At 71.8% G+C, this 113211-nt stretch carries 105 protein-coding genes and 1 tRNA gene (2 of these 106 running past the window's edge); 59 read left to right on the top strand and 47 right to left on the bottom strand.

The genetic code is table 11. From position 1 onward, the window contains the following. A protein-coding gene (locus tag ACODT5_RS25750) for a DUF3533 domain-containing protein (RefSeq protein WP_422521612.1) crosses the window boundary here: on the bottom strand, positions 1 to 130 show its start. The gene continues 974 nt to the left of window position 1, outside the view; 130 of the gene's 1104 nt are visible here — the first part of the coding sequence; it begins with the start codon at positions 128 to 130; its stop codon lies off the left edge, out of view. 232 nt (positions 131 to 362) lie between these two features. On the opposite strand from ACODT5_RS25750, the gene ACODT5_RS25745 reads away from it, so the two are divergent. Beyond that, positions 363 to 1223 carry an esterase/lipase family protein gene (locus ACODT5_RS25745; RefSeq protein ID WP_422521611.1) on the top strand — a complete coding sequence of 287 codons (861 nt, stop codon included), beginning with the start codon at positions 363 to 365 and terminating at the stop codon, positions 1221 to 1223. 110 nt (positions 1224 to 1333) lie between these two features. Here the strand turns inward: ACODT5_RS25745 and ACODT5_RS25740 are convergent, their stop codons facing one another. The 4 genes from ACODT5_RS25740 to ACODT5_RS25725 all read right to left on the bottom strand — a co-directional run bounded on the left by ACODT5_RS25740 (position 1334) and on the right by ACODT5_RS25725 (position 4728). Beyond that, positions 1334 to 2377: a lytic polysaccharide monooxygenase gene (locus ACODT5_RS25740; protein WP_422521610.1), complete on the bottom strand. Its 1044-nt coding sequence runs from the start codon at positions 2375 to 2377 to the stop codon at positions 1334 to 1336. A gap of 248 nt (positions 2378 to 2625) precedes the next feature. Continuing rightward, positions 2626 to 3129: a hypothetical protein gene (locus ACODT5_RS25735; RefSeq protein ID WP_422521609.1), complete on the bottom strand. Its 504-nt coding sequence runs from the start codon at positions 3127 to 3129 to the stop codon at positions 2626 to 2628. Positions 3130 to 3268: 139 nt separating this feature from the next. After that, positions 3269 to 3751: a ribonuclease FAU-1 family protein gene (locus ACODT5_RS25730; RefSeq protein ID WP_422521608.1), complete on the bottom strand. Its 483-nt coding sequence runs from the start codon at positions 3749 to 3751 to the stop codon at positions 3269 to 3271. Positions 3752 to 3780: 29 nt separating this feature from the next. Then, on the bottom strand, positions 3781 to 4728 hold the full coding sequence (locus ACODT5_RS25725) for a GNAT family N-acetyltransferase (RefSeq protein WP_422521607.1): 948 nt from the start codon (positions 4726 to 4728) through the stop codon (positions 3781 to 3783). Positions 4729 to 4799: 71 nt separating this feature from the next. Between ACODT5_RS25725 and ACODT5_RS25720 the strand changes: the two genes are divergently transcribed. After that, complete coding sequence (locus tag ACODT5_RS25720; protein WP_422521606.1) at positions 4800 to 5192, top strand: GntR family transcriptional regulator; 393 nt, start codon at positions 4800 to 4802, stop codon at positions 5190 to 5192. Positions 5193 to 5271: 79 nt separating this feature from the next. Here the strand turns inward: ACODT5_RS25720 and ACODT5_RS25715 are convergent, their stop codons facing one another. Continuing rightward, positions 5272 to 5814 (bottom strand): heme-binding beta-barrel domain-containing protein, encoded by a 543-nt coding sequence (locus ACODT5_RS25715; RefSeq protein ID WP_422521605.1) that lies wholly within the window; start codon positions 5812 to 5814, stop codon positions 5272 to 5274. A gap of 198 nt (positions 5815 to 6012) precedes the next feature. After that, positions 6013 to 7113, bottom strand: coding sequence for a DUF5925 domain-containing protein (locus ACODT5_RS25710; RefSeq protein WP_422521604.1), 1101 nt, complete (start codon positions 7111 to 7113; stop codon positions 6013 to 6015). Between the two features lie 220 nt (positions 7114 to 7333). On the opposite strand from ACODT5_RS25710, the gene ACODT5_RS25705 reads away from it, so the two are divergent. Next, entirely contained in the window at positions 7334 to 8134 is an 801-nt protein-coding gene (locus ACODT5_RS25705) for an SGNH/GDSL hydrolase family protein (protein WP_422525031.1), read from the top strand. A gap of 3 nt (positions 8135 to 8137) precedes the next feature. Here ACODT5_RS25705 and ACODT5_RS25700 read toward each other — a convergent pair whose 3' ends face one another. Beyond that, positions 8138 to 9832, bottom strand: a complete 1695-nt coding sequence (locus tag ACODT5_RS25700; RefSeq protein WP_422521603.1) for a serine/threonine-protein kinase — start codon at positions 9830 to 9832, stop codon at positions 8138 to 8140. A 309-nt stretch (positions 9833 to 10141) separates the two neighbouring features. Here ACODT5_RS25700 and ACODT5_RS25695 point away from each other — a divergent pair, with 309 nt between their 5' ends. Next, on the top strand, positions 10142 to 10411 hold the full coding sequence (locus ACODT5_RS25695; RefSeq protein WP_030720225.1) for a hypothetical protein: 270 nt from the start codon (positions 10142 to 10144) through the stop codon (positions 10409 to 10411). Between the two features lie 68 nt (positions 10412 to 10479). On the opposite strand, the gene ACODT5_RS25690 is transcribed toward ACODT5_RS25695, so the two are convergent. Beyond that, positions 10480 to 11709, bottom strand: a complete 1230-nt coding sequence (locus ACODT5_RS25690; RefSeq protein ID WP_422521602.1) for a CaiB/BaiF CoA transferase family protein — start codon at positions 11707 to 11709, stop codon at positions 10480 to 10482. Positions 11710 to 12362: 653 nt separating this feature from the next. After that, positions 12363 to 13535 (bottom strand): type ISP restriction/modification enzyme, encoded by a 1173-nt coding sequence (locus ACODT5_RS25685; RefSeq protein WP_422525030.1) that lies wholly within the window; start codon positions 13533 to 13535, stop codon positions 12363 to 12365. Positions 13536 to 13707: 172 nt separating this feature from the next. Here ACODT5_RS25685 and ACODT5_RS25680 point away from each other — a divergent pair, with 172 nt between their 5' ends. After that, positions 13708 to 13869: a hypothetical protein gene (locus tag ACODT5_RS25680; protein ID WP_422521601.1), complete on the top strand. Its 162-nt coding sequence runs from the start codon at positions 13708 to 13710 to the stop codon at positions 13867 to 13869. A gap of 65 nt (positions 13870 to 13934) precedes the next feature. Here the strand turns inward: ACODT5_RS25680 and ACODT5_RS25675 are convergent, their stop codons facing one another. Continuing rightward, entirely contained in the window at positions 13935 to 14735 is an 801-nt protein-coding gene (locus ACODT5_RS25675; RefSeq protein ID WP_422521600.1) for a GntR family transcriptional regulator, read from the bottom strand. A 10-nt stretch (positions 14736 to 14745) separates the two neighbouring features. Further along, a complete protein-coding gene (hmgA, locus tag ACODT5_RS25670; RefSeq protein WP_422521599.1) occupies positions 14746 to 16068 on the bottom strand; it encodes a homogentisate 1,2-dioxygenase in 1323 nt (440 codons plus the stop codon). Between the two features lie 172 nt (positions 16069 to 16240). Here hmgA and ACODT5_RS25665 point away from each other — a divergent pair, with 172 nt between their 5' ends. The 4 genes from ACODT5_RS25665 (at position 16241) to ACODT5_RS25650 (ending at position 21914) form a co-directional block, all read left to right on the top strand. Further along, positions 16241 to 18421 carry a right-handed parallel beta-helix repeat-containing protein gene (locus ACODT5_RS25665; protein WP_422521598.1) on the top strand — a complete coding sequence of 727 codons (2181 nt, stop codon included), beginning with the start codon at positions 16241 to 16243 and terminating at the stop codon, positions 18419 to 18421. A gap of 113 nt (positions 18422 to 18534) precedes the next feature. Continuing rightward, complete coding sequence (locus tag ACODT5_RS25660) at positions 18535 to 19347, top strand: cupredoxin domain-containing protein (protein ID WP_422525029.1); 813 nt, start codon at positions 18535 to 18537, stop codon at positions 19345 to 19347. A 436-nt stretch (positions 19348 to 19783) separates the two neighbouring features. Then, the gene (locus tag ACODT5_RS25655) at positions 19784 to 21244 is read left to right on the top strand and encodes a hypothetical protein (protein WP_422525028.1); all 1461 of its coding nucleotides are present in this window, start codon (positions 19784 to 19786) and stop codon (positions 21242 to 21244) included. Positions 21245 to 21293: 49 nt separating this feature from the next. Next, positions 21294 to 21914, top strand: a complete 621-nt coding sequence (locus tag ACODT5_RS25650; RefSeq protein WP_385373649.1) for a TetR/AcrR family transcriptional regulator — start codon at positions 21294 to 21296, stop codon at positions 21912 to 21914. Positions 21915 to 22043: 129 nt separating this feature from the next. Here the strand turns inward: ACODT5_RS25650 and ACODT5_RS25645 are convergent, their stop codons facing one another. Continuing rightward, on the bottom strand, positions 22044 to 23405 hold the full coding sequence (locus ACODT5_RS25645) for a (2,3-dihydroxybenzoyl)adenylate synthase (RefSeq protein WP_422521597.1): 1362 nt from the start codon (positions 23403 to 23405) through the stop codon (positions 22044 to 22046). A gap of 535 nt (positions 23406 to 23940) precedes the next feature. On the opposite strand from ACODT5_RS25645, the gene ACODT5_RS25640 reads away from it, so the two are divergent. The 4 genes from ACODT5_RS25640 to ACODT5_RS25625 all read left to right on the top strand — a co-directional run bounded on the left by ACODT5_RS25640 (position 23941) and on the right by ACODT5_RS25625 (position 30547). Further along, on the top strand, positions 23941 to 26271 hold the full coding sequence (locus ACODT5_RS25640) for a molybdopterin oxidoreductase family protein (protein ID WP_422521596.1): 2331 nt from the start codon (positions 23941 to 23943) through the stop codon (positions 26269 to 26271). 83 nt (positions 26272 to 26354) lie between these two features. Beyond that, positions 26355 to 27893 carry a citrate:proton symporter gene (locus ACODT5_RS25635; protein ID WP_422521595.1) on the top strand — a complete coding sequence of 513 codons (1539 nt, stop codon included), beginning with the start codon at positions 26355 to 26357 and terminating at the stop codon, positions 27891 to 27893. A 136-nt stretch (positions 27894 to 28029) separates the two neighbouring features. Then, complete coding sequence (locus ACODT5_RS25630; RefSeq protein WP_422521594.1) at positions 28030 to 29442, top strand: aldehyde dehydrogenase family protein; 1413 nt, start codon at positions 28030 to 28032, stop codon at positions 29440 to 29442. A gap of 25 nt (positions 29443 to 29467) precedes the next feature. Continuing rightward, on the top strand, positions 29468 to 30547 hold the full coding sequence (locus tag ACODT5_RS25625) for a Zn-dependent alcohol dehydrogenase (protein ID WP_422521593.1): 1080 nt from the start codon (positions 29468 to 29470) through the stop codon (positions 30545 to 30547). 161 nt (positions 30548 to 30708) lie between these two features. Here ACODT5_RS25625 and ACODT5_RS25620 read toward each other — a convergent pair whose 3' ends face one another. Further along, positions 30709 to 31365, bottom strand: coding sequence for a TetR/AcrR family transcriptional regulator (locus ACODT5_RS25620; protein WP_422525027.1), 657 nt, complete (start codon positions 31363 to 31365; stop codon positions 30709 to 30711). A gap of 52 nt (positions 31366 to 31417) precedes the next feature. Between ACODT5_RS25620 and ACODT5_RS25615 the strand changes: the two genes are divergently transcribed. The 3 genes from ACODT5_RS25615 (at position 31418) to ACODT5_RS25605 (ending at position 33674) form a co-directional block, all read left to right on the top strand. Next, a complete protein-coding gene (locus ACODT5_RS25615) occupies positions 31418 to 32569 on the top strand; it encodes an acyl-CoA dehydrogenase family protein (RefSeq protein ID WP_385373600.1) in 1152 nt (383 codons plus the stop codon). An 82-nt stretch (positions 32570 to 32651) separates the two neighbouring features. Beyond that, complete coding sequence (locus ACODT5_RS25610; RefSeq protein ID WP_422521592.1) at positions 32652 to 32963, top strand: YiaA/YiaB family inner membrane protein; 312 nt, start codon at positions 32652 to 32654, stop codon at positions 32961 to 32963. A 60-nt stretch (positions 32964 to 33023) separates the two neighbouring features. Then, on the top strand, positions 33024 to 33674 hold the full coding sequence (locus tag ACODT5_RS25605) for a TetR/AcrR family transcriptional regulator (RefSeq protein ID WP_422521591.1): 651 nt from the start codon (positions 33024 to 33026) through the stop codon (positions 33672 to 33674). A 55-nt stretch (positions 33675 to 33729) separates the two neighbouring features. On the opposite strand, the gene ACODT5_RS25600 is transcribed toward ACODT5_RS25605, so the two are convergent. Continuing rightward, positions 33730 to 34191, bottom strand: a complete 462-nt coding sequence (locus ACODT5_RS25600) for a MaoC family dehydratase (RefSeq protein ID WP_422521590.1) — start codon at positions 34189 to 34191, stop codon at positions 33730 to 33732. A gap of 123 nt (positions 34192 to 34314) precedes the next feature. On the opposite strand from ACODT5_RS25600, the gene soxR reads away from it, so the two are divergent. Further along, entirely contained in the window at positions 34315 to 34761 is a 447-nt protein-coding gene (gene soxR / locus ACODT5_RS25595; protein WP_385373592.1) for a redox-sensitive transcriptional activator SoxR, read from the top strand. Here soxR and ACODT5_RS25590 read toward each other — a convergent pair. The 5 genes from ACODT5_RS25590 to ACODT5_RS25570 all read right to left on the bottom strand — a co-directional run bounded on the left by ACODT5_RS25590 (position 34739) and on the right by ACODT5_RS25570 (position 39541). Beyond that, complete coding sequence (locus tag ACODT5_RS25590) at positions 34739 to 35761, bottom strand: 3-keto-5-aminohexanoate cleavage protein (RefSeq protein ID WP_422521589.1); 1023 nt, start codon at positions 35759 to 35761, stop codon at positions 34739 to 34741. The two genes, soxR and ACODT5_RS25590, sit on opposite strands and share 23 nt — an antisense overlap. Then, positions 35758 to 35988, bottom strand: coding sequence for a hypothetical protein (locus tag ACODT5_RS25585; RefSeq protein ID WP_422521588.1), 231 nt, complete (start codon positions 35986 to 35988; stop codon positions 35758 to 35760). Before ACODT5_RS25585 ends, ACODT5_RS25590 begins: the two co-directional genes overlap by 4 nt. After that, a complete protein-coding gene (locus tag ACODT5_RS25580; protein WP_422521587.1) occupies positions 35985 to 36641 on the bottom strand; it encodes a hypothetical protein in 657 nt (218 codons plus the stop codon). The genes ACODT5_RS25585 and ACODT5_RS25580 overlap by 4 nt, the downstream gene beginning before the upstream one ends. A 152-nt stretch (positions 36642 to 36793) precedes the next feature. Beyond that, positions 36794 to 38203, bottom strand: coding sequence for a serine-threonine protein kinase (locus ACODT5_RS25575; protein ID WP_422521586.1), 1410 nt, complete (start codon positions 38201 to 38203; stop codon positions 36794 to 36796). Positions 38204 to 38269: 66 nt separating this feature from the next. Further along, complete coding sequence (locus tag ACODT5_RS25570) at positions 38270 to 39541, bottom strand: exo-beta-N-acetylmuramidase NamZ family protein (protein WP_422521585.1); 1272 nt, start codon at positions 39539 to 39541, stop codon at positions 38270 to 38272. Between the two features lie 136 nt (positions 39542 to 39677). On the opposite strand from ACODT5_RS25570, the gene ACODT5_RS25565 reads away from it, so the two are divergent. The 3 genes from ACODT5_RS25565 (at position 39678) to ACODT5_RS25555 (ending at position 42857) form a co-directional block, all read left to right on the top strand. After that, a complete protein-coding gene (locus tag ACODT5_RS25565) occupies positions 39678 to 40442 on the top strand; it encodes an SDR family oxidoreductase (protein ID WP_422521584.1) in 765 nt (254 codons plus the stop codon). 119 nt (positions 40443 to 40561) lie between these two features. Continuing rightward, complete coding sequence (locus tag ACODT5_RS25560) at positions 40562 to 42184, top strand: class I adenylate-forming enzyme family protein (protein WP_422525026.1); 1623 nt, start codon at positions 40562 to 40564, stop codon at positions 42182 to 42184. Positions 42185 to 42248: 64 nt separating this feature from the next. Continuing rightward, positions 42249 to 42857: a TetR/AcrR family transcriptional regulator gene (locus ACODT5_RS25555; RefSeq protein WP_422521583.1), complete on the top strand. Its 609-nt coding sequence runs from the start codon at positions 42249 to 42251 to the stop codon at positions 42855 to 42857. Positions 42858 to 42939: 82 nt separating this feature from the next. On the opposite strand, the gene ACODT5_RS25550 is transcribed toward ACODT5_RS25555, so the two are convergent. The 8 genes from ACODT5_RS25550 to ACODT5_RS25515 form a co-directional block, all read right to left on the bottom strand. After that, on the bottom strand, positions 42940 to 43563 hold the full coding sequence (locus tag ACODT5_RS25550; RefSeq protein ID WP_422521582.1) for an acetate uptake transporter: 624 nt from the start codon (positions 43561 to 43563) through the stop codon (positions 42940 to 42942). A gap of 143 nt (positions 43564 to 43706) precedes the next feature. Next, positions 43707 to 44927, bottom strand: coding sequence for an acyl-CoA dehydrogenase family protein (locus tag ACODT5_RS25545; RefSeq protein WP_422521581.1), 1221 nt, complete (start codon positions 44925 to 44927; stop codon positions 43707 to 43709). A gap of 7 nt (positions 44928 to 44934) precedes the next feature. Next, positions 44935 to 46038, bottom strand: a complete 1104-nt coding sequence (locus ACODT5_RS25540) for a phosphotransferase family protein (RefSeq protein WP_422521580.1) — start codon at positions 46036 to 46038, stop codon at positions 44935 to 44937. A gap of 161 nt (positions 46039 to 46199) precedes the next feature. Further along, positions 46200 to 47111, bottom strand: a complete 912-nt coding sequence (locus tag ACODT5_RS25535) for an MBL fold metallo-hydrolase (protein WP_422521579.1) — start codon at positions 47109 to 47111, stop codon at positions 46200 to 46202. Between the two features lie 84 nt (positions 47112 to 47195). Then, positions 47196 to 47492, bottom strand: a complete 297-nt coding sequence (locus ACODT5_RS25530) for a hypothetical protein (RefSeq protein ID WP_422521578.1) — start codon at positions 47490 to 47492, stop codon at positions 47196 to 47198. 195 nt (positions 47493 to 47687) lie between these two features. Then, a complete protein-coding gene (locus tag ACODT5_RS25525; RefSeq protein WP_422521577.1) occupies positions 47688 to 48032 on the bottom strand; it encodes a DUF202 domain-containing protein in 345 nt (114 codons plus the stop codon). A 7-nt stretch (positions 48033 to 48039) separates the two neighbouring features. Then, on the bottom strand, positions 48040 to 48438 hold the full coding sequence (locus ACODT5_RS25520) for a YidH family protein (RefSeq protein ID WP_422521576.1): 399 nt from the start codon (positions 48436 to 48438) through the stop codon (positions 48040 to 48042). Positions 48439 to 48447: 9 nt separating this feature from the next. Beyond that, positions 48448 to 49011: an NUDIX domain-containing protein gene (locus ACODT5_RS25515; RefSeq protein WP_422521575.1), complete on the bottom strand. Its 564-nt coding sequence runs from the start codon at positions 49009 to 49011 to the stop codon at positions 48448 to 48450. An 82-nt stretch (positions 49012 to 49093) separates the two neighbouring features. Here ACODT5_RS25515 and ACODT5_RS25510 point away from each other — a divergent pair, with 82 nt between their 5' ends. After that, positions 49094 to 50749, top strand: a complete 1656-nt coding sequence (locus ACODT5_RS25510; RefSeq protein WP_422521574.1) for an FAD-binding dehydrogenase — start codon at positions 49094 to 49096, stop codon at positions 50747 to 50749. A 57-nt stretch (positions 50750 to 50806) separates the two neighbouring features. Here ACODT5_RS25510 and ACODT5_RS25505 read toward each other — a convergent pair whose 3' ends face one another. Continuing rightward, positions 50807 to 51238, bottom strand: a complete 432-nt coding sequence (locus ACODT5_RS25505) for an ASCH domain-containing protein (protein ID WP_422521573.1) — start codon at positions 51236 to 51238, stop codon at positions 50807 to 50809. A 228-nt stretch (positions 51239 to 51466) separates the two neighbouring features. Here ACODT5_RS25505 and ACODT5_RS25500 point away from each other — a divergent pair, with 228 nt between their 5' ends. Next, positions 51467 to 52414 (top strand): hypothetical protein, encoded by a 948-nt coding sequence (locus ACODT5_RS25500; RefSeq protein WP_422521572.1) that lies wholly within the window; start codon positions 51467 to 51469, stop codon positions 52412 to 52414. A 91-nt stretch (positions 52415 to 52505) separates the two neighbouring features. Continuing rightward, on the top strand, positions 52506 to 54089 hold the full coding sequence (locus ACODT5_RS25495) for an APC family permease (RefSeq protein WP_422521571.1): 1584 nt from the start codon (positions 52506 to 52508) through the stop codon (positions 54087 to 54089). Between the two features lie 66 nt (positions 54090 to 54155). On the opposite strand, the gene ACODT5_RS25490 is transcribed toward ACODT5_RS25495, so the two are convergent. Beyond that, complete coding sequence (locus ACODT5_RS25490) at positions 54156 to 54515, bottom strand: zinc ribbon domain-containing protein YjdM (RefSeq protein ID WP_422521570.1); 360 nt, start codon at positions 54513 to 54515, stop codon at positions 54156 to 54158. A 92-nt stretch (positions 54516 to 54607) separates the two neighbouring features. After that, positions 54608 to 54695: transfer RNA gene (locus tag ACODT5_RS25485), tRNA-Leu, on the bottom strand. Positions 54696 to 54864: 169 nt separating this feature from the next. Between ACODT5_RS25485 and ACODT5_RS25480 the strand changes: the two genes are divergently transcribed. The 3 genes from ACODT5_RS25480 (at position 54865) to ACODT5_RS25470 (ending at position 57705) form a co-directional block, all read left to right on the top strand. Continuing rightward, complete coding sequence (locus ACODT5_RS25480) at positions 54865 to 56190, top strand: M20/M25/M40 family metallo-hydrolase (protein WP_422521569.1); 1326 nt, start codon at positions 54865 to 54867, stop codon at positions 56188 to 56190. Positions 56191 to 56380: 190 nt separating this feature from the next. Continuing rightward, the gene (gene chpH / locus ACODT5_RS25475) at positions 56381 to 56614 is read left to right on the top strand and encodes a chaplin ChpH (RefSeq protein WP_250740333.1); all 234 of its coding nucleotides are present in this window, start codon (positions 56381 to 56383) and stop codon (positions 56612 to 56614) included. 176 nt (positions 56615 to 56790) lie between these two features. Continuing rightward, positions 56791 to 57705: a chaplin gene (locus ACODT5_RS25470; protein WP_422521568.1), complete on the top strand. Its 915-nt coding sequence runs from the start codon at positions 56791 to 56793 to the stop codon at positions 57703 to 57705. 39 nt (positions 57706 to 57744) lie between these two features. Here the strand turns inward: ACODT5_RS25470 and ACODT5_RS25465 are convergent, their stop codons facing one another. Beyond that, entirely contained in the window at positions 57745 to 57933 is a 189-nt protein-coding gene (locus ACODT5_RS25465) for a DUF5703 family protein (RefSeq protein WP_422521567.1), read from the bottom strand. Between the two features lie 47 nt (positions 57934 to 57980). On the opposite strand from ACODT5_RS25465, the gene ACODT5_RS25460 reads away from it, so the two are divergent. Next, positions 57981 to 58664, top strand: coding sequence for a hypothetical protein (locus tag ACODT5_RS25460; RefSeq protein ID WP_422521566.1), 684 nt, complete (start codon positions 57981 to 57983; stop codon positions 58662 to 58664). Positions 58665 to 58752: 88 nt separating this feature from the next. Here the strand turns inward: ACODT5_RS25460 and ACODT5_RS25455 are convergent, their stop codons facing one another. After that, positions 58753 to 61101 (bottom strand): ATP-dependent DNA helicase, encoded by a 2349-nt coding sequence (locus tag ACODT5_RS25455; RefSeq protein ID WP_422525025.1) that lies wholly within the window; start codon positions 61099 to 61101, stop codon positions 58753 to 58755. A 296-nt stretch (positions 61102 to 61397) separates the two neighbouring features. After that, on the bottom strand, positions 61398 to 62390 hold the full coding sequence (locus tag ACODT5_RS25450) for an aldo/keto reductase (RefSeq protein WP_388504026.1): 993 nt from the start codon (positions 62388 to 62390) through the stop codon (positions 61398 to 61400). 100 nt (positions 62391 to 62490) lie between these two features. Between ACODT5_RS25450 and ACODT5_RS25445 the strand changes: the two genes are divergently transcribed. After that, a complete protein-coding gene (locus ACODT5_RS25445; protein WP_422521565.1) occupies positions 62491 to 63540 on the top strand; it encodes an LLM class F420-dependent oxidoreductase in 1050 nt (349 codons plus the stop codon). Between the two features lie 248 nt (positions 63541 to 63788). Further along, positions 63789 to 64571, top strand: coding sequence for a ferritin-like domain-containing protein (locus ACODT5_RS25440; protein WP_422521564.1), 783 nt, complete (start codon positions 63789 to 63791; stop codon positions 64569 to 64571). A gap of 61 nt (positions 64572 to 64632) precedes the next feature. On the opposite strand, the gene corA is transcribed toward ACODT5_RS25440, so the two are convergent. Beyond that, positions 64633 to 65616 (bottom strand): magnesium/cobalt transporter CorA, encoded by a 984-nt coding sequence (gene corA / locus ACODT5_RS25435; protein WP_422521563.1) that lies wholly within the window; start codon positions 65614 to 65616, stop codon positions 64633 to 64635. A 62-nt stretch (positions 65617 to 65678) separates the two neighbouring features. Between corA and ACODT5_RS25430 the strand changes: the two genes are divergently transcribed. The 4 genes from ACODT5_RS25430 (at position 65679) to mshC (ending at position 69238) form a co-directional block, all read left to right on the top strand. Beyond that, positions 65679 to 66401 carry a histidine phosphatase family protein gene (locus tag ACODT5_RS25430; RefSeq protein ID WP_422521562.1) on the top strand — a complete coding sequence of 241 codons (723 nt, stop codon included), beginning with the start codon at positions 65679 to 65681 and terminating at the stop codon, positions 66399 to 66401. Positions 66402 to 66478: 77 nt separating this feature from the next. Beyond that, the gene (locus ACODT5_RS25425) at positions 66479 to 67069 is read left to right on the top strand and encodes a DUF3090 domain-containing protein (RefSeq protein WP_385373538.1); all 591 of its coding nucleotides are present in this window, start codon (positions 66479 to 66481) and stop codon (positions 67067 to 67069) included. Continuing rightward, positions 67033 to 67878, top strand: a complete 846-nt coding sequence (locus ACODT5_RS25420; protein ID WP_422525024.1) for an SCO1664 family protein — start codon at positions 67033 to 67035, stop codon at positions 67876 to 67878. Before ACODT5_RS25425 ends, ACODT5_RS25420 begins: the two co-directional genes overlap by 37 nt. Positions 67879 to 68008: 130 nt before the next feature. Continuing rightward, complete coding sequence (mshC, locus tag ACODT5_RS25415) at positions 68009 to 69238, top strand: cysteine--1-D-myo-inosityl 2-amino-2-deoxy-alpha-D-glucopyranoside ligase (protein WP_422521561.1); 1230 nt, start codon at positions 68009 to 68011, stop codon at positions 69236 to 69238. Positions 69239 to 69485: 247 nt separating this feature from the next. Here mshC and ACODT5_RS25410 read toward each other — a convergent pair whose 3' ends face one another. From ACODT5_RS25410 to ACODT5_RS25390, 5 genes are all read right to left on the bottom strand, one after another. After that, on the bottom strand, positions 69486 to 70502 hold the full coding sequence (locus tag ACODT5_RS25410) for a PAC2 family protein (RefSeq protein ID WP_422521560.1): 1017 nt from the start codon (positions 70500 to 70502) through the stop codon (positions 69486 to 69488). A gap of 127 nt (positions 70503 to 70629) precedes the next feature. Continuing rightward, a complete protein-coding gene (locus tag ACODT5_RS25405) occupies positions 70630 to 72237 on the bottom strand; it encodes a glycerol-3-phosphate dehydrogenase/oxidase (protein WP_422521559.1) in 1608 nt (535 codons plus the stop codon). 45 nt (positions 72238 to 72282) lie between these two features. Then, a complete protein-coding gene (gene glpK / locus ACODT5_RS25400) occupies positions 72283 to 73809 on the bottom strand; it encodes a glycerol kinase GlpK (RefSeq protein WP_422521558.1) in 1527 nt (508 codons plus the stop codon). A 78-nt stretch (positions 73810 to 73887) separates the two neighbouring features. Next, a complete protein-coding gene (locus ACODT5_RS25395) occupies positions 73888 to 74670 on the bottom strand; it encodes an MIP/aquaporin family protein (RefSeq protein ID WP_327251918.1) in 783 nt (260 codons plus the stop codon). 329 nt (positions 74671 to 74999) lie between these two features. Continuing rightward, positions 75000 to 75767 (bottom strand): IclR family transcriptional regulator, encoded by a 768-nt coding sequence (locus ACODT5_RS25390; RefSeq protein ID WP_422521557.1) that lies wholly within the window; start codon positions 75765 to 75767, stop codon positions 75000 to 75002. Positions 75768 to 76030: 263 nt separating this feature from the next. On the opposite strand from ACODT5_RS25390, the gene metH reads away from it, so the two are divergent. From metH to ACODT5_RS25370, 4 genes are all read left to right on the top strand, one after another. Beyond that, the gene (metH, locus tag ACODT5_RS25385; protein ID WP_422521556.1) at positions 76031 to 79540 is read left to right on the top strand and encodes a methionine synthase; all 3510 of its coding nucleotides are present in this window, start codon (positions 76031 to 76033) and stop codon (positions 79538 to 79540) included. A gap of 186 nt (positions 79541 to 79726) precedes the next feature. Continuing rightward, complete coding sequence (locus ACODT5_RS25380; RefSeq protein ID WP_422521555.1) at positions 79727 to 80428, top strand: HAD family hydrolase; 702 nt, start codon at positions 79727 to 79729, stop codon at positions 80426 to 80428. Positions 80429 to 80907: 479 nt separating this feature from the next. Next, complete coding sequence (locus ACODT5_RS25375) at positions 80908 to 82512, top strand: ABC transporter substrate-binding protein (RefSeq protein ID WP_422521554.1); 1605 nt, start codon at positions 80908 to 80910, stop codon at positions 82510 to 82512. Positions 82513 to 82629: 117 nt separating this feature from the next. Then, a complete protein-coding gene (locus tag ACODT5_RS25370) occupies positions 82630 to 84210 on the top strand; it encodes an ABC transporter substrate-binding protein (protein WP_422521553.1) in 1581 nt (526 codons plus the stop codon). A gap of 126 nt (positions 84211 to 84336) precedes the next feature. Here ACODT5_RS25370 and ACODT5_RS25365 read toward each other — a convergent pair whose 3' ends face one another. Beyond that, positions 84337 to 85011 carry a response regulator gene (locus ACODT5_RS25365; protein WP_422521552.1) on the bottom strand — a complete coding sequence of 225 codons (675 nt, stop codon included), beginning with the start codon at positions 85009 to 85011 and terminating at the stop codon, positions 84337 to 84339. A gap of 75 nt (positions 85012 to 85086) precedes the next feature. Beyond that, a complete protein-coding gene (locus tag ACODT5_RS25360; protein ID WP_422525023.1) occupies positions 85087 to 85992 on the bottom strand; it encodes a RecB family exonuclease in 906 nt (301 codons plus the stop codon). Between the two features lie 243 nt (positions 85993 to 86235). Between ACODT5_RS25360 and ACODT5_RS25355 the strand changes: the two genes are divergently transcribed. The 3 genes from ACODT5_RS25355 to ACODT5_RS25345 all read left to right on the top strand — a co-directional run bounded on the left by ACODT5_RS25355 (position 86236) and on the right by ACODT5_RS25345 (position 89191). Then, positions 86236 to 87369 carry a site-2 protease family protein gene (locus tag ACODT5_RS25355; protein ID WP_422525022.1) on the top strand — a complete coding sequence of 378 codons (1134 nt, stop codon included), beginning with the start codon at positions 86236 to 86238 and terminating at the stop codon, positions 87367 to 87369. A gap of 18 nt (positions 87370 to 87387) precedes the next feature. Continuing rightward, on the top strand, positions 87388 to 88335 hold the full coding sequence (locus ACODT5_RS25350) for a tRNA (adenine-N1)-methyltransferase (RefSeq protein ID WP_422521551.1): 948 nt from the start codon (positions 87388 to 87390) through the stop codon (positions 88333 to 88335). Positions 88336 to 88573: 238 nt separating this feature from the next. Then, positions 88574 to 89191, top strand: coding sequence for a hypothetical protein (locus ACODT5_RS25345; RefSeq protein WP_422521550.1), 618 nt, complete (start codon positions 88574 to 88576; stop codon positions 89189 to 89191). Positions 89192 to 89195: 4 nt separating this feature from the next. Here the strand turns inward: ACODT5_RS25345 and ACODT5_RS25340 are convergent, their stop codons facing one another. Then, positions 89196 to 89516 carry a ferredoxin gene (locus ACODT5_RS25340; RefSeq protein ID WP_266910134.1) on the bottom strand — a complete coding sequence of 107 codons (321 nt, stop codon included), beginning with the start codon at positions 89514 to 89516 and terminating at the stop codon, positions 89196 to 89198. Positions 89517 to 89781: 265 nt separating this feature from the next. On the opposite strand from ACODT5_RS25340, the gene arc reads away from it, so the two are divergent. From arc to prcA, 6 genes are all read left to right on the top strand, one after another. Further along, positions 89782 to 91548, top strand: a complete 1767-nt coding sequence (gene arc / locus ACODT5_RS25335) for a proteasome ATPase (protein WP_385373510.1) — start codon at positions 89782 to 89784, stop codon at positions 91546 to 91548. 251 nt (positions 91549 to 91799) lie between these two features. Continuing rightward, complete coding sequence (gene dop, locus ACODT5_RS25330; RefSeq protein ID WP_403713296.1) at positions 91800 to 93311, top strand: depupylase/deamidase Dop; 1512 nt, start codon at positions 91800 to 91802, stop codon at positions 93309 to 93311. Between the two features lie 194 nt (positions 93312 to 93505). Beyond that, positions 93506 to 93718, top strand: a complete 213-nt coding sequence (locus ACODT5_RS25325) for a ubiquitin-like protein Pup (protein ID WP_030294332.1) — start codon at positions 93506 to 93508, stop codon at positions 93716 to 93718. 37 nt (positions 93719 to 93755) lie between these two features. Beyond that, positions 93756 to 94355 (top strand): endonuclease VII domain-containing protein, encoded by a 600-nt coding sequence (locus tag ACODT5_RS25320; RefSeq protein WP_422521549.1) that lies wholly within the window; start codon positions 93756 to 93758, stop codon positions 94353 to 94355. Beyond that, entirely contained in the window at positions 94307 to 95146 is an 840-nt protein-coding gene (prcB, locus tag ACODT5_RS25315) for a proteasome subunit beta (RefSeq protein ID WP_371615094.1), read from the top strand. The genes ACODT5_RS25320 and prcB overlap by 49 nt, the downstream gene beginning before the upstream one ends. A gap of 43 nt (positions 95147 to 95189) precedes the next feature. Continuing rightward, the gene (gene prcA, locus ACODT5_RS25310; protein ID WP_422521548.1) at positions 95190 to 95954 is read left to right on the top strand and encodes a proteasome subunit alpha; all 765 of its coding nucleotides are present in this window, start codon (positions 95190 to 95192) and stop codon (positions 95952 to 95954) included. A gap of 62 nt (positions 95955 to 96016) precedes the next feature. Here the strand turns inward: prcA and ACODT5_RS25305 are convergent, their stop codons facing one another. Then, positions 96017 to 97018, bottom strand: coding sequence for a LacI family DNA-binding transcriptional regulator (locus ACODT5_RS25305; protein ID WP_422521547.1), 1002 nt, complete (start codon positions 97016 to 97018; stop codon positions 96017 to 96019). A 146-nt stretch (positions 97019 to 97164) separates the two neighbouring features. Between ACODT5_RS25305 and ACODT5_RS25300 the strand changes: the two genes are divergently transcribed. The 13 genes from ACODT5_RS25300 (at position 97165) to ACODT5_RS25240 (ending at position 110304) form a co-directional block, all read left to right on the top strand. Continuing rightward, positions 97165 to 98478 (top strand): MFS transporter, encoded by a 1314-nt coding sequence (locus ACODT5_RS25300; RefSeq protein WP_422521546.1) that lies wholly within the window; start codon positions 97165 to 97167, stop codon positions 98476 to 98478. A gap of 102 nt (positions 98479 to 98580) precedes the next feature. Beyond that, positions 98581 to 99942, top strand: a complete 1362-nt coding sequence (gene pafA, locus ACODT5_RS25295; protein WP_053678744.1) for a Pup--protein ligase — start codon at positions 98581 to 98583, stop codon at positions 99940 to 99942. Between the two features lie 137 nt (positions 99943 to 100079). Further along, positions 100080 to 101018: an FKBP-type peptidyl-prolyl cis-trans isomerase gene (locus ACODT5_RS25290; protein ID WP_422521545.1), complete on the top strand. Its 939-nt coding sequence runs from the start codon at positions 100080 to 100082 to the stop codon at positions 101016 to 101018. A gap of 49 nt (positions 101019 to 101067) precedes the next feature. Then, the gene (locus ACODT5_RS25285) at positions 101068 to 101445 is read left to right on the top strand and encodes an FKBP-type peptidyl-prolyl cis-trans isomerase (protein WP_399380600.1); all 378 of its coding nucleotides are present in this window, start codon (positions 101068 to 101070) and stop codon (positions 101443 to 101445) included. Positions 101446 to 101604: 159 nt separating this feature from the next. Next, complete coding sequence (locus ACODT5_RS25280) at positions 101605 to 102567, top strand: helix-turn-helix transcriptional regulator (RefSeq protein ID WP_385373498.1); 963 nt, start codon at positions 101605 to 101607, stop codon at positions 102565 to 102567. Between the two features lie 122 nt (positions 102568 to 102689). Beyond that, positions 102690 to 103718: a helix-turn-helix transcriptional regulator gene (locus ACODT5_RS25275; protein ID WP_422521544.1), complete on the top strand. Its 1029-nt coding sequence runs from the start codon at positions 102690 to 102692 to the stop codon at positions 103716 to 103718. Positions 103719 to 103741: 23 nt separating this feature from the next. After that, on the top strand, positions 103742 to 103954 hold the full coding sequence (locus ACODT5_RS25270; RefSeq protein ID WP_356507732.1) for a CpXC domain-containing protein: 213 nt from the start codon (positions 103742 to 103744) through the stop codon (positions 103952 to 103954). 26 nt (positions 103955 to 103980) lie between these two features. Then, entirely contained in the window at positions 103981 to 104181 is a 201-nt protein-coding gene (locus ACODT5_RS25265; RefSeq protein WP_266910160.1) for a hypothetical protein, read from the top strand. 170 nt (positions 104182 to 104351) lie between these two features. Further along, positions 104352 to 104651 (top strand): Sec-independent protein translocase subunit TatA, encoded by a 300-nt coding sequence (gene tatA / locus ACODT5_RS25260; RefSeq protein WP_422525021.1) that lies wholly within the window; start codon positions 104352 to 104354, stop codon positions 104649 to 104651. A 61-nt stretch (positions 104652 to 104712) separates the two neighbouring features. Beyond that, positions 104713 to 105678 carry a twin-arginine translocase subunit TatC gene (tatC, locus tag ACODT5_RS25255; RefSeq protein WP_422521543.1) on the top strand — a complete coding sequence of 322 codons (966 nt, stop codon included), beginning with the start codon at positions 104713 to 104715 and terminating at the stop codon, positions 105676 to 105678. A 61-nt stretch (positions 105679 to 105739) separates the two neighbouring features. After that, complete coding sequence (locus ACODT5_RS25250; RefSeq protein ID WP_422521542.1) at positions 105740 to 106297, top strand: diacylglycerol kinase family protein; 558 nt, start codon at positions 105740 to 105742, stop codon at positions 106295 to 106297. Positions 106298 to 106710: 413 nt separating this feature from the next. Beyond that, entirely contained in the window at positions 106711 to 109563 is a 2853-nt protein-coding gene (locus ACODT5_RS25245) for a DEAD/DEAH box helicase (RefSeq protein WP_422521541.1), read from the top strand. A gap of 90 nt (positions 109564 to 109653) precedes the next feature. Next, positions 109654 to 110304 carry a TetR/AcrR family transcriptional regulator gene (locus tag ACODT5_RS25240; RefSeq protein ID WP_422521540.1) on the top strand — a complete coding sequence of 217 codons (651 nt, stop codon included), beginning with the start codon at positions 109654 to 109656 and terminating at the stop codon, positions 110302 to 110304. Between the two features lie 24 nt (positions 110305 to 110328). On the opposite strand, the gene ACODT5_RS25235 is transcribed toward ACODT5_RS25240, so the two are convergent. From ACODT5_RS25235 to ACODT5_RS25225, 3 genes are all read right to left on the bottom strand, one after another. Beyond that, complete coding sequence (locus ACODT5_RS25235; RefSeq protein WP_422520030.1) at positions 110329 to 111930, bottom strand: IS1634 family transposase; 1602 nt, start codon at positions 111928 to 111930, stop codon at positions 110329 to 110331. 177 nt (positions 111931 to 112107) lie between these two features. Beyond that, positions 112108 to 113079 (bottom strand): RluA family pseudouridine synthase, encoded by a 972-nt coding sequence (locus tag ACODT5_RS25230; protein ID WP_422521539.1) that lies wholly within the window; start codon positions 113077 to 113079, stop codon positions 112108 to 112110. Positions 113080 to 113109: 30 nt separating this feature from the next. After that, positions 113110 to 113211: the 3' end of a serine hydrolase gene (locus ACODT5_RS25225; RefSeq protein ID WP_422521538.1), read on the bottom strand. It continues 1461 nt past the right edge of the window; 102 of the gene's 1563 nt are visible here — the last part of the coding sequence; the start codon falls outside the window, past its right edge — the gene reads right to left on this strand; its stop codon occupies positions 113110 to 113112.

Here is a 113211-nt window from a genome sequence, read left to right as displayed (position 1 = left end):
AGGTGATGAAGGCGAGCTGGAGCGCCAGTACGCCCAGGACCAGGAGAGCGGCCCGGGTGGTGACGGCGTCCTTGATCTCGGCGAGGAACCCGCCGGACTGCCCTGGGTCTGCGTGGGTGGGCTGGGTCATGTCTCACACGCTCGGCCTACCGGGCCCCGGACGCAGCAGGGGAGGGCCGAACGGATGACGGCCATCGGAGCGGGCCGCGCAGTTTTTACCGCCGCGTAACTTCCCAGTTTTGCTACTCGCCCGTAATTTAGCGGCTGCAGCACCCCCTTGTGATCCGGATCACGGGATGCACCCCCACGTACTTCCCGCGCCATCCCTCGTTACTCCCCTTGAGCCGCAAGGAGATCACACGATGCTGCCCTGGAGACGCCTGCTCCGCCCGCTGGCCGTCCTCACCCTGACCGCCGCCGCACTCGTCGCCCCCACCGGAGCGGCCCAGGCCGCCTCGGCGCCGAGCAGCGGCTGGAACAACTGGTCCTGCAAACCGTCCGCCGCCCATCCCCGGCCCGTCGTCCTGGTCCACGGAACCTTCGGGAACTCCGTCGACAACTGGCTCGGCTTCGCGCCGTACCTCGTCCACCGGGGCTACTGCGTCTACTCCCTCGACTACGGGCAGCTGCCCGGCGTCCCCTTCTTCAACGGGCTCGGGCCCATCGAGGCGTCCGCCGGGCAGCTCGACGTCTTCGTCGACAAGGTGCTCGCGTCCACCGGAGCGGCCGAGACGGACATCGTCGGCCACTCCCAGGGCGGCATGATGCCGCGCTACTACCTGAAGTTCCTCGGCGGCGCCGCCAAGGTCAACGCCCTGGTCGGACTCGCCCCCGACAACCACGGGACGACCCTGCTCGGCCTCACCAAGCTCCTCCCGTACTTCCCCGGAGCCGGGGACCTGATCAGCACGGCCACCCCGGGCCTCGCCGACCAGATCGCCGGATCGCCCTTCCAGAACAAGCTGAACGAGGGCGGGGACACCGTCCCCGGAGTCGCGTACACGGTGATCGCCACCCGCTACGACGAGGTGGTCACCCCGTACCGGAGCCAGTTCCTCACCGGGCCGAACGTCCGCAACGTGCTGCTCCAGGACCTGTGCGTGGTGGACCTCTCGGAGCACGTGGCCATCGGGCTCACCGACCGGATCGCCTGGCACGAGGCGGTCAACGCCCTCGACCCGGCGCACGCCGAGCGGACCACCTGCGCGTCGGTCTTCTCCTGACGGCGGCGGGCGGCCCGTCCTGCGGGCCGCCCGCCCTCGGTGTCACCGCCTTCGGTGTCACCGCCCTTCGGTGTCACCGCTCCGTAGTGCAACCGCTCCGTAGTGGCCGGTCAGCGGCCGTGGCGGCCCGGGGTCGCACGGCGGCGGGCCAGCCCGAACAGCACGGCCGCGCCGACGGCCAGGACGCCGGCTCCACCGATCGCGATCACCGGGGTGGCGCCGGTGCCGCCCGTCTCGGCGAGGTTGGTCCCGCCGTTCGAGGGGATCGGGGACGGGGCGCCGCCGTTCGTCTTGGGGTCGTTGTCCCCGTGCCCGCCGTGCTCCACCGTGGACCTGTCGGCGCCTTCGGAGATCTGCTGGTCGGTGGGGGCCGAAGGCCGCTGCGAGGGCTGCTCCGCGGGCGGCTCGGAGGGCGTGGAACTCGGCTTCGTACTCGGCTTGGAGCTGGGCTTGGCGGTCGGCTTCGCGCTGGGCTGGCCGCCGTTGCCGCCGTTTCCGCCCGTACCGCTCCCGCTGTTGTCCTTCCCGAAGACCACGTCCGAGCAGGTGTAGAAGGCCTCCGGGCTGTCCGAGCGCTGCCAGACGCTGTAGATCAGGTGCCGGCCGGTCTTGTTCGGGACGGTGCCGGAGAAGACGTAGTCGCCGTTCTGCATGCCCGGGTCGGTGACCTTCGCGAAGGGCGCCGCCTCCAGGTCGGACCACTTCAGCGGCTTCGACGGGTCGTAGCCGTCCTTCGTCACGTACAGCTCGAAGGAGCCCTTGTGCGGGGCGGTCCCCTTGTAGCGGAAGGTGTGGGCGCCCGCGGCCATCGGGCTCGCCGGCCAGTCGGCGCGCGCCAGGTCCAGCCCCCTGTACTTGTCGTTGCCCGCGGAGCACAGCTGCCCGTCCGGGATCAGGGCCTTGCTCTGACCTGCGGCGTTGGCGATGTTCACCGCGTTCCAGTCGTAGAAGGCCTGCGCCCCGCTCGCCGCGACCGCCGCCTTGCAGGCCGTCGACTTCGGGGACTCCGGGCCCTCCGCGTAGCACGCCGCCACCCGGCTGACCGGGTCCGTCATCGAGCCGTGGGCGGCCGCGGGAACGGCGGCGTACGCGGCCACCGCGAGCGGGGCGAGGCCGGCGGCGGCGATACGGGCGGCGGTACGGCGTGCGGGCATGGTGGATCTCCTCTGGGCACGGCACAGGGCTGCGCGAGTCGTGGGTGCGCCGGAAGACCGGGGCTGTGCGGCGCCGCCCCTCACGGGTTCGCGGCGCCGCCTCCGGCCCTCCCTGGCCCTGCCAAACTAACCGCCCGCGGCCGTCGTTCCACCGGCTAGGGGGCCCAGGAGTCGATCCTTAGGTTCTGCTTAAGGCGGGGGTAAGAGGGGCCTCAGGAAGCGGCGCCGCGGACCCCTGGTCCCGCGCCTCACGCGTCCGCCCACTCCCGCAGGAGGGCTTCGCGTTCGGGTGGTGCCGGTGAGGCGCCGAGGTGGTCCCGGCTCCACGCCGTGAGGGTCCGGGGGTCGGACGCGCCCTCCCGGTAGCGCGCCAGCAGGCGCTGGGACAGGGCGATCTCCCGGGAGGTGTAACCCGAGGTCGCCGCTGGCACCCACAGGTCCTCCGTGCCGTCCTCCGTCGCGAGGGCCAGGAGCATCTGTGGTGGGTCCTCGTGTGCGCAGGTCGGTTCCATGGTCAGCACCGCTTCCAGCACCGCGGCCAGGAGGCGGCCCGCGCGCTTCGCCGTGTTCCGTACGGGCACGGCCTCCAGGACCGCCGATCGCAGGCTCGGCCACGGCCACGACCGGACCCCGTCCGGGTCGTGCGCACGCACGCCTTCGGAGGTGAGGCGGACGCAGTGGCCCTCCGCGTTCGGCGGAGAACCCACGTACACCGCGTCCTCGGTGATCCAGAACAGCCCTACCATCGCCATGGCCGACTCCTGTCGTACGTGCCCGCACCTACCGGGCCGCTTCCCTCGGTCCCGGGCGCCCACGGCACCCGGTTCCAGTAGGCCGCGCCCGTGCCGGGCGGCGCACGCCCCTGCATTTCGGGGCTTGGCAGTCCGCGGATCAGGCCAGCAGCGCGGCCAGTCCGGCCGCCGAGCGGGCCTGGGCGTCCAGGGCGTCGAGGGCCCGTACCGCCTGGGCGGCCGCTTCGGGATCGGTGTCGGTGAGCCCGCTCTCGGCGAACTCGTCCTCGTCGAGCCGCAGGACCGAGCTCCCGTCGGCCGACACCCACAGGTCGAGGTCCAGGTCCTCGATCAGGATCACCCCGTCCGCCACCGAGGCCGGGCGGGTGACGTCGCAGTACCAGCCCTTGAGGACGCCCTCGCCCGTCCGCACCTCCTTGACCGCGTACCAGCGGTCGCGCCAGAAGTGCTCGGTGAACACGTCGCCCGGCTCGAAGCGGACGAAGCCGAAGTCCCTTACCCCGGGGGCCGCCCAGGGGGCCCGTACGGTGATCCGGGTGCCCGTGTCGGCCACCAGATCGGCCGGGTAACGGATCTTCGTACGGCCCGCCTTGGTGAGGGCTACGGTCAGCTGCGCGGTCATCGGAGCGTCTCCAGTTCTCTCGGTATCGTTCAATTGTCCGATGTGGAAAGGTGCTTGGCGAAGCGGGTCTCGGTCGCGCAGACCTCGTACCCGAAGCGGGTGTTGATCGCGAGCATCGGGGCGTTGGCGGTGTCGTTGCCGGTGAACGCCTCCGTGTAGCCCGCCGCTCGGGCCCGCAGCAGCGAGTCGGTCTTGGCGGTCCCGGCCAGTCCCAGCCCGCGGAACGGGCGCAGGGTGCCCGTCATCGCGGAGGAGTAGCGGGTGCCCCCGTCGGTGTGGGCGGCGGTGAAGGCGGCCACCCGGCCGTCGACGAGGACCACGGTGGTGAGGTCCAGATCGAGGTAGGGGTGGTTCCAGGTGTGCCGCAGCCAGTCCTCGTAGTCGTCGAAGTCCTGCGGTACGTCGCCCGGTTCGTCGGAGCTCGCCGCCGCGTCGGCCTCGAAGAGCGGCCGCGGATCGGCGGCGAAATCCGAGCCGGCGCGCAGTTCGGCCCCCGCCGGCAGCTTCCCTGGGAGGGCCGGCAGCGCGGCCGCGGTGAGGTCGAGGCGCAGGAAGTGCGCGGAGCGGGAGGCGCGGTAGCCGTGCCGCTCGGCGAAGGCGCGGTGCGGCGGCTCGTCGAGGACCCAGGCGTACGCGTCCTTCGCGCGCTCGGCTCCCAAGTGCTCCTCGGCCGCGCCCAGCAGGGCGGTTCCGGCGCCGAGACCGCGGTGGGCGGGGTCGACGTAGGCGTTGACGAACCCCTGGCCCGGTTCGGGACTGTCGTAGACGATGCCGACCTGGGCGGTGCCGACGACGAGGCCGTCCGCGTTCTCGGCGACGAGGAGGCGGTAGCGCTTGTCGGGGTGGGCGGAGGCCAGTTCGAAGGCCACCCCGCGGGCGGTGCTGATCATGAAGGGGAGGGCGGCGCGGCGCACCCGCACGACGGACTCGGCGTCGGTCGGGTCGCCGGGGCGCAGATCCCGGATGGTTGTGATCACGTGGCGACGGTAGGGGCGGACGGGGGTCGGGCGCCTGCGAATTTCCCGGCGGATGGGGGACAATCGGCGGTGTGACCTCGACTTCTCCGCACCTGAAGATCCGCATCGACGGCGCGGCGGGCGCCGCCGCCCCGTACGAGCAGCTGCGCGCCCAGATCGCCGCCGGGGCGCGGGCGGGCCGGCTGCCCGCCGGGTTCAAACTGCCGACGGTCCGAGGGCTGGCGGAGGAGCTGGGGCTGGCGGCGAACACGGTCGCGAAGGCGTACCGGGCGCTGGAGTCGGACGGCGTGATCGAGACGCGCGGCCGCAACGGCACGTTCGTCGCGGCGGCGGGCGACGGGCCCGCCCGGGAGGCGGCCACCGCCGCGCAGGCCTACGCGGAGCGGGCGCGGCGGCTGGGCCTGACCTTCGACGAGGCGACCGCGGCGGCGCTGGACGCACTGCGCGCGCGGTACGCGGACTGACTCGGGGCGGCCGGCGGACGGGCCGGTGCCCTGGCGGACGAGTCGGGTACTCCGGCGGACGGGCCGGGTACCCCGGCGGTCAGTCCTTGCGCGGGCTCAGCCGGGCCTGGAGGTGGTGCTGCATGGGCTGGCCCACCGCGGCCATCTCCTGCACGATCGTCAGCTCGCCGTCCTGGAGCGCGTACCGGCGCTTCATGCCGGTGACCTCCTTGGCCCGCGGGGTCAGCCCGACCGTGTCGGTGGCCATCTCGATCTCCGTACCGGAGACCTGGCCCACGTACGTCTCGACGATGCCCGTCGGGTGGGCGAGCGTGACCTCGACCGAGGCGTCCGGGAGGATGCGCCACCAGCCGGTCTCGCGTCCCGCGGGGCGCACGGCCGTGCCGGAGTCGTCGATCAGCCAGGCGCGGGACTCGTAGCAGAGGAAGGGCCGGCCGTCGTGGCTGAAGGTGATCTCCTGCTCGTACCGGAAGCCGTGCTCCAGCGTCGGGTACTCGCCGCTGCCCCGGCCGTGCCAGCGTCCGATGAGGCCGAGCACCGGCTGGAGCTGCGGGTGCGGTTCGGGGCCCTCGCCGAGGACGTGGCTGTCGGGGAAGGGGTTGTCCTGCGCCGGTTCGAGCACGGTGCGTTCTCCTGTTTCGTGGTTCCCCCGAGGGTGTGCGCGGCCGGTGGGGGCCTTCGGCCGCACCCCTCATTGTCCCCGCCGTGCGCGCCGGACCCGTGCGCGCCCCGCGTGGTGGACCCGTAGCGGTCCCCGCACGTGAACCCGTCGCACCTGAACCCGTCGCACGCGGACCCGCCACGCGCGGACCCGCCCGACCTACAGGTACATCCCCGCATCCGTGTCGTGGCCCTGCGGCGGCAGCAGTGCGGCGGGGCCCGAGGCGCCGCGGCGCAGGGCGTAGAGCTCCGCCAGGGTCGCGCCCTCGCGGGAGATGCCCTCGTCGGTGCCGAGCCAGTCCACCGCCTCGCGGTGCGTCAGGCGGCCGATCTCGATGCGGGCGAGGCAGCGCCCCGGCCGGACCACCGCCGGGTGGAGGCGCTCCAGGTCCTCGTTGGTGGTGACGCCCACCAGGACGTTGCGGCCCTGGCCGAGGAGGCCGTCGGTGAGGTTCAGCAGCCGTGACAGCGCCTGCCCGGCGGTGTGCCGGGCCTCGCCGCGGATCAACTCGTCGCAGTCCTCGAGCAGCAGCAGCCGCCAGCGGCTCTTCGCGGTGCCCTCGTCCTCGCCGATCGCGATGTCCATCAGGTAGCCGATGTCGTTGAACAGCCGCTCCGGGTCCAGTACGCAGTCCACCTGGCACCAGTCCCGCCAGGACCGGGCGAGCGTGCGCAGGGCGGAGGTCTTCCCGGTGCCCGGAGGGCCGTGCAGCAGGAGCAGCCGGCCGGCGATGTCGTCCGGGGTGACCTTCATCAGCCGGTCCATCGCCCCGGCCACCGGAGCCGTGTAGTTGGGCCGCACCTCTTCCCAGGTGCCGGCCGCGATCTGCCGGGTCGTGCGGTAGGGGCCGCGGCGCGGGGAGACGTACCAGAACCCCATCGCGACGTTTTCCGGCTGCGGTTCGGGCTCGTCCTGCACGCCTTCGGTGGCCTCGCCGAGCACACCGGCGGCGAGTTCCTCGCTGACCGCCGTCACCGTGACGTCCGCCCCCCGGCTCCAGCGGGAGACGAGCATGGTCCACCCCTCGCCCTCGGCGAGCGTCGCGCTGCGGTCGCTGTCGCGGGCGGAGCGCAACACCGTTGCCCCGGACGGCAGCAGGGTCGCTCCCGGCTTGACCCGGTCGATCGACACGCTGTGCGAGTAGGGCTGCTCGCCTGACGCGAAGCGGCCGAGGAACAGCGCGTCGACGACGTCCGACGGGGAGTCGCTGTCGTCGACGTTGAGCCGGATCGGCAGTGCGTCTTGGGGGTTGGCTGGCATGGCGCCCATGATCCGGCACGAACTGCCCTCATGCACCCGTGTTTCGCCGGATCGGGTGGCGGGACTCCCTCTTCAAACGCCATGCGGGTGAAGATTCGCGCCGCATGTCCGCCCCGAACATTCTTGGCATGGACACTTCCAGCGGACCTCGGTTCCTTGTACCACGGACTCAGGAGTAACTCCGCAGTAACTCCCCCCACGAGGAGCCGCACACATGAGCATGAGAATGCCTCGTTTCGCCGCCTTGGCCTCTGCCCTGTTACTCGCCGCGGGCGCGGCCCTGTTCGGAGCCGGCCAGGCATCCGCCGCCGCCGACTTCGGCTACGTCGCCCTCGGCGACTCCTATTCCTCCGGCGTCGGCGCCGGCAACTACGACAGCGCCAGCGGGAACTGCAAGCGCACCACCCGCGCCTACCCGGCCCTCTGGGCCGCCGCACACGCCCCCCAGACCTTCTCCTTCGCCGCCTGCTCGGGTGCTCGTACGGGTGATGTGATGAGCGGTCAGCTCGCACCGCTGAACGCGGGCACCGACCTCGTCAGCATCACCATCGGCGGAAACGACGCCGGGTTCGCCGACGTCATGACCACCTGCGTCCTCCAGTCCGAATCCACCTGCGTGAGCCGCGTCAACCAGGCCAAGGCCTACGTCGACAACACCCTCCCCGGCCAGCTCGACCAGGTCTACAACGCCATCCACAGCCGTTCCCCGGGCGCCCGCGTGGTCGTCATCGGCTATCCCCGCTTCTACAAGCTGAACGGCACCTGCGTGGCCGGACTGTCGGAGGGCGAGCGCGCCGCCATCAACGGCGCCTCCGACTACCTCAACGCCGCCATCGCCAAACGTGCCGCCAACCACGGCTTCGCCTTCGCCTCGGTCGCCGGCGCCTTCACCGGGCACGAGATCTGCTCCGGCAGCGCCTGGCTGCACAGCCTCAACTGGCTGAACATCGGCGAGTCCTACCACCCGACCGCCGCCGGACAGTCCGGCGGCTACCTGCCCGTCTTCACCAGCGCGGCCTGAGCGTCACGGACTGGCCGTCGGCCCCGGGTTCGGTGACGGGGAAGCGGTCGGTCCGGAAGTGCTCGGGGAGGAGGCCCCGCCCGTCGGGGTCTCCTCCCCGCACGTCACCGAGAACTCCAGCCAGGCCGAAGCCGCTTCCGAAGGCGCCCGGATCTCCAGCCGCACCGCGTCCTCGAAGGTGGCGTCCGGGTAGTGCGTCAGCTCCGTGTGCTCCAGCCGTACGCTCCCCGGTCCGCCGGCGGGGTAGGCGAGGGTCTGCCAGCCGGGGCCGGTGGTCTGCCCGCTGCGCGTGGCCCAGCGGTACTCCACCACCGCCGGGGTGCGGTCCACCGCGACGGTGGCGGTGAAGGCGGGCGCCTCGGCGGCGGGCGCCGGGCAGTTCCCGCTGTAGGTGTCCCGGACGGCCCGGACGGCGGACACCGTGATGCCGGCCGGCGGCGTGGCCGAAGGAGAGGGGGAGGAAGGAGAAGGCGAGGGGGAGGCGCTCGGCGAGGGGGTCGGGGTCGGGGAGGGCGAAAGGCGCTGCGTGACGGTCGGGGTGGGCGTCGCCCCGTCTCCGCCGTCTCCGCCGTCTCCGCCCGTGTCGCGGTCCTTCAGAAGCAGCCACCCCAGCAGGACCACCACCAGGAGCAGTACGACGATTCCGCCGGTCAGCACCAGCCCGGCCCCGTTCCGCTCGGGCTCCGGGGGATACGCCGGCGCCGATCCGGTCCCGGGTGCGGGCGCCGGCAGCGGCGGGGTGGGGTGGCCGTACCGGTGCTGCGCCACGGAGGCCGGGCCGTCCGCCCCCGCCGGCGGACCCGCCACGGGACCCGACACCGGGCCGCCGGAGGCCCGTACGGTCCCGCCCGCACCGACGATGCGCAGCATCCGGGCCGCCTCCGTCGCGGACAGCCGCTCCTCGGGGTCCTTGACCAGCAGCCCTTCCAGGACGGGCGTCAGCGGCCCGGCCCGCAGCGGCGGCGGGAACTCCTCCTCCACCACCGCCCGCAGCGTGGCCACCGGGGACTCCCGGCGGAAGGGCGAGACCCCCTCCACGGCCAGGTACAGCGTCACCCCGAGTGCCCACAGGTCCGACGCGGGCCCGGGCTCGCGCCCCAACGCCCGCTCGGGCGGCAGGAATTCGGGCGAGCCGATCACCTCGCCCGTCATGGTGATGGCGGTGGAGCCCTCCAGGCTCGCGATCCCGAAGTCGCCGAGCACCACCCGGCCGTCGTTGGCGATCAGCACGTTGCCCGGTTTGACGTCCCGGTGCAGCACCCCCGCCTCGTGCGCGGAGCGCAGCGCCGCCAGTACCTGCTCGCCGATGTGCGCGGTCCGCTGCGGGGTGAGCGGGCCGTCGCCCTCCAGGACCTCCGCGAGCGAGAGTCCCCGTACGATCTCCATCACGATCCAGGGCCGGCCGTCCTCGGTGGCCACGTCGTAGACGGTGACCACGCCCCGGTGCGAGACGCGGGCCGCGGCCCAGGCCTCCCGCTCCAGCCGCTGGTACATCCGGGCCACCTCGGCCTCGTCCATTCCGGCCGGTGCGCGCACTTCCTTGATGGCGACCTCGCGCCCCAGGACCTCGTCCCGGGCCCGCCACACCACACCCATCCCGCCGCGGCCGAGCGGGCCCAGCAGGCGGTAGCGTCCGGCGATGACGCGGTCGCCGGCGCCGTCCCCGTTCGACGCGGACTCAGTCACCGAAAGCCTCATTCACGCGCGCCCCCAAGAGCGTTACCGGACGATCACTCCAAGTTAGCGCAGAGCGTGCGCCGTGGCTCCGGTCGCGACAGGAGTCACGCAGTCTGCGCCGATGCGGTTCCATGTCCCGCCCATGTCCCGCCCATGTCCCGCACGCCTCGCCGGATTTCGCGGAGAGTGACGATCGACTCCGCTGAGTAATCGTCAACTCCCGCTCGCCACAGGGGCAATTCACACGACCGGGATACCTGTGCGCGACGTGGGGACGATAGGGTTACCCTGCCCGGTGGGCCGGGTGCCCTCGTACGGGTGGGGAGAGACATGGAACAGATAGCAATGCGCAGCAGGCCGCCTCGCGTGCCTGCCATCACTTGCGGGAGCGGTGCGACCAGTTCGCGCCTCGACCGCCACCTCGCCGTGCTGGGCGGTCCCGCCGTCCCGCACCGCGAGACCGCCGAGGCGACGCTGCTCATGCGTGAGCTCACCTCGCGCGACCACACGCACCGGCTGCGGAGCCGGAGCGCGCGCGTATCGCTCTTCGCGCCGCTGCGGAGGCTGCGGCGCACCCTTTTCGGCAGCCGCCGCTCGTAACCGTCCCCGTCCGGTTCCGGTCCCAGCAGCGCCGCCGTTTCGTCCCCGGCCTGATCAACCCTGCCCAGTCAGCGAACCACACCGTCCCGGCGCAGTGCCGTGATCTGTTCGCCCGTCATCCCCAGGGCGAGCAGTAGGCCTTCGGTGTGTTCGCCGAGCGCGGGCACCGCACCCATGTGCGGTGCCGCGCCGCCGGGCAGCCCGATCGGCGGCAGCAGGGCCCGTAGCGGGCCCGCCGGCGAGCCCACCTCCCGCCAGCGGTCCCGGGCCTCCAGCTGCGGGTGCGCGGCCAGCTGTGCCACCGAGTTCAGCCGTGCGCAGGCGATGCCCGCGGCCTCCAGCCGCTCGATCGCCGCGTCCGCGCCGAGCCGGCCCAGCGCTTCGGCGACCACCGCGTCGGTCTTCTCCCGGTTCGCGGTGCGCGCCGCGTTCGTCGCGTACCCCGGATCCTCGGCCAACTCCGGCTGCTCCAGCACCTGTTCGGCGAGCCGTCGCCACTCCCGGTCGTTCTGCACCGACAGCAGTACGCGGTCCCCGTCGGCCGTCGCGTAGGCGTCGTAGGGCGCGATCACGGCGTGCGCGAGACCCGTCCGCACCGGCTGCTCCCCGCCGTGCATGGTGTGGTGCAGCGGATGCCCCATCCACTCGGCGAGCGCGTCGAGCATCGACACCTCCACCCTGCCTCCGCGCCCGGTGATCCCGCGCCGCAGCAGGGCCGCGAGCACGCCCGAGAAGGCGTACATGGCCGCCGCGATGTCCGCCGCCGGGATCCCCGCCTTCACCGGCTGCTCCGGGGTGCCGGTCACCGAGACCAGTCCGGCCTCGCACTGGACGAGCATGTCGTAGGCGCGCTTGTGGGCGTACGGTCCTTCGGGCCCGTAGCCGGAGACGTCCACGGCGACCAGCCGGGGGTAGCGGGCGCACAGCGCGGCAGAGTCGAGCCCGAGCCGGGCGGCGGCCCCCTGGGCGAGGTTCTGCACGAACACGTCGGCCCCGTCGAGCAGCCCGTGCAGGACCTCCCGGCCGCGCGGGTCCTTGAGGTCCAGCGCGATCGACTCCTTCCCCCGGTTGGCCCACACGAAGTGCGAGGCGAGACCGTGCGCGGCGGTGTCGTAGCCGCGCGCGAAGTCCCCGCCGTCGGGCCGCTCGACCTTGATCACCCGGGCGCCGAGGTCGGCGAGCTGACGGGTGGCGAAGGGTGCGGAGACGGCCTGCTCGACGGAGACGACGGTGATCCCGTCGAGGGGGAGGGGCTCGGCGGCGGGCGCGCCGTTCGTGTCGTTGGTCTCGGGTTCCATGACGGCCTGCCTACCGGCCCCGAGCCGATCTGTCCACGACCTCGACTCCGCCCCGAATCCGGCCGGGGTGCGACTTTTCCTCCGTCCGGCGTCCGAGGTCCGGGGTCCGGGCTTCCCAGCGGTCCGGCGTTTGAGGGCCGGGGCTTCCCAGCCGTCCGTGGTTCGAGGACCGGGGTCCGGGCTTTCGAGCCGTCCGTGGTTCGAGGGCCGGGGCCCGGGCTTCCCGGCCGTCCGGCGTTTTGGGGTCCGGGATCCGGATCTCTCAGCCGTCCGGCGTTTGAGGACCGGGGTCTGGGGCGGAGCCCCAGGAGCACTTCAGCCCGTCCGGCGCTTGAGGACCGGGTCAGGGCAGAGCCCTGGGAACGGTGGAAGGGCGGGTAGGGGACTCCGCCCCGCAGGGCAGACCACCCGCAGGGCCGCCCCTCCCGCCCCGCCTCGCGCGGCTCCGCGCACGCACCCAGCCCGGGCGCAGCCCGCTACGGCGGGCCCCGGAAGGGCGGGCCCAGGGAAGGGCAGGCTCCGGAAGGGCGGGCCCAGGGAAGGGCAGGCTCCGGAAGGGCGGGCCCAGGGAAGGGCAGGCTCCGGGATGGACGGGCCCCGGGAAGGGCAGGCTCCGGGAAGGGCAGGCTCCGCCCCCGCGAGGCCCCCGCGCCTCAGAGCAGCGCGAACTGCCCGCCCGGCCCCTCCTCCTGGTGGTCCAAGACCGAGGCGGGCCGCCGGGCCCACCCGGGCGCCGGCACCACCCCACCCGCACGCAGCTCCTCCACGGACAGCACCGGCCCCACCTCGAACGCGGCCCGCTCCGGCTCCAGTTCGGCAAGCAGCGCCAGGGTCGTCACCAAACCGAGCAGCTCCGAGGTCCAGCCCTGCGGCCACTCCGCCGGCCCCACCGCGTCCAGCCCCTCGGCCTCCGGGTCCCGGTGCGCGAGCCGTGCGGCGAACCAGGACTCCAGGACGCGCACGCCCTGGGCCTCGTACGCCCACGCCCCGGCCGGTACGGGCGACACGGTGCCGCCGTCCCCGCTCCCGGCCCCGTCCCCGCTCCCGGCCCCGCCCCCGATGGTCAGGGTCTCGCTCTCCGGGTCGTACGAGAGCTCGCTCGGCCACGCCGGCAGTGCCGAGCGGACGTACGGCCGGCGCCCCCCGGGCAGCCGGGGCGCCTCGCCGCCACGGGCCCCGCGCAGCCGGACGGAGAGCAGCCGGTGGCCCAGCTCCAGCCCGGCCCGCCAGCGCGCGGCGTCGGCGGTGAGGGGGACCTCGTACCCCCGGGGGCCGGGGCGCCCGGCGGCGAGGATCCAGCAGAGCACGTCCTCGGGGGTGACCCAGGTGCCGTAGCGCTCGCCGAGCAGGTGCTGCAGCCCGGGGGCGAGATTGGGCTCGGCGCCACCCGGGCGGCGGTGCAGCGGGCGGATCCGGCTGAGCCGCCCGGCCGGCAGGTGCGCGGTGACCTGCAGCGCCGCCGGCTGCACGGACTCCACGACGAACAGCTGGTGCTCGTCCAGCACCCGCCACAGCTCCGGGCGCGCCAGGTCGATGAGCCGCTGGTCGGGCAGCAGCCACTGCTCGTCGAAGGGCTCGCGCAGGATCCGTACGGGGTCGGGCCGCGGCCCGGGCACGTCCGCGAAGCGGGCCGTGGAACCGGCGCGCTGGCCCGGCAGCGCCGCCGCCCCGGCGCCCGTGGTCCGCGCCCGGGTCGGGCGGAACAACCGCTCCCGCTCGGGTCCCTCGGCGGCGGCCAGGGCGGCCCACCGGGCGCGCAGGGTGGCCGGATCGGGGGCCGCGACCCAGGCCCGGCCCAGGCGCAGGGAGCCCACGGCCCAGGGCATCAGATCGTCCAGCAGCGGGTCCCGCGGGGATGCGTCAGCGCTCACCCGGCCGATGGTAGCGACGCCACCCGGTGACCGGGCCGCGTCCAGGCCGGAGAGTTAGGATCGCTATGTAGGGATCTGCCCGGATCCGGACGGAGCCGGGCCGAACCGGGTGACCCGGGAGGCGGACATGAGCCAGTACGACGAGTACTCGACCCCGTCGCAGGCCGAAGGGGAACGGCTCGACGAGGACCTGGACGAGAAGCAGAAGAAGCTCCGCCACGCCCAGACGCAGCGGACCACGCCGTCCCAGGCGGAGGGCGAGCGCGGAACGGACGACGACCAGAAGTAGAGGACGACCAGAAGCAGAGGACGACCAGAAGCAGAGGACGACCAGAAGCAGAGGATGACCGGAAATCAGTGTGCGTCGACGGTCACGGTGAAGGAGAACCGGTCCCCGCGGTACCGGATCCGCGCCACGTCGACCACCCGCCCGGATCCGTCGTACGTGACGCCCGTGTAGTGCAGGATCGGGCTCAGCAGGGGCACTTGGAGCAGCTCGGCCGTGAGCGGGTCGGCGAGCCGCGCCTCCACCGTGTCCGTGATCCGGCTGATGTCCACCTTCACGATGTCCCGCAGCACCTTCGTCATCGGCCAACGCTCCAGATCCGCCAGGTCGATGGAGTCGGCGAGCTCCGGACGCACCGCGTTCTCCGCCCAGTTGGTCGGCTCGCCGCTCTCGCTGTCGTGGCGGAGCCTGCGGTACGTGACCACCTCGGCGGTGTCCGGGAAGTGCTCCAGCAGCTCCCCGGGCACCGCCGTCCGCTCGTGCCCCAGGATCGTCGTGCGATCGCCCGACTGCTGCGCCACGATCGCGTCGACCGAGCCGAGCAGCTGGACCGGGGCCCCGCGCAGCGCCGTCGGCTCGATGAAGGTCCCGCGCCGCCGGTGGCGGCTGATGAGGCCCTCGGTCTCCAGCTCCTTGAGCGCCTGCCGCATGGTCAGCACGCTCACCCCGTAGTGCTCCGCGAGCTGCTCCTCGGTGGGCAGGCGCAGTGACGCCTCCGCGGTGCGTCCGAGTATGGAGGCGCGCAGCGACTGGGAGACCTGGTACCAGAGCGGCAGCTTCCGGTTCAGTACCAGCGAGTCGGGGGCGAAGGCGGTCACGGGTGGTTCTCCGTAGGACGGGGTGGGCGCGGCGGCGGCGCCGTGCGGCATGTTCGTGATGTTAGGCGCGGAAGTGGCGCTCGAGTCCCTGCCAGACGTCGTCGTATCCGCCCTGGAGGTGCTCCGCGCCGGCCGCCTGGGCGGTCGCGGTGATCGGCCAGCGGGTCTCGAACATGAAGGCCAGGCCGTCGTCGATCTTCTGCGGCTTGAGCTCCGCGGCGCTCGCCCGGTCGAAGGTCTCCCGGTCGGGGCCGTGCGCGGACATCATGTTGTGCAGCGAGCCGCCGCCGGGCACGAAGCCTTCGGCCTTGGCGTCGTAGGCGCCGTCGATGAGCCCCATGTACTCGCTCATCACGTTCCGGTGGAAGTACGGCGGGCGGAAGGTGTCCTCGCCGACCAGCCAGCGCGGTGCGAAGACCACGAAGTCCACTCCCGCCAGGCCCGCCGTGTCGGAGGGCGAGGTCAGCACCGTGAAGATGGACGGGTCGGGGTGGTCGTAGCTGATCGAGCCCAGGACGTTGAAACTGCGCAGGTCGTAGACGTACGGGACGTGCGTGCCGTGCCAGGCGACCACGTCGAGCGGGGAGTGGTCGTAGGTGGCCGTCCAGAGGTTGCCGCAGAACTTGTTGACGACCTCGGTCGGACGCTCGGCGTCCTCGTACGAGGCCACCGGCGCGCGGAAATCGCGGGCGGCGGCGAGCCCGTTGGCGCCGATGGGGCCCAGGTCGGGGAGCTCGAAGGGCCGGCCGTAGTTCTCGCAGACGTACCCGCGGGCGGTCTCGTCCTGGAGCTCCACGCGGAAGCGGACCCCGCGCGGGATCAGCGCCATCTCGCCGGGACGGGCGCTCAGCAGGCCGAACTCGGTGCGCAGGAGCAGGCCGCCGCGCTCGGGGACGATCAGCAGCTCGCCGTCGGAGTCGCTGAACACCCGGTCGGTCATGTCGGCGTTCGCGGAGTAGAGGTGGATGGCCATGCCGGAGCGCTGGGTGGCGTCCCCGTTGCCGCCGAGGGTCCACAGGCCCGCCAGGAAGTCGGTGCCGGCGGCCGGGTCGGGCAGCGGGTTCCAGCGGAGCCGGTTCGGGTCGGCCGGGGCCTCCGTGAAGGGCGCGGAGCGCAGGGCGCCGTTGCCGGTCCGGGTGAAGGGCGGGTGCGCGGCCGAGGGGCGGATCCGGTAGAGCCAGGAGCGGCGGTTGTGGGAACGCGGCTCGGTGAACGCGCTGCCGCTGAGCTGCTCCGCGTAGAGGCCGAGGGGGGAGCGCTGGGGCGAGTTCCGCCCGATCGGCAGTGCACCGGGGACCGCCTCCGAGCTGTGCTCATTGCCGAAGCCGGTGAGGTACTCCAGTGCCTCCGCCGTCTTCCTGGCCTGCTCGCTGCCGCCGCTCATTGCACGCTCCCGGTCTGCCGAAGGAATCCTATGCCTGACAGTAGGATTCCTGGGCCCACGCGTCAACGGGGGATTCCGGTCGGTCGGCCGACAGGCCTGCCGGAGGCCTGTCGCCGGCCTGTTGTTGCGTGAGGGGATCCCAAAAGATGAACAATGCTCTACTCTCACGCGCATGTCGTGGACCCGCAGGTTTCCTGCCGTGCCGGCGGCGCTCCTCGCCGCCCTCCTGGCCCTTCTGTCACTCCTCGTTGCCGCGCCCGCCGCGAGCGCCCACGAGGAGCGCCCCGTCGAGCTCCCCGACGGCACCGGCTCCGTACCCGCCTACCGTGCGGGCGAGCCCGACCTGATCGTCTGCAAGACCGACCGCCCCGCCTTCGAGCGCCGGATATCCGCCTTCCCCGACGCCCTCGAGCAGCGCAACCTCGCCCTCTACGAACGCTGCGAGAAGAACGGCTTCCGCGACCTCCAGGCGGCGGTCGACGCCGTGGACCGCCCGGGCATGAACATCGCGATCCTCCCCGGCCTCTACGAGGAGGAGCCCTCGCTCACCGCACCGACCGGGGAGTGCGCCTCGCTCAAGGCGCCCAACTCCTCGCTCGGCTACCAGATCCTGACCTACGAGCAGCAGGTGGCCTGCCGCCACAACCAGAACCTGGTCGCCATCCTCGGCAAGACCGACCTCCAGATCGAAGGCACCGGAGCCTCCCGCCAGGACGTGGTCATCGACGCCAAGTACCAGAAGCTGAACGCGATCCGCGCCGACAAATCCGACGGCGTCTACTTCCGGAACTTCACCGCCCAGCGCACCACCTTCAACTCGCTGTACGTCCTCGCGGCCGACGGCTTCGTCATCGACGACGTCCTGACCCGCTGGAACGACGAGTACGGCTTCCTGACCTTCGCCAGCGACCACGGGCTCTACAAGAACTGCGAGTCCTACGGCAACGGCGACTCCGGCATCTACCCCGGAAGCGCCTCCGACATCAACGAGGACCGCGGCTACGACGTCCCCCGCTACTCCATCGAGATCACCGGCTGCCGCAGCCACCACAACATGGTCGGCTACTCCGGCACCGCGGGCGACTCGGTGTGGGTGCACGACAACGAGTTCGACCAGAACATGGGCGGCGCCTCGATGGACAGCGCCTTCCCGGGCCACCCCGGCCTCCCGCAGAACCACGCCTTCTTCGAACGCAACCTGATCCACGACAACAACGCCGACTACTACCACCACGTCGCGGACGGCACCTGCGCCAAACCGCCCGTCGAACGCGGCTACGAGCAGGGGGTGGTCTGCCCGCAGATCTCCATGCCCCCCGGCACCGGCATCATCACCGCCGGCGGCAACTGGAACCTCTACGAGAACAACTGGGTGTACGGGCACCAGCGCGCGGGCTTCTTCCTGTCGGCCGTGCCCGCCTTCATCCGCGGCGAGGAGGAGCTGTCCAAGCAGACCGACACCTCCCACCACAACCGCTACGCCGGCAACATCCTGGGCAAGGACAAGTCCGGCGCCTCCCGCCCCAACGGCATGGACGTGTGGTGGGACGGCCAGGGCCGGGGCAACTGCTGGCAGCAGGGACCGGACGGCTCCACCCCGGGCACGCTCCCGCAGTGCGGCGAGCGCCGCGGCGCGGTCTCCGGCGCTTCGGCCCGGCTGGCCGGCGAACCGGTGAAGCTGGCCCAGCTCCTCGTCTGCGCCGACTACAGCGTCCAGGCGCGCAAGCTCCCGGCCGGCTGCGACTGGTACGGCTCCCGGGGCCTCCAGCGGGTGGAGACCCAGCTCGCCCTCGCCGTCGCGGCGGTCCTCCTCCTGGTCGGCGGCCTCCTGTGGTGGCGCCGCCTGCGCGCCTCACGCCTGGCCACCGTGGCGGCCCTGCTCGGCCTCGCGGGCCTGGCCCTGGACGTGGCCGGCTCCACGATGGGCCTGATCGGCACCTTCGTCCCGGCACTGGCCCTGCTCTGCCTCGGCCTGTGGTGGACCGGCACCGGCCTCGCCCTGCGCCCCACCCGGCCCTGGCTGGCCCGCCTGACCCTGCTGCTGGGCGCGCTCACCCTCCTCGACGCCTTCGACAAGGCCGTCCTGATGATCCCCTGGGTCCCGCTCAGCCCCGCCTGGATACGGTCGCTCGTCGCGGTGGTCTGGGTCCTCTGGGCCGTCATCGCCGCCGCCCGCCCGGGCGGCACCCCGGCCCGCCCGGCAGGCCCGGGCGACGACCCGGCCGGCGACCGGGTCCCCGTCCCCGCAGGCCCGGCCCCGACCCGCAGCGCCGAGGCCGAAGCCGAAGCCGAGGCTGAGGGCGGCACCGGCGCCGGCGCGCAGCGGGGCGCTGCCGGGGGAGACCAGCCGTGACGGGCCACCCGGGCCACCCCGGCGACCGCCCCGAACGCCGGACCTGGTGCGACGTGTGCGGCACGCCCCCGCGCGGGTCCCGCCGGTCCCACAGGACGGGCCGCGCGACGGCGCTGCTCGCCCTGGCCCTGCTCCTGGCCGGCGGTGCGGCGACGGGCTGCGGGGGGAGGGCCACCACCCACCACAAGCCCGGCACCACCCACGAGCAGGCCTCCGGGAAGGTCGGCACCCTGCTCACCGCCGACGACGGCGCGGGCCACCGGCTCCGCGAGGTCCCGGCCGAGGGCGCGCCGGAGGTCCGGCTCGCCGCCCGGCCGGACTCCGAGGACGGCTGGAACCTCCAGCTGACGGTGGCGAACTTCCACTTCACCCCCGACAGCACCGGCGGCGCCGCCCTCCCGGGTGCCGGGCACGCACACCTGGAGCTGGACGGCCGCAAACTGGCCCGCCTGTACGGCCCTTGGTTCCACCTGCCCGCCGCGCAGGTACCCGAGGGTGGCACGCGCACCCTCACCGTCCGCCTCTACGCGGACGACCACACGGCCTGGGCGGTGGCGGGCAAGCCGGTCGAAGCCACCCTCCAACTAGCCCCGGGATCGGCCCTGTCCACCCACTCCCACTCCCCGGCCGCACCGTCTCCCACGCCCCCGGAGACGGCGCAGGCCGACCGCACGGTGACCATCACCGTGCGAGACGGCAAGGTCAGCCCGGCCCCGGGCCGGGTGGAAGTGAAACGCGGCGAACGCGTGGCCCTACGTGTCACCAGCGACCGCGCCGACACCCTGCACGTCCACGGCATCGACAAGGAACTCGCCCTGCCGGCAGGCCAGGAGGCCACCCTGATCCTGACGGCCGACCGCACGGGCCTCTTCGAGGTCGAGACCCACGAGTCCAACCTCGTCCTGACCCAACTGGTAGTCCGATGACCCCACGACCCCAACACCAAGCCCCACCCCGGACCCCGACCGGTTCCCGGACCCCGACCGGGGCTCCGGCCCTGAGCCAGGCTCCGGTCCTGGTCCTGGCCCCGGCCTCGGCTCCGGCCAAGGCCTCGGCCCCGGTCCCAGCGCCGACCTCGGCTCCGGCCCCGGCTCCGGCCCCGGCCTCGGCTCCGGCTCCGGCCTCGGCTCCGGCCTCGGCTCCGGCCTCGGCCCCGGCCAAGGCCTCGGCCTCGGCCCCGGTCCCAGCGCCGGCCTCGGCTCCGACCAAAGCCCCGGCCAAGGCCTCGGCCCCAGCCCCGGCCCCGGCCGTGACCTCGGCTCCGGCTCCGGCCCCGGCCGGGGCCCCGGCGGTCCGGCGGTGACTGGGTTCGGGACGGCGGCGGTCCTGTACGGGCCATCCGGTGGCGGGTTCGGCCAGGGCGTGGTCCTGCACCCGGGCGATCCGCTCACCGTGCTCGCGCACGGCATCGGCTCGCAGCACGATCTGCCGATCTCCCCCTTCTACGCCTTCGCCGGCGCCTTCACCGCACTCTTCGTCTCCTTCCTCGCGCTGGGTCTCCTCTGGTCCGCCTCCCGCTTCCGCGGCGATCGCTCCGGCCTCGCCCTGCCCGCCGGGTTCCAGCGGGTGGCCGACGCGCCGGCCACCCGCACCACCCTGCGCGGGCTCGGCCTCGTGGCCGCGCTCGCCGTCCTCCTGTACCTCCTCCTCGGCCCCGACGACCCCGCCCGCAACCCCGCTCCCGGCGCCGTTTACGTCCTGCTCTGGGTCGGCCTCGTCCCCGCCTCCCTCCTCTTCGGCCCCGTCTGGCGCCTTCTCAACCCGCTCCGTACCCTGCACCGGCTGCTTGCCGGGCTGTCGGCCAAGCTCCGTACGGCCCGGCCCTCAGCCGCAGCCGCCGGAGCCGCCTCCGCGCGCTCCTCCCGGAGTCCGCGAGTCCCTGCACCGCACCTCGCCGCGGTACCGGACCTCCCTGGCCCGCAAGCTCCGCAAGCTCCGCAAGCTCCGCAGCCCCCGCGCCCGGAGCCCCGAGACCACCGCCCGCTCCCCGCCCGGCTAGGGCAATGGCCCGCCGCCGTCGGGCTCTTCGCCTTCACCTGGCTCGAACTCGTCTCTCCCGATCCCGCCTCCACCACCACCCTCCTGATCGCCCTGACCGGCTACGCCGCCGTCCAGCTCCTGCTCGCCGCCCGCTACGGTGAGCGCTGGTTCGCCGACGGAGACGCCTTCGAGGCGTACTCCGACCTCCTGGCCCGGCTCTCCCCCCTCGGCCGTCGCAGCGACGGCCGCCTCGTTCTCCGTAACCCCTTCCACGGACTCGACGCGACGCCCGAGCGGCCCGGACTCGTCGCCACCGTCTGCGTCCTGCTCGGATCCACCGCCTACGACGGCTTCTCCGACAACCCCTCGTGGATCAACGCGATCCAGACCTCCCCCCTCGGCCGCACGGCCGCGGCCACCCTCGGACTCGCCGGAGCCGTCGCCCTCGTCGCCGCCCTCTACTGCCTCTGCGCGGCGGTCACCCGCCTCGTCTGCGGCCCGCACCCCGGCCCGCTGACCGCCTTCGCGCACTCACTCGTACCGATCGCCCTCGGCTATCTCGTCGCCCACTACTTCTCCCTCCTGGTAATCGAAGGACCACGCACAGTAATCATGGCACTGGGCACTGACAACGCCCCGGAACCCTTGTCGCCCTTGGGCCCCGGCGGCCTCGCCGCCCTTCAGGTGATCGCCGTCGTCGCCGGCCACGTGCTCGGTGTGATCGCCGCGCACGACCGCTCCGTACGCCTCTTCCCGCCCGCGAAAGCCGTCGCCGGGCAACTGCCCCTGCTCGCGCTGATGATCACGTACACGGTGGGCGGCCTCAGCCTGCTGCTGAACTGAGGCGGCCGAACCGGTACCGCCGCCCACCCGTGAACCCAGGAGCGGCATGATGGACCCCGTGCCCCCAGCCCATCCATTGCGCCGGACGCCGATCCAGCAGCGCAGCGCCGACCGCCTCGCCCGGATCCTCGACGCCTGCGCGGAGCTCCTTGACGAGACCGGGTACGAGAACCTCAGCACCCGGGCCGTGGCCCTGCGGGCCGGCGTGCCGATCGGTTCGGTCTACCGGTTCTTCGGCAACAAGCGGGCCATGGCCATCGCCCTGGCCCACCGCAACCTCGACCGTTACGCCGACGGCATCGAGCAGCGGCTGGCGGAGCTCCCGGACACCGACTGGCGCCCGGTCGTCGACGCGGTGCTGGACGAGTACCTGGTGATGAAGCGCAGCGTGCCCGGCTTCGCCCTCGTCGACTTCGGGGTGCCGGCGCCGCCGTCCGAGGGGCCCGCCTCCGACCCCAACCACCTGGTCGCCGTCCGCCTCACCGAACTCCTCGGCGCCCACCTCGCCCTCACCCCGGACGCCACCCTCGAGCGGGCCGTCCTGGTCGCGGTCGAGGCCACCGACGCCCTGATCCAGCTGGCCTTCCGCAACGACCCGTCCGGCGACCCCGACATCGTCGCCGAAACCCGCGCGATGATGCACGCCTACCTCGCACGCGTCCTGGACTGACGGGACTGACGGGGCTGACATTGCCGGCCGGACTGACGGGGCCGGTCGGGCCGGCCGGACGGCCCACGCCCGTCGGGCCGTGACGGCGGCCTCCCACACCGGGGAGACCGCCGTTCCATCACGCGCCGCCTACAGGCGGCCGGTCACCACCAGGTTGCCGTCCGGCGTGCGCCGCGCGAGGGCGCCGGTGCGCAGGTAGCCGTCGGGGGTGAAGGCGCGCGCGTTGCGGCCGGGCGAGCGGTAGTAGCCGCGCGCCGTGTAGGGGCCGCGGGCCAGGAGCTCGCCGGGCTCCCCGTCGGGGACCTCCTTGCCGTCGGCGTCGACGACGCGGATCTGATCGTCGGGGGAGAGCGGACGGCCCTGCGTCGTGAGCACCGTCTCGTCCGGATCGCCGGGCCGGGTGAGGGTGAGCAGCCCCTCGTCCGTGCCGAAGACCTGCTGGAGGCGGCAACCCCATTCGGAGCCCACCCGTTCGGCGGTCGCACGGTCCAAGGGCGGGGTGCTGCCGCCGACCTGTACGAGACGCAGGCTGCTCACATCGGCCCGGTCCGCGGTCGCGGCCGCGGGACGTGCGTCGAGCCAGAGCCGGGCGGTGGCGGGCGTCACCGAGGCGACGGTGACCCGCTCGCGCTCGACGGCCGCCAGGAACGCGGCGGGTTCCGGGTCCTCGACCAGGACGACGGTGCCGCCGACGGTGAGGGTGCCGATGATGCCGGGGCCGCCGAAGGCGAGGTTGAGATCGGCGGGCAGCGCGGCGAGGTACACGTCGTCCTGGGTGAGCGACACCAGCTCGGCGGCGGCCCGCGCCTGGTAGGCGTAGTCGTTGTGGGTGCGCGGAACCAACCCGGGTGCCTCGCCGGCGCCGCCGGAGAGCAGGAAGAGCGCCACCTGGCCGGCGCTCAGCGTGAGCGCGGGCTCGGCCGGGGAGTCGAGGGAGTCCAGCGGGAAGTAGTGGCAGCCCGAGGTGTCGGTCGTGAAACCGCCGTACGGGTCCGAGGTGCCCGGCGGCTCGTAGGTGAACACCCGGCGCAGGAAGGGGCCCTGGGTCGCGATGCCGGCGGCCATCGCCGTGTGGTCGAAGCCCCGGTACGTCGCGGGACCGATGTAGCCGGTGGCCTCGGAGACCTGGACGACGTGGGACACCTCGGCCGCGCGGTGCGAGATCGGGCAGAGCACCGGGACCGCGCCGGCGCGCATCAGCGCGAACGTGGCGACGACGAGCTCGGGGACGTCGGGGAGCTGGACGACGACCCGCTGTCCGGGCCGCAGGCCGCGCAGCCGGAACCCGGCGGCCATCCGGCTCACGCGGCGGTTCAGGGCCGCGTACGTGAGGCGGGTGTCGCCGTGGACGAGCGCGGTCCGCGGTCCGAACTGCACGGCCCAGCCGCGCAGCAGGTTGTCCAGCGTGTTGCCCCGCCAGTGGCCGGACGCCCAGTAGTAGTCGACGAATTCCTCGGGCCAGGGCGTACAGCCGTCGAGCATGGATGTCATTCGGCAATCCAATCCGCCCCTCTCCACAGGGGCAATGTGCTTTCCCGACCAAGGGCGCCGAATTGCGTCAGCAGAAGGACCAAGGGGCGCCGCTGAGCAGGGGGAACGGTCGGGGCGTGGGGTGGCGGGTGTGAATGCGCGGCGCGGTGGGGAAAACGTGCGCAGGGTGTCCGCGTGCGCGCGGCGGCGTCGAATTGCCCGTCGCCCCGTGCGGCCCTCCGAAACGGCCGGGACCCTGCCCGACATCGCCGCGGCTTCGCCCGGCTAGGCCCGGCCCCGGTCCCGCCTCGGCCCTAGCCTCGCCCGCCCGGCCCCGGCCCCGGCCCCGGCCCCGGCCCCGGCGCTGGCGCTGGCCTCGACGCTGGCCCCGCCCCGCCCCCCGCCCGGATCCGGGCCCAGGCCCCGTCCCCCCGATTCCGGGTCGCGCCGGACCCTCCCCACCGTGCCTACCGGTCGGTATGCTCGGTGCCGCCCGCGCGGGTCCGGCGCCCGTGCCCCGTGCCCCGTGTCGCAGCCTGCTGCCCCTGGAGGGCCCATGCCCCGCACCGCCCTGCGCATCTGCCCCCTGTGCGAGGCCACTTGTGGCCTCACGCTCACCATCGAAGGCACCACCGTCACCGGGGCCCGGGGGGACCGCGACGACGTGTTCAGCCGCGGTTTCATCTGCCCCAAGGGTGCCGCCTTCGGTGGCCTCGACGCCGATCCCGACCGGCTGCGGACCCCTCTCGTGCGACGCGACGGCCGGCTCGTGGAGGCCACCTGGGAGGAGGCCTACCAGGCCATCGCCGACGCGGTCCCCGCGCTCGTGGGCGCGTACGGGCCCCAGTCCGTCGGCGTCGTCCTCGGCAACCCGAACGTCCACACCATGGCCGGCCAGCTCTACCCGCCCCTGCTCCTCAAGGCGCTCGGCACCCGCAACCTCTTCACGGCCAGCACCCTGGACCAGATGCCCAAACACGTCTCCAGCGGGCTGCTCTTCGGGGATCCCTTCGCCATCCCCGTCCCGGACCTCGACCGCACGGACTTCCTCCTGCTCCTGGGGGCGAACCCGGTCGAGTCCAACGGCTCCCTGTGCACCGCACCCGACTTCCCCGGCCGGCTCAAGGCGCTGCGCGCACGGGGCGGCACCCTCGTCGTCGTCGACCCGCGCCGCACCCGCACCGCCAAGCTCGCCGACCGCCACCTCGCACCGCGCCCCGGCAGCGATGCGCTCTTGCTCGCCGCCCTGGCCCAGACGCTGCTCGCCGAGGAACTGGCCGATCCGGGCGCACTCGCGGAACACGCGCAGGGAATCGGGGAACTCGCCGAAGCGCTCGGTAGTTTCACTCCTGAGGCCGTCGCCCCCGCCTGCGACCTCACGGCCGAAGAGATCCGCGACCTCGCCCGCGATCTCGCGGCCGCGCCGACCGCCGCCGTCTACGGGCGGATCGGCAGCTGCACCGTGGAGTACGGCACGCTCGCCAGCTGGCTGGTCGACGTGCTGAACGTCCTGACCGGAAACCTCGACCGGCCGGGCGGAGCCCTGTTCCCGCTGTCCGCGACCGACCGCGCACCCCGGCCGGCCGGACCCGGCAAGGGCTTCAGCCTCGGACGCTGGCACAGCCGGGTCAGCGGCCACCCCGAGGCCAAGGCCGAACTGCCCATGGCCGCGCTGGCGGAGGAGATCGAGACCCCGGGGGAGGGGCGGATCCGGGCCCTCGTCTCCATCGCGGCGAACCCCGTGCTGTCCGCCCCCGACGGCCGGCGCCTCGACGCGGCCCTGGCCGGGCTCGACTTCATGGTCAGCATCGATCCCTACCTCAACGAGACCTCACGCCACGCCCACGTGGTCCTGCCTCCCGCACCGCCCTCCCAGAGCGCCCACTTCGACTTCTCCTTCAACACCTTCGCCATCCGCAACCAGGTCCGCTATTCACCGCCCGCCGTCCCGCTCGAAGACGGGCGCATGGACGAGTGCGAGATCCACGCCCGTCTCGTACTCGCCGTCTCCGGCATGCACGGAACCGACCCGGCCACCGTGGACGAGCTCGCCATCGGGGCCACCCTGGCCAGGGAGTGCGCCGACCCGGAATCTCCCCTGCGCGGACAGGACCCGGCGCGCCTCGCCGGGCTGCTCGCGGGCGCCGGCGGCCCCGAGCGCCGCCTCGACATGATGCTCCGGCTCGGCCCCTACGGAGACCGGTTCGGCGCGGCTCCGTCCCTGCCCGGAAGCGCCGGTACGGGTACCAGCGCGGGCACGCCCGAAGGCGCGGCCGGACCGGGCCCCGCCCCTGCCCCCACCCCCACCCCCACTCCCGTCCCCGGCGGCCTCGGGCTGGAGCAGTTGCGCGCGCACCCGCACGGAATCGACCTGGGCCCGCTGCAGTCCCGGCTCCCGGGCCTGCTGAAGACGCGCAGCGGCAGGATCGAGCTCCTGCCGGACCCGATCGCGGCCGAACTCCCCAGGCTGCGCAGGGCACTCGCCGACAGCCCCGCCGCCCTGGTGCTCGTGGGCCGCCGCCACCTGCGGTCCAACAACAGCTGGTTGCACAACGTTCCGGCCCTCGCCGGAGGTTCCAACCGCTGCACCCTCCAGGTCCACCCGGACGACGCCGCCCGGCTCGGTCTCACCGACGGGCACCTGGCCCGGATCACCGCCGACGGCGGCAGCCTGGAGGTTCCCGTCGAGGTCACCGACACCCTGCGCACCGGAGTCGTGAGCCTCCCGCACGGCTGGGGCCACGACCGCCCCGGCACCCGCCTCTCCGTGGCCGCGGCCGTGCCCGGAGCCAACGTCAACCAGCTCCTCGACGGCAGCCGGCTCGACCCGCTCTCCGGTACGGCCGTGCTCAACGGCTTCCCCGTCGAACTGACACCGATCCCCTGACATCCCCTGAGCTGGGGTTTTGCTCGTATTGCTCACGCGTGGACGTCTTGTTGGCCCCCAGAGGAGGCACCTAGGTTCCCCCCATGCTGACCTTCCTCGGCTTCGCCATGATCGCGACCTTCCTGGTCCTGATCATGCTGAAGAAAATGTCGCCCATCGCGGCGCTCGTCCTCATCCCCGCACTCTTCTGCGTGTTCGCCGGACAGGGCGCGCAGCTCGGCGGCTACGTCATCGACGGAGTCGGCAAGCTCGCGCCGACCGCCGCCATGCTGATGTTCGCCATCGTCTACTTCGGCGTGATGATCGACGTCGGCCTCTTCGACCCGATCGTGCGCGGCATCCTGCGCTTCTGCAGGGCCGACCCGATGCGCGTCGTGGTCGGCACCGCCGTCCTCGCCGCCATCGTCTCGCTCGACGGCGACGGCTCGACCACCTTCATGATCACCGTTTCGGCCATGTACCCGCTCTACAAGCGCCTCGGCATGAGCCTGGTGGTGATGACCGGAGTCGCGGCCACCGCCAACGGCGTCATGAACACCCTGCCCTGGGGCGGCCCCACGGCCCGCGCCGCCACCGCGCTCAAGCTCGACGCCGCCGACATCTTCGTACCGATGATCCCCGCGCTCGCCGTGGGCCTGCTCTTCGTCTTCGCCCTGGCCTACGTCCTCGGCCTCAAGGAACGCCGCCGCCTCGGCCTGCTGACCCTCCCCGATGGCACAGAGCGGTCGGCGGAGCCGGCCGGGGAACTCCTCGTCGCGGCCGGCAAGGCCCCGGCCGCCGCCGGGAGCGCCGGCGGCTCCCAGGCGCCCACCGGTGCCGAGGCGTCCACCCCGTCCACCCCGTCAGCCCCGTCCATCCCGTCCATCCCGTCCGCCCGGTCCACGGGCCCCACCCCGCCCTCCGAGTCCGCGGGACCTGCCTCGTCCGCCCCCGGCGAGGGCGCCACCCCCGCCGAAGAGGCCACCCCCGCCGAAGACGGCTTCCAGGGCCTGGACCCGCACCGCCCGACCCTGCGTCCCCGCCTCTACTGGTTCAACGCGGGCCTCACCGTCGCCCTGCTCACCGCCATGATCATGGAATTGCTCCCGATCCCGGTGCTCTTCCTCATCGGGGCCGCCCTCGCCCTCACCGTCAACTTCCCCCACATGCCGGACCAGAAGGCCCGGATCGCAGCCCACGCCGAGAACGTCCTGAACGTCGCCGGAATGGTCTTCGCCGCCGCCGTCTTCACCGGCGTCCTCACCGGCACCGGCATGGTCAAGCACATGGCCGACTGGCTCGTCGGCGCCATCCCCGAGGGCATGGGCCCGCACATGGCCCTGGTCACCGGCCTGCTCAGCCTGCCCCTCACCTACTTCATGTCCAACGACGGCTTCTACTTCGGCGTCCTGCCGGTCCTCGCCGAGGCCGGGGCCGCCCACGGGGTCTCCCCGCTCGAAATCGCCCGCGCCTCCCTGGTCGGGCAGGCCCTGCACATGTCGAGCCCGCTCGTTCCGGCCGTCTACGTCCTCGTCGGCATGGCCAAGGTCGAGTTCGGCGACCACACCCGGTTCACCGTGAAATGGGCGGCCCTGACCTCCCTGGTGGTCCTGGCGGCAGGGATGCTTTTCGGCATCATCTGACCCCCGCCGCCCCTGGCGCACACAAAACTACCGACGCTAGTTTGTAGGGTGTTGGCGACGCCAGAACCACAGCAGCTCTACAGCAGGTCGACAGGTCTACAGGTCCACGCGCCCGCGCGTGCTCGGGAGGATTGCCATGAAGGCCCATGACGGGATGTACATCGGCGGCGAGTGGCGGGCCGCCCTCGGCCAAGGCCGCATCGAGGTCCTCAACCCGGCCGACGAGCGGGCCATCGCCTCGGTCCCGGCCGGTACGGCCGAGGACGTGGACGCGGCCGTACGAGCGGCCCGTGCGGCCTTCCCGGCCTGGGCGGCCACGGCTCCGGCCGAGCGGGCCGCCCTCATCGGGGCCCTGCGCGACGTGCTGGTCGCCCGCAAGGGCGAAATAGCCGAGACGATCACCGCCGAGCTGGGCTCGCCGCTGGGGTTCTCGGAGATGGTCCACGTCGGGGCGCCGATCGCCGTGGCCTCCTCCTACGCCGAGCTCGGGGCCTCGTACGCCTTCGAGGAGCGGATCGGGAACTCGACCGTGCTGATGGAGCCGGTCGGCGTCGTCGGGGCGATCACCCCCTGGAACTACCCGCTGCACCAGATCGTTGCCAAGGTGGCACCCGCTCTCGCCGCGGGCTGCACCATCGTCCTCAAGCCCGCCGAGGACACCCCGCTGACCGCACAGCTCTTCGCCGAAGCCGTGCACGAGGCGGGGATCCCCGCCGGGGTCTTCAACCTGGTGACCGGCACCGGCCCGGTCACCGGCCAGGCCCTGGCCGCGCACGAGGGAGTCGACCTCGTCTCCTTCACCGGATCCACCGCCGTCGGCAAGCAGATCGGCGCCACGGCCGGCGCCGCCATCAAGCGGGTCGCCCTGGAACTGGGCGGCAAATCGGCCAATGTCATCCTGCCCGGCGCCGACCTCGCCAAGGCCGTCGCCGCGGGCGTGGGCCACGTCATGAACAACTCCGGCCAGAGCTGCAACGCGCTCACCCGCATGCTCGTCCACCGGGACGACTACGAGGAGGCGGTCTCCCTCGCGGCCGCCGCCGCGGGCAAGTACGCCTCCGGCGACCCCCTCGACCCGGCCACCCGCCTCGGCCCGGTCGTCAGCGCCAAGCAGCGCGACCGCGTCCGCGGCTTCATCACCAAGGGCGTGGAGGAGGGCGCGCGCCTCGTCGCGGGCGGACCCGAGGCCCCGCACGAGCAGGGGTACTTCATCGCCCCGACCGTGTTCGCCGACGTCACGCCCGACATGACCATCGCCCAGGAAGAGATCTTCGGCCCGGTGCTGTCGATCCTTCCCTACGGCGACCAGGACGAGGCCCTGGCCATCGCGAACGGCACCGACTACGGGCTGGGCGGGGCGGTCTGGGCGGCGGACGAGGAGACGGCCGTCGCCTTCGCCCGCCTGATGGACACCGGCCAGGTGGACATCAACGGCGGCCGCTTCAACCCGCTCGCGCCCTTCGGCGGGTACAAGAAGTCCGGCGTGGGCCGCGAGCTGGGCCCGCACGGCCTCGCCGAGTACCTCCAGACCAAGTCCCTGCAGTTCTAGCCCCGCACCCACGGAGACGACGATCATGGTCCGCGCCGCCATCCTGCCCGCCGTCGGAGCCCCCCTCGAGATACGGGACATCGTGCTGCCCGAACCCGGCCCCGGCCAGGTCCGGGTGCGGCTCGCCGCCGCCGGGGTCTGCCACTCCGACCTCTCCCTCACCAACGGCACCATGCGGGTCCCCGTACCCGCCGTCCTCGGCCACGAGGGCGCGGGCACGGTCCTCGCCGTCGGCGAAGGGGTCACCCACGTCGCGCCCGGCGACGGGGTGGTGCTCAACTGGGCCCCGTCCTGCGGGCAGTGCCACCACTGCTCGATCGGCGAGGTCTGGCTCTGCGCCAATGCGCTCACCGGGGTGGGAGCGGTGTACGCCCACGACGCCCAGGGGGTCGAGCTGCACCCCGGGCTGAACGTGGCCGCCTTCGCCGAGGAGACGGTCGTCGCGGCCAACTGCGTCCTGCCCGCCCCCGCCGGGATCCCGCTCGCCGAGGCCGCACTGCTCGGCTGCGCGGTCCTCACCGGCTACGGAGCCGTCCACCACAGCGCCCAGGTCCGCCCCGGCGAGTCGGTGGCCGTCTTCGGAGTCGGCGGCGTGGGTCTGGCCGCCCTCCAGGCGGCCCGGATCGCGATGGCGGGCCCGATCGTGGCCGTGGACGTATCCCCGGACAAGGAGGAACTGGCCCGGGCGGCCGGTGCCACTGAGTTCCTGCTCGCCTCCGAGACCACCGCCAAGGAGATCCGCGCCCTCACCGGCGGCCACGGCGCCGACGTGGCCGTCGAGTGCGCGGGCCGGGCCGCGAGCATCCGCGGTGCCTGGGAGTCCACCCGGCGCGGCGGCCGTACGACGGTGGTCGGCATCGGGGGCAAGGAGCAGCAGGTCACCTTCAACGCCCTGGAGATCTTCCACTTCGCCCGCACCCTCACCGGCTGCGTCTACGGCAACAGCGACCCCGCCCGCGACCTCCCGGTGATCGCCGCCCACGTCCGCGCGGGCCGCATCGACCTCGGCGCCCTGGTCACCGACCGGATCACCCTCGACGGGATCCCGGCGGCCTTCGACGCGATGCTGGCGGGCAAGGGCGGCCGCTCGCTGGTGATCTTCTAACAGTCAGGCAGTCAGGCAGTCAGGCAGTCAGGCAGTCAGGCAGTCAGGCGGCCGGGCAGCCGGGCAGTCAGTCGGACAGCCGGCCCGTCCGTCCGGGAGGCCCGCCCCTGCGGGCCTCCCGGCAGACGGAGCCGGGCCGGTGCAGGCGGAGCCAAGCGCCGTCAGGCCGTCTCCCGCAGCGCCGCGTACTGGAGGGCCAGGCCGTCCAGCAGGGCCGCCAGGCCCGTCTCGAAGGCGCCCTCGTCCACCTCCTGCTGCCGCTCCGCCAGCAGGTGGGCCTGACCCAGGTGCGGGTAGTCCGACGGGTCGTATGCCGTCTCGTCGTCCACGAAACCCCGGGCGAAGGAACCCACGGCTGAGCCGAGGATGAAGTACCGCATCAGCGCCCCGATCCGGGTCGCCTGCGCCGGCGGCCAGCCGGCCGCGGTCATCGCGCCGAAGACGGCGTCGGCCACCCGCAGTCCGGCGGGCCGCCGGCCCGGCCCGCGGGCCAGCACCGGCACGATGTTCGGATGGTCGGACAGGGCGGCCCGGTAGGAGTGCGCCCAGTCGCGCAGCGCGACCTGCCACTCCCGGCCGTCCCCCGCCTCGAACATCGACAGGTCGACCCGCGCGCTCACCGCGTCCGCGACCGCGTCCAGGATCTCGTCCTTCGTGCGGAAGTGGTTGTACAGCGACGGCCCGCTGACCCCCAGCGCCGCGGCCAGTCGTCGCGTCGAGACGGCCTCCAGCCCCTCGCCGTCCACCAGCGCACCCGCCGCCTCGACGATGAGCGATCTGCTGAGGAGGGGCTTGCGCGGTCTGGCCATGCGCCACATAGTAAGGCCTGCCACATTTAAACTAGCGATGGTAGTTAACCGGAGGTGCCCGGTGAATCTGGAACTCAGCGAGGAGCAGTCCGCCGTCCGCGATCTCGCCCGCGCGTTCACGGAGCGCGAGATCGCCCCGTACGCCGCCGAGTGGGACCGCGCCGAGAGCGTGGACCGGGCCGTCGTGAAGAAGCTCGGCTCCGTCGGCTTCCTCGGCCTGACCGTCCCCGAGGAGTACGGCGGCTCCGGCGGAGACCACCTCTCCTACGTCCTGGTCACCGAGGAACTCGGCCGCGGCGACTCCGCCGTGCGCGGCATCGTCTCCGTCTCCCTGGGCCTGGTCGCCAAGACCGTCGCCGCCTGGGGGAGCGAGGAGCAGAAGCGCGCCTGGCTGCCCCGCCTGTGCTCCGGCGAAGCCCTCGGCTGCTTCGGCCTCACCGAGCCCGGAACCGGCTCCGACGCCGCGGCCCTGACCACCCGCGCCCGGCGCGAGGGCGACTCGTACGTGATCAGCGGCAGCAAGATGTTCATCACCAACGGCACCTGGGCCGACGTGGTCCTGCTCTTCGCCCGCACGAACGAGGACCCCGGCCACCGCGGAATCTCCGCGTTCCTCGTGCCCACCGACTCGCCGGGCCTGACCCGCCGCGAGATCCACGGCAAGCTGGGCCTGCGCGGCCAGGCCACCGCCGAACTCTCCCTCGACGGCGTGCGCGTACCCGCCTCCGCGATGCTCGGCCCCGAGGGGAAGGGCTTCTCCGTCGCCATGTCGGCCCTCGCCAAGGGCCGGATGTCCGTCGCCGCGGGCTGCGTCGGCATCGCCCAGGCCGCGCTGGACGCGGCCGTGTCCTACGCCGCCCAGCGCGAGCAGTTCGGCAAGCCGATCGCCCACCACCAGCTGGTCCAGGAGCTGATCGCCGACATCTCCGTCGACGTGGACGCGGCCCGGCTGCTGACCTGGCGGGTGGCCGATCTGATCGACCGCGGACTGCCCTTCGCCACCGAGTCCTCCACCGCCAAGCTCTTCGCCTCCGAAGCCGCCGTCCGCGCCGCGAGCAACGCCCTTCAGGTGCACGGCGGTTACGGCTACATCGACGAGTACCCGGCCGGCAAGCTCCTGCGCGACGCCCGCGTGATGACCCTCTACGAGGGCACCAGCCAGATCCAGAAGCTCCTCATCGGCCGTGCCCGTACCGGGGTTTCCGCTTTCTGAGCACTTTCCTGAGTATGTACGCGATCCGCGCGTGAGTACGCGCGCGGATGTGCCGGGGCCCGGCCCGCCCGATGCTGGACCCATGAACGAGACACCGGTCAAGCAGCAGAACACGGGGGCCTACTACGGCCAGGCCGTCGCCTCCTTCGGCGTCGCCATCGGCGCGGTCGCCCTCGGGATCTACAACATGGAGGCCGACGGCTGGGTCCGCGCCTTCCTCGGCATCGCCGTCCTCTACCTCACCACCTCGGCCTTCACCCTCGCCAAGGTGATCCGCGACCGCCAGGAGGTCACGCAGATCGTCAGCCGGGTCGACCAGGCCCGGATGGAGAAGATCATGACGAGCTACGACCCCTTCGCCACCCCGAAGCAGCCCACCTCCCAGGATCGCTAAGCGCTTGCTCACCCTCAGGTAAGGTGTTCATTCCTACCGGCCGAAGAGGGTGAGCGAGCGATGGACAGCGTGGAGGAGATCGGCGGCTACCGGCCGTGGTCGGAGGTCACCCCCGACGCCGCGCGGCGGCTGCTCGTCGCCGCCGTGGAGGCCTTCGCGGAGCGCGGGTACCACGCCACCACCACGCGGGACATCGCGGGACGGGCCGGCATGAGCCCGGCCGCGCTCTACATCCACTACAAGACCAAGGAAGAGCTGCTCCACCGGATCAGCCGGATCGGCCACGACAAGGCCCTGGAGATCCTGGACACCGCCGCCCGTGGCCCCGGCAGCGCCGCCGAGCGGCTCGACGCGGCCGTGCGGTCCTTCGTGCGCTGGCACGCGGCACACCACACCACCGCGCGCGTGGTCCAGTACGAGCTCGACGCCCTCGCTCCGGAGCACCGCTCCGAGATCGTGGCCCTGCGCCGGCAGAGCGACGCGGCCATCCGCCGCATCCTCGCCGACGGTGTCGCGTCCGGGGAGTTCTTCGTCCCCGACGTCCCCGGCACCACCCTCGCCGTGCTGTCGCTCTGCATCGACGTCGCCCGCTGGTTCAGCGCGGACGGCCGCCGTACGCCCGACGAGGTCGGCGCGCTCTACGCCGGCCTCGTGCTCCGCATGGTGGGCGCGGGCTCCGGCGCGGCCGATGCGCCGGGCGCGGCACGATAGTGGGTCGGAAGCAGCAGCAGTAGCGCAGCAGCAGTAGTAGTAGCTGCGTAGTGGCTCAGAAGTAGTAGCGGGACACCGACTCCGCCACGCACACCGGCTTTGCGCCGCCCTCGATCTCGACGGTCACGGTCGCCGACACCTGCACGCCGCCGCCCGCCTCCACGACCTCGGTGATCAGCGCGGTCGCCCGCAGCCGCGACCCGACCGGCACCGGCGCCGGGAAACGCACCTTGTTCACCCCGTAGTTGATGCCCATCTTCATGCCCTCGACCCGCATGATCTGCGGCACCAGGCTCGGCAGCAGGGACAGCGTGAGGTATCCGTGCGCGATCGTGGAGCCGAAGGGTCCGGACGCCGCCCGCTCCGGGTCCACGTGGATCCACTGGTGGTCCCCGGTGGCGTCCGCGAAGAGGTCGATCCGCTTCTGGTCCACCTCCAGCCACTCGCTCGGGCCGAGCGGTGCGCCGATCCCGGCGGTGAGCTCCTCGGCGGACGTGAAGATCCTCGGCTCGGACATACCCGTACCTCTCCCTGGCGAATAAGCGCTTGCTCAGCATGCTGGGGCCGTCGTGGATCTGTCAACGACTGCCGGCGACGTACCAGGCTCCGAATCCCGGCCCGGCCGATTACCCTCGGCGGTGTGCCGCAGATTCCCGAGAAGGTCCACGAACTCACCGTCGGCCAGCTGTCCGCCCGCAGCGGCGCCGCCGTATCCGCGCTGCACTTCTACGAGGCCAAGGGCCTGATCAGCAGCCGCCGCACCTCCGGCAACCAGCGCCGCTACACCCGCGACGCGCTGCGCCGCGTGGCGTTCGTGCGGGCCGCCCAGCGCGTCGGCATCCCCCTGGCCAGCATCCGCGACGCCCTCGCCCAACTCCCCGAAGGCCGCACCCCCAACCGCGAGGACTGGGCCCGGCTCTCCGAGAGCTGGCGCGGCGAGCTCGACCGTCGCATCGCCCAACTCGGGCGCCTGCGCGACCACTTGACCGACTGCATCGGCTGCGGATGCCTCTCCCTGGAGAACTGCGCGCTCTCCAACCCGGACGACGTCTTCGGCGAACGCATCACCGGCTCCCGGCTGTTGTGACCTCCCGCGCACGGGCGGCCGCCGCGACGAGTTCGGCGTTCGAGCGCGCCGCCCGGCCGTCCGGCAGGTGCAGCACGTCTCCTACGCCGATCCGTGCCCCGGCGCCGTACCGCACGGCCAGCCGCAGCGCGGGCCAGGCGGCCTCCTCCCGCCCGAACAGCAGCACCGGCACGGGCGGCAGCCGGCGCAGCAGCTCGGCGACCGGCCCCGGGTCGGCGCAGGCCAGCTCGGCCACCAGCCGGACCCGCGCGGGGTCCCGCACCGGCCAGGCAAGAAACCGCGCGAGCGACCCGACACCCCCACCCCCGGCACCCACCGCAGGCCCGCCCATCGCGTGCTCGGCGCCCGCTGCCGGCCCGCGCACCGGGGCCTCGGCGCCCACCGCCAGCCCGCCCACCGTGACTCCGGCGCCCATCGCAAGCCCGCCCGCCGTGACTCCGGCGCCCATCGCAAGCCCGCCCGCCGTGACTCCGGCGTTCACCGCCGGTCCGCGCACCGCGTCCTGGGCGTCCACCGCCACCCCGCCCACCGCGACCTCGGCGTCCACCGCCACCCCGCGCTCCAGCAGGGCCTCGGCGAGCTCCCGCGCTCCCGGCTCCGCGAAGCGCACCACCGCCCGGTCGGGCAGTACCGTCCAGCTCCGCACCCGCGCCAGCCGCCCCGCGTGATCCTGCTCGGTTCCCACGCTCACGGCCACGGAGAGGGCCACCCCGCCGCCGGACCCGGGACCGCCCCGGACCCTGCCGCCCGCTCCGAGGCCCGCGTCGCGCAGGGCCTCCAGCAGCGGCCCGACCACCCGGGGCGAGAGGCTCTCGCGGCCGCACGGGGTGCGGGGATGGACCAGCACCTCCCGGGCCCCGGCGGCCACCGCCGCCAGCGCGGCGTCCACCAGGTCCTCGGGGCTCATCGGGACGGCCGAGCCGTCGGCGGCACCCCGGGAGCCGTTCAGCGACACCACCAGGGTCGGCCCCGCGCCCGGCGCCACCCCCGCCCCGCTCACGCGCCCGCCCTGCTCACGCCGCTGCCGCTCACGTCACCCCGGCCCACGCCGCCGCCGCTCACGCCGCTGCCGCTCACGTCACCCCGGCCCACGCCGCCGCCGCTCACGCCGCTGCCGCTCACGCCCGCCCTGCTCACGCCGCTGCCGCTCACGCCCGCCCTGCCCACGCCGCTGCCGCTCACGCCCGCCCTGCCCACGCCGCTGCCGCTCAGGCCACCCCCGCTCACGCCGCCCCCGCCAGGTCCGCCGCCTGTAGTGCCGTGTCCGCGAGCGCCGGTCTCGGCACCACGATTCCGCAGCCCGCGCACACGGGCCCGTCCCACGCCCACCCGACGGCCGAGCCCCCGGCGGGCCCGCCACCGGCCCCGCCCGGCCCGACGGCCGAAGCAGGGGCCGCCGCCGCCCCCGGCGGCGCCGGTACGGGCCAGTGCAACTCCCGCGCCCCGCACACCGGACACCCCGTCCCCGGCTCCGATTCCAGCACCTCCACCAGCCGTCTGAGCACCTCGCCCAGTGCCCCCTGCGGCCGCACGCCCGGATCGGCGCACCGCACCACCGCGTCCCCGCTGCCGCTCCACGCCCACTCGGGCCGGCGCAGCCCGTCGTGCTTCTCGCGCCGCCGGCGCTCCGCGAACTGCCGTTCGTACTCGAGCCAGACCGCCCGCGCCTCCTCCAGCTCCTCCAGCGCGGCCACCAGCCGCGAGGGGTCCGCCGCCCGGTCCTCGGGGCCGATCCCGTGCCGGTCGCACAGGTGCCACCAGGTCGCGCGGTGCCCGTACGGGGCGAACCGCTCCAGGCAGCGCCGCAGCGAATGGCGCCGCAGGGCCCCGTCGTTGCGTGCGTCGCGCACCTGATGGGCCAGACTCCGGAATCCCGCCATCACACCTTCACCTCCGCCGGGCGCCCAGCACCGGGCGCCGTGCCCGACGCGCTGTGTTCGCCACAGGACCGGCGCCGTGTGCCCAACATGCCCGGCCCGGTGCGGGCGCATGCGGGGGCGGTCGAGGCGTGCGGGTGGCACGTGGCCGGAACTCAGCGCCCCATGCGCCCCGCGGCCACCACCAGCCGGGCCAGCTCCTCGTGGCAGATGTCGCTGTGCGCCCCCGACGGGGCTCCGCCGCGCCGGACCACGGAGCCCGCGTCCACGCTCACGCAGCCCGCGGCGGGCAGGCCGTCCCGCAGCGCCGCGTCCAGCGTCAGCCGGGGGGTTCCCGGCACCCCCCGTACCCCGTCGTGCCCGATCGCGCCCCACCGCTCGTCGAAACCCAGCAGACCGGCCGAATCGCCGGCCATCCGGGAGGCCAGCGGGTAGAACACCTTGAGGGAGGAATCGTAGGGGGAGTGGCAGGCCGTCAGCGGCCCGTCGACCCGGTCCTGCAGTCCGCGCAGGGCGCCTCCGCGCCCCCGGTCGTGCGGCAGGCTGTCGGCGAACGCGTAGTGGGAGAAGGCCCCTTGGAGGATGGTCAGGGACTTCACGTTCCGCGCTCCGGACGGCAGCGCGCGCAGCGAGAAGGAGACCACCCGGCCGCCGAAGCTGTGCCCGATGAGGTGCACCCGCAGGGCCGGGCGGCGACCGGCCAGCTCCGCCAGCAGCGGCCCGAGGCCGTGCTCGCCGACCACCCCGGCCCGCGCCTTCATCTGGTAGTACGTGGCCTGGCGCAGCACCTCCTTGGCGCCGTTCCACAGCGTCCGCGCCCCACTGCCGGCCGAGGCCCCTCCGTCCGAAAAGCCCTGGGGGGAGTCCGGCAGGTCCCCGGGGAGCGTGGCGCCCGCCTCGGTCAGGGCCTCGGTGAACTCCCGGCACACCCGCAGCACGTCCCCGCTGAGGAAGTCCGGCAGTCGCGAAGCCATAAAGGCCGCCGCCAGATCGTCGCCGGTGCCCACCCCGTCGACCCCGGCCAGCTCCCGTACGAGCGCCCCGAACTCGGTGAAGTCGCCCTCCCTCGTGGGCCGTTCCTCCAGCAGCTCGGCGATCCGGTCCAGCTCCGCCGCCCGGCCCGGCCAGAACGCCCCGAGGGCCCGCCGGGTGGCCGGGTCCAGGGCCGTCCCGTGGCCCGGCTCCCCGGCGCCGCCTCCGGCGCCGGCACCGTCCACAGCACCCCGGTGGTCGAAGTCGGGTATCGGCTCGTCCGCGAACCGGATCGAGGGCCACACCACCCCCACGTACCCCAGCCGCACCCCGGTCCCCACCAGATCCGCGAAGGGGGCGTAGAACCGGTCGAAGAGCCGGATCGCGGTGGACCGGTCGGAGTTCCACCCGTGGGCGAAGACCAGCAGGTCCGTGGCCTCGATCCCGAAGACCGCCTCCCGCGCGCCCGGGCCCGCGTCGCCCTGCGCGTCGAAGGTCAGCTCCACGTACGGCCGGGCCCCGATCCCCACCGCCGTCCCCGTCGCTGCCGCAGGCACCGCCCCGCCGATGTGCACCATGACGTCCCCCTCCACGCCGTGTCCCTGCCCGCAGCATCCTGCGGAACGGGCCGCCCGGCCAGCCCCTGCGCGCCCACCGGTTCACGGATACAGCAGGTACTCCTCCCGTACCGCCGCGAACCCCGCCAGCCCCGCCGCCCAGTCGCCCGCGACCTCCTCGACGCCCGCCCCCGCGTCGACCAGCCGCCGGACCCGGTCCGAGCCCGTGAGCCGGTCGATCCACTGGTCGGAGCGCCACGCGAAGCCGCTCCACGTGCGCCGCGCGGTGACCAGCAGCCCGATCCCGGCCCGTACCGGATCGAAGGCCTCCCGGTCGTGGACGAGCAGCCGGACCCCGCCGCAGGTCCTGCCGGCGTGCTTGGAGAAGGAAGGCGTGAAATAGGCCTCCCGGAACCACACTCCGGGCAGCTCCAGCGCGTTCGCCGCCTCCGCCCACCGCCGGTCCACGCCCTCCGCGCCGAGCAGCTCGAAGGGCGTGGTGGTACCGCGGCCCTCCGACAGGTTCGTCCCCTCGAACAGACAGGTCCCGGCGTACGCCAGGGCCGTGCCCGGCGTCGGCATGTTCGGGCTCGGCGGCACCCAGGGCAGCCCGGTCTCCTCGAAGAAGGACTCCCGCCGCCACCCCGCCATCCGCACCACCTCCAGCCGTGGGGCGGCGCCGGCTCCCCGCAGGAACTCGCCCGCGAAGAGCCCGGCCAGCTCGCCCGCCGTCATCCCGTGCGCCAGCGCGATCGGCTCCCGGCCCACGAAGCTCGCGTACGGGCGCTGCAGGACGGGCCCGGCCGCCCGCCGGGCGCCGACCGGGTTGGGGCGGTCCAGCACCACCACCGCCTTGCCGGCGAGCGCGGCCGCGCGCATGCAGTCGTAGAGGGTCCAGATGTAGGTGTAGAAGCGGGCGCCGACGTCCTGGATGTCGAAGACGACGGTGTCCACGCCGGCCGCCGTGAAGACGTCCGCGAGCCGCTGCCCGCTCTTGTCGTACGTGTCGTACACGGGCAGCCCGGTCGCCGGATCCCGCCCGGCCCCCTCCGAACCACCGGCCTGGGCCGTACCCCGGAAGCCGTGCTCGGGGCCGAACACCGCGACCAGGTCCACGCCCGCGTCCGCGTGCAGTACGTCGACCAGGTGGCGGGCGTCCGCGGTGATCCCCGTCGGGTTGGTGACCACCCCGACCCGCTGCCCGGCCAGTACGGCGTACCCGTCCGCGGCGAGCCGCTCGAACCCGGTCCGCACCCGGCCGGCGGCCACGCCCGGCGCCCCCGCGGCTCCCGCCCCCGGGACTCCCGCGCCCAGGGCGCCCGCGGCGCCCGCCGCCCCGGCCAGACCCAGCAACCCGCGTCGCGACAGCGTCATCGCGCCAAAGTAGGGCTCCGCACCCTTCCACCCGCACATACCGACTGGTTAGTCTGCCCGTGTTCCGGCAGGCGGCGCAGGCACGCAGGGCGCCAGGGCAACCAAGGCACCGCATCACCACACGAAGGGCGGACCCGTGAACGCGTTCCAGGACCAGCGAGTCGTCGTCACCGGCGCGGGCGGCGGCATCGGAGCCGCCCTCGCCCACCGCTTCGCCGCCGAGGGGGCGACCGTCGCGGTCAACGACCTCGACCCCGCCAAGGCCGCCTCCGTCGCCGAGGCCATCGGCGCCCGCGCCGTCGCGGTGCCCGGCGACGCCTCCGCCGTGGTCGCGCAGGCCCGCGAGGCGCTCGGCGGCACCGTGGACGTCTACTGCGCCAACGCGGGCCTCGCCTCCGGCGGCGACGCCTTCGCCGACGAGGCCGTCTGGGAGGCGGCCTGGGACACCAACGTCATGGCCCACGTCCGCGCCGCCAGGCTGCTGCTGCCCGACTGGCTGGAGCGCGGGAGCGGCCGGTTCGTGTCCACCGTCTCGGCCGCAGGGCTGCTGACCATGATCGGAGCGGCCCCGTACAGTGTCACCAAGCACGGCGCGCTCGCCTTCGCGGAATGGCTCTCGCTGACCTACCGCCACCGCGGGCTCCAGGTCCACGCCATCTGCCCGCAGGGGGTCCGGACCGACATGCTCACCGCCGCCGGATCGGCGGGCGAGCTGGTCCTCGCGCCGACCGCGATCGAGCCGGAAGCGGTCGCGGACGCACTGTTCGACGGCATGGAGAAGGGCCGGTTCTTGATCCTCCCGCACCCCGAGGTCGCGGACTTCTACGCGTCCCGCGCCACCGACCCGGACCGCTGGCTGAGCGGCATGAACCACCTCCAGCGCAAGTGGGAAACCCGGTGACCACACCCCCGAAGCCCCCGCCCGCCCCGCCCGCACCCACCCCGTCGCCGGCGGCGCCTGTCCCGTCGCCGACCCCCTCCGCCCCGCCCTCCCGCTACGCCGCCAAGCCCTGGCTCGGCCTGCTCTCCCCGGTCCAGCGGGCCCCGATCGCGCCCCCGCCCAGCGTGCTGCACGCCTTCCGGGCCGCCGTCGCCCGTGCCCCCGGGCACACCGCCCTCGCCTACTTCGACGGCCGCCTCGCCTACGCCGAGGCCGACGCGCTCTCCGACTCCCTCGCCGGCCACCTCGCGGCCGACGGCATCCGCCGCGGGGACCGGGTCGCGGTCATGCTCCAGAACACCCCGCACTTCGTGCTCGCCGTCCTGGCCGCCTGGAAGGCCGGGGCGGTCGTGGTCCCGCTCAACCCCATGTACAAGTCCGGCGAGGTCGGCCACATCCTGCGCGACTCCGGGGCCACCGCCCTGGTCTGCGAGGCCCGCGCCTGGGAGGCGTACCTGCGCGGGGCCGCCCGGGAGACCGCCGTACGCACCGTGCTGACCGCCTGCGACCTGGACTTCCAGACCCGCGACGACGTACGGGTCCTCGCGCCGGGCCGCCCAGAGCAGCCGGCCGACGCCGCCGATCTCGCCACAGTGGCCCGCCAGGGCCGCCCCGCCCCGCCCGCCCCGGACCTGGCGGCCGCCGACACCGCCCTCATCAGCTACACCTCCGGCACCAGCGGCACCCCCAAGGGCGCCATGAACCCCCACGGCGCGCTCACCCACAACGCCGTGCGCCAGGTGACCGGCCACCCCCTCCCCGAAGGCGCCGGCTACTTCGCGCTCGCCCCGCTCTTCCACATCACCGGCATGGTGTGCGAACTCGCCGCCTGCTTCACCAACGCCGGCACCCTGGTCCTGGCCCACCGCTTCGACGCCGGAGCCGTCCTCGACGCCTTCCTCGAGCACCGCCCCGCCTACACCGTGGGCCCGGCCACCGCCTTCATGGCGCTCGCCGCCCACCCTGCGGCCACCCCGGACCACTTCGCCTCCTTCCAGGTGGTCTCCTCCGGCGGCGCCCCCCTGCCGCCCGCCCTGGTCGAACGCCTGCGCGCCGCCTACGGCTTCTACCTGCGCAACGGCTACGGCCTCACCGAGTGCACCGCCCCCTGCGCGTCCGTGCCCGTGCACCACGAAGCCCCCGTGGACCCGGCCTCGGGCACCCTCTCCGTGGGCGTGCCCGGCGCGGACTCCCTCGTACGGATCCTCGACGAGAGCGGCGCCGAGGTCCCCTTCGGGGAGACCGGGGAGATAGCCGTACGCGGACCCCAGGTCGTCCCCGGCTACTGGGGCCTGCCCGCCGACACCGCCAAGGCCTTCCCCGGCGGCGAACTGCGCACCGGAGACGTCGGGTTCATGGACCCGCAGGGCTGGCTCTACGTGGTCGACCGCAAGAAGGACATGATCAACGCCTCCGGTTTCAAGGTCTGGCCGCGCGAGGTCGAGGACGTGCTCTACACCCACCCCGCCGTGCGCGAGGCGGCCGTCGTCGGCATCCCGGACCCCTACCGCGGCGAGAGCGTGAAGGCCTACGTCAGCCTGCGCCCCGGGGCCGCGGCCGACCCGGCGGAACTGTCCGCGTACTGCGCCGAGCGACTCGCCGCGTACAAATACCCGCGCCGGGTGGAGATCCTGCCTGTCCTTCCGAAGACGACCAGTGGCAAGATCCTGCGACGGGAGCTGCGCGACCGCGACCACGGCTGAAAACGGCCGGACCGCGTCCGCACGGAGCCCCACACGCGAGAACCACGAAAGGGAGGCGACAGCCATGGCCGCCAGGACCACGACGGAGACCGTCGGGGCGCACGAGGCCCCGGTACCGCGCCGGCTGCTCGCCGTCGCGACCAGGCTGTTCGCCGAGCGCGGGTACGACCGGACCTCGGTCCAGGAGATCGTCGAGGCGGCCGGGGTCACCAAGGGTGCGCTCTACCACTACTTCGGATCCAAGGACGACCTGCTGCACGAGGTGTACGCGCGCATGCTGCGGCTCCAGCAGCAGCGGCTCGACGCGGTGGCCGGTTCCGACGCTCCGGTGGAGGAGCGGCTGCGCGCCGCCGCCGCCGACGTCGTGGTCACCACGATCGAGAACCTGGACGACGCGGCGATCTTCTTCCGCTCCATGCACCAGCTCAGCCCGGAGAAGTTCAAGCAGGTCCGCGCGGAACGCCGGCGCTACCACGAACGCTTCCGCGCCCTGGTCGAGGAGGGCCAGGCCGCCGGGGTCTTCTCCGACGCCACCCCGGCCGACCTGGTGGTGGACTACCACTTCGGCTCCGTCCACCACCTGTCGACCTGGTACCGCGAGGACGGCCCGCTCACGCCGCAGCAGGTGGCCGACCACCTCGCGGACCTCTTGATGCGGGCACTGCGCCCGTAGCGGGCCGAAAAGCGGAACGGGACCGGATCGACCGGCTGATCGCCGATCTCCTCCGGTCCCGTGAGGTGCTGGACGGGACGTCCTAGCCGAGCGGTGCGACCTCGCGGCCCCAGGTCTCCTTGGCCATCACGGCGAAGGAGATGTACCAGGCGACGCCCGCGGTGAAGAGGCCGAGGAAGCCGCCGGTGTGGCCCAGCGCCGTGCTCTGCGCCAGGTCGCCGAGGGCGAGGAACAGGAAGGTCAGCGCCAGCGAGACGAACAGCACGCGGTGCGCGACGTCCAGCTTCATGGCAGCGATCGACATGTACGCGGTGAAGATGAACCAGGCCACGAGGAACCAGCCGGTCGCCACGTGCGCCTGGTCGGCCGGCAGCGTCGGGACGACGAACTTCACGTAGCCCGCGAAGGACATCCAGAACGCGCCGTACGAGACGAACGCCGTGGTCCCGAAGGTGTTGCCGCGGCGGAACTCCATGATGCCCGCGACGAACTGCGCGAGGCCGCCGTAGAACAGCGCCAGCGGCAGCACGACGGCGCTGAGCGCGGCGTTCGAGATCAGCCCCGAGTTGAAGAGGCTGAGCACGAAGGTGGTGAGGGCGAACGCCGCCAGGCCGAGCGGGCCGGGGTTGGCCATGGCCTGCGGCGCGGTGACGGGGGAGGCCGTGGCGTGCGGCGCGGCGGCGGGGGCCAGGGTGGAGCTGGGCATGGCGGAGGGCACTTTCACTGGGGGAAATACCGAATATATCGGACTTCCCAAGTGGTCTGGACCATTAAAGGTCCGCTCCCGCAGGACCGAAGTCCCCCCGCCACGCCCGCCATGACCGCCACGCCCGCCATGCCTGCCGGACGCTACCGGTACTGCTTCAGCTCCCGGTGCGCGAGCGACCGCTGGTGCACCTCGTCCGGCCCGTCCGCCAGCCGCAGCGTCCGCGCCGCCGCCCACAGCTCCGCCAGCGGGAAGTCCTGGCTCACCCCGCCCGCGCCGTGCAGCTGCACCGCGTCGTCCAGGATCCGCACCACCGCCCGCGGGGTCGCGATCTTGATGGCCTGGATCTCGGTGTGCGCGCCCCGGTTGCCGGCCGTGTCCATCAGCCAGGCCGTCTTCAGCACCAGCAGCCGCAGCTGCTCCACGGTCACCCGGGCGTCCGCGATCCAGTTCTGTACGACGCCCTGCGCGGCCAGCTCCTTGCCGAAGGCGGTACGGCCCACCGCGCGCCGGCACATCAGCTCGATGGCCCGCTCCGCCATGCCGATGAGCCGCATGCAGTGGTGGATCCGCCCCGGCCCGAGACGGGCCTGGGCGATGGCGAAGCCGCCGCCCTCCTCGCCGATCAGGTTCTCGGCCGGGACGCGGGCCCCGTCGAAGACGACCTCGGCGTGGCCACCGTGGTCGTGGTCCTCGTACCCGTACACGGTCATCGCGCGCCGGATCTCGACCCCCGGAGCGTCCCGGGGCACCAGGATCATGGACTGCTGGCGGCGCGGATCGGCGCCCCCGGGGTCGGTCTTGCCCATGACGATGAAGATCTTGCAGTCCGGGTTCATGGCCCCGGAGATGAACCACTTGCGGCCCGTGATCACGTACTCGTCGCCGCTCGCGGAACGCTCGATGCGGGTCTCGATGTTCGTGGCGTCCGAGGAGGCCACCTCCGGCTCGGTCATCGCGAACGCGGACCGGATCTCCCCGGCCAGCAGCGGCTCCAGCCACTGCTTCTTCTGCTCCTCGCTCGCGAACTGCGCGAGCAGCTCCATGTTCCCGGTGTCCGGAGCCGCACAGTTCGTCGCCGTCGGCGCCAGGTGCGGGCTGCGGCCGGTGATCTCGGCGAGCGGGGCGTACTGGAGGTTGGTCAGCCCGGCACCGTACTCACGGTCAGGCAAGAAGAGGTTCCACAGCCCCTGACGGCGCGCCTCGGCCTTCAGCTCACCGAACACGGCCGGGGTGTCCCAGGGCGAGGCCAGCCGCGCGCGCTGCTCGGCGGCGACGGGTTCCGCCGGGTAGACGTACTCCTCCATGAACGCGAGGAGCCGTCCGCGGAGTTCCTCGGTGCGGGCGTCGAATGCGAAATCCATGGGTTCCTCAGCCTTCCTGGAGGGTGGTCAGGCCGTGCTCGATGAAGACCGGGACCAGCTCGCCGATCCGGTCGAAGCCCGAGCCGACGGTCTGCCCGAGCGTGAAGCGGTAGTGGATGCCCTCGAGGATCACCGCGAGCTTGAACCAGGCGAAGGCCGTGTACCAGGCGACCTGCGAGGCGTCCCGGCCCGAGCGGGCCGCGTACCGCTCGATCAGCTCGGCGGGCGCCGGATGGCCGGGGGCCCCGCTCGTCGTGCTGACCGGGGAATCGGCCAGCCCCAGGTCGGAGCTGTACATCACCAGCAGCCCGAGGTCCGTCAGCGGATCGCCGAGCGTGGACATCTCCCAGTCCAGCACCGCCCGGATCCGGTCGTCGGGGCCCCCGATGAGCACGTTGTCCAGCCGGAAGTCCCCGTGCACCACCGTGGGCGCGGGCGACTCGGGCAGGGCCCGCCCGAGGGAGCCGTGCAGTTCGTCGATGCCGGCGAGGTCGCGCCCCCGGGAGGCCGCGAGCTGCTTGCCCCAGCGGCGCAACTGCCGGTCCAGGAAGCCCTCGGGCCGCCCGAAATCGCCCAGGCCCACCGCCTCCGGGTCCACCGCGTGCAGGTCGACCAGGGTGTCCACCAGGCCCAGCACCGCGCGCCGGGTCCGCTCGGGCCCGAGCGCCGCGAGCTCGCCGGCCGTCCGGTACGGCACCCCGTCCACGTACTCCATCACGTAGAACGGCGCCCCCAGCACGGCCTCGTCCTCGCACAGCAGCAGCGGCTCGGGCACCGGCACCGCGGTGCCGTGGAGCGCCGCGATGACCCGGTGCTCGCGCCGCATGTCGTGCGCGGTGGCCAGTACGTGCCCCAGCGGCGGCCGGCGCACCACCCACCGGGAGCTCCCGTCGCCCACCTCGTACGTGAGGTTCGAGCGGCCGCCTTCGATCAGCCGGCCGGTCAGCGGCCCGGCCACGAGGCCCGGCCGCGCCCGGTCGAGATGATCCCGCAGCCGCTCCAGATCGAGGCCCCGCGGACCGGAGACGTCCGCGTTGGAGTCCGCGGAGGAATCTGCGGCGGTATCCGCGGAGGGATCCGGGGAAGGGGCCGGGCCCGGGGCTGAGGTCATGGTGCGCGCCTCCGTACGGGGTTGACGACGACGGAACGATCGCGACCCATGATGCCGACCAGTCGGTATGTCGTCCAGCGCCTGAGCCGAAGGGGCATCCGTCCCGCCCCCCTCCAGCCCGTTTTCCCCTTCCCCTTCCCCCTATTCCTTCCCCCCTCCGGTCAGGCGTGGCAGAGGATCGGCGTCCCGCCGTTCATCACCGTCATGTCCCGCAGCACCGTGAGGAAGTCCAGCGGAGCCCCCTCGGGCTCCCCGGCCAGTTCCGCGTAGGCCCGGTGCAGGTTGGCCACCAGCCGCTCGCTCTCCCGCCAGGCGGCGAACTCCCCGAGGTCGGCCTGCCGGGCCGTCTCCAGCGGGGTCAGCCCCTTGGCGCGGCCCTCCCGGGCCAGCTCGGCCACGTACCGCAGATAGCGCTCGGTGGCCTCGTACGCGCCGGGATCCGTCAGCGGCCCGTGTCCCGGTACGACCGTCTCCGCGCCGAGCGAGCGCAGCAGGTCCATCGCGCGCAGCGAACCGGCCAGCGAGCCCATCGGCAGGAACGGCGTGCCCTCCGCGAAGACCAGGTCGCCGGTGAAGACGATCCGCTGCTCGGGCAGCCACACGATCGAATCGCCCGTGGTGTGCGCGACGCCCGGGTGGATGACCTGCACCTCGGTCTCCCCGACGTGCAGGGTCATGCGGTCGCTGTAGGTCAGATCGGGCGCGGTGATCTCCACGGCGCCGAAGTCGGTCGACGGCCAGATCAGCTCCAGCTGGTGCCCGGCGGCGAGTTGCTCGGAGCGTGCGTTGTCGTGCCCGAGGATCAGCGCCTCGGGGGCGAACACGCCGTTGCCGTAGGTGTGGTCACCGTGGTGGTGGGTGTTGACCACCGTGCGGGGGAGCGGCGCACCCGCGGCCAGTACCGCAGCGCGCAGGGCCAGTGCCCGCCGCTCGGTGGCCGCCGTGTCGACGAGCAGCGTCCGGCCGCCGCCGGTCACGAAGCCGGCGTTGTTGAGGCACCAGCCGCCGTCCGGCTGCACGTAGGCGTACACCCCGTCGGCGGGCTGGACGAGGTACGGCTCTTCCACGGTCATCTGCGCTCTCCCCGGGTCGCGGTGACGGGCTTTCGGCATCCTGCCAGTCACCGTGCCGCGGGGGGAGGGGGAAGAGGGGGAGCGTCAGTGGTCGTCGTAGTGACCGTCGTGCGCGGCGTGCCGGTGTCCGTCGTGCAGGTAGTCGACGTGGTCGCCGTGCTGTACGGAGTCGTGCCCGCAGTCGGCGCCGTGCGCGTGCGCGTGGGCGGCGTGCTCGGCGTGGCCGGAGGGCTCGCACTCGTCCCAGTGGCCGGAGTGCTCGCGGTGCAGGTGGCCGTCGTGCGCGTAGTCGACGTGGTCACCGTGCTGGACCGGGGTGTGCCCGCAGTCCGTGCCGTGGGAGTGCTCGTGCGTGGGGTGTTCCTGATGCATGGTGGTCATGACGCCCGAGAGTAGTGGAGATGGGACGGTAACGGACGATCTGTCCCCCATTCGGGTAGTGCGCCGCGAAAGACCGGTCCAATGGCCTCCCGGGCGGAGCGGACGCCCCTGGAGCGCAGGCCCGAGGCCTCCGAGCCCGTAGCCCGCAGCCGGCAAACCCGCGGCCCGCGCCCGTGGCCAGGCGGGACCGCACCCTCACCCGATGAGCGCCATCGCGAACACCGCCAGGCCCACCGTGCACGCCGTCGCGGCCAGCGCCGCACCCGCCGAGAGCCCGGCCGGCCGCGCCGCGGCCAGCTCCCGCACCCGCCGGTGCGCCACCCACATGAACGCCAGCCAGAACAGCGCGATCACCGCGACCCCCGTGACCGCCACGGGGGAGCCGCCCGCCGCGTTCAGGGCCTGGCGCAGCGCCAGTACGGCCACCACCGCGCACGACAGCGTCGTACGCCGCCACGCGAGCCGGGTCCGCTCGGGCTGCAGCCCCGCGTCGCGGCCCTCGGGGCCCTCACGGTCGGCGGCGTCGGCCGGGGCGCTCACTGCTCCGTCACCGCCCCTTCGTCCAGCCCAGCAGGACGACCACCACCATCGCCACCGCGACCAGCCCCACCCCCAGGCTCAGCACCACCGGGAACCGGGACATCGGCAGGTCCTCGCCGCGCCGCATGGCCCGCTCGCACCGCACCCAGTGGTTCACCGCGCGCAGCGCGCACGCCGCGCCCACCGCGAGCAGCGCGATGGCCATCCCCACGCGCACCGCCCACCGCAGGTCGGGCAGGAACTGGTCCACGGCGAACCCGCCGCCGATCAGGGCCAGCGCGGTCCTGATCCAGGCCAGGAAGGTCCGTTCGTTGGCCAGCGAGAAGCGGTAGTCGGGGGTCTCGCCCTCGTCCCTCACCCGAGCCGGCGTGAACCACAGCCGCACGTCCTTGACGAAGTCGATCACCCGCCCAATCTACTGGCGTCCCGTCCCACCGGCCCCCGGAGCGGTTCCGCGGAACTCCAGCAGCCTGCGGTACGCCTCCAGCCCGTCCGGCACCCACGGCCAGGAGCCGTCCGCGACCCGCCGCGCCACCTCCTCCTCGGGGAGCCACGCGTGCCAGGCCACCTCCGAGGCCTGCGGCCGGACCGGCAGCTCGCAGCGCACCTCGTGCACGTAGCTCCACCAGGCCCCGCCCGGGCCCTCGTCCAAGGCCGGCCCCTCGTACAAGAACTTGAACAGCGGCTCGGGCCGCCCCAGCCCGGCCACCCCCAGCTCCTCCTCCGCCTCCCGCAGAGCCGCCTCGGCGTAGCTCTCGCCCGCGCCGACCACCCCGCCCACGAACAGGTCGTAGTGCGAGGGGAAGACCAGCTTCGAATCCGTCCGCCGGTGCGTGAAGATCCGCCCCTGCCCGTCCCGTGCCAGCACGAAGACACAGCGGTGGATCAGCCCGGCCGCGTACACCTCGCCCCGCGGCGCGCGCCCCGTCACCCGGTCCTCCCGGTCCACCACGTCCAGTACCTCGTCGGCCGCGTTCATGCCGTGATCCCTCCGCTCCTGTTGACTGGTTACCGCTCCGTAGCAAAGGATCGCCCCACCATCGACGGAGGACGGGTTCCACATGACGTACGACGCAGACGTGATCGTGATCGGGGCCGGGCTCGCGGGCCTCGTGGCCACCGCCGAGCTCGTCGACGCCGGCCGCAAGGTCATCCTGCTCGACCAGGAGCCCGAGCAGTCCATAGGAGGCCAGGCCCACTGGTCCTTCGGCGGGCTGTTCTTCGTCGACTCGCCCGAGCAGCGCCGCATGCGGATCAAGGACACCCGCGAGCTGGCCCTCCAGGACTGGGCCGGCACCGCCGGCTTCGACCGCGAGGAGGACGCCTGGCCGCGCCGCTGGGCCGAGGCCTACGTGGACTTCGCGGCCGGCGAGAAGCGCCCCTGGCTGCACGCCCAGGGCGTCCGCTTCTTCCCCGTCGTCGGCTGGGCGGAGCGCGGCGGCTACGACGCCAACGGCCACGGCAACTCCGTCCCCCGCTTCCACATCACCTGGGGCACCGGCCCCGGCCTCGTGGAGCCCTTCGAGCGCCGCGTACGGGCCGGGGTGGCCCGCGGGCTGGTCCAGCTGAAGTTCCGCCACCGGGTCACCGGGGTCTCCCGTACGGCGGGCACCCTCGACACCGTGACCGGCGAGGTCCTGGCCCCCTCCGACGCCGTACGCGGCACGGCGAGCGGCCGCGAGGCCACCGGGGAGTTCTCCCTGCGCGCCCAGGCCGTGATCGTCACCAGCGGCGGCATCGGCGGAAACCACGACCTCGTACGGGCCCAGTGGCCGGCCCGGCTCGGCACCCCGCCCGCACGGCTGCTCTCCGGGGTCCCGGCCCACGTGGACGGCCTGATGCTGGGCATCGCGGAAGGGGCGGGCGCCAGCCACATCAACAAGGACCGGATGTGGCACTACACCGAGGGCATCGAGAACTGGAACCCGATCTGGTCCAAGCACGGCATCCGCATCCTGCCCGGCCCGTCCTCGCTCTGGCTCGACGCCACCGGCAAGCGGCTGCCCGTACCGCTCTTCCCGGGCTTCGACACCCTCGGCACGCTCGACCACATCATGAAGACCGGCCACGACCACACCTGGTTCGTCCTCAACCAGCGCATCATCGGCAAGGAGTTCGGACTCTCCGGGTCCGAGCAGAACCCGGACCTGACGGGCAAGTCGGTCCGCGGGGTCATCGACCGGGCGCGCCAGGCCGTCCCCGGACCGGTCAAGGCCTTCATGGACAACGGCGCCGACTTCGTGGTCGAGAAGGACCTCTCCGCGCTGGTGCGCGGCATGAACGCGATCACCAAGGACGGACTCCTCGACGAGGAGACGGTCCGGCGCGAAATCGTCTCCCGCGACCGCGAGATCGCCAACCCCTTCACCAAGGACCTCCAGGTCACGGCGATCCACGGGGCCCGCAAGTACCTCGGCGACAAACTGATCCGCACCGCCGCCCCGCACCGGATCCTGGACCCCGCGGCGGGCCCCCTGATCGCCGTCCGGCTCTCGATCCTGACCCGCAAGTCCCTGGGCGGCCTGGAGACCGACCTCTCCTCCCGCGTCCTGACCGCCACGGGGGAACCCCTCCCGGGCCTCTACGCGGCGGGCGAGGCGGCCGGCTTCGGCGGTGGCGGCGTCCACGGCTACCGGGCCCTGGAGGGCACCTTCCTCGGCGGCTGCATCTTCTCGGGCCGCGCCGCGGGCCGCGCGGCGTCCGCGGCGGTCTCCTGACCGCCGCCCCTGCCCCTGCCCCTGCCCCTGCCCCTGCCCCTGTCCCTGCCCTGCCTCCTAGGGCAGGGGCAGGCGGGTCACCAGACGGAACCGCTCCGCCACGACCGGGGTGTCGTCGTCGACCGTGAAGTGCGGGTCGCCGATGGCCTCCCGCATCTGCGGGCCGTGCCAGAACTCCTCGTGCCCGGAGCGCCATTCGGCCACGGACGTGAATCCCTCGCCCTCGTCCAGCGCGTGCCGCAACCCCACGTCCGCCAGCCGCAGCACCTGTACGTCCGTCACCTCCAGGACACCCACCGGACGCTCGGCGGAGTCCACGATCACCATCATCTCGCCCGCCACCGGCAGCGGGTCCCCCGCTGCCTCGTAGTCGGCGAGGACTCCCGTGGTCGTCGTCTTGGCGCCGCTCAGGACCGCCGCCACCAGCAGGTCGCGCAGTGGCCCGGGGAAGGCGAACTCGATGGGCGGGAGATCGTCGTAGGCAGTCATGGATTCCACCCTACGGTCCTGCGGGCGAGCCGGCCCGAACGGAGACGCGCCCTGCCGACAACCTGTCACGAACCGGAACAACTGCATCAACTCGCATGTCACAAAGACCAGTTGAAACGAGCCACGCAGTGGACTGGACCTTGACTCGGAGCTGTGCGTACCGCTTTGCTGTGCGTGATCTTCCAGCCACACCGTCCAACCGCCCGCGTCCTGGAGGGAAACCCGCGGATGTCGCCCCCTCCGCCGCCCCTCGGCCGCGCCCGCAAGCGGGACGCCCAGCTCTTCGACCCCGCCCTCTGCGACTCGGAACTCGTCGACGTCCGCGCGCAGTTCACCCAGGGCCGCTGGGCCAAGGCCCGCACCCTGCTCGTCGCCACCGGTGACGACTGGGACCGCCGCGGGCACCGCCTCGTCGTCCTCGGCGAAACCCCGGCCGCCACCGCGTGGGCCCGCGAGTGGCTCCTCGCCGAACCGGAGAGCGCCGACGCCGTCACCCTCCTCGCCTGCGCGGCCGTCTTCGCCGCCCTGCGCCACAAGGGCACCCCCGAGGCCGCCGAGGAGGCCTGCCGCCGCGCCGCGGCCCTGCTCCCGGCCGACCCCACCCCCTGGCTCGGCCTGCTCCTCCTCACCCGCGCCTTCGGCACCGAAGAGGAGTTCAGCCGCCACTTCGACCAGGTCCGGGCCCGCCACCGCGAACACCACCACGCCCACCACCTGATGGTCTCCCGCCTGGCCGAACGGGCCCCCGCAGCCGGCCGCGACCCGCTCCACGAGGTCTACGACTTCGCCGCCTGGGCCGCCGAGGAATCCCCGGCCGACTCACCGCTCGCCGTCCTCCCCGTCATCGCCCACGCCGAGCGCTACCGCGTCCTCGCCGCCGGGCAGGGTCACGCCCCCGACGCCGGAGCGGAGCACTGGTCCGGCCGCCGCGCCCGCCAGGTGCTGCGCGCCGCCTTCGACTGGTGGCTGGAGTGGGAGCGCGAGGACCACCCCCGCAACCGGGTGGACCTCAACTTCCTCGCCCACGCCAAGCTCTGCGAGGGCCGCCCCGCCGAGGCCGCCGCCCTCTTCCAGCGCATCGGCAGCCACGCCACCCAGGCCCCGTGGTCCTACCCGGACCTCGATCCACACAAGGCCTTCCTCGCCGCACGCAGCGCCGCGCTCGGCACCGCCTGACCAGCTCAGCCAGAACAGCTCAGCCAGAACAGCTCAGCAAGCACCGCCCAGCAAGCACCGCTCAGTCCCCGCCCCGAAAGGACACCCCGCCATGCCGACGGGCAGATCCACCACGCTCAACGACCCGGCCGGCCAGGCCGAGATCCGTACGTACAAGGGCCAGGACCGCGCCCTGCGCGCCGACCGTCTCGGCACCGCCGGGCTCCTGCTCTCCGTGCTCGCCGCTAGCGCGCCCCTGATGGTCGTCGCCGGTGTCATGCCCACCACCTTCGGGGTCATGGGCATCGTCGGACAGCCCCTGCTGTTCGTGATCCTCGGCGCCGTCCTCGCCCTCTTCAGCGTCGGCTACGCCGAGATGAGCCGGCACGTCCACAACGCCGGCGCCTTCTACGCCTACATCGCCCGCGGACTCGGCCCCACCGCCGGCGCCGGCGCCTCGCTCGTCGCCCTCGTCGCCTACAGCGCCATGCAGGTCGGCGTCTACGGCATCCTCGGCTTCGAGATCTCCGGCCTCTTCGCCACCTACCTCGACACCGAACTCGCCTGGTGGATACCGGCCCTGGCCGCCGTCGCGCTCACCGGCGCCCTCGGCTGGCTCAAGATCGACCTCAACGCCAAGGTCCTCGGCGTCCTCCTGCTCATCGAGGTCCTCCTCGTCGTCGTCTTCGACGTCGCCGCCCTCGGCAAGCCCGGCCCCGAAGGCCTCTCCCTGCACGCCTTCAACCCCGAGACCCTCACCGGCGCGGGCCTCGGCACCGCCCTGTGCTTCTGCATCGCCGCCTTCGTCGGCTTCGAGCAGTCCCCGGTGTACGCCGAGGAGACCAGCAGGCCGCACATCGTCGTCTCCCGGGTGATGTTCCTCGCCGTCGGCTTCGTCGCCCTCTTCTTCGCCCTCAGCGCCTGGGCCCTGTCCGTCGCCACCGGCCCCGCCGAGGTGGTCAAGGCCTCCGCCGAAGCCGGTCCCGGACTGCTCTTCCAGCTCACCGAGAGCCGCCTGGGCACCACCTTCACCGACGTCCTGCACATCCTCTTCGTGACCGGCATGTTCGCGGCGATGCTCAGCTTCCACAACGTCGTCTCGCGCTACGCCTTCGCCATGGGCCGCGAGGGCCTGCTCCCGGCCGCCTTCGGCCGCACCAACGCCGGCACCGGCGCCCCCGCCACCGGCTCGCTCCTGCAGACCGTGATCTCCGTCGTGGTCGTCCTGGCCTTCGCCCTCACCGACGACACGCCGGCCGGCGACCCCACCGTGCCCGTCCTGCACCTGTTCACCTGGATGGGAAGCGTCGGCGCCCTCGGCGTGACCCTCCTCATGGCCACCGCCTCCCTCGCGGTCATCGCCTTCTTCGTCCGCCGCGGCACCGCCGGAGCCCAGCTCTGGCGGCTCGGCGCGGCAGGCCTGGCCGGCCTCGCGCTGCTCGCCATCGCCGTCTACACGGTCAAGGACTTCGGCGTCCTGGTCGGCGCCGCGGAGGGCTCCGCGCTGAGCTGGGCCCTGCCCGGCATCATCGGCGCCGCCGCCGTCGTGGGCCTGGCGTACGGGCTCTTCCTGCGCTCCGCCCGCCCCGCGGTGCACGCCCGCATCGGCCTGGGCAACGAGGCCTTCCGCCTCGACCAGGCGGCGGAGTCGGAGTCGGAGCCGGCCGGGGCCACGATCCCGGCCCCGCGCGACTGACCCGTACCGGACGCACGAAGAGGGGCCCCGCCACGGCGGGGCCCCTCTTCGTACGCCGAGCCGAGCTCAGGCCTTCTTGACCACGCTGGACTTCAGCTGCATGGCCCCGAACCCGTCGATCTTGCAGTCGATGTCGTGTCCGTCGACCCCGTCGATGAGCCGGATGTTGCGCACCTTGGTACCGGCCTTGATCCCCGAGGGGCTGCCCTTGACCTTGAGCGCCTTGACGACGGTCACGGTGTCGCCGTCGTTCAGCACGTTCCCGACGGCGTCCTTCACGACCTGCTCGCCGGCATCCCCGCCGCCCTCGGCGTCACTCTCGGCGGGCACCCACTCGTGACCGCACTCGGGGCACACCACGAGCGCGTTCATCTCGTAGGTGTACTCGCAGGAACATTTGGGACAAGGAGGAAGATTCTCATTCACCCGGACAGAATATCCCGAACCGCCCATCGGGATTCTCCGTGCCGAAGCTGCCGCCAAACGCAGAAAACCCCACGTGAAGTGGGGTTCTCGCTTGGTGTCCGAGGGGGGACTTGAACCCCCACGCCCGATAAAGGGCACTAGCACCTCAAGCTAGCGCGTCTGCCATTCCGCCACCCGGACAAGGTGTCTGTCTCGCGTCCCTCGCGGGCCGTTCCGACGTGGAAAACATTACCAAACATTCCGGGGTCCTCGATCACACCCCCCGTCGGCCGGGGATCGCCCTTGGGGGGAAGCGGCCCGGGGCGCGAGGATGGAGTCAGTTCGGTACTGATCAGTGGGAGGAAGCAGCGTGAGCGAATCGGGCGCGGGCAGGACCGTCTCCGGCGAGGACGAGGTCGTCGACCTCTGCCGGGACCTCATCCGGATCGACACCAGCAACTACGGGGACCACTCGGGGCCCGGCGAGCGCAAGGCGGCCGAGTGGGTCGCGGAGCAGCTCGCCGAGGTCGGGCTGGAGCCGCAGATCTTCGAATCGCACAAGGGGCGCGCCTCGACCGTGGCGCGGATCGAGGGCGAGGACCCCTCGCGGCCGGCCCTGCTGATCCACGGGCACACCGACGTGGTCCCGGCCAACGCCGCCGACTGGACCTACGACCCCTTCGCCGGCGAGATCGCCGACGGCTGCGTCTGGGGCCGCGGCGCGGTCGACATGAAGGACATGGACGCGATGACGCTGGCCGTCGTGCGCGACCGCATGCGCAGCGGCCGCAAGCCCCCGCGCGACATCGTGCTGGCCTTCCTCGCCGACGAGGAGGCGGGCGGCACCTACGGCGCCCGGTACCTCGTCGACAAGCACCCCGGCCTCTTCGAGGGGGTGACGGAGGCGATCGGCGAGGTCGGCGGCTTCTCCTTCACCGTGAACGAGAACCTGCGGCTGTACCTGGTGGAGACCGCCCAGAAGGGCATGCACTGGATGCGCCTGACGGTCGAGGGCACCGCCGGCCACGGGTCCATGACCAACAACGACAACGCCATCACCGAGCTCTGCGAGGCCGTCGGGCGCCTGGGCCGCCACACCTGGCCCGTACGCGTCACCAAGACCGTCCGGCACTTCCTGGACGAGCTCTCGGACGCGCTGGGCACCCCGCTCGACCCGGACGACATGGACGCCACGCTCGTCAAGCTCGGCGGCATCGCCAAGATGGTCGGCGCGACCCTGCGCAACTCCGCCGCCCCGACCATGCTCGGCGCCGGCTACAAGGTCAACGTCATCCCCGGCCAGGCCACCGCCCACGTGGACGGCCGCTTCCTGCCGGGCTACGAGGACGAGTTCTTCGCCGACCTCGACCGGATCCTCGGGCCGCGCGTGAAGCGGGAGGACGTCCACGCGGACAAGGCGCTGGAGACGGGCTTCGACGGCAAGCTCGTGGACGCCATGCAGACCGCCCTGAAGGCGCACGACCCGATCGCCCGCGCGGTCCCGTACATGCTCTCCGGCGGTACGGACGCCAAGTCCTTCGACGACCTCGGCATCCGCTGCTTCGGCTTCGCTCCGCTCCAGCTTCCGCCGGAGCTCGACTTCGCCGGGATGTTCCACGGGGTGGACGAGCGGGTGCCGGTGGAGGGTCTGAAGTTCGGCGTACGGGTCCTCGACCGGTTCATCGACGAGTCCTGAGACGGGCGGGGACGGGCGGGTGGCGGGCGTGCGGCGGAACGCGGCGTAGCTAACGCCCAGGAATCGAGAAGGTGTGCGGAATCCACTGAGAAGAGTGAATGCGCTCATACGCTCGTAGCCCCGGTGATCCCTCCTCGTTACAGGTGGTGCGGTCCGCGGCTGGGACCGCGCTTGCCTACTAGGAGGAACAATGCTCAAGAAGGTTGCCGCCGCTGCGGCTGTCACCGGTGGTCTGGTTCTCGCGGGTGCGGGTCTGGCTGTCGCCGACGCGGGTGCCCAGGGTGCGGCCATCGGCTCCCCCGGTGTCCTGTCCGGCAACGTCGTCCAGGTTCCGGTCCACGTTCCCGTGAACGTCTGCGGTAACACGATCTCCGTGATCGGCCTGCTGAACCCGGCTTTCGGCAACACCTGCGTCAACGCCTGACGTTTCTGAAGTTCTCGGCCCCGGAGCGCATTCCAGCGCTCCGGGGCTGCCGGGTTTTAAGGGCCCGATGACGATCTTTCGGCGTACCGGGCGGGGGAGCCTGTGCTGCCAGTGCGCCGATCGGGCGTGCACGTGCGTGAGCGTGCACGACGCACACACCAGGGGACGAAGTACAGATGCGACGACAGGTACAGGTCACCGGCAGGAAGACCTTGATCACCATGGCGGCCGCGGGGGGTCTGCTCGCGCTCGGAGGGGGCTACGCACACGCGGACTCCGACGCCCGGGGCCGCGCCGAACACTCACCGGGACTGCTGTCCGGGAACGCCCTCGAGGCACCCGTGGACGCGCCGCTGAACGCCTGCGGGAACACGGTGACGGTGGTGGGGGCCCTGAATCCGGCCTTCGGAAACCGCTGCGCGAACCTCCCGGACCGATCCGGACACCCGCGGCACCCGGACCACCCGCAGCACCCACAACATCCGCAGCATCCGCAGCACCCCGAACACCCGGGCAACCCGGACGAGCCGTGCGACGAGGACACCGGCCCGGGGCATCTGGAACACCCGGACGGCCCCGGGGGCCACGGCAACCCGGATGGTCCTGGAGGCAACGAGAACCCCGGCGGTCCCGGCGGCGCCGGCAACCCGGGCGGTCCTGGGGGTGGCGGCAACCCCGGGGGGCCTGGGGGTGACGGCAACCCGGGCGGTCCCGGCGGCGACGGCAACCCCGGAGGTCCTGGCGGCGACGGCAACCCCGGAGGTCCTGGCGGCGACGGCAACCCCGGAGGTCCTGGCAGCGAGGGCAACCCCGGTAGCGGGGGCAACCCCGGTGGTCCGGGTGCCGGGCAGCAGCCCGGGACTCCCGGCGGTCCCGGGGCGGGTACCGGTACGGGGCCCGGCACCGGATCGGTGACCCCCGTGACGCATCCCGCCCAGGGGACGGGCGCCACTCCCGGGGGTGCTTCAACCCCGGCCGGGGGACTCGCCGCCACGGGCTCCGGTGACGTCCTCACCGTCGGAGTTCCCCTCGCCGCGGGCATGCTGCTGGCCGGCGCCGTGCTCTACCGCCGGGCGCGCAGCGCGGCCTGACGGTTCCTCAGTGCGCGGGCCCCGCCCCAGGGGCCCGCGTCACCAGGTCGCGCGGACCTGGCGGATGATCCGGCGGCGCAGTCGCACGCGGCGACTGCCGTCCCGAAGCAGGGTCAGCCGGTCGAGCTCCCAATGCCCGTACTCGGCACGTTCTGTCAGCAGGCGGGTCGTTTCCTGACGTGGAACCCCGCGGGGCACGTACAAGTCGACAAATTCGTATTCCGGCATCGCATCTATTGTGCCGCGAGAGCCCCGCTACGGATAGCGTCTGCACTATGTCTGATGCCGCTCTGCCCACTGTTGCCGAGGTACGCGCCGCCGCCGAGGCGGTCAAGGCCGCGCTCGACCGTCACCTCGCCGCGGTCGAGAGCAGGATCGGGGACGATGATCCGGACGTCTACGCCGCGTTCAACGAACTCGCCGCCGCCGCCGAGGAGTACGACGAGCTCCTCTACGACCGCTACGACGAGGTCACTCCGTTCGAGATCCCCACCCCCGAGGACGGGCTCCCGTACACCGGCCCCGCCGAACCCGCCGCGTTCAGCGTGCTCATCCGCCGTGACTACGCCGTCGCCGAGCCGGCGCGCCTGATCGCCCAGGCCGAACGCGTCGTCGCGCACGACCGCGACGCCGAACTCGACCACGACGGCGGCACCGCCGACGCGCTCGGCGTTCTCTTCGGCGAGTACGAGCCGGACGAAATCGCCTCCCGCGCCAAGGACTTCGGGCTGGAGGAGGGCGATTCCACGCTGTGGATCGCCGCTTCGGAAGAGGTCGCGGAGCCGGGGGAGTGGCTCGGCACGCCCTTCGCGCACATCGATCCGCAGGACGTCATGCACCGGTTCGACGTCAGCTCGGTCTTCGACGAGGAAGACGAGGGTGACTACGCCGAGGACGCGGAGGACGCCGAGGGGGCCCAGGACGGCGCGCCGGCCGAGCGGGGTCTGACCCCGGCCTGACCCCGGCCCGGCCCGCCCCTCACGACAGCTCGTACGGAACGCACCGCGGCCCCCGTCCCACCCGGGACGGGGGCCGCGGTGCGTTCCGTCAGCGGGGCTCCGCCGCCGCCGATGCCACGAGCGCCTGCAACAGACCCGCCAGCCGGGTCGTACGGGGCTTCGCGGGCACTTCCGCGACCGCGCGCGGCAGCGCCTGGTCCACCCCGTGCACCACCGACAGGTGGCGCTCGGCCCGGCCGAAGGCCGTGTACACCCAGTCCCGCGACAGGGCCTGAGCGGCGTCCCCGGGCAGCACGACGACCGCCGCGGGCCAGCGCGAGCCGACGGCCTGGTGCGCCGTCACGGCCCAGCCGTGCCGCACCTGCGACTCCACCCGCTCCTTCGGTACGACGATCCGCGCGCCCGCGGCTCCGGCCAGGTGCAGCCCCTGCGCGTCGGCCGACACCACGCGGGCCGGCAGCGCCCGCCCGGCGGAGGGCACGTGGACCACCCGGTCACCGGGGTCGAAGCCGCCGAACCGGCCGGGGCCGGGGTTCAGCCGCTCCTTGAGGGCCGCGTTGAGCGCACGGGTGCCCGCCGGGCCGCCGTGGCCCGGGGTGATCACCTGGACGGCGTCCGCCGGGATCCCGAAGGCGCGGGGCACCGACTCGGCGACCAGCTGCACGGTGCGGTGCACCGCCTCCCCGGCGTCGCGGACCGGGACGATGACGACCTCCTTGCCGGGGGCGTCGACCTGGTTCAGCTCCCCGACGCCGACGCCCGAGACCAGCTCGCCGATCGGGCCCGGGTCCGGGATCCGGGAGACGAGCTGCGGGCAGGCACGGGCCGCGAGCACATCGGCGAAGACCCGGCCGGGACCGGCGGAGCCGAGCACCGCGGGGTCGCCGGACAGCACCAGTCGGGCCCCGTCGGGGACCGACTCCACGAGCGCGGCGGCCGTCTCCACGTCCAGCTGCGGGGCGTCCAGGACGATGAGCAGGTCCAGCGCGAACTGCCCGTCCGCGTCCCGCCCGGGGCCCTCGGTGCCGCCCAGCAGGCCCGCCACGGTGACGGTCCCCTCGGCGGGGGCGTGCGCGGCCAGGCAGGCCCGCAGGCCGAACTCCCGGGCGGCCGCGAGCAGGGCGCGGGGTTCGGCGCGGGCGGCCTCGCCGCCGGTGTGGGTGACCAGGCCGTGCCCGGCGGCGGCGCGGATCAGCTCGGCGCCGGTGCCGGTGGCGGCCTTGTCCCAGTCGGCGGGGTCCGTGAAGGTGTTGGCGAGCCGGGCCAGGCCCTCGGCGAGGCTCTCCTCGGCCATGGCGGAGCCCTCCAGGCCCACCAGGATCCGTACGGGCTGTTCTGCCTCCTCGGTGGACTCCCCGACGGGCGGACCGACCGGCTCCTCGAAGGCCAGCGCGGCGCCCTCGCCCACGGCCGCCTCCAGGGCCTCCGCGGGGTCCGGTACGCCGTACTGGGCGAGGGCCGCCTCCAGGGTGGGGGCCTCCAGCACGGTGTGGCCCTTGGCGGCGGCCTGCGCCAGCAGCCAGGCCACCAGGGCGGCGGCCCGCCGCTCGTCCCCGGGGCCGCTCGCCCCGGCGCCGAGCAGGGCGCGGGCGAACCCGTCGGCCTGGGTCGGGCGGACCCCGGCGACGGCCAGCAGCCGCCAGGGGGACTCGGCGAGCTGCTCGGCCGCGTCCTCTCCGAGGGCGGCGGCGGTCTGCGGGGCGAGGGCCTCGGGGGCTCCGCCCCTGGCCAGGACGGCGCGGATCGCCTGGACGGCGTCGGGGGAGGGGGCGGTTGCCTGCGGCGCGGGAGCGGGTGCGGGGGTGCGCGCCGGGGCGGGCGCCGGAGCGGGCTCCGGCCGGCGGGGCGCCGGGGGAGCGTCGAACACGGTGGGGGGCTTGCCGCCGCTCTCCACGGCCCGTACGGCGGCCAGCAGGTCGGCGGCCGTGCCGCTGAGCTTGGCGCCGGCCTCCACGGGGGCCTCGCGCTCCGCCTTGCGGCGGGCGATGCGCTCCCGCTCGATCTTCTGGGCGGCCAGTTCCGCGGCGGCTTCGCTGAGCTGAGGCTTGGCCTCGGCGGCCCCGTCCGCGGCGGCCCCGGTGGCGGCGTCCCCGCCGGTCCCGTCGGCCGCTTCCGCTTCCGCTTCCGCGCCCGCCTCCGCGTCTGGGTCGGCGTCCGTGTCGCCGTCGGTGGGCCCTGCGGGGCTTTCCCCCACCCCGCCCCTTCCCGAAACCGGGGGCTCCGCCCCCGGCCCCCCGTCCCCGCTCCCGGCTTCGCCGGCCGGCGGGGCCTCCGTGCCGGTGTCACCGTCCCCGGCTGCGTCGGACAGGCTCTCCGCTTGCGCGTCCCCGTCCCCGGCTGCGTCGGACAGGCTCTCCGCTTGCGCGTCGCCGTCCCCGGCTTCGCCGGCCGGCGGGGCCTCCGTGTTGGTGTCACCGTCCTCGGCTGCGCCGGACATGGCCTCCGCCTGTGCGTCCCCGTCCCCGTCCTCGGCTGCCCCGGACGGCGGGGCCTCCGTGTCGGTGTTGCCGTCCCCGGCTGCGCCGGGCAGGTTCTGCGCCACCTGGGCGTCGTCTTCCCCGGCTTCGCCGGGCGGCGCCGGCTCCGGGTGGGGGGTGGCGGCGGCGGGCTCGTCTGACTGGGGGGCGTTCGTGGTCGCGGGGTCGCCGGGCTCCGGGGTCGGGTCGGCTTCCGCGGCGGCGGGCGTGTGCTCCCGGGCCGGGTCGGCCGGTTCTGCCGCGGCGGCGGTGTCGCTCACAAAGTGCTCCAGTCCTGATCGGGGTAGCGGTGGACGGGCGCCGAGACGTCGTCCAGCGCTTGGCGGATCTCCTCCGGAAGACTAAGGGCCTCCACCGACAGGGCCTGCCCGAGCTGCGCCGACGTGCGCGCGCCGACGATCGGCGCGGCCACCCCGGGGCGGTCCCGGACCCACGCCAGGGCCACCTGGAGCGGGGTCACCGCCAGGCCGTGCGCGGCCGTCGCGACCGCGTCCACAATGCGGCTCGCCGGCTCGTCCAGGTACGGGTCCACGAAGGCCGCCAGGGTTTCGGACGCGCCCCGGGAGTCCGCCGGGGTGCCGCTGCGGTACTTGCCCGTCAGGACGCCCCGGCCGAGGGGGGAAGAGGGGAGGAGGGACAGTCCCAGGTCCAGCGCGGCCGGGACCACCTCCCGTTCCACGCCGCGCTGGAGCAGGGAGTACTCCATCTGCGTCGACGCCAGCCGGGTGCGTACGCCCGGCGCCGCGAGCTGCCAGGTCGCCGCCTTCGCGAGCTGCCAGCCGCTGAAGTTCGACACGCCCGCGTACCGCGCCCGGCCGCTGCTCACCGCGATGTCCAGTGCCTGGAGGGTCTCCTCCAGCGGGGTCCACGGGTCGAAGGCGTGCACCTGCCAGAGGTCGACGTAGTCCGTGTCCAGACGGGCCAGCGAGTCGTCCAGGGCGGCGAGGAGATGGCCGCGCGAGGCGTCGAAGCGGCGGTCCGGATCCGCGACCCCGCCCGCCTTCGTCGCGATCACCAGATCCCGCCGCGGGACGACGGAACCGATCAACTGCCCGAGGAGGTACTCCGCCTCCCCGCCCCCGTACACGTCCGCGGTGTCCACGAGCGTGCCGCCCGCGTTCCAGAACGTCTTCAACTGCGCGGCCGCTTCCGCCTCGTCCGGTCCGTCCGCCGACCGGCCCCAGGTCAGTGTGCCGAGACCGATCCGGGAGACGCGCAGTCCGGTGCGGCCGAGATGCCTCTGCTCCATGAGGGCTGAGACTACTGCCGCACTGACGCGGGACAGTCGGGCGCGCTACAGTCCCCGCAGACCTACGTTACTGATCGGTACACGGGTAAGGGGACGACTTATGCGGCTCGGCATCAATCTCGGCTACTGGGGCGCTGGCATGGACGCCGACAACCTGGCCGTGGCGCAGGAGGCCGACCGCCTCGGCTACGACGTCTGCTGGGCCGCGGAGGCCTACGGCTCCGACGCGCCGACCGTGCTCGCCTGGGTCGCCGCCCAGACCGAGCGCATCGACGTCGGCTCCGCCATCCTGCAGATCCCGGCCCGCCAGCCCGCCATGACGGCCATGACGGCCGCCACCCTCGACTCGCTCACCAAGGGCCGCTTCCGGCTCGGCCTCGGCGTCTCCGGACCCCAGGTCTCCGAGGGCTGGTACGGCGTGAAGTTCGACAAGCCGCTCGCGCGGACCCGTGAGTACGTGGAGATCGTCCGCAAGGCGATGACCCGCGAACGGCTCAGCTACGAGGGCGAGCACTGGACGCTGCCGCTGCCCGGCGGGCCGGGCAAGCCGCTCAAGCTGACCGTGCACCCCGAGCGCGAGCACATCCCGCTCTACATCGCCGCGATCGGCCCGAAGAACCTGGAGCAGACCGGCGAGATCGCCGACGGCGCCCTGCTGATCTTCCCGGCCGCCGAGCACCTGGAGGCCACCGCCCTCACCCACATCCGGGCGGGCCGCGAGAAGGCCGGGCTGACGATGGACGGCTTCGACGTCTGCCCGACCGTGCCGCTGGCCCTCGGCGAGGACGTGGCCGGGCTCGCCGACATGTTCCGCCCGTACACCGCCCTGTACGTGGGCGGCATGGGCAGCCGCAAGCAGAACTTCTACAACCAGCTGGCCCAGCGCATGGGCTACGAGAAGGAAGCCGCCGAGGTCCAGGACAAGTACCTGGCCGGTGACAAGCAGGGCGCGGCCGCCGCGGTCCCGCACTCGCTGATCGACTCCACCACCCTGCTGGGATCCGTGGAGCGCATCGCCGACGGTATGAAGGCCTACGCCGAGGCCGGGGTCACCACCCTGACGCTCGCGCCGGCCGGCTTCACCCTGGAGGAGCGGACCGCCGCCCTGCGGGCCGGCGTGGAGGCCATGGAGCTCGCGGGCCTGGCCTGAGCGGTGGCCGGACGGAGTCCGGCGCAGCCGCCCGAAGCCTGCGGAGCAGTGCGAGGGCGGCGTGGAGATGAGGTTCTGCGGCCGTGGTGGGGGCTCGGGGGGTCTTCCCCGCCACGGCCGACACCGCCAACAACGCGCCGGGCGGCCCGCGGGTTACGCGCCGCGGGCCATCTCGGGGGTTCGTTCATTCGGACGAGTAGCGCGCCCCGTGGGTTGCCCGCCCCGGCGTGCGGAGTTTGACTCGGTACATGCTCTCTGCCCGCAGCCTGTTCCAGGAGATCGTCGAGAATGACGACTCCTTCCAGCTGTTCTGCTCCATCGCCGCCAGCGGGGAGAACCAGGGCGGCTGGGAGAACGCCCGGATCGCGGCCCTGGTCCCCGACGGCATGCGCGACCTCGCGCCCAAGATCACCCGGCACGGCGCCGACGAGGACAAACACGGCCGGATCTTCAACGCCCTGCTGCGCAAGCGCGGCCTGCCGCCCGTTCCGGTCCCGCCCGAGACCGACTACACGATGCTGCTGGAGCGGCGCGGCATCGGCCTCGCACACGAGAAGCTCCGCCGCGACGAGCCCCTGACCGAGAAGGACATCGTCGTCTACCTGGCGCACAGCCGGGTCACCGAACAGCGCGCCGCCGATCAGATGGACATGCTGGTCAAGTACTTCGGCGACCACCCCGAGGTCGGCAGGGCCATCCGCATGATCAGCCACGACGAGGACAACCACCTCGCCTACTGCCACGAGGAACTGCTGCGCCTCGCCCGCGAGGGCCACGGGCCGGTCATCCACCGGGTCCTGCGCGAGAGCGCCCTCGCGGAGATCGCCGTGTACCGCGACGTCAGCCTCGCCGTCATGGACCACATGGGCCGGCTGCTGCGCTGGCCCGCCCCGAAGGCGGCCGTGCTCGCCGCCGGGATCCGCGGGATGTACGCGTACGAGCGGTTCAGCGGCTGGCACCGGATGATCGACCTGCGCATGCCGGAGCGGCTGGGCGCCCTCAGCGGCGCCGCGACGCCCGAATTCGCCTGAGCCCGGGCGGGCCCGAGCCGGCCCGCCCGAGCCCTGCCCTGCCCGCCCGAGCCCGGCCCGCCTAGAGCCAGCCGCGCCGCTTGAACATCCGGTGCAGGCCCACGCACAGGGTCACCATCACCAGCACCACCAGCGGATAGCCCCAGCGCTGCTTGAGCTCCGGCATGTGCTCGAAGTTCATCCCGTAGATCCCCGCCACCATGGTCGGGACGGCCGCCATGGCCGCCCAGGCGGAGATCTTGCGCATGTCGTCGTTCTGCCGGACGCCCATCTGCGCCAGGTGCGCGGCCAGCGCGTCCGACAGCAGCCGGTCCAGGCCCTCGACGTACTCGTTCGCCTTCGTCAGGTGGTCGGCGACGTCCCGGAAGAACGGCTGGGAGCGCTCGTGCACGAAGGGCACGTTCCCGAAGGCGAGCCGGTCCATCGGCTGCAGCAGCGGACTCGTGGCCCGGCGGAACTCCAGGACCTGCCGCTTGAACCCGTAGATCCGGGCGGCGGTGTTCTTGCTGTCCGCCGGGTTCGGCGAGAAGACCTCCGCCTCCAGCTCCTCCAGATCCGCCTGCAGCTCCGCGGCCACCTCGATGTAGTGGTCCACCACCGCGTCCGAGACCGCGTACAGCACCGCCGTGGGGCCGTGCCTGAGCACCTCGGGATCCTGCTCCAGCCGGTGGCGCACGGCGGCCAGCGCGGCCCCCTCGCCGTGGCGGACCGTGACGACGAAGGAGTCGCCGATGAACACCATCAGCTCGCCCGTGGTCACCGTGTCCGAGGCGTCGTCGTACAACACGGGCTTGAGGACCACGAAGAGCGAATCGTCGTAGACCTCCATCTTCGGCCGCTGGTGCGCGGTCAGCGCATCCTCCACCGCCAGCGGGTGCAGCCCGAACTCCTGGCTGACGTGCTCGAATTCCTTCTCCGTCGGCTCGTGCATGCCCACCCAGAGGAAGGCGTCGCCAGTGGCCCGCGCCTCGTCGAGGGCATCGGAGAAGTCGTCGGGCGCCTCGGAGCGGCGGCCTTCGCGGTACATGGCGCAGTCCACAATCACTCGCGCATTGTTCCCTGCCCGGGCCCCGACCGCACACCGGCGACACCGCTTACCCTTCTGCCATGGCCACGCTGATCCTCGTACGACACGGGCGGTCCACCGCCAACACCGCAGGGCTGCTCGCCGGATGGACCCCGGGGGTGACCCTCGACGAGCACGGAGCCGCACAGGCCGCCGCGCTGCCCGGGCGGCTCGCCGCCGTGCCCCTCGCCGCAGCCGTCACCAGCCCGCTGGAGCGGTGCGCCGAGACCCTGGCCCCGCTGCTGGCGGCCCGGCCCGGTCTCCCGCTGCACACCGACGAGCGGATCGGCGAGTGCCACTACGGCGACTGGTCGGGCCGCAAACTCTCCGAACTGTCCGAAGAACCGCTGATGCGCATCGTCCAGCAGCACCCCTCGGCCGCCGCCTTCCCCGGCGGCGAGTCCATGCGCGCCATGCAGGCCCGCGCCGTGGACGCCGTCCGCGACTGGAACGCGCGGATCGAGGAGGAGCACGGCGCCGACGCCGTGTACCTGATGTGCTCGCACGGCGACATCATCAAGTCCCTTGTCGCGGACGCCCTCGGCATGCACCTGGACCTCTTCCAGCGGATCCACGTCGACCCCTGCTCGGTCACCGCCATCCGCTACACGCCGACCCGCCCCTTCCTGCTCCGGCTCGGCGACACCGGCGACTTCGCCTCCCTCGCACCCCGCGAGAGCGCTTCGCCAGACCCCGCGGCGGCCGAGGACGCCGCGGAAGCGGGCGGCGAGGCGGTCGTAGGGGGTGGTGCGGGCGCGGTGTGATCGAACGGCGCAGTAGGGTGGACGGGCCAACCCATGGGCGCAGCCCTGCCCCTGCTGCCGACGCTTGGAGACTGGACGTGCCCCGTCAGGTGTTCCTCTACGACCCACCGGACCGTTTCGTGGCCGGCACGGTCGGCCTGCCTGGACGCCGTACGTTCTTCCTGCAGGCCTCCACCGGCCCCCGCGTCACCAGCGTCTCCCTGGAGAAGACCCAGGTGGCGGCGCTCGCGGAGCGGATGGAAGAACTGCTGGACGAGGTCGTACGGCGCACCGGGGGCAATGCCCCCGTCCCGGCCGTGGCCCCCGCCGAGGCGACCGACACCGCACCCCTCGACGTCCCCGTCGAGGAGGAGTTCCGCGTCGGCACCATGGCCCTGGCCTGGGACGGCGAGGACCAGCGCATGATCGTCGAGGCGCAGGCCCTGGTGGAGCTCGACGCCGACTCGGACGAGGACCTCGCCGAGGCGGAGGAGCGGCTGCTCCAGGACGAGGAGAACGGGCCGCCGATGCTGCGCGTGCGCCTCACCGGCGCCCAGGCCCGGGCCTTCACCAAGCGGGCCCTGGACGTGGTCAACGCGGGCCGCCCGCCGTGCCCGCTGTGCAGCCTCCCGCTGGACCCCGAAGGGCACGTCTGCCCGCGCCAGAACGGCTACCGGCGCCAGGCGTGAACGCAACGGGGGGAACGCCGGAATTGGAAGCGCTGCTGGCCCACGGGGAACTCACCGTCGTCGGCCGGATCCGGGAGGCGTCCAACGCCGTCCTGCTGTGCAAGGTCACCCACGGGGGCGCGAGCACCGACTGCGTGTACAAACCGGTCAAGGGCGAGCGCCCGCTGTGGGACTTCCCCGACGGGAACCTCGCCCAGCGCGAGGTCGCCGCGTACCTGATCTCCGAGGCCACCGGCTGGGGGCTGGTGCCCCCGACCGTGCTGCGCGACGGACCGTACGGCGAGGGCATGGTCCAGCAGTGGATCGAGACGGGGGAGTCCCCGGAGGCGGAACTGCTCGCCCTCGTGGACGGCGAGGAGGCGGGGGAGGGCTGGAGGCCCGTCGCCTTCGCCGAGGTCGGCGAGGGACGCACCGCGCTCCTCGTGCACGCCGACGACGAACGGCTGCGCCGGATGTCCGTCCTCGACGCCGTGATCAACAACGGCGACCGCAAGGGCGGCCACCTGCTGCCGGCCCCCGACGGACGGCTCTACGGCATCGACCACGGAGTGACCTTCCACACCGAGGACAAGCTGCGCACCCTCCTGTGGGGCTGGGCGGGGGAGCCGCTGACGGACGAAGCGGGCGCCGTCCTGACCGCCCTGGAGGCCGCCCTGGCCGCCGGGCAGCCCCTCGCCACCCGACTGGCCGAACTGGTCACCACCGCCGAGCTGGCCGCCGTACGGGCCCGTGTGGCCCTGCTGCTGCGCACCGGGAAGCATCCGCAGCCTTCGGGACAGTGGCCCGCGATCCCGTGGCCGCCCGTCTGACCGGGCCGCGGCCGGCCGCGGCCCGCAGCGGGACGAACGCATAGAACCAGCCGTGGCGCAAGAGTGCCTATCCGGACAACAGTGCAGGTCCGGTTCGTTTGAGGAACACTCGTCCGGTTAGGCTCGAGACATGCATGCCTGGCCCGCTTCTGAGGTCCCCGCCCTGCCTGGCAAGGGCCGCGACCTCCAGATCCACGACACCGCGACCCAAGGGGCGATCACCCTCGCCCCCGGTCCCGTCGCCCGTATATACGTCTGCGGGATCACCCCGTACGACGCGACGCACATCGGTCACGCGGCGACCTACAACGCGTTCGACCTCGTGCAGCGCGTGTGGCTCGACACCAAGCGGCAGGTCGTCTACGTCCAGAACGTCACGGACGTCGACGATCCACTGCTGGAGCGGGCCCTGCGTGACAACCAGGACTGGACCGAGCTCGCCGAACGCGAGACGGCTCTCTTCCGCGAGGACATGACCGCACTGCGGATGCTGCCCCCGCAGCACTACATCGGCGCCGTCGAGGCCATACCCGGCATCGTGCCGCTGGTCGAGCGGCTGCGGGACGCGGGCGCCGCCTACGAGCTGGACGGCGACGTCTACTTCTCGGTGGAGTCCGACCCGAACTTCGGCAAGGTGTCCAACCTGGACGCCGAGGCGATGCGGCTGCTCTCGGCCGAGCGGGGCGGCGACCCGGACCGGGTGGGCAAGAAGAACCCGCTCGACCCGATGCTGTGGATGGCGGCCCGCCCGGGCGAGCCGAGCTGGGACGGCGGCTCGCTGGGCCGCGGCCGGCCCGGCTGGCACATCGAGTGCGTGGCCATCGCCCTGGACCACCTGGGGATGACCTTCGACATCCAGGGCGGCGGCTCCGACCTCGCCTTCCCGCACCACGAGATGGGCGCCTCGCACGCCCAGGTGCTGACGGGCGAGTTCCCGATGGCCAAGGCGTACGTACACGCCGGGATGGTCGCGCTGCACGGCGAGAAGATGTCGAAGTCCAAGGGCAACCTGGTCTTCGTATCGGCCCTGCGGCGGGCGGGCGTGGACCCGGCGGCGATCCGCCTGGCCCTGCTCTCGCACCACTACCGCGCGGACTGGGAGTGGACCGACGCGGTCCTCGCGGAGGCGGTGGCCCGCCTGGAGCGCTGGCGCGCGGCCGTCTCCCGCCCCGACGGCATCGCGGCGGACGACCTGGTCGAGGAGGTCCGCGAGGCCCTCTCCAACGACCTCGACGCCCCTGCTGCTCTCGCGGCGGTGGATCGCTGGGTCGAGCGCCAGCTCGTCTCCGACGGCGACGACGAGTCGGCCCCGGGTCTCGTGTCCCGCACGGTTGACGCGTTGCTCGGCGTGGCCCTGTAGAACGCGCGGCGCCGTTGCCGGGGGCTCCGCCCCCGGACCCCCGCGCCTCAAACGCCGGCGGGGCTGGATTTTCCCCTGCGGGGCTGGATACAGCCGGAGGCGCTGGACGCAACCGGAGGGGCTGGGACTGCCGTCAGGCAATCCCAGCCCCTCCGGCGTTTGAGGAGCGGGGTCCGGGGCGGAGCCCCGGGATACGGCGAAAGGGCGGGGCGGGGAGAAAATCCCCCCGCCCCGCCCCCCGCACGGGCTACGCCTCCGGAGGCGTCTCGTCAGGCGTCTCTTCCTGGTCCGGCGCGGCCGCCGGAGGAGCCGAAGGCTCGTCCCCGGATCCGGAGGACGGCTCCGCCTTCCGCTTCGGCGGACGCGGCATACCACCGGAGGTGTCCCGCAGATACGACCCGTCACCCGGCTCCGCCGCGGCGGAAGGATCCCGCCGCCGCAGGTACCGCTCGAACTCCCGGGCAATGGCATCGCCCGAAGCCTCCGGCAGATCCGCCGTGTCCCGAGCCTCCTCCAGCGTCTGGACGTACTCCGCCACCTCGGAGTCCTCGGCGGCCAGTTGGTCCACGCCCAGCTGCCACGCCCGCGCGTCCTCGGGGAGTTCGCCCAGCGGGATCCGGATGTCGATCAGATCCTCCAGCCGGTTGAGCAGTGCGAGCGTCGCCTTCGGGTTCGGCGGCTGGGACACGTAGTGCGGCACCGCCGCCCACAGGGACACCGCCGGCACCCCGGCATGGGTGCAGGCCTCCTGGAGGATGCCCACGATCCCGGTCGGCCCCTCGTACTTGGTCTCCTCCAGGTCCATCGTCCGCGCCAGATCCGCGTCCGAGGTCACCCCGCTGACCGGCACCGGGCGCGTGTGCGGGGTGTCGCCCAGCAGCGCCCCCAGGATGACGACCATCTCCACGCCCAGCTCGTGGGCGAAGCCCAGGATCTCGTTGCAGAACGAACGCCACCGCATGGACGGTTCGATGCCCCGCACCAGCACCAGGTCGCGCGGTTTGGTCCCGCCGATCCGGACCACCGAGAGCCGGGTCGTCGGCCACGTGATCTTCCGTACCCCGTTGTCCAGCCACACCGTCGGCCGGTTGACCTGGAAGTCGTAGTAGTCCTCGGCGTCCAGAGCCGCGAAGACCTCGCCCTTCCACTCCCGGTCCAGGTGTGCGACCGCACCGGAGGCCGCGTCACCCGCGTCGTTCCAGCCCTCGAACGCGGCCACCATGACCGGGTCGATCAGCTCGGGCACGCCCTCAAGCTCGATCACCCAGGTCTCCTTCCGAAGTTCCCTTGTGTACGTGGGTCAGCCTAAGCCTTGATGAGGCACCGGCCACAGCCCACGACAGAGGGGCGGTTCCCCCTGGAACCGCCCCTCTGCCCGTTCACGCCACCGCTTATGCCTTGTGCGCCAGCATCTCCTCGACCCGGCCGCGCACTTCGGCGCTGTCCAGGCCGCGGACCGTCACCGTCGTACGGCGGCGCAGCACGTCGTCGGCCGTCTCGGCCCACTCGTTGTCGCGGGCGTAGGCGACCTGCGCCCAGATCTCCGGACCGTCCGGGTGGATGCGCTCGGCCAGCGCCGGGTCCTCGTTGGCGATCCGCGCGATGTCGAAGGCGAGCGAGCCGTAGTGCGAGGCCAGGTGGCGCGCGGTCAGCGGGTCCATCCGGGAGCCCGGCTCGCGGTCCACGAGCAGCCGGTGCGCCACCGCGTTCGGGTTGGCGACACCGGGCAGCGCGATCCGTCGTACGAGGGACTTCAGCGGCTCCATGTCGTCGGTCAGCGGGCTGCCCGGAAGCTTGGCCAGCTTGTCCATGACCACGCGGCCGATGTGCCGGTACGTGGTCCACTTGCCGCCGGCCACCGACAGCATGCCGCCCGCGCCCTCGGAGACGACCGTCTCGCGCTTGGCCTTCTCCACCCCGCCGGGGCCGCCGGGCAGCACGCGCAGGCCCGCGAAGGCGTACGTCATCAGCGAGCGGTCCAGATCGGCGTCCTTCACCGAGAAGGCCGCCTCGTCCAGGATCTGCTGGATGTCGCCCTCGGTGGCCCGCACGTCCGCCGGGTCGCCGTCGTACACCTCGTCGGTGGTGCCCAGCAGCAGCTGGTCCTCCCACGGCAGGGCGAAGGTGATGCGGTACTTGTCGATCGGGGTGGCCATGGCGGCCTTCCACGGCGACTTGCGCTTCATCACGATGTGCGCGCCCTTGGACAGGCGGATCGAGGGCATGGAGTGCTTGTCCTCCATGCGCCGCAGGTGGTCCACCCACGGGCCGGTGGCGTTCAGCACCACGCGGGCGTCCACACCGAACTCGGTGCCGTCCAGGCGGTCCTTGAGCTCGGCGCCCGAGACCCGGCCGCGCGTCATGCGCAGCCCGGTGACCTCGGCGTGGTTCAGGACGACCGCACCCGACTCGACGGCCGCGCGGACCGTCATGACGGCGACGCGGGAGTCGTTCATCTGGTGGTCGTAGTAGACGGCTACGGCCTTGAGGCCGTCCGTCTTGAGACCCGGGTTGTCGGCGGCGGCACGGGCCGGAGAAATGATCTTGCCCATGCCGTCGCCGAAGCCCGACAGCGCCGAGTACGCGAACACGCCCGCGCCCAGCTTCGCCGCGCCCACCGGACCGCCCTTGTACACCGGGAGGTAGAAGGTGAGCGGGTTGACCAGGTGCGGGGCCACGTCCTTGGCCAGCACCCGGCGCTCGTGGTGGTTCTCGGCGACCAGCTTGACCGAACCGGTCTGCAGGTAGCGCAGGCCGCCGTGGACGAGCTTGGAGGAGGCCGAGGAGGTGGCGCCGGCGAAGTCGCCGGCGTCCACCATGGCGACCCGCAGACCCGACTGCGCGGCGTGCCAGGCCACCGAGGTGCCCAGGATCCCACCGCCGATGACCAGCAGGTCGTACGTGGCCTTCGCCAGCTGCTCACGGGTCTCGGCGCGGCTCGCGTTCGAACCGGCGGTCGGGTGCGTGCCCAGGGTGGGAACGCTCTGCAGGGTGCTCATGTCCGTTGACTCCTACTTACTCGTCGCAGTGCGCCGGCCGTGCGGTCAGCTGGCGTCTTCGTCGTCGACCCAGCCCATGGACCGCTCGACGGCCTTGAGCCAGCTCTTGTATTCGCGCTCCCGCTGCTCGGCGGGCATCCGCGGGGTCCACTCCGCCGCGCGGCGCCAGTTGGCGCGCAGGGCGTCGGTGTCGGGCCAGAAGCCGACGGCCAGGCCGGCGGCGTAGGCGGCGCCGAGGCAGGTGGTCTCGGCGACCATCGGGCGCACCACGGGGGCGTCCACGAAGTCGGAGAGGGTCTGCATCAGCAGGTTGTTGGAGGTCATGCCGCCGTCGACCTTGAGGGCGGCGAGCTCGACGCCCGAGTCCTTGGTCATGGCGTCGGTGATCTCGCGGGTCTGCCAGGCGGTGGCCTCCAGGACGGCACGGGCGATGTGCGCCTTGGTGACGTACCGGGTGAGGCCGGCGATCACACCGCGGGCGTCGGAGCGCCAGTACGGGGCGAACAGGCCGGAGAAGGCGGGCACGAAATACGCGCCGCCGTTGTCCTCGACGGAGGAGGCCAGGGTCTCGATCTCGGCCGCGGTCTTGATCATGCCCATCTGGTCGCGCATCCACTGGACGAGCGAGCCGGTGACGGCGATGGAGCCCTCCAGCGCGTAGACCGGCTTCTGGTCGCCGATCTGGTAGCCGACGGTGGTCAGCAGGCCGCTGTAGGAGTTGATGATCTTGTCGCCGGTGTTCATCAGCATGAACGTGCCGGTGCCGTAGGTGGACTTGGCCTCGCCCTCGGCGAAACAGGTCTGGCCGAACAGCGCGGCCTGCTGGTCGCCGAGCGCCGAGGCGACCGGGACGCCCGCGAGGACGCCCTCCTTGACGTGGCCGTAGACCTCGGCGGAGGACTTGATCTCCGGGAGGACGTTCAGCGGCACCTCCATGGACTCGGCGATGCGCTCGTCCCAGGCCATGGTGTGCAGGTTGAACAGCATGGTGCGCGAGGCGTTGGTGACGTCGGTGACGTGCACGCCGCCCTGGGCGCCGCCGGTCAGGTTCCAGATGACCCAGGAGTCCATGGTGCCGAAGAGGATGTCCCCGGCCTCGGCGCGCTCGCGCAGGCCCTCGACGTTGTCGAGCAGCCAGCGGATCTTCGGGCCGGCGAAGTACGAGGCGAGCGGCAGGCCCGTCTCGCGGCGGAAGCGGTCCTGGCCGACGTTGCGGCCGAGCTCCTTGCACAGGGCGTCGGTACGGGTGTCCTGCCAGACCAGCGCGTTGTGGACCGGCTCGCCGGTGTGGCGGTCCCACAGGAGGGTGGTCTCGCGCTGGTTGGTGATGCCGACGGCCTTGACTTCGGCCGGGTCGATTTCGCCCTTGGACAGGGCCCCGGCGACGACCTCCTGGACGTTGGTCCAGATCTCGGTGGCGTCGTGCTCGACCCAGCCCGGCTGCGGGAGGATCTGCGCGTGCTCCTTCTGGTCGACCGAGACGATGCGCCCGTCACGGTCGAAGACGATGCAGCGGGAGGAGGTGGTGCCCTGGTCGATCGCGGCGATGAAGGGGCCGGTGCTCGTGGTCATGGTGGCTGCTCCTGGCAGGTGTCGAAGTAGGCGGAATCAGAATGGCGGTGCGGATGGTGCCGTGGTGCCGATTGCTGATCAGGCGAACGCGATGTTGTACAGACCGCCGGCGAGCGCGGCACCCGCGAGGGGGCCGAGTACCGGGATCCAGGAGTAGCTCCAGTCCGAGCCGCCCTTGTTGGGCAGCGGCAGCAGGGAGTGGACGATGCGCGGGCCGAGGTCGCGGACCGGGTTGATGGCGTAGCCGGTCGGGCCGCCGAGCGAGAGGCCGATGCCGACCACCACGAACGAGGTGATCAGGACGCCGATGACGCCGAGGCCCTTGCCGTCGTCCTGCAGGCCCTGGGTCAGGATGGCCAGAACCAGGACGGCGGTGCCGATGATCTCGGTCGTCAGGTTCTGGACGACGTTGCGGATCTCGGGGCCCGTGGAGAAGATGCCGAGCACCGGGCCGGCCACGTCGTGCGGGTGCGGGTCCTCGGGGCCGAGCTTGGCGTCACGGATGTGCTCCGGGTCGGCGAGGTGCGCCTGGAACTGGCCGTAGTAGGCGAGCCACATCAGGACCGAGCCGATCATGGCGCCGAGCAGCTGGCCGGCGAAGTAGACCGGTACGTCGCCCCAGGCGCCGTCCTTGATCGCGATGCCGACGGTGACCGCCGGGTTGAGGTGCGCACCGGAGAGCGGCGCGGAGACGTAGGCGGCGATCAGGACGGCGAAACCCCAGCCGAAGGTGATCGCGAGCCAGCCGGCGCCGCGGGCCTTGGAGCTCTTGAGCGTCAGGGCGGCGCACACGCCGCCACCGAGCAGGGTGAGCAGGGCGGTACCGATGGTCTCGCCGATGAAGATGTCGGAGCTGGACACCCGCGACTCCTTTGTCGTTCAGGGGGGTCGGCCGCCGGGTCCCTCCGGCGGCCCACGCACTCGGTGAGTGCTGCACCGGTCCTTGGCCTTGCCACACCCTAACGCGTATTGCCGTTAGGTGTTCGGCAATGCCGACCGGTGAACGGCAGTTTTCCGCCCATGTGAAGCGGGCGTCAAGGGTTGACCAGGCCAATGAGTCGGATCGTTACCACTAGGGAGGATCGAACAAATTAGGCCATTGATTGATCATCAAACGCCAAGAACCACCCAAATGCCACTTTTGTGTGGCCGTTGGGTGGTTCAGGCAGGGTGAGGGGCTCAGGCCAAGGTCAGAACCGGCCCGCCCCGAGATCGCGCGAAACCGCCCGTGCGCAGTCCCGTACGGACGCCACCAGGGACGGCAGGGGCTCCCCGGACTCCCCGCACACCCGCTCCACGGCGCCCGCGACGGCGATCGCGCCGACCGGCATCCTGCGGCGGTCGTGGATGGGGGCCGCCACCGAGGCGACCCCGTCCCAGGTCTCCTCGATGTCGCCGGCCCAGCCCCGGGCCCGGATCAGGGTCAGGACCTCCTCGAACCCGGCCGCATCGGTGACCGTGCGGGGGGTGAACGCCTCCCGCTCCACCTCCATGACCTGCGTGTGCGCCACCGGGTCGTAGGCGGACAGCACCTTGCCCAGGGCCGTGGAGTGCAGCGGCTGCATGGCTCCCACCTCCAGCACCTGACGGCTGTCGTCGGGCCGGAACACGTGGTGCATGATCAGCACCCCGCTCTTGTGCAGCACCCCGACGTACACGCTCTCCCCGCTCGCGCGGGCCAGGTCGTCCGTCCACACCAGGGCGCGCGCCCGCAGCTCGTGGACGTCCAGATAGCTGTTGCCCAGGCGCAGCAGCTCCGCGCCGAGTTGGTAGCGGCCCGAGGCCGGGTCCTGCTCCACGAACCCCTCGGCCTGCAGCGTGCGCAGGATCCCGTGCGCCGTGCCCTTGGCCAGGCCGAGGGAGGAGGCCACGTCCGAGAGCCCCAGCCGGCGCTCGCCGCCCGCCAGGAGCCGCAGCATCGCAGCGGCTCGTTCGAGCGACTGGATGTTCCGTGCCATCGCGCAGCCTCCTGCTGACGTAGTTCGACAATGCTGAACACTATCGGTCGATGCCGACTTCGTGCAGGGCGAGGGCGAGTCTCCGCCGGACGAGTCGTCCAGGACACCCGGGCCGAAAGCCGCCACCCCACCGGCACAGAATGCAGTCCGCCACGTGGGACGCCCTAACCGGGCTCGAGTCGGCACCGTTACCCTGGCCGCGTGCACCCTTGACACAGGAGGGGTGCAAAGCCGACAGCCGTCGCATCCCAGGGAGCTCACCCATGGCCTCGTTGCCGAACCAGCCCGCTGACACCCAGACCCGGGCCGATGCCCTCCGCCAGGCACTGGCGACCCGCGTGGTCGTCGCCGACGGAGCCATGGGAACCATGCTCCAGGCCCAGGACCCGACCCTGGAAGACTTCGAGCAGCTCGAAGGCTGCAACGAGATCCTCAACGTCACCCGCCCCGACATCGTGGCCAACGTGCACCGCGAGTACTTCGAGGCCGGCGTCGACTGCGTCGAGACCAACACCTTCGGCACGAACTACGCCGCCCTCGCCGAGTACGACATCGCGGACCGCAACCACGAGCTGTCGCTCGCCGGCGCCCGGATCGCCCGCGAGATCGCCGACGAGTTCACCGCCTCCACCGGGCAGCAGCGCTGGGTCCTCGGCTCCATGGGCCCCGGCACCAAGCTGCCCACCCTGGGCCACATCGACTACGGAACCATCCGCGACGCCTACCAGATCAACGCCGAGGGCCTGATCACCGGCGGCGCCGACGCGCTCCTCGTGGAGACCACCCAGGACCTGCTGCAGACCAAGTCCTCCATCGTCGGCGCCCGCCGCGCCATGGAGGCCCTCGGCGTGTCCGTCCCGCTGATCTGCTCCGTGACCGTGGAAACCACCGGCACGATGCTGCTCGGCTCGGAGATCGGCGCCGCGCTCACCGCGCTGGAGCCCCTGGGCATCGACATGATCGGGCTGAACTGCGCCACCGGCCCCGCCGAGATGAGCGAGCACCTGCGCTACCTCGCGCGCAACTCCCGCATCCCCCTCTCCTGCATGCCCAACGCGGGCCTGCCGGTCCTCGGCAAGAACGGCGCCCACTACCCGCTCTCCGCGAGCGAGCTCGCCGACGCGCAGGAGACCTTCGTCCGCGAGTACGGCCTCTCCCTCGTCGGCGGCTGCTGCGGCACCACCCCCGAGCACCTGCGCCAGGTCGTCGAGCGCGTCCGCGGCCTCAGCCCCGCCCCGCGCGAGCCCCGCCCCGAGCCCGGCGCGTCCTCCCTCTACCAGACGGTCCCCTTCCGCCAGGACATCTCGTACATGGCGATCGGCGAGCGGACGAACGCGAACGGGTCGAAGAAGTTCCGCGACGCGATGCTCGAGGCCCGCTGGGACGACTGCGTCGAAATGGTCCGCGACCAGATCCGCGAGGGCGCGCACATGCTCGACCTGTGCGTGGACTACGTCGGCCGCGACGGCGTCGCCGACATGAAGGAACTCGCCGGACGCTTCGCCACCGCCTCCACCCTGCCGATCGTCCTCGACTCCACCGAGGTCCCCGTCCTGCGGGCCGGCCTGGAGAAGCTCGGCGGACGCGCCGTCATCAACTCCGTGAACTACGAGGACGGCGACGGCCCCGAGTCCCGCTTCGCGAAGGTCACCAGCCTCGCCCAGGAACACGGCGCGGCCCTCATCGCGCTGACCATCGACGAGGAGGGCCAGGCCCGCACCGTCGAGCACAAGGTCGCCATCGCCGAGCGCCTCATCGACGACCTCACGGGCAACTGGGGGATCCTCGAGTCGGACATCCTCATCGACACCCTGACCTTCACCATCTGCACCGGCCAGGAAGAGTCCCGCAAGGACGGCATCGCCACGATCGAATCGATCCGCGAACTCAAGCGCCGCCACCCCGACGTCCAGACCACCCTCGGCCTCTCCAACATCTCCTTCGGCCTCAACCCGGCCGCCCGAGTCCTCCTGAACTCCGTCTTCCTCGACGAGTGCGTCAAGGCCGGCCTCGACTCCGCGATCGTGCACGCGTCCAAGATCCTGCCGATCGCACGGTTCGACGACGAGCAGGTCACCACCGCCCTCGACCTGATCTACGACCGCCGCGCGGAGGGCTACGACCCGCTGCAGAAGCTGATGGCCCTCTTCGAGGGCGTCAACACCAAGTCGATGAAGGCCGGCCGCGCCGAGGAACTCCTCGCCCTGCCCCTGGACGAACGCCTCCAGCGCCGCATCATCGACGGCGAGAAGAACGGCCTGGACGCCGACCTCGACGAGGCCCTCCAGACCCGCCCCGCCCTCGACATCGTCAACGACACCCTCCTGGAGGGCATGAAGGTCGTCGGCGAACTCTTCGGCTCCGGCCAGATGCAGCTCCCCTTCGTGCTCCAGTCCGCCGAGGTCATGAAGACCGCGGTGGCCCACCTGGAACCGCACATGGAGAAGAGCGACGACGAGGGCAAGGGCACCATCGTCCTGGCCACCGTCCGCGGCGACGTCCACGACATCGGCAAGAACCTCGTCGACATCATCCTCACCAACAACGGCTACAACGTCGTCAACATCGGCATCAAGCAGCCGGTCTCCGCGATCCTCGAAGCCGCCCAGGAACACAAGGCCGACGTCATCGGCATGTCCGGCCTCCTGGTCAAGTCCACGGTGATCATGAAGGAGAACCTGGAGGAGCTCAACCAGCGCAAGCTGGCAGCCGACTACCCGGTCATCCTCGGCGGCGCCGCCCTCACCCGCGCCTACGTCGAACAGGACCTCCACGAGATCTACGAGGGCGAAGTCCGCTACGCCCGCGACGCCTTCGAGGGCCTGCGCCTGATGGACGCCCTCATCGCCGTCAAGCGCGGAGTCCCCGGCGCCTCCCTCCCCGAACTCAAGCAGCGCCGCGTCGCCAAGCGCGACACACCCGCCGCCGCCGAGGAGACCGAAGAGCCCGGCGGCCGCTCCGACACCTCCACCGACAACCCCGTGCCCACCCCGCCGTTCTGGGGCACCCGCGTCGTCAAGGGCATCCCGCTCAAGGACTACGCCTCCTGGCTCGACGAAGGCGCCCTCTTCAAGGGCCAGTGGGGCCTCAAGCAGGCCCGCGCCGGCGGAGCCACCTACGAGGAACTCGTCGAGAGCGAAGGCCGCCCGCGCCTGCGCGGCCTCCTCGACAAGCTGCACACCGAGAACCTCCTCGAAGCCGCCGTCGTCTACGGCTACTTCCCCTGCGTCTCCAAGGGCGAGGACCTGATCATCCTCGACGACGCCGGCAACGAGCGGACCCGCTTCACCTTCCCGCGCCAGCGCCGCGGCCGCCGCCTGTGCCTCGCCGACTTCTTCCGCCCCGAAGAATCCGGCGAAACCGACGTCGTCGGCCTCCAGGTCGTCACCGTCGGCTCCAAGATCGGCGAAGCCACCGCCAAGCTGTTCGAGTCCGACTCCTACCGCGACTACCTGGAGCTCCACGGCCTCTCCGTCCAGCTCGCCGAGGCCATGGCCGAGTACTGGCACGCCCGCGTCCGCGCCGAGCTCGGCTTCGGCGGCGAGGACCCCTCCAAGGTCGAGGACATGTTCGACCTGAAGTACCGCGGCGCCCGCTTCTCCCTCGGCTACGGCGCCTGCCCCGACCTGGAGGACCGCGCCAAGATCGCCGACCTCCTCCAGCCCGAGCGCATCGGCGTCCACCTCTCCGAGGAGTTCCAGCTCCACCCCGAGCAGTCCACCGACGCCATCGTCATCCACCACCCCGAAGCGAAGTACTTCAACGCACGCTGACACCCGCCCCAGCGCACGCACAGACGTACCCCGCCGCACCCCGACACGTAATTCAACGCACATCGAGACGGACCGGCGTACACTTGTCGGTCCCATACAGGCCGGTCACCTGTTCCCCCGGGCACGCCCCCGGAGGCGAGGTGACCGGCCTTCTCGTCCCCAACGGACCCCCGGAAAGGTGCGCGCATGACGAGCACAGTCCCCGCCCCCGTCGCCCGTACGGCCGACGGACACGCCCTGCAGGCGGTGCTGCTCGACATGGACGGCACACTCGTCGACACCGAGGGATTCTGGTGGGAGATCGAAGTCGGCGTCTTCGGCGAACTCGGCCACCGCCTCGACGAATCCTGGCGCGACATCGTCGTCGGCGGCCCCATGACCCGCAGCGGTCGCTTCCTCATCGAAGCCACCGGCGCCGACATCGGCCTCGCCGAACTCACCGTCCTGCTCAACGAGCGCTTCGAAGCCCGCATCGCCGACCGCGTCCCCCTCATGCCCGGCGCCGAACGCCTCCTGAGCGAACTCGCCCGGCACAACGTCCCCACCGCCCTGGTCTCCGCCTCCCACCGGCGCGTCATCGACCAGGTCCTGCTCACCCTCGGCCGCGACCGCTTCACCATGACCGTCGCCGGCGACGAGGTCCCGCGCACCAAGCCCCACCCCGACCCCTACCTCCTCGCCGCCGGCGCCCTCGGAGCCCACCCCTCCCGCTGCGCCGTCATCGAGGACACCGCCACCGGCGTCGCCGCCGCCGAAGCCGCCGGATGCAGGGTCGTCGCCATCCCCTCCGTCGGCCACATCGCCCCCGCCCCCGGCCGCACCATCGTCGGCTCCCTCGAAGACGTCGACCTGCCCTTCCTGCGCTCCCTCATCACTCCGCTGAACTGACCGCGCACGCTCCGTACCGGACGATCCGCCCCAGGACCAAGGTCCCGCGGGCGGATCTCCCGCGCACTTCCCCGGAGGCCGAAATTCCATCCCTACCGGGGGAGTTGTACCGGGTGACCTTTGTCACCCACAAAGCCCCCTTCGCACCACTGCGCGCCCCCTCGCGCCACCCCTTGTGTCCCCATTGATCAGCACCTGACCGAATCTGCGCACCGCCCCGCGCACACCCCGGGTCAACTCCCGCAACAGAGCGACAACACCCCCGATCCACGCGGTTCAAGCCACCCCTCCGCAGGCCACTAATGTCGATCCGGGCACTGCGCCGCACCTCAGCCGTCCCGGATACACACCCCTGTTCCGGAACCGCGTGGACCGATCGTCACACCACCGGCCCGATCGTTCCGCCCAGAACGGGCGACCGTCGCGATGCCCTCCACGCCAGCTTTGAACAAGTGCCGGGTCGAGGGAGTACTTCCAGCATGAACCGCAAGACCATGGCGCTGACGGCAGCCGCCGGACTGCTCACCCCCGCGCTGACCGCCTGCGGCAGCACCAGCGGAGCAGGAGCGGGATCCGGAGCGATCGTCGTCGGCACCACCGACCGGTTCGAGGCGGCCGACTACGCCCCCGCCCCGCTCGACCCCGCCTACGCCTACGACGCCGGCACCTGGAACATCCTCCGCCAGACCGTCCAGACCCTGATGCACACCCCGCGCGGCGGCGGCAAGCCCGTCCCCGAAGCAGCCACCGAATGCCGCTTCACCGACACCGGCAACGAGAGCTACCGCTGCGTCCTGCGCCCCGGCCTCACCTTCGCCGACGGCAGCGCCCTCACCGCACAGGACGTCAAGTTCTCCATCGAGCGCGTCCTCGCCATCAAGGACGAGAACGGCCCCTCCTCGCTGCTCTCCACCATCGACACCGTCGAAACCAAGGGCACCGACACCGTCGTCTTCCACCTGAAGACCGCCGACGCCACCTTCCCGTACAAACTCTCCACCCCCGCCGCCGGCATCATCAGCTCCAAGAAGTACGACTCCAAGAAGCTCCGCACGGGCTTCGCCGTCGACGGCTCCGGCCCCTACACCATGAAGGCCGAAGTCAAGGGCAACCGCCTCGTCCGCGCCGTCTTCAGCAAGAACCCGAACTACCGCGGCGACCTGAAGATGCAGAACGACAAGGCCGAACTGCGCGCCTTCGACGACTCCGAAGCCATGGGCAAGGCCCTGGAAAGCGGCACCATCCACATGGTCTCCCGCACCCTGTCGCCCGCCCAGATCACCGAGCTCTCCGCCAACCCCCCCAAGGGCATCAAGCTCGTCCCCATGCCCGGCCTGGAGATCCGCTACCTCGGCTTCAACACCGAAGCCCCCGCCGTCAAGGACAAGGCCGTACGCCAGGCCCTCGCCGCAGCCGTCGACCGCAACGCCCTCATCGCCAAGGTCTACGGCAAGTCCGCGCAGCCCCTGTACTCCCTGGTCCCCACCACCCTGAGCGGCCACGTCAACTCCTTCTTCAACAAGTACGGCGAAGCCAACACCGCCAAGGCCGCCGACCTGCTGAAGAACGCCGGAATCAAAACCCCGGTCAAGCTGACCCTCAACTACACCAACGACCACTACGGCGACGGCACCGCGGCCGAGTTCGAAGCCCTCAAGGCCCAGCTGAACTCCACCCAGCTCTTCGACATCACCGTCCAGGGCACCGACTGGGCCGACTTCAGGCCCGCCCAGAAGAAGGGCGACTACGCCGCCTACGGGCTCGGCTGGTTCCCCGACTACCCCGACGCCGACAACTTCCTCGCCCCCTTCCTGGAGCAGGACAACTTCCTCGGCACGCCGTACGCCAACACCACGGTGCGCACCAAGCTCATCCCCGAATCGCGCCGGGCCATCGACCGGGGCGTCGCCGGCCCCGCGATCGCGGAGATGCAGGACATCGTCGCCGAGGACGTACCCGTCCTGCCCCTGTGGCAGGGCAAGCAGTACGTCGCCGCACGCGACGGGATCACCGGAGTGGAGTGGTCGGTCAACGCCATCTCCGACCTCCAGCTGTGGGAACTCGGCCGCGGCGTCAGCGGCTGACACCCGACACCAGGCCCCGGCCTCCCGCCGTAGCCCCAGGCCCGTGACCCCCACCACGGGCCGCAGCACCAGCCAGACAGAACCAGACCTGCCAGTGAGACTGAGAAGGACGTTCGCGTGAAGACACGGAACCAGTGGTTGGCCGCCCCGCTCGGAGCGGCCACCGCCGCCGCGCTGCTCAGCGGCTGCGGTGCGACGGACGGCTCCAGCGCCGGCAGCGGCAAGGGCGTCGTCATGGGCATATCCGACAAGGTGAAGGCCACCGACCCCGCCTCGGGCTACGACCCGGGCTCCTGGCTGCTCTTCAACAACGTCTTCCAGTCGCTGCTCAGCTTCCCCAAGGGCGGCACCACCCCCGAGCCCGACGCCGCCCAGGCCTGCGGGTTCGAGGGCACCGAGAGCAAGACCTACGTGTGCACCCTGCGCGGCGGCCTGAAGTTCAGCAACGGCAACAGCCTCACCGCCAAGGACGTCAAGTACTCCTTCGAGCGCACGCTGAAGATCAACGACGAGAACGGCCCCGCCGTCATGCTCGCGTCGATCGGCACCATCGACACCCCCGACGACAAGACCGTGGTCTTCAACCTCAAGGCCCCCGACGCGACCTTCCCCAGCAAGATCGCATCCGGCGCGGGCTCCATCGTCGACCACACCGAGTACCCCGCGGACAAACTCCGCACCGACGGCAAGGCCTTCGGCTCCGGCGTCTACAAGCTGGACTCGATCAACGACAAGAGCGCCGCCTTCTCCGTCAACGACAGCTACACCGGCAAGGCCAAGCCGAAGAACAGCGGCGTCACCATGAAGTTCTTCAACGAGGACCAGGCCGCCCTCAAGAAGGTCCTCGAAAGCGGAGACGTCGACTTCGCCTTCCGCGGCCTCGCCGCCAAGGACATCGCCGGCCTCGCCTCCCAGACCGGCGAGCAGAAGGTCGAGGTCGTCCAGGGCTCCGGCGCCGAAGTCGAACACCTCGTCTTCAACACCAGCGACCCCGTCGCCGGAAAGCTCCCCGTCCGCAAGGCCATCGCCTACCTCGTCGACCGGGAAGCCCTCGTACGAGAGGTCTACGACGGCACCGCCACCCCGCTCTACTCCATCGTCCCGGCCGGCATCGCCTCCCACACCACCGCCTTCTTCGACCGCTACGGCGGCACCCCCCAGCCCGAGAAGGCCAAGGCCACCCTCCGCGCCGCCGGCATCAAGGACAAGGTGAAGATCACCCTGTACTCGACGCCCAGCCGCTACGGCCCCTCGACCGACGAGGAATTCCGCCTCATCGCCAAGCAGCTCAACGACAGCGGCCTCTTCGAAGCCGACGTCAAGTCCGTCGAGTTCGAGCAGTACGAGAAGGACATCCAGGCAGGCAAGTACGGCGTCTACGTCAAGGGCTGGGTCCCCGACTACCCCGACGCCGACAACTTCACGCAGCCCTTCTTCGGCCCCGACAACGTGCTGCACAACAACTACGAGAACAAGGAGATCACCGGGACGATCATCCCGTCGACCTCCGCCAAGTCCGACCGCGGCACCGCCAGCAAGGACTACGCCCGCCTCCAGGACATCGTCGCCGAGGAGATCCCGCTCCTCCCGCTGTGGCAGGGCAAGCAGTACGCCGTCACCCGCCCGAACGTGACCGGCCTGCAGTGGTCCCTCGACGCCTCCACCGTCTTCCGCTTCTGGGAGATCAGCAAGGGCTGAGCCGCTCCACCCGGGCACCCCGAACGACGACGGGCCCGCCTCCGCACCCAGCGGAAGCGGGCCCGTACCCGTACCTGTACCCGTACCAGCCGACCCCGGCGACAGGGCGACAGCGGCCCGAGCCGCCTACTGACCGGCCCCCGGACGCACCAGACCGCTCTCGTACGCGTACACCGCCGCCTGAACCCGGTCCCGCAGACCCAGCTTCGTCAGCACATGACCCACGTGCGTCTTCACCGTCGTCTCGCTCACGAACAGATCCGCCGCGATCTCCGCGTTCGACAAGCCCCGGGCCACCAGCTTCAGCACCTCGACCTCACGCTCCGTCAACGAAGCGATCATGTCCGGAACGCTGTCGTCACCCGACGGCAGATGCCCCGCGTACTTGTCCAGCAGCCGCCGCGTGATGCTCGGCGCCAGCATCGCCTCGCCACCCGCCACCACCCGGATCGCCTGCACCAGCTCCGCCGCCGGCGCATCCTTCAGCAAGAACCCACTGGCCCCCGCCCGCAGCGCCTCCACCACGTACTCGTCCAGATCGAACGTCGTCAGCACCAGCACCTTCGCCGGACCGTCCCGCCCCGGACCCGTGATCTGCCGCGTCGCCTCCACCCCGTCCATCCGCGGCATCCTGATGTCCATCAGCACCACATCGGGCTGCAACACCCGCACCTGGTCCAACGCCTGCAGACCGTCCCCGGCCTCACCGACCACCGCCACGTCCTGTTCGGCCTCCAGGATCATCCGGAAACCGGTACGCAGCAGCGGCTGATCGTCGACCAGCAGTACGCGGATCGCCACGGGGTCCACCTCGTATTCATCGGGTTCATGCGGACAGCAACGGGAAACCCCGCCCATTCTGCCCTGACCCCAAGATCAGGATTCGCCCCGGCCCGCGGACGGCAGCGCCAGCGGATACACCGGGGGAGTGCCACCGAACTCCGGACACACCGCCTGATGATCACACCAGCCGCACAGCTTCGACTGCCGCGGCCGCCAGTCACCGCTCTCCGTCGCCTCCCGGATCGCCTCCCACAGCGCCAGCAGCTTGCGCTCCATCCGCTCCAGATCCTCGATCACCGGGTCGTACGTGATCACGTCCCCACTGCCCAGATACACCAGCTGCAGCCGCCGCGGCACCACCCGCTTCAGCCGCCACACCACCAACGCGTAGAACTTCATCTGGAACAGCGCACCCTCGGCATACTCCGGCCGCGGCGCCTTCCCCGTCTTGTAGTCGACGATCCGCACCTCACCCGACGGCGCCACGTCCACCCGGTCGATGATCCCGCGCAGCCGAAGCCCCGAATCCAGCTCCGTCTCCACGAAGAACTCCCGCTCCACCGGCTCCAGCCGCGTCGGGTCCTCCAACGTGAACCACCGGTCCACCAACGCCTCGGCCTCGCCCAGCCACCGCGTCAGCCCCGCCCCCTCGTCACCCCCCGGGAACAGCTCCAGCAACTCCGGCTTCGACTCCACCAGCCGGTCCCACTGCCCCGGAATCAACGCCTTCGCCCGCGGCGCCGTCCGCTCCTCGGCGGGGTGGTCGAAGAGCCGCTCCAGCACCGCGTGCACCAACGTCCCCCGCGTCGCCGCCGCACTCGGCTTCTCCGGCAGCTTGTCGATCACCCGGAACCGGTACAGCAACGGACACCGCATGAAGTCGCTCGCCCGCGAAGGCGACAGCGAAGAAGGAGCCACGGCCACCGCTTGCGCGGGTACGGGACCGGGCACGGGACTGCTCACTGCATCGTCCGGACCGCTGCCGGGGCTCGTCGTCATAGACAAAACCCTACGACCCGCCACCGACAGCACGCGCATACCATCGACGCCGACCCCCCTCGCACTGCATGATCGGAGCATCACACCACGCAACGGCGCACCCCGAACACCACGGGAAAAAGACACCAGAACCACCGGCGCACCACCGCACCGGACAGCAGCGAACGAAGGACAACCGTGGCAGACACCGACGAAACCGGCGAGCGCGCGGGCCGGCGCTCAGGACCGGGCGGCGGACTCCTCATGGGCCGCCCCTTCGGCGTGCCCGTCTACGTCTCGCCCAGCTGGTTCCTCGTCGCCGCCCTCATCACCTGGGTCTTCGGCGACCAGCTCGACCGCATCCTCCCCGACCTCGGCACCCTGCGCTACCTCGTGGCCCTCTTCTTCGCCGTCGCCTTCTACGCCTCGGTCCTCGTCCACGAACTCGCCCACACCGTCGCCGCCCTCCGCTTCAAACTCCCCGTACGCCGCATCCAGCTCCAGTTCTTCGGCGGCGTCTCCGAGATCGAGAAGGAATCCGAAACCCCGGGCCGCGAATTCGTCCTCGCCTTCGTCGGCCCCCTCCTCTCCCTCCTCCTCGCCGGCGCCTTCTACCTCGGCATGAAAACCGTCGAACCCGCCAGCGTCCCCGGCGTCCTCCTCGCCGGCCTCATGATCTCCAACCTCCTCGTCGCCGCCTTCAACCTCCTCCCCGGCCTCCCCCTCGACGGCGGCCGCATGCTCCGCGCCGTCATCTGGGGCATCACCGGCAAACCCATGACCGGCACCATCGCCGCCGCCTGGGCCGGCCGCGCCCTCGCCGTCGCCGTCCTCCTCGGCCTGCCCCTCCTGAACTACACCGGGACCCTCGGCAACCCCACCGACGACATCGGCGGCATGGACACCGTCATGGACGCCCTCCTCGCCGCGATCCTCGCCGGCATCATCTGGACCGGAGCCGGCAACAGCCTCCGCGTCGCCCGCCTGCGCGAACACCTCCCGGAACTCCACGCCCGCAAACTCACCCGCCGCGCCATCCCCGTCGAGAACGCCACCCCCCTCTCCGAAGCCCTCCGCCGCGCCAACGAAGCCGGCGCCCGCGCCCTCGTCATCGTCGACGGACTCGGAGACCCCACCGGCATCGTCCGCGAGAGCGCCATCGCCTCCGTCCCCGAACACCGCCGCCCCTGGGTCGCCGCCGGCACCCTCGCCCAAGACCTCACCGACGGCATGAAGGTTTCAGCGGACCTCACCGGCGAAGAACTCCTCGACCACCTCCGCACCACCCCCGCCACCGAATACCTCGTCCTGGAGCCCGACGGCGCGATCTACGGAGTCCTCTCCACCCTCGACGTCGAAAAGGCCTTCGTGAAGGCCATGGCGCGGCCCCAGTCCTGAAGCCAATACACTGGTCACATGTCCGAACCGACCGGTGCCGCCCGCCGACGCGGGCCCTTCGAGGTCGGGGACCAGGTACAGCTCACCGACCCCAAGGGCCGCCACTACACGTTCACGCTCGAAGCCGGGAAGAATTTCCACACCCACAAGGGTTCCTTCCCGCACGACGAGCTGATCGGCTCCCCCGAGGGAAGCGTTGTCCGTACCACGGGCAACGTCGCCTACCTCGCGCTGCGACCCCTGCTCCCCGACTATGTCCTGTCCATGCCCCGCGGTGCCGCCGTGGTCTACCCCAAGGACGCAGGCCAGATCCTGGCCTTCGCCGACATCTTCCCCGGCGCCCGCGTCGTCGAAGCAGGCGTCGGCTCCGGCTCCCTGAGCAGCTTCCTGCTGCGCGCCATCGGCGACCAGGGCATGCTCCACAGCTACGAGCGCCGCCCCGACTTCGCCGAGATCGCCACGGCCAACGTCGAGCGCTACTTCGGCGGCCCGCACCCCGCGTGGCAGCTGACCGTGGGCGACCTCCAGGACAACCTGTCCGACACGGACGTCGACCGCGTGATCCTCGACATGCTCGCCCCCTGGGAGTGCCTGGAGGCCGTCTCCAAGGCCCTGGTCCCCGGCGGCATCCTCTGCTGCTACGTGGCCACCACCACCCAGCTCTCCCGGACCGTCGAATCCATCCGCGAGTTCGGCTGCTACGCCGAACCGCAGCCCTGGGAATCGATGATCCGCAACTGGCACGTCGAGGGCCTGGCCGTCCGCCCCGACCACCGCATGATCGGCCACACCGGCTTCCTCGTCACCGCCCGCCGCCTCGCGGACGGCGTCGAGCCCCCCATGCGCCGCCGCCGCCCCTCCAAGGGCGCCTACGGCGAGGACTACGACGGCCCCGGCAGCCAGTCCGCGGCCAAGACCGCGGAGACCGCCGCGACGGCCGCCGCGGACACCGCCTCCGACGCCTGAGCAGCGGAAGCCCCAGGACCGCCCCGCCACCCGGCGGGGCGACCCGCACCACCAACACGAAGACGCTGTGCCGCAGTTCCCCCGGAACATCCGGGAACTGCGGCACAGCGTCTTTTCGTTGTCCCACTGGCCGGCCCGTACGAGCACCCCGGCCGGCCCGGACCCACCCGTTCCACCCCGATGTGAGGTGTGGCACGATGCTGGCTCCCCGTCACCCTTCGCACAGGAGACACCCCGCGTGCCGCACAGCCCCGCCGAGCCGGCGCCGACCGCCCCCACCCCGGAGCACCACCGGACCCGGCCCGTCCACTGGCTCGCCACCGCCTCGGCCCTCGCCGCCGTCATAGCCGGCGCCGGACTCCTGCAGCCCGCCCCGGCCACCGGAGCCTCCGCGGACCCCGCACGCACCACGAGCCCTGAGAGCCCCGCGAGCGGCCCCCGGGCGGCCGCCCCCGACGCACACGCAGCCGCGTACCCGCTGGACTGCAAGGGCGCCCCACAAGCCGTCACGGCCACCGCCGAAGGCGACCTCGACGGCGACGGCCGACCAGAAACCATCGCCGCCGTCCGCTGCGACGCCGGCTCGGGCACCCCGCCGCACGCCGTCTACGTCCTCGCCCAGGACCCCGCGAAGACCACGGCCCCCCGCGTCGTCGCCACACTCCTCGAAGCCACCCGCAACCAGACCGCGACCGACCTCACCGTCCGCGACGGCCTCGTCACCGCGAAGCTCCTCGGCTACTCCTCGCCCGAAGTGCCCCGCTACAGCCCCGATACCGAACAGCTCGCCAAGTGGCGCTGGACCGGCGGAAAATTCCGCCAGGAGCTTACGGATCCGAGCCCCACAGGAGTTTGAACCCTCACTCCGCGTCGGGACCGAAGACTTCCACCCTGTCCGAAACCCGCCTTACATGGATGCAATCCCCGGGACATTCCTTCGCGGAATCCACCACGTCCTGAAGCAGCACCAACGGAACCGGAGTGGTCGCCCCCGCCTCCACGAGCAACTCGTCGGCAGGGCTCTTCACGTACGCCAGACCATCGATGTCCAGCTCGAACACCTCCGGTGCGTACTGCACACAGATGCCGTCGCCAGTGCAGAGGTCCTGGTCGATCCAGACCTCGAGCGGCTCTCCGGCCACGCCGGAACCCCCCGCGGACACCTCCTGCTGCACGGTCATATCTCCTGCCGTTCCCTGCCTCGAGTGATCCATCCCGGTCGGATACTCGCGGCAAGTCGCACGAGCTCTGACGGGTGTTGAACAGTTCGACCTTACAACCGGCTGCTTCCCGAGTTTGATGGGTGGGTATTTCCTTGACGGGAGGGAGTACGCAAGGGTGAAGATCGGACACACCCCTACCGTCTTTGTGATCTAGGGGTTTCAATCACCACCAGCCCAGGTAGGGTCAGAAAGCGTCCAGCTCCCCTTGGAGGAGGTGAGGACCGTGGCAGCCCACGACGACGACATCAACCGCGGCATCCGGCCCGGGCGAGGGTCTGAGGACCCCGCCGGCCAGGTTGCCTATCTCGAGCAGGAAATCGCCGTCCTGCGACGTAAGCTCGCCGACTCTCCGCGACACACGAGGATTCTCGAAGAGCGGATCGTCGAGCTCCAGACGAACCTGGCAGGCGTCTCCGCTCAGAACGAGCGGCTGGCGAACACCCTGCGCGAGGCCCGCGACCAGATCGTGGCCCTCAAGGAAGAAGTCGACCGGCTCGCACAGCCGCCGGCCGGCTTCGGAGTCTTCCTGCAGTCCAACGAAGACGGAACCGTCGACATCTTCACCGGCGGCCGAAAGCTCCGCGTGAACGTGAGCCCCAGCGTCGAACCGGAAGACCTCCGGCGCGGCCAGGAGGTCATGCTCAACGAAGCGCTCAACGTGGTCGAAGCCATGGAGTACGAGCGGGCCGGGGACATCGTCACCCTCAAGGAAATCCTCGAGGACGGCGAGCGCGCCCTGGTGGTCGGGCACACCGACGAGGAAAGGGTGGTGAGGCTCGCCGAGCCGCTCCTGGACGTCACCATCCGCCCCGGCGACTCCCTGCTGCTCGAACCCCGCTCCGGCTACGTCTACGAGATCGTCCCCAAGAGCGAGGTCGAAGACCTCGTCCTCGAAGAGGTCCCGGACATCGACTACGACAAGATCGGCGGCCTGGGCGACCAGATCGAACTGATCCGCGACGCCGTCGAGCTCCCCTACCTCTACCCCGACCTCTTCAAGGAACACGAACTGCGGCCCCCGAAGGGCATCCTGCTCTACGGCCCCCCCGGCTGTGGCAAGACGCTCATCGCCAAGGCCGTGGCCAACTCCCTTGCCAAGAAGGTCGCCGAGGTCACCGGCCAGCCCACCGGGAAGTCCTACTTCCTCAACATCAAGGGCCCCGAACTCCTCAACAAGTACGTCGGCGAGACCGAGCGGCACATCCGCCTCGTCTTCCAGCGTGCGAGGGAGAAGGCGAGCGAGGGCACCCCCGTCATCGTCTTCTTCGACGAGATGGAATCCCTCTTCCGCACCCGCGGATCCGGAGTCAGCTCGGACGTGGAGAACACCATCGTCCCCCAGCTGCTCGCCGAGATCGACGGCGTGGAAGGCCTGGAGAACGTCATCGTCATCGGCGCCTCCAACCGCGAGGACATGATCGACCCGGCCATCCTGCGCCCCGGCCGGCTCGACGTGAAGATCAAGATCGAGCGCCCCGGCGCCGAGGCCGCGAAGGACATCTTCGCCAAGTACCTCAAGGCCACGCTGCCCCTGCACACCGACGACCTCGGTGAGCACCAGGGCTCCACGGCCGAAACCGTCCACAGCATGATCCAGACCGTCGTCGAGCAGATGTACGCCGAAACCGAGGAAAACCGCTTCCTCGAGGTCACGTACGCCAACGGCGACAAGGAAGTCCTCTACTTCAAGGACTTCAACTCGGGCGCGATGATCCAGAACATCGTGGACCGTGCGAAGAAGATGGCCATCAAGGCTTTCCTCGAGCACAACCAGAAGGGCCTTCGCGTCGCCCATCTCCTCCAGGCTTGCGTGGACGAGTTCAAGGAGAACGAAGACCTGCCCAACACCACCAACCCCGACGACTGGGCCCGAATCTCCGGAAAGAAGGGCGAGCGGATCGTATTCATCCGAACCCTCGTCACCGGAAAGCAAGGCGCGGACACCGGACGCTCCATCGACACGGTGGCCAACACCGGTCAGTACCTCTGACAAAGCGGGCCGGCTGCGGGTGCCCGGCAAGGGCACCCGCAGCCGACTGCTTTACCGACTGCTCTTTTCAGCCGGTGACAGGGCAAAGTCAATGACTGAAATGATCTCCCCACCAGCGCGGAGTGGTTCTAGGCTCTTCCATACCGCAGGTCGCGCAGTGCGGGGACGGGCACCGCACACGACGCACCGGAGCACAAGCGGTACTTGAGCGCCGCTCCCGAACGGGAGCGCCGCCGGGCAAGGAGGGCCGCATGACCGTACGGCGAGTAATGGGTATCGAGACGGAGTACGGGATCTCCGTCCCGGGGCACCCGAACGCCAATGCCATGCTCACCTCGTCCCAGATCGTCAACGCCTACGCGGCGGCGATGCACCGGGCGCGACGCGCCCGCTGGGACTTCGAGGAAGAGAACCCGCTGCGGGACGCCCGCGGCTTCGACCTCGCCCGCGAGGCCGCCGACAACAGCCAGCTCACCGACGAGGACATCGGCCTCGCCAATGTCATCCTCACCAACGGCGCACGCCTCTACGTCGACCACGCACACCCCGAGTACAGCTCCCCGGAGATCACCAACCCGCTCGACGCCGTCCTCTGGGACAAGGCCGGCGAGCGGATCATGGCCGAGGCCGCCGTCAGGGCCGCCCAGCTCCCCGGGGCCCAGCCCATCCACCTCTACAAGAACAACACCGACAACAAGGGCGCCTCCTACGGCACGCACGAGAACTACCTGATGAAGCGGGAAACCCCCTTCTCGGACATCGTGCGCCACCTCACCCCCTTCTTCGTCTCCCGCCTCGTCTTCACCGGCGCCGGCCGCGTCGGCATTGGCCAGGACGGCCGCGAACACGGCTTCCAGATCAGCCAGCGCGCCGACTACTTCGAAGTCGAGGTCGGCCTGGAGACCACCCTCAAGCGCCCCATCATCAACACCCGGGACGAGCCGCACTCGGACGCCGAGAAGTACCGCCGGCTCCACGTGATCATCGGCGACGCCAACCTCTCCGAGATCTCCACCTACCTCAAGCTCGGCACCACCGCACTGGTCCTGTCCATGATCGAAGACGGCTACATCAACGTCGACCTCGCCGTGGACCAGCCCGTACGCACCCTCCACCAGGTCTCCCACGACCCCGACCTGCAGCACCTGATCACGCTGCGCAGCGGGCGGACGCTGACCGCCGTACAGCTCCAGATGGAGTACTACGAGCTGGCCAGGAAGTACGTGGAGGAGCGTTTCGGCTCCGACGCGGACGAGCAGACCAAGGATGTGCTGGCCCGCTGGGAGGACGTACTGGGCCGGCTGGAAACCGACCCGATGAGCCTGTCGGGAGAGCTCGACTGGATCGCGAAGCGGGAGATCCTCGAGGGCTACCGGCGCCGGGACGGCCTCGAATGGGACGCGGCCCGACTCCACCTGGTGGACCTCCAGTACGCGGACGTACGGCCCGAGAAGGGGCTGTACAACCGCCTGGTGGCCCGCGGCAAGATGAAGCGGCTGCTGGACGAGACGGCGGTGGAGCGGGCGCAGAGCAAGCCGCCGGAGGACACCCGGGCGTACTTCCGGGGGCGGTGCCTCGAGCAGTACGCGGACGACGTGGCGGCGGCCTCGTGGGACTCGGTGATCTTCGACCTGCCGGGCCACGACTCCCTCCAGCGGGTCCCGACCCTGGAACCCCTGCGGGGCACCCGTGCCCACGTGAAGGAGCTCCTGGACCGCTGCCGCACGGCGGAGGACCTGGTCCGGGTGCTCTCGGGGCGCTAAGCCTTTTCCGGTCCCCGGGGCGGGGGCTGAAAGGCCCCCGGCCCGGGAATCATGAAGACATCCGGACGTTATGAAAGTACCGGGACGGATGTCGGACCCTCCTTGTAGGGTCCGACGTAGAGTCTGATCTTGAGGGATCCCGAATTCGCGGGGTCTTTCACGTGAGCGTGCGAACCGAGCGGGGTGAGCTAGACATGGCGACCAAGGACACCGGCGGCGGACAGCAGAAGGCGCAGCGCTCGACCGAGGAGGTCGAGGAGGCTGCGGTCGAAGAATCGACCGACCTCAAGGAGCGACAGGAAAAGCTCTCCGACGACGTCGACTCGGTACTTGACGAGATTGACGATGTACTTGAGGAAAATGCCGAGGACTTCGTTCGGAGCTTCGTACAAAAAGGCGGCGAATAGCCTTCGAATCTAAGGCGAATCCGCCAGTGTGTGCTCCATGCCCAATGGAACGAAGTGGTGTCGCGGGTGTGCCCGTGACATACCACTGAGCGGATTCGCCTCGGATCGCAACCGGAGCGACGGGCTTCAGCCCAGATGTCGTGAATGCGTGGCAGCGTACGGCGCCGAGCACTACCGGCGCCGCCGGGCGGCCATGGGGAAGGCCGTCAGAGAGCATGTGGAAGTGCCTGCGGGGTGGAAGCTCTGCAGGCAGTGCGGTGAGGTGAAGCCGCACAGCGACTGGCACAAGAACGCAACAGCGTCTGACGGGCTGTCCACTCGGTGCAAGGCGTGCCGGGTTATCCAGGGTCGGGCAGGTCACCTCAAGCGCGCTTACGGCATGACCGAGGCCCAGCGCGACGAGATGATCGCCGCGCAGGGTGGTCTCTGCCTCATCTGCAAAAAGCGCGCGGCCGTACATGTGGATCACTGCCACACCACGGGTAGGGTCCGAGGCGTACTTTGCTTCAACTGCAACACGGCCATCGGCAAGTTGGGAGACGATCCCGACGCAGCTCGTAGGGTCGTCTCATATCTGGAAGGAAACCTGTGGAACCCAACACTCGAAGCACAGGGCGTCTACCGGCAGCCTTCCTGACGCCGGGGTCGTCGTCCTTCATGGACTTCTTGGGCGCGCACCAGCCCGAGATGCTCCCGGGCAACCGGAAGCTGCCCGACGGGGTCATCGAGGCGCCGCACGGGACGACCATCGTGGCCGCCACCTTCCCCGGCGGGGTGGTCCTCGCCGGTGACCGGCGGGCGACCATGGGGAACATGATCGCGCAGCGGGACATCGAGAAGGTGTTCCCGGCGGACGAGTTCTCCGCCGTCGGCATCGCCGGCACCGCCGGTCTGGCCGTGGAGATGGTGAAGCTGTTCCAGCTGGAGCTGGAGCACTTCGAGAAGGTGGAGGGGGCGACGCTGAGCCTTGAAGGTAAGGCGAACCGGCTCTCCACCATGATCCGCAGCAACCTGGGCATGGCCATGCAGGGCCTGGCCGTCGTACCGCTCTTCGCCGGGTACGACGAGGCCAAGGAGCGGGGCCGGATCTTCTCCTACGACGTGACCGGCGGCCGCTCCGAGGAGCACGGGTACGCCGCGACCGGGTCGGGCTCGATCTTCGCGCGCGGCTCGATGAAGAAGCTGTACCACTCCAAGCTGACGGAGGAGGAGGCCACGACGCTCGTCGTGCAGGCGTTGTACGACGCTGCCGACGACGACTCGGCCACCGGCGGTCCGGACCTCTACCGCCACATCTACCCCATCGTCACCGTCATGACGGACGAGGGATTCCGCAGGCTGACCGACGAGGAGTCCTCGGAGCTGGCCCGCAAGATCACGAACCGCCGGCTGGAGCAGCCCGACGGTCCGCGCGCCGCCCTGCTCTGATCTCTGACCTCCTCGTCGTCCAGAAGAAAGGGACGGAAAGCCGGTGTCGACTCCGTTCTATGTGTCACCCCAGCAGGCCATGGCCGACCGGGCGGAATACGCCCGCAAGGGCATCGCCCGCGGTCGGAGCCTCGTTGTCATCCAGTACGCCGACGGCATCGTGTTCGTCGGTGAGAACCCGTCCCGCGCGCTGCACAAGTTCAGCGAGATCTACGACCGGATCGGCTTCGCGGCCGCCGGCAAGTACAACGAGTACGAGAACCTGCGCATCGGTGGTGTGCGGTACGCCGATCTGCGTGGATACACCTACGACCGTGACGATGTGACGGCCCGTGGGCTGGCGAACGTCTACGCGCAGACGCTCGGCACGATCTTCTCGAGTGCGGGGGAGAAGCCGTACGAGGTGGAGCTGGTCGTGGCCGAGGTCGGCGCGACGGCTGCCGCCGACCAGATCTACCGGCTGCCGCACGACGGGTCGATCGTCGACGAGCACGGGTCGGTGGCCGTTGGCGGGAACGCCGAGCAGATCAGTACGTACCTCGATCAGCGGCACCAGGACGGAATGACCCTGTCCGAGGCGCTGAAGCTGGCGGTGCAGGCGCTGTCGAGCCAGGCGAACGGTACGGACAAGTCGATTCCGACGGAGCGGTTGGAGGTGGCGGTGCTGGACCGTACGCGGGCCCAGCAGCGCAAGTTCAAGCGGATCCGCGGCCGGCAGCTGTCGCGGCTGCTGGAGGCGGACGTTCCGGCGGCCGCTCAGGCGGATGCCGTCTCGAACGACGAGGCTCCCGAAGAGGAAGCCGAGTAGAAGTCGCAGTGAGTGTGAGCGCCCCTGGCCTTCGGGTCGGGGGCGCTTTCGCGTTCCCGGACTCAGACGCGAGGGGCTGGTCCCGTGGAGTCGCGGACGACGAGGTGGACCGGGATGTCGACCGGGGTCCAGGGGGTGCCTTCGAGGACGGCGAGGAGGGCGGTCATGCCCTGTTCGCCGACGCGTTCGGCGGGGAGGTGGACGGTGGTGAGTTCCGGTTCGACGGCGGTGGCGAGGGCGAGGTCGTCGAAGCCGGTGACGGAGAGGTCCTCGGGGATGCGCAGGCCGAGGCGGCGGGCGGCTTTGCAGGCGCCGGCGGCGAGGATGTCGTCGTCGCAGACGACGGCGGTGGGGCGGCGGTCCGCGGGGGTGTCCAGGGCGGTCTCCATGGCCGTACGGGCGGCTTCCACGCTGAGGTGGGCCCGTACGGTGCGCAGCTCGGCGGGGGGCGGCAGGAGGGCGGCGAGGGCGTTGGCGCGGACGGTGAAGGTCCAGGAGTCGATGGCGGAGGCGAGGTGGAGGAAGCGGTGGTGGCCGTGGGTGAGGAGGTGTTCGGTGGTTTGGCGCATGCCGTCGGCGATGGCGAGGTTGACGTGGGCGTGGGCGGTGTCGGCGGTGGGGTCGCTGTCGAGCATGACGAGGGGGAGTGCGTCGCCGCCGAGGGCGTGGAGGGCGTCGGCGGCCATGGAGGAGGCGATGACTCCGTCGAGGGCGGCGCGGGCGGAGGCGAAGGGGTCGCGGGCGGGGCCGGTGCCGTCGGGGGAGGGGTAGAGGACGACGCCGAAGCCGTGTTCGGCGGCGATGCGGGCGGCGCCGGTGTAGACGCGGGCGAAGAATTCGTTGGTGAGGGCGGGGACGACGAGGAGGGCGGTGCGGGTGGAGCCGAGGCGGAGGTTGCGGGCGGCGAGGTTGGGGCGGTAGCCGAGGGTCGTGGCGGCTTCGCGGACCAGGCCGGCGGTGCGTTCGGAGACGCGGCCGCGCCATTTGTCGCCGAGGACGAGGGAGACGGTGGCCTGGGAGACTCCGGCGGCGGTGGCCACGTCGCGGCTGGTGGGTCTCGTCACACGGTGCTCCTGTAGTGCGAGGTCGCGGGGGGTGTGGGGGTCGGGTGGGTGGACCGTCCGACTGTGGTCATGGTACGTATGACCGGTCACGTTATACGTATTACTTGGGTGTGCCCGGCTGGGTCCGGGCGGATGAGGGGGCGGACATGGCCGCGGGTTACGCGGAGCTGCTCAGGACCCGGCATGCCGCGAGGCTGCTGGTGGGCACGCTCATAGGCCGGCTGCCGAATGCGGTGGGTCCGATCGCGATCGTGCTGTTCGTTCGGGCGGAGGGTGGCAGCTACAGCCTGGCGGGGGCCCTCGCCGCCGCGTACGGGGTGTCGAACGCGGTGGGGCAGCCGTTGCTGGGGCGGGCGGTGGACCTGTTCGGGCAGCCGCGGGTGCAGTTGCCGGCGGCGGTGGTGTCGGCGCTGGGCATGGTGTGGCTGGCGTTGGCCGGTACCGGTTCGGTGGCGGTGGCGTACGCGGCGGTGGTGGTGGCGGGGCTGTTCACGCCGCCGCTGGAGGGCGGGCTGCGGGCGCTGTGGCCGAGCGTGCTGGGCGGCAAGGAGGAGCGGGTCCATGCGGCGTACGCGATGGACGCGGTGGCCCAGGAGGTCATGTTCACGGTGGGGCCGTTGCTGGTGACGCTGTGCGTGGCGTTGTGGGATCCGGCGGTGGCGCTGCTGGTGCTCAGCGGGATCGGGGTGCTGGGGGCGTTGTCGGTCGTGGTGTCGGAGCCTTCGCGTACGTGGCGTTCGGAGCCGCGGGAGGCGCACTGGCTGGGGGCGCTGCGGTCGCCGGGTCTGCTGGCGTTGCTGGGGGCGTTCTTCTTCGTGGGGACGGCGCTGGGGTCGATCACGGTGGCGGGTGTGGCGTACGCGGACGAGCACGGTGGTCAGGCGGTGTACGGCTGGCTGATGGCGGCGCTGGGTCTGGGCGCGCTGTTCGGTGGTGTGCTGTACGGGGCGCGGCAGTGGGCGGGGGCGCCGGAGCGGCGGCTGTGTTTGCTGGTGGCGTTGCTGGCGGTGTGTTACCTGCCGTTGATGCTGGTGCCGGGTGTGGTGGCGATGACGGGGTTCGCGGCGCTGGCGGGGGTGTTCCTGGCTCCGGCTCTGGCGTGTGCGTTCATCGTGGTGGACCGGCATGCTCCGGCGGGGATGGTGACGGAGGCGTTCTCGTGGTTGGTGACGTTCTTCGGGGTGGGTGCGGCGATCGGTACGGCGGTGGCGGGTCCTTCGGTGGAGGCCGGGGGTACGGCGGCGGGTTTCGCGGTGGCGAGTGTGGCCGGCTTCGCGGCGCTGCTGGTGTTGACGGTCACTCAGCGGGTGCTGGCGCGGCCGGGTGCGAGTCGTGCGGTGGCGGGTTCCGTGCCGGGTTCGGTGGCGGGGCCGTCGGCGGGGGGCTCGGTGGCGGGTTCGGCGGCGGGTTCGGCGGGGCCGTTGGAGGGCTCTGCGGAGGCCTCGGTGACGGGGTCTTAGGCGGGTCGGCGGGCGGGTGGTGGGGTGGTCTCTCGGGAAAATGATCGAAACGGCGCCTGCGAACTCGGTTTCAGAACAGAGCAGAAGGCGTAATGTTCAGTCATGGACCGCCGCATTTTCGGGCTGGAGAACGAGTACGGCGTCACGTGCACGTTCAGGGGACAGCGCCGACTGTCTCCTGACGAAGTGGCGCGCTACCTCTTCCGCCGTGTTGTGTCATGGGGCCGCAGTAGCAATGTCTTCCTGCGGAACGGCGCCCGCCTCTACCTCGACGTGGGTTCGCATCCGGAGTATGCAACTCCCGAATGCGACAACCTGATCGAACTGGTCACCCACGACAAGGCCGGCGAGCGCATTCTCGAGGGCCTGCTCGTCGACGCCGAACGCCGCCTGCACGAGGAGGGAATCGCGGGCGACGTCTATCTGTTCAAGAACAACACCGACTCGGCGGGAAACTCGTACGGCTGCCATGAGAACTACCTGGTGGCCCGGCACGGGGAATTCTCCCGGCTCGCGGACATTCTGATCCCGTTCCTCGTCACGCGGCAGCTGATCTGTGGTGCGGGCAAGGTGCTGCAGACGCCCCGGGGCGCGGTCTACTGCGTGAGTCAGCGGGCCGAGCACATCTGGGAGGGCGTCAGTTCCGCCACGACGCGTTCGCGGCCGATCATCAATACGCGGGACGAGCCGCACGCGGACGCGGAGCGCTACCGGCGTCTGCACGTGATCGTGGGCGACTCGAACATGTCCGAGACGACCATGCTGCTGAAGGTCGGGGCGACCGATCTGGTGCTGCGCATGATCGAGGCGGGCACGGTGATGCGGGACCTGACGCTGGAGAACCCGATCCGGGCGATCCGCGAGGTCAGTCACGACATCACGGGTCAGCGCAAGGTGCGCCTGGCGAGCGGCCGGGAGGCCTCCGCGCTGGAGATCCAGCGGGAGTACTACGACAAGGCGGTGGACTTCGCGGAGCGCCGGGGCATCCGTACGGGTGTCGTGGACCAGGTCCTGGAGCTGTGGGGCCGGACGCTGGACGCGATCGACGCGGAGGACCTGGACCGGATCGGGACCGAGATCGACTGGGTGATGAAGTACCAGCTGATCGAGCGGTACCGGGCGAAGCACAACATGACGATGTCGAATCCGCGGGTGGCTCAGATAGACCTCGCGTATCACGACATCCACCGCAGGCGCGGGCTGTACTACCTGCTGGAGCGCAAGGGGCAGGCGGCGCGGATCTGCAACGACCTGAAGATCTTCGAGGGCAAGTCGGTGCCTCCGCAGACGACCAGGGCGAGGTTGCGGGGTGACTTCATCCGTCGTGCGCAGGAGCAGCGGCGGGACTTCACGGTCGACTGGGTGCATCTGAAGCTGAACGATCAGGCGCAGCGGACGGTGCTGTGCAAGGACCCGTTCCGGTCGGTGGACGACCGGGTGGAGAAGCTGATCGCGGGGATGTGAGTGGGTTATAGGGCGCCGTGAGGCGTCGTGTGACATAGCACTGATCTTGGCCAGGGCCTCGTACGGATCTCGTACGGGGCCCTGTCCACGCCTTAGAGTGGCGACGACCTATGTGCCGTCTGAGATCTGAGGAACACGTGCGCCGACTTGCCGGCCTGCTTGTCGTACCCCTTCTGCTGCTGTCGACAGCGGCCTGTGGCGACAGCGGCTCCGATTCCGCCGAGATGAAGAACGGGGCGCCCGCGATCACGAAGGGTGCCAAGTTCGGGGAGACCCCCACCCTGTCGAAGGGGAAGGGCACCCCGCCGAAGGAACTGAAGGTGGTGACCGTCAGCGAGGGTGACGGCCCGGCGCTGAAGAAGGGCGACATCGCCCAGGTCAACTACCTCGGCCAGGTGTGGGACGGTACGGAGCCGTTCGACCAGAGCTTCGGCAAGGGCAAGCCGTTCGACGTGACCATCGGTGCGGGCCAGGTCATCAAGGGCTGGGACCAGGGTCTCGAGGGCAAGAAGGTCGGCAGCCGTCTGGAGCTCGTGATTCCGCCGGACCTCGGTTACGGCGACCAGGGCTCGGGCGACAAGATCAAGCCGAACGCCACGCTGGTCTTCGTCGTGGACATCGTCAAGGGCACTTCGGTCCCGGTTTCGGCCACGGGCAAGGAGGTCCCGCAGACGGACGCCGCCCTGCCGAAGGTCGGTACGAACACGGACGGCAAGGAAGTCTCCGTGGCCGTCCCGAAGGGCACCGAGCCGCCGGCGAAGCTCGTGTCGAACTACGTCCTGGAGGGCACCGGCGCGGTCGTGAAGGACACCGACAGCGTCGTCGTCAAGTTCAACGGCAAGACGTGGAAGGACGACAAGACGTTCGAGAGCACGTACGGCACCGACACGACGGTGACGTGGCCGCTCTCGGAGCTCCAGGTCAAGGGCCTGAAGGACGGGATCGTCGGCAAGAAGGCCGGCAGCCGCATCCTGCTGGTCATCCCGCCGGACCAGGGTTTCGGCGACAAGGAGCAGGGCGCGATCCCGGCCAAGTCCACCCTGGTCTTCAGTCTCGACATCCTCACCGTGGTGTAAGACTGTCCAGGTTGTCCCCCTGTTCGTAAGTTTTTTGAGGAGCAGTTCCGTGAGCGACAAGCTCGAGAAGCCCGAGATCGACTTCCCCGATTTCCCGGTCCCGGCGGACCTCGTGATCGAGGACCTCTGGGAGGGCGAGGGCGCCGAGGCCAAGGCCGGTTCCCGGGTCTCCGTCCACTACGTGGGCGTGGCCTACTCGACCGGTGAGGAGTTCGACGCTTCCTGGGGCCGCGGCGCGCCGCTGCAGTTCCAGCTCGGCATCGGCCAGGTCATCTCCGGCTGGGACACCGGCATCCAGGGCATGAAGGTCGGCGGCCGCCGCAAGCTGGTCATCCCGGCCCACCTGGCGTACGGCGACCGTGGCGCCGGCGCTGCCATCAAGCCGGGCGAGACGCTGATCTTCGTGTGCGACCTGATGGGCGCCTGATCGGTCCGTCGTGAAGTGATGCTGTGAAGTGTGCGGGGCCCCTGGTCTTGAAGGCAGGGGCCCTCGCTTTTGCCCAGGACCGTCGGGGCGGTACGGTCAGCGGTCACGAGGGTGTACCGGGGACACGACTCGAAGGTCTGGAAGGGCGGATGGGCGTCGATGGCGATTGCCAAGGCCGAGCGGCTGATGAATCTGGCGCTGTGTCTGCTGGGGACGCGTCGGCCGCTCAGCAAGCGGGAACTGCGCGGTTCCATCGAGGCCTACATGGAAGCCGGGAACGACGAGTCCTTCAACCGCATGTTCGAGCGGGACAAGGATGATCTGCGGGAGCTCGGGCTGGTCATCGAGACCGTCGAGAACCTGGAGGGCGACACCGGCTACCTGGCCCGCCGCGATTCAAACCGGCTGCCGCCCGTGGCGCTGGACGCCGAGGAGGCCGCGGCCCTGGGGCTCGCCGCCAAGGTGTGGCAGCAGGCCCGGCTCGCCGGGGCGGCCAGCGGCGCCCTGCAGAAGCTGCGGGCCGGCGGCATGCCGGAGGCCTCGGATCCGTACGAGGGCCAGCACAGTGCGATCGAACCGCGGATCCCGGTGCACGAGGCGGCCTTCGAGCCGCTGATGCTCGCCTGCCGCGACCGGCGCCCGGTCGTCTTCGACTACCGCAAGTCCACCGCCGCCCGCCCCGAGACCCGTCAGGTCGAGCCGTGGGCCCTGGAGTGCTGGCGCGGCCACTGGTACCTGGCGGGCTTCGACCGCGACCGCGGGGCGGAGCGGGTGTTCCGGCTCTCCCGGATCACGGGCAAGGTCCGCTCGCGCGCCGCGAAGTACACCGCCGAGGTCCCGGACGTGGTGACCGTACGGGAGACCGTGGCGAGGTGGGCCGGGGAAAGCGCGGAGCGTTCCGCGCTGATCCGGCTGCGGGCGGGGGCGGGCTATCCGCTGCGGGCCAAGGCCGCGGCGGTGCGCGAGGGGGCCGGCGGCGAGGGCTGGGACGAGCTGGAGATCCCGTACGGGCACGGGCTGGACGCCTGGCTGGTGGAGTTCGGCCCCGATGTCGTGGTGCTGGAGCCGGCCGACCTGCGGGCCGACGTGGTGGACCGGCTGCGGGCCGTGGCCAAGGGCTAGGGCCGGTCCGTCGGCGGGCCGTGCGCAGGCGCGCGGATCCGTGCGGGAGCGGTTTGGGCCGGGTGGGCCGGGTGGACCGGGCAAGATCAGTGAGCAACGCCCTGAGGGGGAGACGTACCAGCATGGCTGCCAACGCCATCGACCAGACGCGCCGGATGCTGTCCCTGGTGACGTACCTGCGCGAGCGCCCGGGTGCGCACGTCGCGGACGTGGCCCGGGCCTTCGGGATCACCGAGGACGAGCTGATTTCGGACCTCGACGTGCTGCCCATGTGCGGGACCAGCTTCCGGGGCGGTGACCTGCTCGACATCGACACCGACGGGGAGCGCATCTGGTGGCGCAACCCCGACGCGTCGGGGGAGTCCACCGCCGAGCCGCTGCGGCTGGCCGCCGACGAGGCGACGGCGCTGCTGGTGGCGGCCCGGGCCGTGGCCACGCTGCCGGGGCTGCGCGAGGGGGACCGCCAGGCACTGCTGCGGGCCACCGCGAAGCTGGAGGCGGCCGCGGGCGAGGTGGCCGGGGCCAGTTCCCGGCTCTCGGTGACCTTCGAGTCCGAGGGCGGGGTCTTCGCCGACGTGGACCGGGCCATCGCCGAGCAGCGCCGGCTGTGGCTGCGCTACTACTCGCCCGCGCGCGACGAGCTCACCGAGCGCAAGGTCGACCCGATCCGGCTGTTCGCCGTCGGGCACACGTACATGGAGGGGTGGTGCCACCTCTCCGAGGCCCGGCGCACCTTCCGCCTGGACCGGGTGGCGGAGATCCGGCTGCTCGACGAGCGGGCCGATCCGCCCGCCATCGAGCCCCGCGACCTGTCCGAGGGGCTGGTCCAGCCGGCCGCCGAGGACCCGGAGGTCGTGGTCGAGGTGGGTCCGGGCGGGCGCTGGGTGGCCGAGTACTACCCGCACGACAGTGCCGAGGAGCTGCCCGAGGGCGGTCTGCGGATCACCCTGCGGACCCCGGACCCGGGCTCGCTGCGGCGCCTGGCGCTGCGGCTGGGCCGCGAGGGGCGGATCGTGGCCCCGGTGGAGCTGGCGGACAGCGCCCGCCGGGCGGCCCGGGAGGCGCTCGCCGCGTACGAGGGCCAGGCGGTCGGGGAGAACGCGGCGGCCGGGGACGCGGCGGTCGGGAGCGGCACAGGGGAACAGGGCTGAAGGGCCGAGGGGGGATCCGCGCGATGTCGGTCGCGTTCAAGGCGTCCTGTCCCGACTGCCGGGCCCGCTTCGAGCTGGACGCGGGCGCCCTGCGCCTCGCCATCGGCGGGAGCCGGCGTACGACCTTCTACTCCTTCACCTGTCCCGAGTGCGGGGCCCCGGTCCGCAAACCGGCCGGTGAGCGCATCGTGGAACTGCTGACCGGTGGCGGCGTGAGCACCCTGCGCAGCGTGTGAGCCGGTGGGTGGCCTAGGCTCGTTGCATGCTGTGGCCGATGTTCGCAATCGCTCTGGGCTTCCTCGGGGTCGCCGTCCTCGCCGTGCTCGCCGTGCGGGTCTTCGTGGAGGTGCGCAGGCTCTCCGTCCAGGTCGCGGACGCCGGGCGGCGGATCGCGGAGGCCTCCGCGGATCTCGAGCGGGCCGCTACGGGCCTGGCCAGGGCCGGGCGCTCCGTGCGGCCATAGCCATCGTCGGGCAACCGTCGTACTGTCTGACCACGCAAGCGGTGATGCCCCAGGGGATTGCCTGGCGTTAACCCCCGGGGGTTACGATCGATGTCAGAACGGCTCGCCGATCTCGGTCCGAGCCGTCTTGACTACCACAACCAGCCGTTTCGGTGAGAAGGAAGAGACACATTATGGGCAACCTGAAGCCCCTCGAAATCCTCCTGATCGTCGCCGTGATCTTCCTGCTGTTCGGTGCCAAGAAGCTTCCCGACATGGCCCGCTCGCTCGGCAAGTCCGCCCGCATCCTCAAGAGCGAGGCGAAGGCGATGAAGAAGGAGGGGGAGGCCGAGGACGCCGCCACCGCCGCTTCCGTAGCCGACCCGGCGCCCCAGCAGCAGGCCACGGCCCCGCGCACGATCCAGGCCTCGCCCGGTGACGTCACCAGCGCCCGCCCCGTGAACGAGCCCAACCACACCAAGCAGGGCTGACGGCGGCCGCTCCGGCGGCCGCGCTCGCACCAGTCAACTGCAACGAGACAAGGGACGTGGGTTGCTCAAGTCTGCCCGCAAGCAGGAGAAGCAGGACCAGAAGGCAAAGGACGCCGAAGGGCGGATGCCTCTTGTCGAGCACCTGCGTGAGCTGAGAAACCGGCTGATGAAGGCGGTCCTCGGGGTCCTCGTGGTCACCATCGTGGCCGCGTTCTTCTACAAGGACCTGATCGACTTCATGATGAAGCCGATCCTGGACTCCGTCGGCTGTGCCAACGGCGTGGTCGCGCAGCGCAACGGGAATCCCTGTGCCGCGATGACGGTCAACGGCCTGATCGCGCCCTTCTCCATCGCCCTGAAGGTCTCGCTGACCGCGGGTCTCGTGCTCTCCGCCCCGGTGTGGCTGTACCAGCTGTGGGCCTTCGTGGCCCCGGGTCTGCACAACAACGAGAAGAAGTACGCCGTGGCCTTCGTGGCGGTCGGCGCGCCGCTGTTCGGCGCCGGCGCCGTCCTCGCGTACAACGTCCTGCCGCAGACCGCGGTGATCCTGCTGGAGTTCACCCCCGACAACGCGAGCAACCTGCTGCCGGTCGACGACTACCTCGACCTGGTCACGCGCATGGTCGTCGTCTTCGGCCTGGCCTTCGAGCTGCCGCTGCTGCTGATCCTGCTCAACGTCACCGGGGTGCTGAGCGCGAAGCGGCTCGCGAGCTGGTGGCGGGCCATGGTGCTGGGCATCACCCTGTTCGCCGCGTTCGCGACGCCCACCGGTGACCCGCTGACGATGCTGGCGCTGGCCACGCCGATCGTCGCCCTGTACTTCGTCGCGCTCCTGTTCTGCTACCTCAACGACCGCAGGCGGGCACGGAACAACCCCGATGCGGGCCTCGACGACGACGAGGCCTCCGCGGTGGACCTGACCCCGGCTGAGGTGGGCGCGGTCGAGGCCGTGGCGGCCCCGGGCGCGCTGCCCGAGCAGGCCGACGGCGGACGCCGGCGGATCAACGGCTACGACGACGCCACCTGATCGACGCGGGTCCGCCCGGCGGGTACGCCCCCAGCTACGCTGGGAGGTGCCCCCGCCGCGGGTGAGTGCTGAGATCACCCTCTTCGTCAATCCCACCGCAGGAAGCGGCCGGGCCGCGCACGCCGCGCAGCCGGCCGCTTCCGCGCTTCGCGGGGCCGGTTTCTCGGTGCGGACCGTGGTCGGCGGCGATGCCCCCGACGCCCTGGCCCGGCTGCGCACCGCGGTGCGCGAGGGCACCGGAGCGGTGATCGCGGTCGGCGGTGACGGGATGGTGTCCCTCGCGCTGCAGGCGCTCGCGGGGACGCTGGTGCCGCTCGGGGTGGTCGCGGTGGGCACCGGGAACGATTTCGCGCGCGCGATGGGACTGCCCGTACGGGAACCGGCGCGGGCGGGCCGGCTGGCCGCCGAGGCGCTCAAGGAGGGCCGGTTCCGGGAGATCGACCTCGGCCGGGTGGACGGGGCCGGGGCCGGTGCGGCCGGTGGAGGCACCTGGTACGGGACCGTGCTGTGCTCCGGTTTCGACTCGGGGGAGGGTGATGGGCTGTCCGGTTGGAGACCACCTGCGCACCATTCCGGGGCACCGCTTTCGCGGTCCCCATTCCGCTGCAGAGTGCCGTAGCTCTCTGTTGCGGTGTGAACACCCGTCGGCAGTAGGCAGGTTGTCGGGCAGTGGGAGGTCACTGACCTGCCCGGCGGTCGGGAGGATCGTCGACGGACGGACGTAAGTGCTGTCAAACCCGCCGGGGCGACCCAGGGGGGAGTCTCCCGCCGTGCAGGCGGGAGAGAGCTTCAAAAGGGCACCCACCTCGGCCAGCCGAGGGTGAACGCGTCCGCTGACCGCGAAGGTCGTGCCAGAGGCGGTCCGAGGGGCTCACCGCCAATCCGGACGGGGAGCCCCTCGGACCGCCCCAGGTGAGCGCGAGTTGCGTCCCGGCGGCCCTGCGGCTCCTGGCGTAGGGCGGCCGGGCCCGTCCGGGCCCGCGCAAAAGATCGCGACTGTTGTCAGGGGCGGCGGGTAGGCTCGATGACAAGATGACCGAAGAACTTTCTCCCGCCGAGCGGTACGCCGCTGCCCGGATCCGCGCCGCCGAAGAGGCCACGGCCCTGGCGCCCTTCCGTGAGATGTACGAATTCGACCTGGATCCCTACCAGATCGAGGCCTGCAAGGCATTGGAGGCCGGCAAGGGCGTCCTCGTCGCCGCACCGACCGGCTCGGGCAAGACGATCGTCGGCGAGTTCGCCGTGCACCTGGCCCTCCAGCAGGGCCGCAAGTGCTTCTACACCACGCCCATCAAGGCCCTGTCGAACCAGAAGTACGCCGACCTCGCCAAGCGTTACGGCGCCGACAAGGTCGGCCTGCTCACCGGTGACAACAGCGTCAACTCCGACGCTCCGGTGGTCGTCATGACCACCGAGGTGCTCCGCAACATGCTGTACGCGGGCTCGCGGGCGCTGGTCGGTCTGGGGTACGTGGTGATGGACGAGGTGCACTACCTCTCCGACCGGTTCCGCGGAGCCGTCTGGGAGGAAGTGATCATTCACCTCCCCGAGTCGGTGACCCTGGTCTCGCTCTCCGCCACCGTCTCCAACGCCGAGGAGTTCGGCGACTGGCTCGACACCGTGCGCGGCGACACCCAGGTGATCGTCTCCGAGGAGCGGCCCGTACCGCTGTGGCAGCACGTCATGGCCGGCCGGCGGATCTACGACCTCTTCGAGGAGGGGTCCGACCACGGCGGCCGCGGTTCCGCGCGCCGCGAGGTCAACCCCGATCTGCTGCGGATGGCGCGCGAGGAGAACAGCAGCCGGTACGGCCCGAAGGACCGGCGGCGCGGAAAGATGGTCCGCGAGGCCGACCGCGAGCGCGAGCGGCGCTCCCGCGGCCGGATCTGGACCCCCTCGCGCCCCGAGGTCATCGCCCGGCTCGACGGCGACGGGCTACTGCCCGCCATCAACTTCATCTTCAGCCGGGCCGGCTGCGAGGCCGCCGTCCAGCAGTGCCTGTACGCGGGCCTGCGGCTCAACGACGACACGGCGCGCCTCAAGGTGCGCGAGATCGTCGAGGAGCGGACGGCCTCCATCCCCACCGAGGACCTGCACGTCCTGGGGTACTACGAGTGGCTCGAAGGACTGGAGCGGGGCATCGCCGCGCACCACGCGGGCATGCTGCCCACCTTCAAGGAGGTCGTCGAGGAGCTGTTCGTACGGGGTCTGGTGAAGGCGGTCTTCGCCACCGAGACCCTGGCGCTGGGCATCAACATGCCGGCGCGCACGGTCATCCTGGAGAAGCTCGTCAAGTGGAACGGCGAACAGCACGCCGACATCACCCCCGGCGAGTACACGCAGCTCACGGGCCGGGCCGGGCGGCGCGGCATCGACGTCGAGGGCCACGCGGTGGTCCTGTGGCAGCGGGGGATGGACCCGGCGGGTCTGGCCGGGCTCGCGGGTACCCGTACGTATCCGCTGCGCTCGAGCTTCAAGCCCTCGTACAACATGGCCGTCAACCTGGTCCAGCAGTTCGGGCGGCACCGCTCGCGCGAGCTGCTGGAGACCTCCTTCGCGCAGTTCCAGGCCGACCGCTCGGTCGTCGGGATCTCCCGGCAGGTGCAGCGCAACGAGGAGGGCCTGGACGGCTACCGGGAGGGCATGACCTGCCACCTCGGGGACTTCGAGGAGTACGCGCGGCTGCGCCGCGACCTCAAGGACCGCGAGAACGACCTGGCCAAGCAGGGGGCGGCCCAGCGGCGGGCGCAGGCGGCGGCGTCGCTGGAGAAGCTCAAGCCGGGCGACATCATCCACGTCCCGACGGGCAAGTTCGCCGGGCTGGCGCTGGTGCTGGACCCGGGCGTGCCGGCCGGGCGGTCCAACGGGCACCGCGGGCACGAGTACACCGAGGGTCCGCGCCCGCTGGTGCTCACCGTGGAGCGGCAGGTCAAGCGGCTCGCCGGGATCGACTTCCCGGTCCCCGTCGAGGCGATCGAGCGGATGCGGATCCCCAAGACGTTCAACGCGCGTTCCCCGCAGTCCCGTCGGGACCTGGCGTCCCAGCTGCGGACCAAGGCCGGGCACCTCACGGTGGAGCGCCGCGCGGGCGGGCGGGCGGCGGCGGCCGACGACCGGGAGATCATGCGGCTGCGCACCGCGCTGCGGGCGCACCCGTGCCACGGCTGCGACGAGCGCGAGGACCACGCCCGTTGGGCGGAGCGCTACCACCGGCTGCAGCGGGACACGCGGCAGCTGGAGCAGCGCATCGAGGGCCGGACGAACACCATCGCCCGCACCTTCGACCGGATCCACGCGCTGCTGACGGACCTGGACTACCTGCGCGAGGACGAGGTGACCCCGCACGGGCGGCGGCTCGCCCGGCTCTACGGCGAGCTCGACCTGCTGGCGTCGGAATGCCTGCGGGCCGGCATCTGGGAGGGTCTGAGCCCGGCCGAACTGGCCGCCTGCGTCTCGGCGCTGGTCTTCGAGGCGCGGCAGTCCGACGACGCGGTCGCGCCGAAGGTGCCGGGGGGCGCGGCGAAGGCCGCGCTCGGCGAGATGGTCCACATCTGGGGCCGGCTCGACGCGCTGGAGGAGGAGCACGGCATCAACCAGGCGGAGGGCGTGGGCCAGCGCGAGCCGGACCTCGGCTTCGCGTGGGCGGTGTACCAGTGGGCTTCCGACAAGAGCCTGGACGAGGTGCTGCGCGAGGCGGAGATGCCGGCCGGTGACTTCGTGCGCTGGTGCAAGCAGGTCATCGACGTGCTGGGGCAGGTGGCCGCCGCGGCGCCCTCCTCCTCGGCTCCGCCCTCCTCCGAGGGTGGCAGCACGGTGGCCCGGAACGCGCGCAAGGCGGTGGACGCGCTGCTGCGCGGTGTGGTGGCCTACAGCTCGGTGGGCTAGCCGGATTTGGATGTTCCTCCAGAAGTGGTCATGGCCGGATCTCATCTCTTGCCATGATCACTTCTGCGTGTCCTGTGGGAAAATCGGGCCATGACTGGTGGAACGGACGATGGGCCGAGACGGGTCGGTCGGCCGCGCGCCGATCAGCTGAGACCCGCGAGCGGGCGACCGCCGCGCGAAGAACTCCTCTACGCCGCGGCCGAATTGTTCACGGTCAAGGGGTACGCGGCCACCACCACGCGGGCGGTGGCCGAACGGGCCGGAATGCGCCAGGCCACGATGTACCACTACTTCGGCGGCAAGGAGGAACTCCTCGCCGAACTCCTGGAGTCCACGGTCGCGCCCTCCCTGGAACTGGCCCGCCGGCTGGTCCGGGAAACGGACCGGCCCGCCGGCCGCCGGCTCTGGGAGCTGTGCCGCTCGGACGTGATGCTGCTGTGCGGCGGGCCGTACAACCTGGGCGCGCTCTACCTGTTGCCCGAGGTCTCCGGTGCGCGCTTCGCGCGCTTTCGCCGGATGCGCCAGGAACTCAAGGGCATCTACCGGGAGTTGCTCGACGGGACCCGCGCCGGAGCCGAACTCGCCGGTGACCGGGCCGGATTGGTGCTCCGCAACGACCTCGTCTTCGGCCTCATCGAGGGCGTGATGCTGATCCACCGCTCCGATCCGGCGCGCCCGGTGGCCGCCTTCGCGGAGGCCACCGCCGACGCGGCGCTGCGGATCGCGGACGTCGCCCGCTAGACCCGTACTTCGCGGGTGAGCGTTTCAGGTCTGTGGCCAGCGAGTCTGCGTGATGTCGGTGTCGAGGAGGTCGAGGAGGTGGAGTTGGACGCCGCGGTTGATCTGGACGGTTGGCGGGTCGGTGACGTTGCCGATTCGCAGGGTGAGTTCGCCGAGGTGGTAGAGGATCATTCGGCCGGTGGGGCGGACCCGGCGGTTGTCCGGGTAGAGGCCGGCCATGGTTTCTTCGGGGCCGAGCGCGCGTCTGACCTGCCGTTCGATCAGGCAGAAGACGAGCAGGGCCAGGCAGATGACCTGGATCAGCGCGGCGACGCGTCGGTTGTGCTGGACGAATACCGGTGCGACCGCGAGGGGGCCCTTGAAGTCGTGGTAACGCCGTTCGACCGCGCCCTGGCCCTTGTAGTGGATCAGGACCTGGGCCGGGCCGGCCTTCCCGGCCGGGACGCTGGTGATGAGCGCGTACCAGCCGTCGACGGCTGCTTCGGCTTTCAGCACGTCCTGGTCAAAGTTCCAGGTGAGGCCGGGGGTGCCGTGCTCGTCGGCGGTGATGTGCCAGCGCAGGCAGGAGGTGACGCGGCGTTTGGCCGTGACGACGCCGATCCGGGCGACGATCTTCTCCCGGGTCTTGTAGTGGCGTCCGCCCGCTGCGGCGGTGAGCTTGTCGAGGTCTTCGGCGGCCTTGGCCAGTCGTTTGGCCCGGGCTGCCTGCTGGCCGGCCGCGACGGCGGTGGAGTGGACCAGGATCCGGCGCACCGTGAGCGACGGGTCGCTCTTGCGGCGGCCGGTCAACGTGTGGGTGTCCTCCAGAACCCGGTATGTCTCGCGTTCCGCCTCCGGTTTCCTTTCGTCCCGCTCGGGCACCCAGTCGACAGGCTCGGCCCGCCCGAGATCCAGGGCCGCGTAGACCTCGTCCTTGATCTGGGCGGCCGGGACGGGAGCGATGAACTCCACCCCGGCTTCCAGCAGGGCGGTGATGTTGGAGTAGGACACCAGCTTGGAGTCGGCGACCATCAAAAACGTGTGGGTGCCGGCCATCGTCTTCAGGTCTTTCATCGCTCCAACGACCTGGCTGACCTCGGCCGCGGCGCCGTCGAAGACCCGGGAGTGCACGGGGATACCGCCGTCGGCCGCTACCGCGAGCCCGGCCTGGACCTGCTTCAGGTCCACCCGCCGGTCCTTGGGATGCCCGTTGCAGCCGATGAGCGGGTACTGCTCGTCCTGGTCCTCGGCGGGGAAGGCTCCGTGGACGGACATGCTGGTCATGTCCCAGTGCAGCCGGGAGACGTCGATCCCGAACTCGGTGATCGCCCGGGCGCCGACCGTGCCCGCGATGACCTCCAGTTTCGGGGCGATCGCGTCCAGCGCGCGGGCCAGACGATCATCGTTGAGCAGGTCCGGCGTGATGCCGAAGACCTCTTCCACCGCCCAGGTCCGGGCCCAGTCCCCGACCCGCACCAGCGGTGCGGGCGAGGTCAGCCGGTTGGCCACGAGCGCCTCGATGACCTGCCCGTGCGTCAGATGGGCGCTCGCGCCGCCCGGACACACCTCATCGACGATTCCGGCCACGTCCAGCCGGCGCAGAAACTCGGCAGCGACAGGCAGAGCGCCCAGACGCTTTTCCACCACGGACGTCACCACAACTTCAAGGCGCTGACGCTGGGACCGTGGCCGCGGGGACCGGGAAGTCATCGACACACCCGGCCCAACGCCACACGACCGGTCCGGGACACTCCCGGACCGGTCACACCATACGAATCAACGACCCGCGAAGTACGGGGCTAGACGGCCTGGGTCTCCCCGGTCCTAGGCGCCGTCCCCGGATCCCTCTTCCCAGCCCGGCCGGTCCTCCCAGGCCCGCAGGGTGCGGGCGCTCTCGATGCGGTGCGCGATCCCGGTGACCGGATCGGTGAACTCCAGGGTGCGGGCCAGGAGCTGGAGCGGACGCCGGTAGTCGTCGGGCGCCGGATCGCGGACCACCGGATAGACCGGGTCGCCCAGGATCGGCAGGCCCAGGCTGTTCATGTGCACCCGCAGCTGGTGGGTGCGCCCGGTGTGCGGGGTCAGCCGGTAGCGGCCGGTGTCCCCCCGGACCGCGAGGAGTTCGGCCAGGGTCTCGGCGTTGGGCTCGGCGCCCGCGACCTCCGTCGCCGCCATCACCCCGCGCACCTTCTCGATGTGGCTGCGCAGGGTCCGCGGGAACTCCACCGCCGGGTCGTGGGGCGCGAGCGCCTCGTACTCCTTGCGGATCCGCCGCTCCTGGAACATCAGCTGGTACGCGCCCCGGTCCTCGGGGCGGATGCTGAACAGCACCAGCCCGGCGGTCATCCGGTCGAGGCGGTGCGCGGGGCTCAGCGCGGGCAGGCCGAGCTCCACCCGGAGCCGGGCCAGGGCCGTCTGGAAGACGTGGCTGCCGCGCGGGGTGGTGGCCAGGAAGTGCGGCTTGTCGGCCACCAGCAGGTGCTCGTCGCGGTAGACGACCCCGATGGGGAAGGGCACCACGGGCTCGGGCGGCATGTCCCGGTGGAACCACAGGAAGCCGCCCGGCTCGTACGGGTCCTGCGGCCGCAGCACCCGGCCGCCGGCGCCCAGCACCCGGCCGTCCCGCAGCAGGCGGGCCATGGACTCCTCGCCGCGCGTGCCCTCGTAGCGTGCCGTGAGGTAGGAGCCGAGGTCCGGCCAGGTCCCGTCCGGGTCGGGGGGCAGCCGCATGCGGACCGGGTCGATGCCGGAGACCTGGGGCAGGGGCGCGTCGGGGATGTGGGATCTGCGCTTCACCGGGTACAGGCTATGCGGCCGGGGGACGGACTAGCCCCTGGTGAAGGTCCCCAGGTGGTCGGCGTCCAGGTACTCGATGCGGACCGTGCGGTCGGCGGGGGAGAAGAACACTCCGGTGCGGCCGACCGCGTT

Source organism: Streptomyces tatrensis, from assembly GCF_049310065.1.
Taxonomy (GTDB): domain Bacteria; phylum Actinomycetota; class Actinomycetes; order Streptomycetales; family Streptomycetaceae; genus Streptomyces.
The sequence above is the reverse complement of the archived record's forward strand: the minus strand, read 5'-3'. Positions and strand labels throughout refer to the sequence as shown.

What these genes read in the sequence shown, in the direction of transcription:
- ACODT5_RS25745 (WP_422521611.1), top strand. Translation starts at nt 363, where the DNA reads ATGCTGCCCTGGAGACGCCTGCTCCGCCCGCTGGCCGTCCTCACCCTG.
- ACODT5_RS25740 (WP_422521610.1), bottom strand. Translation starts at nt 2,377, where the DNA reads ATGCCCGCACGCCGTACCGCCGCCCGTATCGCCGCCGCCGGCCTCGCC.
- ACODT5_RS25735 (WP_422521609.1), bottom strand. Translation starts at nt 3,129, where the DNA reads ATGGCGATGGTAGGGCTGTTCTGGATCACCGAGGACGCGGTGTACGTG.
- ACODT5_RS25730 (WP_422521608.1), bottom strand. Translation starts at nt 3,751, where the DNA reads ATGACCGCGCAGCTGACCGTAGCCCTCACCAAGGCGGGCCGTACGAAG.
- ACODT5_RS25710 (WP_422521604.1), bottom strand. Translation starts at nt 7,113, where the DNA reads ATGCCAGCCAACCCCCAAGACGCACTGCCGATCCGGCTCAACGTCGAC.
- ACODT5_RS25705 (WP_422525031.1), top strand. Translation starts at nt 7,334, where the DNA reads ATGAGAATGCCTCGTTTCGCCGCCTTGGCCTCTGCCCTGTTACTCGCC.
- ACODT5_RS25700 (WP_422521603.1), bottom strand. Translation starts at nt 9,832, where the DNA reads ATGAGGCTTTCGGTGACTGAGTCCGCGTCGAACGGGGACGGCGCCGGC.
- ACODT5_RS25695 (WP_030720225.1), top strand. Translation starts at nt 10,142, where the DNA reads ATGGAACAGATAGCAATGCGCAGCAGGCCGCCTCGCGTGCCTGCCATC.
- ACODT5_RS25690 (WP_422521602.1), bottom strand. Translation starts at nt 11,709, where the DNA reads ATGGAACCCGAGACCAACGACACGAACGGCGCGCCCGCCGCCGAGCCC.
- ACODT5_RS25685 (WP_422525030.1), bottom strand. Translation starts at nt 13,535, where the DNA reads ATGCCCTGGGCCGTGGGCTCCCTGCGCCTGGGCCGGGCCTGGGTCGCG.
- ACODT5_RS25680 (WP_422521601.1), top strand. Translation starts at nt 13,708, where the DNA reads ATGAGCCAGTACGACGAGTACTCGACCCCGTCGCAGGCCGAAGGGGAA.
- ACODT5_RS25675 (WP_422521600.1), bottom strand. Translation starts at nt 14,735, where the DNA reads ATGCCGCACGGCGCCGCCGCCGCGCCCACCCCGTCCTACGGAGAACCA.
- hmgA (WP_422521599.1), bottom strand. Translation starts at nt 16,068, where the DNA reads ATGAGCGGCGGCAGCGAGCAGGCCAGGAAGACGGCGGAGGCACTGGAG.
- ACODT5_RS25665 (WP_422521598.1), top strand. Translation starts at nt 16,241, where the DNA reads ATGTCGTGGACCCGCAGGTTTCCTGCCGTGCCGGCGGCGCTCCTCGCC.
- ACODT5_RS25650 (WP_385373649.1), top strand. Translation starts at nt 21,294, where the DNA reads ATGGACCCCGTGCCCCCAGCCCATCCATTGCGCCGGACGCCGATCCAG.
- ACODT5_RS25645 (WP_422521597.1), bottom strand. Translation starts at nt 23,405, where the DNA reads ATGACATCCATGCTCGACGGCTGTACGCCCTGGCCCGAGGAATTCGTC.
- ACODT5_RS25640 (WP_422521596.1), top strand. Translation starts at nt 23,941, where the DNA reads ATGCCCCGCACCGCCCTGCGCATCTGCCCCCTGTGCGAGGCCACTTGT.
- ACODT5_RS25635 (WP_422521595.1), top strand. Translation starts at nt 26,355, where the DNA reads ATGCTGACCTTCCTCGGCTTCGCCATGATCGCGACCTTCCTGGTCCTG.
- ACODT5_RS25630 (WP_422521594.1), top strand. Translation starts at nt 28,030, where the DNA reads ATGAAGGCCCATGACGGGATGTACATCGGCGGCGAGTGGCGGGCCGCC.
- ACODT5_RS25625 (WP_422521593.1), top strand. Translation starts at nt 29,468, where the DNA reads ATGGTCCGCGCCGCCATCCTGCCCGCCGTCGGAGCCCCCCTCGAGATA.
- ACODT5_RS25620 (WP_422525027.1), bottom strand. Translation starts at nt 31,365, where the DNA reads ATGTGGCGCATGGCCAGACCGCGCAAGCCCCTCCTCAGCAGATCGCTC.
- ACODT5_RS25610 (WP_422521592.1), top strand. Translation starts at nt 32,652, where the DNA reads ATGAACGAGACACCGGTCAAGCAGCAGAACACGGGGGCCTACTACGGC.
- ACODT5_RS25605 (WP_422521591.1), top strand. Translation starts at nt 33,024, where the DNA reads ATGGACAGCGTGGAGGAGATCGGCGGCTACCGGCCGTGGTCGGAGGTC.
- ACODT5_RS25600 (WP_422521590.1), bottom strand. Translation starts at nt 34,191, where the DNA reads ATGTCCGAGCCGAGGATCTTCACGTCCGCCGAGGAGCTCACCGCCGGG.
- ACODT5_RS25580 (WP_422521587.1), bottom strand. Translation starts at nt 36,641, where the DNA reads ATGGCGGGATTCCGGAGTCTGGCCCATCAGGTGCGCGACGCACGCAAC.
- ACODT5_RS25570 (WP_422521585.1), bottom strand. Translation starts at nt 39,541, where the DNA reads ATGACGCTGTCGCGACGCGGGTTGCTGGGTCTGGCCGGGGCGGCGGGC.
- ACODT5_RS25555 (WP_422521583.1), top strand. Translation starts at nt 42,249, where the DNA reads ATGGCCGCCAGGACCACGACGGAGACCGTCGGGGCGCACGAGGCCCCG.
- ACODT5_RS25550 (WP_422521582.1), bottom strand. Translation starts at nt 43,563, where the DNA reads ATGCCCAGCTCCACCCTGGCCCCCGCCGCCGCGCCGCACGCCACGGCC.
- ACODT5_RS25545 (WP_422521581.1), bottom strand. Translation starts at nt 44,927, where the DNA reads ATGGATTTCGCATTCGACGCCCGCACCGAGGAACTCCGCGGACGGCTC.
- ACODT5_RS25540 (WP_422521580.1), bottom strand. Translation starts at nt 46,038, where the DNA reads ATGACCTCAGCCCCGGGCCCGGCCCCTTCCCCGGATCCCTCCGCGGAT.
- ACODT5_RS25535 (WP_422521579.1), bottom strand. Translation starts at nt 47,111, where the DNA reads ATGACCGTGGAAGAGCCGTACCTCGTCCAGCCCGCCGACGGGGTGTAC.
- ACODT5_RS25530 (WP_422521578.1), bottom strand. Translation starts at nt 47,492, where the DNA reads ATGACCACCATGCATCAGGAACACCCCACGCACGAGCACTCCCACGGC.
- ACODT5_RS25515 (WP_422521575.1), bottom strand. Translation starts at nt 49,011, where the DNA reads ATGAACGCGGCCGACGAGGTACTGGACGTGGTGGACCGGGAGGACCGG.
- ACODT5_RS25510 (WP_422521574.1), top strand. Translation starts at nt 49,094, where the DNA reads ATGACGTACGACGCAGACGTGATCGTGATCGGGGCCGGGCTCGCGGGC.
- ACODT5_RS25505 (WP_422521573.1), bottom strand. Translation starts at nt 51,238, where the DNA reads ATGACTGCCTACGACGATCTCCCGCCCATCGAGTTCGCCTTCCCCGGG.
- ACODT5_RS25500 (WP_422521572.1), top strand. Translation starts at nt 51,467, where the DNA reads ATGTCGCCCCCTCCGCCGCCCCTCGGCCGCGCCCGCAAGCGGGACGCC.
- ACODT5_RS25495 (WP_422521571.1), top strand. Translation starts at nt 52,506, where the DNA reads ATGCCGACGGGCAGATCCACCACGCTCAACGACCCGGCCGGCCAGGCC.
- chpH (WP_250740333.1), top strand. Translation starts at nt 56,381, where the DNA reads ATGCTCAAGAAGGTTGCCGCCGCTGCGGCTGTCACCGGTGGTCTGGTT.
- ACODT5_RS25470 (WP_422521568.1), top strand. Translation starts at nt 56,791, where the DNA reads ATGCGACGACAGGTACAGGTCACCGGCAGGAAGACCTTGATCACCATG.
- ACODT5_RS25465 (WP_422521567.1), bottom strand. Translation starts at nt 57,933, where the DNA reads ATGCCGGAATACGAATTTGTCGACTTGTACGTGCCCCGCGGGGTTCCA.
- ACODT5_RS25460 (WP_422521566.1), top strand. Translation starts at nt 57,981, where the DNA reads ATGTCTGATGCCGCTCTGCCCACTGTTGCCGAGGTACGCGCCGCCGCC.
- ACODT5_RS25455 (WP_422525025.1), bottom strand. Translation starts at nt 61,101, where the DNA reads ATGTCCGGCGCAGCCGAGGACGGTGACACCAACACGGAGGCCCCGCCG.
- ACODT5_RS25450 (WP_388504026.1), bottom strand. Translation starts at nt 62,390, where the DNA reads ATGGAGCAGAGGCATCTCGGCCGCACCGGACTGCGCGTCTCCCGGATC.
- ACODT5_RS25445 (WP_422521565.1), top strand. Translation starts at nt 62,491, where the DNA reads ATGCGGCTCGGCATCAATCTCGGCTACTGGGGCGCTGGCATGGACGCC.
- ACODT5_RS25440 (WP_422521564.1), top strand. Translation starts at nt 63,789, where the DNA reads ATGCTCTCTGCCCGCAGCCTGTTCCAGGAGATCGTCGAGAATGACGAC.
- ACODT5_RS25430 (WP_422521562.1), top strand. Translation starts at nt 65,679, where the DNA reads ATGGCCACGCTGATCCTCGTACGACACGGGCGGTCCACCGCCAACACC.
- mshC (WP_422521561.1), top strand. Translation starts at nt 68,009, where the DNA reads ATGCATGCCTGGCCCGCTTCTGAGGTCCCCGCCCTGCCTGGCAAGGGC.
- ACODT5_RS25405 (WP_422521559.1), bottom strand. Translation starts at nt 72,237, where the DNA reads ATGAGCACCCTGCAGAGCGTTCCCACCCTGGGCACGCACCCGACCGCC.
- glpK (WP_422521558.1), bottom strand. Translation starts at nt 73,809, where the DNA reads ATGACCACGAGCACCGGCCCCTTCATCGCCGCGATCGACCAGGGCACC.
- ACODT5_RS25390 (WP_422521557.1), bottom strand. Translation starts at nt 75,767, where the DNA reads ATGGCACGGAACATCCAGTCGCTCGAACGAGCCGCTGCGATGCTGCGG.
- metH (WP_422521556.1), top strand. Translation starts at nt 76,031, where the DNA reads ATGGCCTCGTTGCCGAACCAGCCCGCTGACACCCAGACCCGGGCCGAT.
- ACODT5_RS25380 (WP_422521555.1), top strand. Translation starts at nt 79,727, where the DNA reads ATGACGAGCACAGTCCCCGCCCCCGTCGCCCGTACGGCCGACGGACAC.
- ACODT5_RS25375 (WP_422521554.1), top strand. Translation starts at nt 80,908, where the DNA reads ATGAACCGCAAGACCATGGCGCTGACGGCAGCCGCCGGACTGCTCACC.
- ACODT5_RS25360 (WP_422525023.1), bottom strand. Translation starts at nt 85,992, where the DNA reads ATGACGACGAGCCCCGGCAGCGGTCCGGACGATGCAGTGAGCAGTCCC.
- ACODT5_RS25355 (WP_422525022.1), top strand. Translation starts at nt 86,236, where the DNA reads ATGGGCCGCCCCTTCGGCGTGCCCGTCTACGTCTCGCCCAGCTGGTTC.
- ACODT5_RS25350 (WP_422521551.1), top strand. Translation starts at nt 87,388, where the DNA reads ATGTCCGAACCGACCGGTGCCGCCCGCCGACGCGGGCCCTTCGAGGTC.
- ACODT5_RS25340 (WP_266910134.1), bottom strand. Translation starts at nt 89,516, where the DNA reads ATGACCGTGCAGCAGGAGGTGTCCGCGGGGGGTTCCGGCGTGGCCGGA.
- dop (WP_403713296.1), top strand. Translation starts at nt 91,800, where the DNA reads ATGACCGTACGGCGAGTAATGGGTATCGAGACGGAGTACGGGATCTCC.
- ACODT5_RS25325 (WP_030294332.1), top strand. Translation starts at nt 93,506, where the DNA reads ATGGCGACCAAGGACACCGGCGGCGGACAGCAGAAGGCGCAGCGCTCG.
- ACODT5_RS25320 (WP_422521549.1), top strand. Translation starts at nt 93,756, where the DNA reads ATGCCCAATGGAACGAAGTGGTGTCGCGGGTGTGCCCGTGACATACCA.
- ACODT5_RS25300 (WP_422521546.1), top strand. Translation starts at nt 97,165, where the DNA reads ATGGCCGCGGGTTACGCGGAGCTGCTCAGGACCCGGCATGCCGCGAGG.
- pafA (WP_053678744.1), top strand. Translation starts at nt 98,581, where the DNA reads ATGGACCGCCGCATTTTCGGGCTGGAGAACGAGTACGGCGTCACGTGC.
- ACODT5_RS25280 (WP_385373498.1), top strand. Translation starts at nt 101,605, where the DNA reads ATGGCGATTGCCAAGGCCGAGCGGCTGATGAATCTGGCGCTGTGTCTG.
- ACODT5_RS25275 (WP_422521544.1), top strand. Translation starts at nt 102,690, where the DNA reads ATGGCTGCCAACGCCATCGACCAGACGCGCCGGATGCTGTCCCTGGTG.
- ACODT5_RS25270 (WP_356507732.1), top strand. Translation starts at nt 103,742, where the DNA reads ATGTCGGTCGCGTTCAAGGCGTCCTGTCCCGACTGCCGGGCCCGCTTC.
- ACODT5_RS25265 (WP_266910160.1), top strand. Translation starts at nt 103,981, where the DNA reads ATGCTGTGGCCGATGTTCGCAATCGCTCTGGGCTTCCTCGGGGTCGCC.
- ACODT5_RS25245 (WP_422521541.1), top strand. Translation starts at nt 106,711, where the DNA reads ATGACCGAAGAACTTTCTCCCGCCGAGCGGTACGCCGCTGCCCGGATC.
- ACODT5_RS25240 (WP_422521540.1), top strand. Translation starts at nt 109,654, where the DNA reads ATGACTGGTGGAACGGACGATGGGCCGAGACGGGTCGGTCGGCCGCGC.